Origin of the sequence: Corynebacterium sp. NML98-0116 (genome assembly GCF_001767255.1) — a bacterium.
Taxonomy (GTDB): Bacteria; Actinomycetota; Actinomycetes; order Mycobacteriales; family Mycobacteriaceae; genus Corynebacterium; species Corynebacterium pseudogenitalium.
In genome coordinates, this window is sequence record NZ_CP017639.1 from 2,181,047 (window position 1) to 2,296,389 (window position 115,343).

Below are 115,343 nucleotides of genomic sequence, written 5' to 3' on the forward strand. Positions count from 1 at the left end.
CGAGTCCACGGCGTGCTCGCCATCGCCGTGGAGGCTGACCCAGTAGTACACCTCGACCTGTCCCTGCTCGTTGACAACGGCGCGGGTGCCCGGTTCAAACGAGCCCTCGCTCGGAGTACTCACGCCGCCAATGTGCTGGTGCGGGAACAAGGTGTTCGCACTCAGCACGTCGTGGCATCGGTTCTCCTCGGCGCTCTGCGCGTCCACCTGTGGCACTACGAGCGCCGACGCCCCCAGCGCCAGCGCCACCACAGTGGCTGACATTCTCGGATTTCGCATGTTCTTGAACTCCCCTCAAAGGCAACTGTGTGTTATCTGTAGTTATCCATTCATCATGAACGGTTTTTAAGAAGTTTCAAGTACTTTTGACAGTTTATTTTCAGCGAACGCTAGGACCTGCACAGTTGTCGCCGAAGTCGTTCTCCAACATGCATGTAATTCGACCTGCGATTACCCCCGCGCGGGTGTATTTGTCCAGACGAATGGATCCCCGGAAAGCTTCTCAGGATCAAAGCGCGCGAGGATCTCCTGCACAGTCCCGGCACCCGCGCACCCGACCGATTCCGCCAGCACCCGCACTACCCCGTCCGCCCCAACGCGCTGCGACATCTCCGCAAACGTCACCGCCCCGTCGCGCTTCGCCAGCCGCTTGCCCTCCGCGTTGAGCACCAGCGGCACGTGCACATACTCGGGTTCCTGCCCGCCCAACAAGTGCGTCATGTACGCCTGCGCGGGCGCCGACATCAACAAATCATCCCCACGAACCACCTGGTCAACCCCCTGGTCCACGTCGTCGACGACCACCGCCAAGTTATACGCCCAGTCCCCCGCCTGCGCCTGCGCAAGGTTGCCACCGCGGCGCACCACCACATCATCGACAGGCCCGGTCACCTCGCCGGCAAAGAAGTCACGAACCGTCCACTCCCGCACATCGGCACGCAGGCGAAGGGCAGGCATACGGCCCTGCTGCGAAAGCTGGTGGCGTCGAAAAGCTCGGTGCTCCTCATCCAAATCCCTGCACGTGCCCGGGTACATCCCAGGCTGCGCATGCGGCGCACTCGCCGCCTCCCGAATCTCGCGGCGCGTGCAATAACACTCATACACCGGGAGCTGCGACAACGCCGCCTCATACAACGCCGAACGCTGCGACTGCCACACCACCGGCGGATCAAAATCAAGACCCAACGCCAACAAGTCCTCTATTTGACGACGCCCCGCCGCCTCCGACGAACGCTCCGAATCAACATCCTCCACCCGCAACCAAAAACGCCGCCCACTCTGTCGCGCAAACAGCCAGGCCAGCAGCGCCGTCCGCAGATTGCCAAAATGGAGATCCCCACTCGGAGAAGGTGCATACCGTCCAGCATTCATGTGTATAGGATATGTAGCCGTGACAAACCAAGAAACTTTTGCGCGATCGCTTTACCCTGTCCTGGTATCTGTGTTCTGCGCCGTCTTCCTCATTTCCAACATCACAGCACAGAAGGGAGTCACCCTCGGACCATTCATCACCGACGGCGCCTTTTTCCTCTTCCCACTTGCATACGTCCTCGGCGACGTGCTCGCCGAAGTCTACGGATTCAAAGCCGCCCGCCGGGCGATCTTCACCGGATTCGGCATCGCCATCCTGGCCGTCGTGTCCTTCTACATCGCCATCTGGCTCCCCGGCGCCGACTTCTACGACATGCAAGAACCCTTCTCGACGATCCTCGGCCTCATGCCGCGCATCGTCATGGCGTCCCTGGCCGGCTACATCGCAGGCCAGCTGCTCAACGCGTGGGTGTTGCAGAAAATGAAAGACCGGTTCGGACACGACCGCCTGTGGGCACGCCTCATCGGCTCCACCATCGTCGGCGAGTTCGCCGATACCCTCCTGTTCTGCGCCATCGCAGCGGCGGTCATCGGCATCGAAACGCCGGGTCAGTTCATCAACTACGTCGTCGTCGGCTTCCTGTGGAAGACCCTGCTCGAAGTCGTCCTACTCCCGATCACGTACCCGACCATCGCGTGGGTACGCCGCCGCGAGCAGGAACTGCACGCGGAGCTGCGAAGCTAACACCCAGAGCCAGCGCTAGGAAGCGCTAGGAACTGGCTCGAACACCAATCTGAGATCAAGGGCAGCAAGCACTTTGAGCAAAGTATCAACAGTCGGGTTACCAAGCCCGTTTTCAATGCGGCTCAACTCGGCCTGCTGGATCCCAGCGGAATCTGCAACCTCTTGCTGCGTTGCGTCGCGTTCTTTCCTCGCTGTCATCAGGGCAGCACCCACTGCCCTTCGGTCTGCAATCTCGGAAGCAAACGCACGGGCAGCAGCATCTCGCACGATCTCAGCAGCTGGTGAAGCTGCTTCCCGATACGGTTTTACGAATTCTTCAAATGCTGTAGTCCCCATTCCCACACCTTTCATCCGCTGATTCAATACCCCTGATCTTATGTGTTACAGCACATAAGATCAAGAGGGTTGGTCACGCTTCCACTGCTCCAACGCAGCCCTTGCAGCTCGAATCTCCTTCTGTTCTTGCTTGCTACTTGGCGCACGCAGTTTGTTGTACCCACCCAGCAACAGAACGATCTTATCGCCGTGAAAAGTGCAGTAGACACGGATCAATACGCGTTTCTTCCACCAACGTTTTGGCACCCGATCAGCTGCTCCCGAGGGCCCATGCTCGCGAAGAATTGTGTCGATGCTTCTTCTTATTCGAAGTTCAAACAGCCCCCTACCAAGGCTTTTGCCCCATTCGCTTTCACAGATGCGAATCCCCAGCGGTGCTAAGACATACTGGACTGCTGCGTCCGTGACTGCTCGTTCCACTTCATCCAGGCGTTTGTAAAAACGATGAAAGTTTCCACCATCGAAAACCTCGACACGCCAAAGTTGATCAGACAATATACCCCCTTGTCCCCCGAAATGCGCTCTAGCTTAACGCCTATAAGAGCCTCTAGCCACCATCATCTACTTCCCCGCGTAGTACCTGCCCATGAACTCGTCGCGAAACGCCTCGTACTCCCCGGCGTCGATGGCGTGGCGGATGTTGTCCACCAGGCGGATCATGAACTCCAGGTTGTGCATGGTGCATAGCGTCCCCGCCAGGAACTCCTTGGCCTTGAGCAGGTGGTGGATGTAGGCGCGCGAGTAGTTCTCGGAGACGTAGCCGCCGAACTCCTCGTCGACGCCGGAGAAGTCCCGCTTGAACCGGGCGTTCATCAGGTTCATGCGTCCGTCCAGCGTATAGACGCCCCCACGGCGACCAAGACGCGTCGGCGCGACGCAGTCGAACGTGTCGGCGCCGGCTTCGACAGCGGTGAAGATGTCGTCAGGCTCGGAGATGCCCAGCAGGTGGCGTGGCTTCTCCACGGGCAGCTCGTCGGTGACCCAGCCGACAATGGTGCCCAGGTTCTCCTTCTCCAGGGCGCCGCCGATGCCGAAGCCGCCGAAGCCGCGTCGGCCGGCCTCGCGCGCCTCCCTGTCGAGGTCGAGCAGTCCGCGGGTGGCGTGGCGTCGTAAATCTTCGTACTGGGCGCCCTGCACCACGCCCCACAGTGACTGCTTCGGGCGGTGCGTGCGCACCTCGGTGAGGCGGTGGTGCTCGTCGAGGCAGCGCTTCGCCCAGCGGTGGGTGCGCTCCACGGAACGCTCCTGGTAGTCGCGGGTATCCACGAGGGTGGTGAGCTCGTCGAAGGCGAACATGATGTCGGCGCCGAGCTGGTGTTGGATCTGCATGCTCACCTCGGGGGTGAAGCGGTGCTTGGAGCCGTCGATGACGGACTTGAAGTCGACGCCGTCTTCGTCGACCATCGCCATGCGCTTGCGCTTCTCAGCCCGGATGTCTTTGTCGGTGAGCCCGGCGGTGTCCATGGCCAGGACCTTCTTGAAGCCGACGCCCAGGCTCATCACCTGGAAGCCACCCGAGTCCGTGTAGGTCGGGCCGTCCCAATTCTCGAAGGCGGCGACGCCCCCGGCCTCGTCCACGATGTCGGGGCCGGGCTGCAGGTACAGGTGGTAGGCGTTGGACAGGATCGCCTGCGCACCGGTCTGGTGGATCTGCTCCGGGGTGAGCGTCTTCACCGTGGCCTTCGTGGCCACCGGGATGAACGCCGGGGTCTGGATCGGGCCGTGCGGCGTATGGATCACACCCGTGCGCCCATGCTTACCCGGCGCGTCATACAAGGTGGTGTTCAGGTCGAAGGAAAGGTCGTCGGTCATGCGTGCTCCAGTGATTCGGGGTGGAATTCGGCTTCGAGTTCGGTGCCCTCCACGTCAACTTCCGGCAGCACCTTGTCCAGCCACTTCGGCATCCACCAGGTGGAACGGCCCAGGATGAACATCGTAGCGGGGACGAGCGCCATGCGGACGAAGAAGGCGTCGAAAAATACGGCGGCGCCGAGCGTAAAGCCAAAGATTTGGATGAACGGCAACGGCTGGTCGATGAACGCCACGAACACCGCAATCATGATGACAGCTGCGGCCGTGACCACGCGCGCGCCCTGCACGAAGCCCTCGACGGTGGACTCGCGCACCGCCTTGATTTCCGCCTCCGGGTCGCCGGCGCGGCGCAACTTCAGGTAGCGCTCGCGGATGCGGGTCACCAGGAAGACCTGGTAGTCCATGGCCAGGCCGAACGTGACGCCGATCAGGAAGATCGGCATAAATGACAGGATCGGGCCGGGGGTGTTCACAAGTCCGCCCCAGCCGAGCTGGAACAGGCCCACCGTCATACCGAACGCCGCACCGACCGACAGCAGGAAGCCCAGGCCCGCCACCACCGGCACCAGGATGGAGCGGAACACCAGGATCAGCAGGATGATCGCCAGCCCAACCACAATCGCCAGGTAGAGCGGCATCGCGTCGCCCAGCTCCTCAGTAATGTCCATCTGCACCGCAGTGAGACCCGTCAGGCCTATCGACGTCCCCGTCGCATCCTCCACCTGGACATTGTTCGCACGCAGCGCATGCGCCACCTCCAGCGTGTACTCCTCTTCCGGACCGCCCTTCGGGGTGGCCAGAATCCGAGCCGCCGTCAAATCCTCATTCGCGCCGACGAGCTGCGCGTGCTCGATCCCGTTGACGCTGTTGGCCTCCTGCACCGCGTACATAAACGACGCCAGCGCCGCCTTCTGCGCGCGCCCACCGGCCTCGTCCGGCATCATCGCCATGTACGGCTGCAGCATCTCCGCGTCCGGGTTGACGGAGGTGGCGTCGACAACCAGGAGGAACGGCGCGTTGACCCCCGGGCCGAAGCCCTCCGCCATCAGGTCCGCCGACTTGCGCTGCGTGGTGTCCAGGTTCGACGTCGTATCCGACGGCAGCGCCATCTCCAGCTGCAGCAACGGCGACGCCAGCGCACCCAGCCCCAGCACGACGACCGTCATCACCACCACCGGGAACTTGCGCACCACGTTCACCCAGGACCGGCCCACCGACTTCGCCGACAAGTCGCGGCCAGGCCGCTTGCCCGGGCCAGGGTTGCCCGCGAACCACGGCAACTTCCCACCAAACGAGCGATCACCCCACACCCCCAGCAGCGCCGGGAGCAGCGTTAACGCCACAAGCACCGCGATGAGCACCGTCAGCGCCGCCGCCAGGCCCATCCACGTCAGAAACTCAATACCTGCCAGGGACAGCGCCACCAGCGCTGTGAACACCGTCGCCCCAGCGAACACCACCGAGGATCCGGCCGTGCCCACCGCCAGGCCCGCCGCCTCCGGCGCGTCCAGCGTCTGCCGCTCCTGCCTGTACCGCGACAGGATGAACAGCGCGTAGTCAATACCGACAGCCAGGCCGATCATCACCGCCAGCACCGGCGTGACCTCATTGAGCTCCACCCAATGCGTCGTGATCAGCACCGCCAGCACACCAATGCCCACCCCAACAACAGCACTCACAATCGGCATTGTCGACGCCACCAAGGACCCAAACGTCACAATCAGCACCACAAACGCCACCGCGAGCCCCACCATCTCCGACGTCGTCTTAATCTGAATCGGATCGCCGAACCCGGCACCACCGGCTTCAACCTGCAGGCCAGCCTCCCGGCCGATCTCCAACGCCTCATTCACCACGGCGCGCTCTTCCTCCGACACCGACATCGAAGACTCCGCACCAAACTCGAACGTGGTGTACCCAATCCGGCCATCGTCCGACACCATCCGCAGGTAGTACGCGTCCTGCTTCGCCTGCTCCTCAGGCAGGCCCATCTGCGTCATCTGCCCGACGATCATCTCCCCCAGCTCCCGGTTCACATGCACCGGGTTGCCAAACCTGTCCGTCCCCGTCAGCCCCTCCAGGTGCTCCTCGATGTAGCCGACCGTCGCGTCCATCCCCGCCATGAACTCCGGCTCATCTAATCGACGCCCCTCCGGCGCCGCAAACACCAAATTCACCCCGGGCGCCGTCGCCACGTTCCCCTCACCCGGGAAGTGCCGCTCCATGTCCTCGAGGGCTTCGATGCCGGGCGTCCCCGAGATCGGAAACTCCGACGTAAACGGCTTCATCAGCGAAAACGCCCCCGCCGCCGTGGCGCCGAGCAGCAACAGCCACGCCACGATCACCTTCCACTTATGCAGAAATGACCAGCGCCCAAGCCGAAACAGCATCTTCGCCACGGTGTTTACGTCCTCACTGTCGCTTCTCGATTCTGACTGCCACCAAACCGTGGCACACTACCAGGCCATCTTATAGGCGAAACCTTGCTGGACTCGATTTCCCTTCATACCCAGGTCACCGGTTTGACCAAGCGAAATTGTTCCCCGCTGCACCAAATTCCATCGCTAGGCTTAGACAACCTGGGGAAACGCACCGACCTCACCCCAAAACAGGGAATGTGGTGCACATACAAAGGAGCGAGTGCCCCCAAAACCAAAACAACGCACCCCAGGCGAACCCAGAGTGCGTTGTTTTTAATTGGCGGTAGCGGCGGGATTTGAACCCGCGGAGGTTTTACCCTCACTCGCTTTCGAGGCGAGTACCTTCGGCCGCTCGGACACGCTACCGCAAACCAGAGTAACGGTTAATGCCCGAGCAACCAAATCAAGGCGGGGACTAGTCGTTCAGCTTGTCCTCGACCTTGGCGGCTACCTCGTTTGCCTTGTCCTTGACGGAGTCGGCAGCCTCGTTGACCTTATCCTTAGCATCGCCGATGAGCTGGTTGGCCTTGCCTTCGTTCTCGAGGGACTTGTCGTCGGAAAGCTTGCCAGCTGCTTCCTTAGCGGTGCCCTTCAGCTTGTCTGCTGCTCCTTCAAAAGCCATGTGGTTGCTCCTTTTCGTTTCGTTCTTAAGCTAACGGTTCCCCATGGTAGTCACTTTGGCAGGGCGGCACTGTAACGATTCGGTTAAGTATTAGCGCAGGTCCCGGAAAAATTCGGCGAGCAGTTCCGCGTTTTCGGGTTCCATGATCCCGCCGCGGACTTGGATTTGGTGGAGGTGGTGGGGGTCGCGGAGGGCGTCGAATAGGGAGCCGACGGCGCCGGTTTTGGGCTCGAAGGCGCCGAAGATGAGCGAGTCGATGCGGGCGCCGAGCAGGGCCCCGGCACACATGGTGCAGGGTTCCAAGGTGACGACGAGCTCGCAACCGTCAAGGCGCCAGGTCCCGAGGGTGCGCGCGGCGTCCCGGATCGCTTCGACTTCGGCGTGGGCGGTGGGGTCTTGGCGTTGTTCGCGCCGGTTGACGCCGCGGCCGATCACCTCGCCGCCAGCGTCGAAGACGAGGGCGCCGACGGGCACGTCGCCGGGCGGGGTCGTTGCCGCGAGGTCGAGCGCTTGTTGCATGCGGGCGGTGGCGCGCCGCTGCCAGCTTGAGCAGGCCAACGTTACCGCAGTGCTTCGTGAAGTTCGTCGGCGAAGCCGAGGGCGTCGGCAATGTCCTCGATGAGGTCGGCGGGGTCTTCGTCGGCGTCGAGAAGGAGGCTGAGGCGTTCTTCGGTGAGGCCGAGGTCGGCGAGGATGTCGAAGTCGCCGTCGGCCCAGCTGTCGGTGTCGTCGAGGTCATCGGGGTCGATGTCGGGGATGTCGCAGCCGGCTTCTTCGAGGGCGTCGGCGGCGTAGTCGTCGTCGACGGCGATGGGGGCGTCGCTAAGCAAAATGCGTGCCCGGTTCGGGCCTGGGCGCAGCACCACAACGTACTCATTTTCGACGTTGAGCAGCGCAAACGCCGGACCTTCGCTGCGGAGGCGGCGCACTGCGGCGATGGTGTCTTCCAGCGAGTCGAAGGTGTCGTTGTAGCGGTGCACGGACCATGCGCCGTCGTGCTGGGCGACTGTCACTGCGTACCCGTCTGGAAATTCCTGTGCCATGCCTCACGACATTAGCCTGCACGCAGTGAATTTGTCACTAGAATGTGAAACCGTGACTGCCTCATTCCTACATTCTTCGCGCCACCTGCCTCCCGTCTGCATTGTTGGGCTGGGGTTGATCGGTGGCTCCATCATTCGCGACCTCACCGCGGCCGGCCACGATGCGTTCGGCTACACGCACTCGAATGCGGGCACGAGGGCTGCGCAAAAGGATGGTTTCGACGTCACCAACGACCTCGAGGCCGCACTGCAGAAGGCAGAGGCGCAGCAGGCCCTGATCGTGATCGCGGTGCCGATGGACGCCGTGGCGACCGTCCTGGACGCCATCGCTGAGCACGCCCCGAGCTGCGGCATCACCGACGTTGTGAGCGTGAAGCAGCCCGTGTACGACCTCGTGCTGGAGCGCGGTCTCGAGGAGCGCTACGTCGGCGGGCACCCGATGGCCGGCACCGAGTTTTCCGGCTGGTCGGCGTCCCAAGAAGGGTTGTTCCAGCGCGCGGCGTGGGTGGTGACGTATGACTACGCGGAGAGCGTCGACAAGGTGCCGCAGACGTGGGCGAGCCTGTTCGCGGACGTGTGCAACCTGGTCGCGGTGACGGGCGCTGAGGCCGTGCCGGTGTCGGTGCGCCGCCACGACGAGGCAGTGGCCCGCGTGTCCCACCTTCCGCATGTGATTGCGGAGGCGCTCTCCGTGGTCGGGGATCGCGGCGGCACGTTGGCGCAGTCGCTGGCGGCGGGCTCATTCAAGGGCGCGACGCGCGTAGCGGGCACGGACCCGTCGCTGGTGCGCAACATGTGCGAAACCAACGCGGAGAGCCTCGTCAGCATCATCGACGAGTTCACCGAGCTTCTTGCCGACGCCCGCTCCGCCCTTTCCACCGACTCCCCTTCCATGAAGCGCCTCGCCGAGAACGGCCACCGGGCGCACACCCGTATGCTGGCGCGTTCGGGCGCGCGACGTGAGTCGGTGTCACCGGTGAAGATTTCTTCGCGCCCTGTGATGCGCCTGCACCCGGGAGCGCCAGGCTGGGTGAAGCAGCTGCGCCAGATCGAGTCGTTGGGCGGACGCGTCGAGGTGTTCTAACTCGCGTTTGCTAGGTACGGCAAAGGCCCGAGGGGATCACTCCCTTCGGGCCTTTACTCTGTACTGCTAATGCGCTTTATGCGTCGCGGCGACGTCCCATGAAGACGTACGCGCCACCGATCAGGAACAGCACGATGCCGAGCGTGATCACGCCGGACATCGGGGTACCGGTATCGGCGAGGTCCCCGCTGCGGGTCGACGTGGTCGTCGAGGAGGACTTGCTGGAGCTGCGCTTGCTGGTGCTCTTCGCCGTGGAGCGCGCGGCTGCGGTGCTGCGGGACGTTGCGCTGGTGGTGCGTCCGGTGGACACGGTGCCGGAGCTCTTGGAGTTAGAGAACGTTGAGGTCGTCGAAGTCTTCGAGCTTGTCGACTTCGAGCCTGCAGCCCCTGCGCCTGCGCCCGCGAGGGCACCGAATGCGCCGAGCAGCGGCTTGACTTCCTTGAACACCTCGAGGATTTCCTGCGGCTTGGACATCGTGCTCGTTGCACGGGTGTCCTTGTCCAGGGTGATTTCCTTGACCAAGTCATCCTTCTTGATCTGGATGGACTTGTTCTTGTAGCCTTCCGGTGCCTCTACGAGGCGGACAGTGAAGCTCTTGTCGTTGAGCTCTGCTGGCAGGGTGGTAGACAGGTAGCCGTCGGCGTCGGTTGCGCCTTCGAGTTCGAGGTTGTCCAGGCTCGGGACGACCAGGCGTGCGCCCTCGACCGGCTTCTTCTTTTCACCAGTGCCGACGTAGATCTCGACCTCGAGCGTGCGCTGCTCGGTGGCCTCTGGCGTCGGGGTTGAGGACGGCTTCTCACTGTTGTTGGCCGGAGGCTGCTGCTTGTCCGCATCCTTGTTCGTCGGCTCAGCAGGCTTCGCAGCTTCAGCGTCAGACTTCGTCGGTTCGGACGGCTTCTTATCCGCCTGCTCCGCAGTATTGTCAGACTTCGGGGCCTCCGCATCGGCCTTCGTCTTGTCCGAAGCCGGCGTCTCCGCGTCCTTTTCCTCACCCGCGTGCTTGATGGCGGTGAATCCGAACTTCTTATCGGCGCCGAGCACCTCACTGAGCGTGTCGTCTCCGTCCTGGGAGAACGTGGCCACGAGCTCGTCACCAGGGCCGATCTTGAGCTGCGTCGGCTTGAACTCGACGGTGTTGCCGTCCTTGTCGCCCGCAACGAAGACGTCGGTGTCCTTGGTCACTGCGTAGGCAACCTCACCCAGACGGTCGATGCCCTCGGTCTTCACACCACGCGCCACCTTCAGCGTGGTCACGCTGAGCTTGTCGGTGTCGGTGTTCAGGGTCCACAGCGCTGGCTTGCCGTCGAGGGTTTCAGCGTATGCGTGCAGGTACTCCCCCTTCGGGTCGACCTTCTTGGAGGCCGTGCCCCACGCACCGGGTGCCTTGAAGTCCTTCGGCTTGCTGAAGGTATCCACCGACACCTTGTGCTCGGTGAACACCGGGGTGGAGGCCGTGCTCAGCTTGTCCAGGTCGATGGCGTAGTAGCTGTCGCCGTCCTTAGCCAGCTCCTCCGACACAATCAGGCGACCATGAGAGGTAATGGTTGCCGTGGTGATGTCGGTTGGAAGTGCGCCGTGCTCGACGCGTGCAGCCCCAAGATCCTCGACGTTGCCCGTCGCCGGGTCGATCTTCAGCAGGTGGTTCTCCTGCGGCGCGGTGGACAGCGCGTAGACGCTGCCGTCGGTTGGGTGCCCCGCCACCGCCGTGTACGTCCACGCACCGGACTCGAGCTCTACACCGCTCGTACCAGTGCCCGGCTTATCACTTGTCGACGCCTTCTTCGCCTTCGCTGGCGTCGTCGCCACTGCTGGCGCACCCGCGACGGACGGAGAAACGCTCACGGTTGGGGTGGCGCTGGCGCTCGGCGTCACGCTGGAGGAAGCAATGCTCGAAGGAGCGGTTGCTGTCGTGGTGACGGGCGCCTGGGTGGGCGTCTCGGTCGTGGTGTCAGCGTTCGCTGCCACTGGGACGAGTGTGAATGTCCCGGCGAGTGCGGACGCCATCGCCAAGCGGCCGTAGTAACCGGCGGTCTTCGAAAATTTCATTGTTCCCTCTCGTATAGGTTGCGGGGCTGCAAACCCAGTAATCCACCATTCAATGTACAAAACGATGTGGTACTTCTCAAGCAGCAACCCGCCACCATTTTCGTGGTGGCGGGTTGATTTTCGCTCGTCCTTAGCGCTTTGGACTAAGAGACCTTTTCCTTGCTAGGGGTCTGCTCTTTCTTGCTGGAGCTTTCTCCCTTGCTGGAGCCGTCAGCACCAGCTTCGCAGGCTGCGTAAGCAAGGCCCACCGCGATGGCACCGACCGCGACCAGGATGATGGCCAGCACTGCCGGACCCGCTGCTGGGTGCAGCTGCTCAAGCTGGCGGCTGATCTGGTTCATCCACGCCGGACGCTCGATTGCGAGCTGCGGCATCGCCTGGTTGAACTGCTTGACCACGGCGTTGAACTGATCCTCGTAGATGACCAGGCTGCCCGCCATCGCGCCGACCAGCAGGCCGAGCGGGATGAGGTACATCGCCGGGTTCGAGGCAGAGGAGGTCTCCGTGATGCAGCGCCCAAGGGAGCTGCCTTCCTTCGGAACTTCCGCCTTCACCAGCTGGATGCTGAGGTCCGTCGGCTGTTCTGCTTCGACCTCGAACAGCTTGGTGGTGATCTTCCCACCCTGTACTGCCTTCTCGGTCGGGATGCCGTACTCGCCAGCGATCTTCATGACGTCCTCGGACGGGTTGGTCACGCGCAACTTGTACTTGCCTGGCGTGACGTTGCCGTAGGCAAACTTTCCGTTACCGTCGACGGTTGCGCTCAGGGAGGTCTTGTTGTCCTCCGAGATGAGCTCAACCTTCGCCTCCGTGAGCAGGCCAGCCGGCAGGCCGCTGAGCACACCATCGATGTAGCCCTTCGGGGTCTTGCCCTCAGACACAATCACGTGTGCGTTACCCCACGAGTTCTTGTTCGGGGTAACCGTCAGGATTGACGGTGGGTCCTCCTCGTAGATGCCCTTCTCTTCCTCAATACCTGGGCTACGACGAGGCTGGTCAAGGTCGGCCTTCACCAGTGCCTTGTTGTGGTGACGGGTGCCTGGCTTCAGCGGCGGTAGCGCAGCGGTGAGGAAGACGCGCTCGCCTGGCAGCAGGGTGCGGTTCCAGTCGCTCGGCAGGTCGATTTCCATCGGCTTGCAGTCGTTGGAATCGTCTTCACTCGTGCCTTCCTTCCACTCGCAGACCTCGTCCGTCAGGGTGACGTTGTACATCGGTGCGGCGCCACGGTTCATGATCTCGTAGGTGAAGTACATGTCTTCATCCACATCGAGGGACACTGGCTTGTTCTTATCCACACCGAACCGTGCGTTGACCTTCTTCTCCACAGAGGCAGAACCAATTCTTGCCACTGCGTTATCAGGTGTCGACGCCACCATCTGCCCCTTGCTGCCCGTACCGCGGGCCGTCGCGATGTTGTTCACAACGGACATGTCCTTCTGCGGCGGAATCTTCGCGGAGGCAAACACGTGCTCGCCCGGCTCCAACGTGCGATTCTCTGGCTTCTCCCAGCCCTCAGGCCAGGTGATCTTGGCATCTCCCAGGAATGGGTCATCCAGGGTGATGTTCTTGATGATCTCGTCGGTCTCGTTGGTGATCACGAAGCCGTAGATCAGGTCCCAGTCCTCAGGGAGGATCGGGGCACTGTCCATATCGTCGGCGTCGTACCCGCGGACACGCTTGCTCAGCTTGAGCTGCTTCTCCGTCAGGTGGACGCCCGGGATTGCAACGTCCTGGCCAGGCTTGACCGGAACGTACATTGGGTCGACGTTCTGGATACCCTGCGGGGTGAACACCTCGATGGTGGAGGTACCCGGCAGCGCCTTGTCAAAGACGAACTTGCCGTCCTTGTCGGTCGCGACCGCGCTGGTCTGACCACGCGGGTCGGTCGCGGTCACGATGACGCCCTCGACTGGGTTGCCGGAGCCGTCGTCAACAACGCCTTCGACGTTGCTTCGCGGTGCCTTGATGCTGACAAGGCCAAGCTCGATCGCCTTGTCCTCAGTGACAGTGACCTTCTTCGGCCAGCCCTTCGGCTTTGGCCAGCCATCTGGGACGTCGAGCTCAATGGTGTACTCACCTGGCTCAAGGCGATCCGTGGTGAAGTAGCCGTCCTTGCCAATCTTCACCGCTGGAAGTGTCTCGATAGGCTTGCCGTCCTCGTCAAGGCGTGGACTGCCGTCCTTATTCTTTGCGGTGCCCTTGATGCGAACCGTGCCGCCCTTGATTGGGTAGTTGCCGTCATCAAGGAGCCAGCCGCTGATCGTGCCTGGTGCTGCACCTGGCTTCGGGTTCGGCGTCGGCTTGCGCTCGAGGTAGACCCGCAAGTCGTCGTTCGTCTTGCCAGCCTCAACAACGACACGCTCGTAACGTGGCGTATTGAAGCCCTCTGGTGCCTCCACCTGGACGACGTACTCGCCCGGCTCGAGACCGGAAGCGGTGAAGATACCGGAATCGTTCGTGGTGACCTGCGTAGATCCGCCACCGAGGCGGAGGATGTTCACCTTCGCTCCAGCAATCTGCTCGACTGGCTTGCCCTCGCTCACGCCGAGCACATTGCCCTGCAGGGTACCCGTGGTCGGGGTGTTCTCAACTGGGATCCTCTCCAGTTTGATGTCCTGGGCGTAGTTGTCCAGGCCCGTCTCGATGACAACAGTGATGTCTGCGCGCTCGAGGTAGCCCTCCGGCTGCGCGATCTTCAACTGGTAGTTACCGGTTGGGATGCCGTTGCGGCGGAACGAACCGTCAGCGTTAATAGCCACCGGGTAGCGTCCAGCGTCGCCAACAAGGACCAGGCCGGTCTGCGGCAGCGGAGCATTCGTCGCCTTGTCGTAGACACCACCGATGAAGTTACCGGTTTCGGCCTCCACCTCGCTCTTCTTCAGCGTGATGGTCGGGACGACACGCTCCTTACCCGCGTCGATCTTGACCGGGATGTTGTCCACCGGTTCGTAGCCAACAGGCTGGGTCACCTTGAGACTGTAGGAGCCTGCTGGGATGGTGGCGTCGTCAAACGTGCCGTCTCCGGCGACCTTGACGTCGATGGTGTTGCCCTTGCCGGAGGTCGGCTCAAGCGAGATACCAACGTTCGCAACCGGTTCACCGGCTTCGTCCTCAACGTTGCCCTTGATGGTGCCCTTCGTCGGCTTCGTCTCAAGGGTGATGTCAAGAGGCGTTTCCTCGGCAGGCTTCACCGTGGCGGTCAGACCGCGAACCGACTTGAACTTCTCCGGCTGCACAACGTCAACCGTGTAATCGCCCACCGGGACCTTGGTGAAGGAGAACGTGCCGTCTTCGGCAGATTCAGATTCGATCGGCTGCTGGCCTGCGCGCTGCAGCTTGATCTTGACCTTGCCAACAGGCTCGCCGTTCTCGTCACGGACAGTGCCTGCAACGTCGCCGATCTCGGCGGTGAACGTAATCACGCCCAAGTCAGCTTCCTTGCCTGGGTAGACCGTCAGTGGCGGAACGCTTACGCGCTTGTAGTTGTCCGGGGACTTGACCTCAACATCGTACGTACCTGCTGGCAGCTCTGGCACGGCAATGTTGCCTTCGTTGTTGAATTCCAGATCTATTGGATCGCCGGACTCCGGTACCAGTCGGATCTCGGCGCCGTCGACAACCTTGTTGTTCGAGAATTCGACCTTGCCCTTCATGCTGCCTGGCTTGCGCTGCAAGGAGACCTGGACAGGATCCGTACCCTGGCCAAGCACGACCTCGAAGCTTTCGCTCTCACCAGCGAGGTGGGTGTCAGTCTCCTCGACCTTCACCGTGTAGGTACCCGGCTCCATCTTGTCGAATGCAAAGCTACCGGACTTATCGGTGGTCTGGGTCTTTACTACCTCACCGTTCTGGATCAGCTGTGCTTCGACGCCTTCGATGGCATTGCCGCCGTCGTCAAGCACGGAGCCGTTGAGGCGCTTAAGGTCTCGGGTGACCTCGATGGTGATCTCTTTCTGATCACCTGGCAGCAAACCGTTCACGGTGAGGTTGTTACCGGTGTACTCGCTAGTCTTCGGGACCTCAAAGGTTGCGTTGCCTTCGCTGAGGCCCTCGACGACGAACTTGCCGTCCTTGTCAGTCGTGACTTCTTGCGTGCCTTCGTTCGTCACCTTGACGGTGGCGCCAGCAACTGGCTGCTTGTTTTCGTCGACGACGGTACCGATCACCGTCGCGGACTCGTTGGTCACCCTGACGAATTCCTTGTTATCAGCTGCTGTGGTGCCAGGCTTGATGGTGACGCCGGACTTCGATCCACCCTTGTGGCGATCCGTTGGCTCAACCTCAATCGTGTAAGTACCTGGGCGCAGCTCGTTGAACTCGACCTTGCCGTTCACGTCACCGGTGCCCTTGGTCTCTGCACCGTTTTCATCAATCAGCTTGATGACTGGTGACGAGATAGCACGGCTCTTCTCATCCATGACGTGGACCGTCATGGATGCATCTTTACGACGCAGCTTCACATCGCGAACGACGTTGCCCGCTGCATCGACCTTGAGCTCAATACCCTGGGCCTCGTCGTATGCTGCAGAGTCGTCAATGGTGACCTTGTAGGTACCGACTGGAACCTTATCGAAAGCGACCTTGCCGTTTGCGGTGGTCAAGTCCTTGTTGATTTGCGTCTTGTAAGCGTCAGACTGTGTGCCCTTAAGCCGCACCTTCACACCGTTTACTGGCTGCCCTGCATCGTCAGTGACGTTAATCGTGACGGTGCCCGGGTTACGGGTGACGGTGTAGTTAGCACGGCCACCTGCAGCCCACCTCACTGTGACCTTACCGTGTGTGGAACCATGAATGTCGTTTGCCTCAACCTGGACGATGTACTCACCAGCAGGCAGGTTGCCTGAGGTATACACGCCGCGCTCGCCTTCGGTCCAGGTAGTGTCGACGCCCTTAAGGGTCAGCTTAGCGCCACTGACTGGCTCACCGGCCTCATTACGGACGGTCGCGACAATTGGAGCGCGATTTTCCTTGAGGTCGAACTCAACCTTTGCAGGCTCTCCAGGCTTGACGGTGACAGACTTGGTCGTCTCGTCGAAGCGACCATCACCCGAGTTTCGGACCGTGACCTCGTACTTACCTGGCAGCAGCTTCGCGGAACCGGTATTTGCAAAGGAGAACTTACCGCTCGAGTCAACGCCACCGAAGTCGACGTACGCGCCGTTCTGGCCCTTTGCTTCCACCGAGACACCACCCGAAGCAGGCTTCCCGTCGATGCGGACGGTGCCTTCGATGCGTGAGGTTGCTCGGTCTACCTTGATGTCTTCGACAGTCTTCCTCTCCGCTGGCTTGAGCGCCGAGAACTTCTGCGATGCCTCTGCGTAGGTGCCATCGCTCGCGGCAGCGACGGTTACCAAATCAGCCCCGGCCGCAACCTTGTTAAAGGTGTAGTAGCCGTTCCAGTTCGTACGAACCGTCTCATTGCCAACTCGAACTTCGGCATTCACCACTGGCTTGCCATCGTCGTAAATGACGCGACCGTTGATCTCGCCTGGGTTCTTCTTCAGCGTGATCTCCTGGACCTGCATGCCATCCTTGGGATCAATCGTGACGGTTCGAGGAGCATTTTCGAACGTGTACTTGTCGCCCAGGTCGCCCTTCGGAGAAGTCAGCTTGAGATCGTAGGTGCCTGGGTACAGCACCTGCTGGACAAAGCCGTTCTTATCAGTAACGCCCTTACGTCCATCGGCGCCGTCTGCCTTCTTATAGTTCGGGCTCGGAGCGACTTCCCACGTCACGCCCGCAGCCCCCTCTTCACCGCCGAGGAATTGGAGAAGGAGTTCCTTCGTCATAAAGTTCGGCTTCAGCGGGTCAGGAAGATCGTAGGTTTTGCCACCTTCAGTCTTATTGACCGGCACTGACCTATTCAGCTCGTAGGTGTAGTCAGTTTTATTGACCTTTACCTGAACCGACTCCGTGGGCTTCACACCCGCAACGACGAACTGACCGCGAGAGTCTGTCTTCGCACTTTTGCCGTTTACAGAGACTGTGGCATCAGAAATTGGATTATCAAACTGGTCGAGCACCACACCTCGGTAAGAAGCCAACGTCTTGGACACGGTGGCGCGGACAATCTTGCTTTCGCCTGGAAGCACGAGCTCGTAACCACTGCCCACGACCTTTCCGTTTCGGTCGATAAGCTGGACGGAGACCTCACCCGGCTTGACAACGCCAAGGTCGAATCCTGCTTGATTCTGGTACGGGTAGTCGCCCCAAGTCTGATTGTTGTATTTCAGGCGAATCTTTCCGCCATCAAAGTTCTCGTTGCTTGGGACCTGGATCTCTACCTTCGCGCGGGCCTCTTTCAACGTTGGTCGGAAGTCAACTCCGTCGACCGTACGGTTACTAATATTCACCGTTCGTGAAACGGTATTGATGTAGTCACCAGAGAGCTGGAAGCGGTAGCTTCCATTGTCCAGACCCTGAATCTTGTAACCCCCAGAGTCCAGGAGAGATACCTTCCGGACCTCGCGTTTGTTTTGGTCAAACACTGTGAGGGTAAGCCCCTGCGCGGCATTGAACGAGTAACCAGACGGCAGGTAAACCCTACCGCTGACCTCCTTGCGCTGCAGGTAGAACCTGATTTCACTTGGCCGGTTCCCTGGGATATTGAACGACTGTGCTGATGTAGGGAAGTATTCATCTGAGCCGCCGTACGAAATTTGGTAGTCGCCGTAGCTTCCGGTTAGTTCATTCGACGACCAATTCCCATGACCAATTGAAGCTCCGTTACTCGGGCCAAGGTCGGTACGTTTGATCTGCAGGCTACCTCCCGTGTTCCACAGCGGGTAGCCATGACGATCGTGCATATGGACCAAAACGGTCCCCTTGCGCTCCTCAAGTTTGATATTGAGGTAGGACTGCTGGTCAGCACTGATTGTAACGCTGCCGCTTGACGTTGAAGTCTTATCGTTCAGGCGAGCTTCCCAGCCGTACGTCCCAGCATTGAACTTCTCGCTCACAAACCAGCCGTTGCCACCAACTTGAACTGGGCGCCCATCAATCTTCAGGTCAACATCGGAGGCCGAGTAGCCATTCGGTACCTGTACAAGGCCCGCTACCCAACCTTGTTTGGGGGCTTCTGGTTTCTTTTCCTCAGCTTCACGGTGCCCAAAGCCTCCCTGAATGCGACCTTGCTCGAAGTTTCCCAAGAGCTTTCGATCGAGATCGTACGCAGACTCAATCCACAATGAGTGGACGTCAGACTGTGGGAGGTAACAAGGCGAAGAGGTGGTGCACTTGGAGGAGAGATCAAGCTTATAGGACTTCCCGTCAGAGGTGATCGGAAAATCAAACTCGCCTAGAGTCTCAACAACTTCAGCACCCTGCTTGATCTGGACTTTTACCTTACCGATCGGCACGATCGGCTTTTTGGACTCCAGCCAAGGAGTGATTGTAAAAATCCCGGAGATAGGGATTGGATATCGCGCCGACCCTACAGACTGTATCGCCCACGAAATTTTTCGCTGCCCCTTTTTAGTCACTTTTGCCTGCTGAATGGGCAAATCAGTGATAACAGTTGCCGACGCCGACGGCAGCGCCACCTCGGCGGCGTGGTCACTCACAGCCGGGACGGTCATCCCACCGATAGCTAAAGAAAAAGCGGTCGCCGTAGCAACGGCCGCTTTGCGAATGCTGGAAAACAGCCCGCGTCCGGACTTACCGTTTCCGGTCATTATGGTCTCCTGATTCGTACGTTATTGAGAGAAATTCGAAGCCTAGGAGCGAGCGCACAGACTTCTCCTAAGTAATCTGTACAAATATACGTCGTTTACCACCGTCAACTCAAGCTAAGAGCTACATATACGCAGCGCAAGAATCGCAAATCCCCTCTTCGCACCCCTCCAATTATCGACGCCCTCTCCGACCTGCGCCCTTAGTCCAAATCAATCAAGCGCCCCCAACACGCACCGAGAGAACCTTGCAAAAAGCTGAGAGCAGCTGGTCCCCCTTTTGTTTCCCCAGTTCATTGATGGCCAATGAGGAAATGAGTATCAAGAGACGCAATCCGAGAAAACGTGACCAATATACGCACAGGTCAGAAAGGGGTTAAGCGACAAAATGTGTGCTTTTTTGGATATGGATTCCAGGTCCTGCCTGGGCCTACGGCGGGACAGTGCTCGTTGAATCGGGATTCCCTGCCGTAGACCGGAAGGTCCACCACTTCAGGCGTTGGATGTGCTATGACAGCAGACTGTTAAACCAGCTGCATGCCAACTCAACACAGAAAGAGAAAACACAACAGGCCCCTATGCNCGGCATGCGAGCACACCGCCACAAAAATGGGCACCACATCCAGCGGAAAACAGCGATGGCGCTGCACAGACTGCGGGCACACCTTCACCAACCCCAACACAGCCAAGACCAGCGCATATCGGTTTGCCATCTTCATTGACTGGATCACCAACCAGCATCCGCTCGACGCTGTCGCTGCTGCGCACAACGTCTCCAGACGCACACTCATCCGCTGGTTCACCTACTTTTGGTTCATCATCGTCCCGTGCAAACCGGACCCGTACCGCGTCTACGACCAGCTCTTTATTGACGGCACCTACTTCCACAAAAAATGCCTGCTTGTCGCTGCAACCAGCGAGCACGTCGTCGCCTGGCACTGGTGCACACGAGAAACCGCCTACGACTACGCCAAACTCTTCGACATGATCGCCGAACCCCTCGTCGTGACCACAGACGGCTCCGGTGGCGCTCACAAAGCCATCAAACAATGCTGGCCAAACGCCTCCATTCAACGCTGCCTCGTCCACGTACGCCGCGACACCATCAAAGACACCACACGCCAACCCACAATCACCGCACACAAAGCACTCCTTCGCCTCGGCAACCAGCTGACCCACATCACCACCCGTGACCAGGCAATCACCTGGGTACTTCGCCTCAACCGCTTCCAGGACCTCTACGGTGACTGGCTCAAACAACGCACCTACCGCAACCAAGTCGCCCCAGAAGAGATCCCAAAACGTATCCGCGACAACCAGCAATGGTGGTACACCCATCCCAGAGCCCGCAGAGCCTACCGCCGATTCGAGCGTCTCTACCAACAAGGCCACCTCTTCGTCTGGCTCAACCCACCACACCGCACCACGACCACGCTGAAGACCACCACAAACAGCCTGGAAGGCGGCATAAACGCACAACTAAAACACCTCGCCCGAGCCCACCGCGGCACATTTGACGAACACCAGCGAATCATCATGGACTGGTGGCTCTACCTACACACCCAACACCACGATGACCCGCTGGCGCTAGCAATCGAGCAAGACTTCGGCCACGCAGGCTACGCACACGCCCGCCAGGCACACATGCGTGAACGCGACCAAGCCAACTCACCCGACGGCCGACCGAAAGTCTACGACACCGGCATCGACACCGACTTCAACCCCTCCTGGGCCATCCGACACGGCTGGGCAGGACGCTCATAACCCCAGCACAACACCCCACAACCCACCCATCCCAACCCCTGAAAAGCACACATTTTGTCACTTAAGTCGACACGCCGAGAAAAGCACACATTTTGTCGCTTAACCCTCAGAAAGGGCCTAGATTTCAAGGGGTGCGTCTTTTGGCACCGCCTCAAAGAATAAAGCAGAAACCCCAGCCCACACGCGGTGGACTGGGGTTTTATTTGGTGCGCCCGGAGGGATTCGAACCCCCAACCTTCTGATCCGTAGTCAGATGCTCTATCCGTTGAGCCACGGGCGCGGTGTTTTGCTGCCTTGTAAGCAACGAAAGAGACTCTACACCGAAACTGCGAGTGCAGCAAAACGCCTGTTAGATGCCCAGAACCGCCTTCGCAATAAAGAAGTAGATAATCAGACCGGTGGCGTCACAGAACGTAGAGATAAACGGGTTAGAGAACACGGCTGGGTCAGCGCCAATGGTCTTAGCGATGATTGGCATCACACCGCCCACGGTTGCGGCCATCGTGCAGACCAGCAGCAGCGTCAACCCAATGACAATGCCCACCGACTGCCCGAACACCAGCCCTGCCAGTACAAACCCCAACGTGCCAAGCACGGCACCGAGCAGCATCCCCACCCGCATTTCGCGCCACGCCACCTTAGCCACGTCGCGGTTACGGACGTCATTGAGCGCGAGCGCGCGAGTCACGGTGGTGGCAGCCTGGTTGCCGGTATTACCGCCGGTACCCGTCAGCAGCGGGATAAATAAGGACAACACGACGGCCTTCTCAAGCGTGTCCTCGAAGATACCGAGCACCTGCACCGTCAGGATCGCGGAGACCGCAAGCACCAGCAACCAGACGATACGGCTCTTGACCAGGGCTTGCACGGGCGTTGAGAGGTACGGGCGCTTCAGGGACTCGGACGCACCCAGGCGGGCGGTGTCCTCGCTGTCTGCTTCCTCGACGATGTCGTGAGCCTCGTCGTATGTGAATATGCCCACCAGGTGGTGCTCATTATCGACGACCGGCAAGGCCAGCAAGTTCGACGACAGGAACCAGCGCGCGGTGTCCTCTGCCTCGTCGGAGGCGTAAGCGTACTGCGCTTCCCGCATGACCTCGGAAACGGGTTGGTTGGCGTGGGATTGGAAGAGGCGTCGTAAAGAAACGATGCCTACGAGCGTGCGGTGCGCATCCGTGACGGGGACGGTGTAGATCGTCTCCAGACTGTCGACGTTCTCGCGGAGATTATCGACGACCTCCTTGACCGTCATCTCTGGCGTGACCAGCGGCACCTCCGGCGACATGGTGCGGCCGACGGTGCCCTTCTCGTAGCCGAGGACGACGTTGGTGACGCGCTGGTCGTCCTCGTCGAGCTCGTGCATAAGGCGGGCGGCGACCTCGGGAGGGAGCTCGTCGAGGAGGGCCACGCGGTCCTCGGCGCCAAGGGCGTCGAAGAAGCCGACGACGGCTTCGTCGCCAAGTGCGGTGACCATGTCTGCCTGGTGCGCCGGGTCCAGCACGTCAAAGACGACCGCAGAGCGCTCCGGCGACAGCAGGCGCAGAATCTTCGCACCGTTCGTGACATCGGTGCGCTCAATCATCGCGATGATGTCTTTGAGACGGACGTGCTTCAGCTGCTCCTGAAGTTCCGACAGCTCCTCTATTTCAGGGTCGTGGTCCTCCAGCCGCCGCTCGAGCTCGTAGAGCTGCTCGGGGTCATTGATCTTCATCTCCACGTCCTTTCACCTCACCACGATCGGCCAAGTCAAGCATTGCAAGCGTAGCCGCACCTACCCCCGGAGGTGGAATAGCGCACCTTTTTGTTCAGCGAACTACCTGCATGTTTTGCCTATCCCTTTACGTTCCTCGCCTTGGGCGGGGGTAAGAATGTTAAGTTTTACTGAACAGAAACGATATCCATCTGTGACATACCTGTACTGCAGGTCCAGTGCAGCGTTTCCGCTCTTGAGCAAAGGACAAGTTTATGGCATACAGCACGCGCACAAAGCGCATCTCCATCGCTGCCGGTGCGCTTTCCATCGCGCTGGTCGCCCCATTCGTCAGCGTCTCGACGTCCGACCTCCCCGCAGCCCACGCCCAGACAGTGGCGACGCAGGCATCCGACTTTGACACGCCAGAAGAGGTCAACTTCTGGGACGCCACAACGGTCCAGCTCAAGGACCTCGCCCTGAACCCTGGCGACAAGGTAGAGACCTACTACAGCTGGACAACGATCGGCACGTACCGGTGGAAGGTGGCCTTCGACGACCACGGCGTCCTGACCGTCGGGCGCCCGAGCGACGGCTTGGCGTTCAGCAGCAAGGTCGGCAAGACCGTCGAGATCCCGATCAAGGTCACCCCGGCCTCCGGCGAGCCCTACGAGGCCACGCTGAAGATCGCCGTCAAGGACGAAAAGCCAGCAGAGGAAACCACCACTCCGGAGACGACCCCGGCAGAAACCACCACGCCGGAAACCACCACGGCTGAGTCCGAGGCACCGTCTGAGTCCTCCGAACCGGAGACACCAGCCGAGTCTTCCGAACCGGAAGCACCAGCCGAGTCGGAGGGGCCGTCGACAAGCGAGGAAGCCCCAGCCCCTGAGGCGCCGAAGTTTGACTTCGATAAGACCTACGAGGCCGAGAACTTCTGGAACAAAGAAACCGTGCCCGTGCCGGACGCCAAGCTCGAGCCCGGCGACAAGATCGCGTCGACCTACTGGGACAGCACCACGCGCTGGCCGGTGACCGTCGATACGGAGGGCAACCTGACCATCGGGAAGCCGTGGAACAAGATCACCTTCAACAACGCCATCAAGGCTGGTAGCGCGGATATTCCGGTCACCATCACGCCGAAGAAAGGCGAGCCGTACTCCGGCACCCTGAAGGTCAAGCTCACCGACACCATGCCTCCCGCCGAGTGGGAAGGCGACCTGCCGGACTTCAGCAAGATCTACTCAGTCGACTTCGAGAAGCAGCGCGTGAAGCCGGTTCCGGGCCTCACCCTGCCGGAGAACGTCACGATTGAGCGCAGCGGCGCGAAGTACCCGCTCTGGTCCTTCACCAACCTCAACGGTGAAGTACAGGTCAACGCACCTGCCACCTTCACCCCGGGTGTGTTCGACCTGCCAGTCAAAATTAGCGACGGCACCTCCACCGTCGAGCGCACCATCCGCATCAACGCCACCAACCCGCAGACCACTGGTGGGGAAATCGCGAAGGGTGTCGGCGGCGTTCTCGGCCCAATCCTGGGTGGCCTGATCGGCGGCGGCACCGGTGGCATCGGCGGCGCTATCGGTAACTTGCTCGGCGGCCTCCTCGGCGGCGGTGGCTCCGGCGGCTCTGGCGAGGACGGCAAGGGCGGCTCGGGCGGCGGGCTGCTCGGCAGCCTGAAGGGCGCGCTCGAGGGCATCGTCAAGGTTGAAGACGGCGCGATCCGCATCGAAAACAACGGCAACAACAACGGCCATGTCACCGTCACCGGCAACGCGAACCCGACCGTCAACATCTCCGACAACGGTTCCAACAACGGTAACCCGCAGGTCAGCGTCGTTGTCACGGATAACGCCAAGGTCCACGACAACGGCAACGTCACCATCACGGGCAACGCCAACCCGACCGTGAACATTTCCGACAACGGCAACAACAACGGCAACCCAAACGTTGTTGTGACCAACAACGCGAACCCGACGGTCAACATCACCGATAACGCGAACAACAACGCGTCCAATAATGGCAACCCGGACATCAAGATCTCGGATAATGCGAAGGCGTCCGTTGTTGTGACCAACAACGCGAACCCGACCGTCAACGTTTCGGACAACGCGTCGAACAACGGCAACCCGAACGTTGTTGTGACCAACAACGCGAACCCGACCGTCAACGTTTCGGACAACGGCAACAACAACGGCAACCCGGACATCAAGGTCTCCGACAACGCTAAGGCGACCGTCGTGGTCACGGGGAACGCGAACCCAACCGTAAACGTTTCGAACAACGGCAACAACAACGGCAACCCAGACATCAAGGTCTCCGATAACGCGAACCCGAACGTGCAGGGCATCCCGCTCAGCTCCGGCGGCGGCTCCTCCAAGGGCGGCGGCCAGGGCGGCGAAGGCCAGGGCGCTGGCAATGGCGGCTCCTCAAACCTGAACGCGCGCGTCGGCGCCGAGGGCGGCATCTCCGACCCACGCTGCATCGCGACCCTGGTCGGCCTCGGCCTTCCGCTGCTGGCCGCAATCCCGGTTGCACTGTCGAACCAGCTCGGCATTCAGGCTGCGGGCGTCGATAAGAACTCGATTGACCGCGCACTCCGCGACACCGCCCGCTCCCTCAACGTCGACGCAAACACGCTGACTGCGGTCGGCGGCGGCCTGGTCGGCGTCGTGGTGACCCTGCTGGCGATCGCCGGCCTGCGCAGCTGCATCCCGAACGTCAAGGACATCGACATCACCGTCGGCAGCTCCGGCAACCAGGGCCAGCAGCCGACCGGCTCAGTGACCACCACCGCGCCAGTCGTCCCCACCACCCCAGCGAAGTAAGGGCGCCGGGCGCTACTCGAACACTGTCTGGTTCGAAATGCGCCCCAACCCCTCAACCTCAATCGTGACGACGTCCCCGTCGCCCACATAACGCTTCGGGTCGCGCGCATGCCCAACCCCGCCCGGCGTACCAGTCAAGATGGTGTCGCCGGGGTTCAGCGGGTAAATGTGCGAAATGTACTCAATCAGAAACTCCGGTGTAAACACCAGGTCAGACGTCGAATCGTTCTGCACCACCTCGCCGTTGAGGCGCGTCGTGAGCTGCCCCGCACCCGCCCACTCGTCGCGAGTGGTCAGCCACGGCCCGAACCCCGCCGACTTCTCCAGGGACTTGCCCTGGTGCCACTGCAGGGTGGAGTACTGGTAGTCGCGCATCGTGTAATCATTGGCCACCGCGTAGCCCGCGATGTAATCAGCCGCGTCCGCCTCTACTACTCGACGCGCCCTCTTCCCAATCACAACCGCCAACTCCCCCTCCCAATCCAGGGCTCCCCTGGCCCATTCGGGAACGTTCACATCGTCGTAGGGGCCGGTGAGGGCGTCAGCAAACTTAATGAACAGCGTCGGGACTTTCGGCAGCTCACGACCCATTTCCTTGATGTGGTTCGCGTAGTTCAGACCGACACAAATGACCTTGCCCGGGCGAGGCACAACTGGCGCGAGATCCTTGTCCTGGAAGGTGACCTGCTCCCCGTCTGCCGCGGCAAGGTCCTGCCAGTTTTCTTGGGCGAGGAGCTCGCCGACATCTTGAAAGCCGAGCTTGACTGCGGTCGTTTCCCCGGTGCGGCGCGCGGCGGTCGTGGTTCCGCCTGGTTGGCGAAGTGTCATCAGTTGCATAGTGCGATTCCTTTCGGTGCGTGTGTGTACGCACGACGCTACCGGCCCGCATATGCGCGCGCACCAGATTCGCCAATTCGCGCGACGGCGCTCGGCGTTTTCCCAGTTCGCTGATGGCACAAGCAACACAACAACCCCAGCCCACACGCGGTGGACTGGGGTTTCATCTGGTGCGCCCGGAGGGATTCGAACCCCCAACCTTCTGATCCGTAGTCAGATGCTCTATCCGTTGAGCCACGGGCGCGTGGCGGAGACGACAGGATTTGAACCTGCGGCCCTCCGCAAAGAGGGCAACTCCTTAGCAGGGAGCCCCATTCGGCCGCTCTGGCACGTCTCCAGACCTTCGCCCATAGTACACACACCACGAACGGGGAACAAAACGAAGGCCCCTCACCAACCGGTAAGGGGCCTTCACGTGCGGAGACGAGGGGATTTGAACCCCTGGAGGTGTGACCCTCGCTGGTTTTCAAGACCAGTGCATTCGGCCGCTCTGCCACGTCTCCAATGTTGCGTGATTCTACAGCACCGCCTTGCCGAACGCGAAAATTCAGTACGCTGGCGCGGTATGAGCACACAGAACACGAAGACTATGCAGGCCATCGTCCAGACTGATACCTCGGACCCGCAGGCTCTCGAACTGACAACCGTCCCCCTCCCCGAGCTGAAGGAGGGCGAAGTACTGGTGAAGGTGCACGCCGCTGGCGTGAATCGCGGGGACCTGATGCAGGCGAAGGGGATGTACCCGCCGCCGAAGGGCGAGTCGGAAATTATGGGGCTGGAGTGCGCGGGCACCATCGCCGATCCGGGCACGACCAGCCGCCGACAAGGTGAAGAGGTCGGCTGCCTGCTGGCAGGCGGCGGCTACGCCGAGTACGTGGCGGTGCCGGAGGGCCAGCTCACACCGAAGCCAACCAACCTCACTCTCACGGAGACCGCCGGCGTTGTGGAGGCGGCTGCCACGGTGTGGTCGAACCTGGGGATGGTCGCCGGGTTGCAGTCCGGGGACAAGGTGCTCATCCACGGCGGGGCGGGCGGCATCGGCTCCTTCGCGATCCAGCTGTGCAAAGCCATGGGCTGCGAAGTCGCCGTGACCGCGGGGAGCGCCGAGAAGCTCGAGTACTGCAGGCAGCTCGGCGCGGACAGGCTCATCAATTACAAGGAGCAGCGCTTCGAGGAGGAGCTCGCGGGCTGGGCGGACATCATCCTGGACGTCATCGGCGGCTCCTACCTGGAGGCCAACATCAAGTCGCTGGCGGTGGACGGCAGGCTCGTCGTCATTGGGTTGCAGGGTGGGCCGAAGGGCACGCTGAGCCTGGGCCGCATGCTCACGCGCCGCCAATCCGTCCACGCGACCACGCTGCGCGCCCGCCCGCGCCCCATGAAAGCAGCGATCGTGGCAAGCACGGTGGAGCACGTGTGGCCGCTCATTGAAGCAGGCCACATCACACCGAACATCTCCCGGACCTTCCCCCTTATCGACGCCCGCTGCGCCCACTCCTACCTCAACTCCGGCGAGCACACCGGCAAGGTAGTCCTGGAGGTCGAAACCGCTTAGGCCAGGGAGGCCACGGTGCGGATCAGCTGCTCGATGTCCACTTCCGTATTGAAGGGACCCAGCCCGACGGCGACCGCGCCGCCCATCTCGGCGACACCCATGTCCTGCAGTAGCGGTGTGGTCGGAGCTGGCGTCGATACGATGCCGTTGGCGAACAGCCGCTGGTGCACCGTCTCTGCCGGCACGCCGTGCACACCGAAGACCAGGCGCGGGGTGTGCTCCATGCGCGAGCCCTCAGCGGCCTCGCCGGACACACCCACGATGTGCACCGACGGCAACGTGCCCAGGAAGGTGTGCAGGTCGTCGCGCAGGCCGCGCATGTAGCGCTGCGTCAGCCCCATCGAGAACTCCAGCCGGTTGCGGCGGGTCTTGCGGCGCCCCGGCTCCTCCACCAGGCGCGCGTAGTGATCGACGATGGCGGATACCCCGCCGGCGAGGCCCGTCGATACGTCGAGCTGCAACGCCGACATATCCAGCCTTCCGAACATTGCCTCATCCCGGAACACCAGCGCCGCCACCTGCGGCCCGCCGAGCTCCGCGACGTCAATGCCCAAAATATCCGCGCCGAAACTATCGAAGTCCATCAGGTAATACGGCGCGTACGCCGAGACGTCCGCGAGCACCCACGCGCGGGAACGATCCCGCACCGTATCCGCAATGTCCGCCACGCGGACCACAGACCCCAGCACTTCATGCGCAGCGGGGACTGCCACCAGGCGCGTCGAGCCGTCCACCAACTCGCCGAACTGCCAGGCAGGCACGTCACCCGTCGCGAGATCCGTCTGCGCCCAACGCAGCTGCGCATCCTCCGCGCAGCGCGCCAACGCGTCCGTCAACACCGGGCGGTCCGCATTGCACACCACCACCGACGAACGGTGCCGAAACAGCGGGCGCATCGCCAACACCAACGCCGAATACAACACCGGTAGCGACGGCCCCAACACCACACGCTCGGGCGAAACGTTGCACAGGTCGGCGATGGCGGAGCGGGCGTCGAAAAGAAAACTTTGCCCCTCAGGCACACCGACAGTCGGGCGAGCATGCGAACCGACCCGCGGCTCAGGGCGCGCAACCGCCGTCGACATACGGAACGAACGCGCAACCGCCGCCGACACCCGCTCCGGAATCTGCGGGCAATCATGCGCATTCATGTAGGTCCAGCCGTCAGAAAGAGAGGTGTACAGCCCACGCACACTAGCAACGTCATACGACTGCAACGACACCACGACCTCCTCCAGGCAACACTTCCAATCATTATGCACGCCCGAACACCGCAGCGCACCCCACCCGCAGCATGCTGCCAAAACACCGCCCAACGCACACGCAAGCTAGGGTATGAACCGTGCACAATACAAACCAGCTCCGAAACGACGTCGCAAGGATGACCTCCGAGCCACACCACGACGACGCTCCGAAATCACAGTCGAAAACGCTGAAGCTGGCATTCCGCGACCTCATCCGCGGATGGGGCCAACACGAACTCTGGCTCCAACTAGGCTGGCAAGACATCAAACAGCGCTACCGGCGCTCCACCCTCGGCCCGCTCTGGATCACCATCGCCACCGGCGTGATGGCGCTCGCCCTCGGCCTCCTCTACTCCATGCTGTTCCAAATCAGCGTGCGCGAATTCCTCCCGCACGTCACCGTCGGCTTCATCATCTGGGGATTCATCTCCGGCTGCATCAAGGACGGCGCGGAAGTCTTCATCGAAAACGAAGGCCTGATCAAACAGCTGCCGTCGGCACTGTCGGTCCACGTGTACCGGCTCGTATGGCGCCAACTCCTCTTCCTGGCCCACAACCTGGTCATCTGGGTCATCCTCGTGCTCGCGTTCCGCATTCACCTCGGATGGCAAGTCCTCCTCGCCATCCCGGCGATGGCACTCCTCGTGGTCAACGGCGTGTGGGTGACCATGCTCTTCGGCATCATCGCCACCCGATTCCGCGACGTCGCCCCACTTCTGGAAGCGCTCGTGCAGCTGCTGTTCTACGTCACCCCGATCGTCTGGACCACCCACACGCTCAAGGAGCAAGGCGGCGACGTCGCTAAGCGAGCCATGCTCGCCGAAATCAACCCCCTCTACCACTACCTCGAGATCGTGCGCGCCCCCATGATCGGCCAAGAACTCGCCGGCTACCACTGGATCGTCGTCGGCGTCTGCACCATCATCGGCCTGCTGCTCGCCCTGCTCGCCATGCGCCAAATGCGCTTCCGCGTGCCGTACTGGGTCTAAGGAGAAGGAGTCACACATGGTTTCCATCGACACCTACAACGCCTGCGTCGACTTCCCAATTTTCGACGCCAAATCCCGCTCACTCAAAAAGGCAGTCATGTCCTCCGCCGGTGGCAAGATCGGCAAGAATGCCTCCAACACCGTGGTCGTCGAAGCACTCAAGGACATCAACCTCCACCTGCGCGAAGGCGACCGCGTGGGCCTGGTCGGCCACAACGGCGCCGGCAAATCCACGTTGCTACGCTTGCTCTCCGGCATCTACGAACCCACCCGCGGCGTCGCCGACGTCCGCGGCCGCGTCGCCCCCGTCTTCGACCTCGGCGTCGGCATGGACCCCGAAATCTCCGGCTACGAAAACATCATCATCCGCGGCCTCTTCCTCGGCCAGACCCGCAAACAGATGAAAGCCAAGATGGACGAAATCGCCGAATTCTCCGAACTCGGCGACTACCTCTCCATGCCCCTGCGCACCTACTCCACCGGCATGCGCGTTCGCCTAGCCCTGGGCGTGGTCACCTCCATCGAACCCGAAATCCTGCTCCTCGACGAAGGCATCGGCGCCGTTGACTCCGCCTTCATGGCCAAAGCCCGCGTCCGGTTGGCCGAACTCGTCGAGCGCTCCGGCATCCTCGTCTTCGCCTCCCACTCCAACGACTTCCTGGCACAGTTGTGCAACACCGCCCTGTGGGTGGACAAAGGCGAAATCAGGAAAGCCGGCCTGGTCTCCGAGGTCGTGGGCGCCTACGAAGGGCCCGAAGCCGGCCAGTACGTCGACGACCTGGTCACGCGGTTCCAGGCGGAGTAGGCGCCGGGCTGGTTCGGCCCGGTTTCGGTCGGTTTTCGCTGGCCGGAGCTTCTCTGAAACCCAAATGGGAGTAACAGGATTGTAGTAATCCCCTTTTCGCAATCATTTTCGAGGATTACTACAATCCACCTACTACACTTTGCAGATATTGCGAATTTTCGAACGAATGTTTGTCAGCCTGCCCTCCTGTTTCCCTCCAAGGTTAGAAGCGCGCGATGCAGGTCGCGCATTTTCACCCAGCCGGAACGAAAACCACGCGCTCCCCGACGCACCACCACCCCGCCCCGCCGATGGTGCACAATATGAGGCATGACTGGAACTGGAACGGCACACCTGAAAAGTAGTGGTTCGACGGCGGCGGTGATCGTGACGCATAAGCGGGTCGAGATGCTGCGGCATTCCCTGGAGCAGGTGGTGAACCAGACGCACCCGGTGCAGTGGGTGATCGTGGTGGATAACGGCGCTGAGCAGGCTGTTCAGGAACTGCTGCAGGAGTTGGCTGGGGATCGGGCGGTGTATTTGCCGTCGAAGACGAATCTGGGTGGTGCTGGCGGGTTCGCGTATGGCTTTTTGACGGCGCTGGCGTTGGGGGCCGACGCGATTTGGTGCGCGGACGACGATGGTCGGCCGGCGGATCACGGCGTGTTGGAGGAGCTGTATCGTGTGGCGGAGCAGCACCGGCTGCATGAGGTGAGCCCGGTCGTGGCGAATATTGGGGATCCGGCGAAGTTGGCGTTTCCCCTGCGCCAGGGCTTGGAGTGGAAGCGGACGACGGCTGAGTTGGAGGGGTCGTTCTTGCCCGATTATGCGTCCTTATTTAATGGGGCGTTGATCTCGGCGGAGGCGATGGAGCGGATTGGTGTGCCGGATTATCGCCTGTTCATTCGGGGTGATGAGGTGGAGTATCACCGGCGTTTGTCGCAGTCGGGGCTGCGGTATGGCACGGCGCTGACCACGAAGTATTTGCACCCGGATGGGTCGGGCGAGTTCCACCCGATTATGGGTGGCAGGGCGCATGCGCAGTGGCCGGATAATGAGTCGAAAAGGTATTTCACGTATAGGAATCGCGGCTACATCATTAATCAGCAGGGTATGAAGAAGATGAAGCTGCAGGAAGTGGTGCGCTTCGGGTGGTTCTTCCTGGTGGAGCGGAAGGATCCGAAGGGCTTCCTGCAGTGGCTGCGTCTGCTGCGGATGGGGGCGCGGGAGGACTTTAGGCGTCCTTAAAGATGACTTTGCTTTGGAGGACGAAGTTGGTCACGGTGGCAACGCCTTGGGCGATGACGAAGGACACGGCGTTCTTCCACGAATCTTGCAAGCCTAGCGACGACAACGGCTCGTCCGTCACCCTCCACAGCAACATCTGCACCGCGAAGGTGGTGGCGTAGAGGATGAACACGGCGCTGGCTTTTTTGGCGTCGATTTTGGCGTTGAAGGCGAACTTGGAGTTCAGCACGTAGGCGGAGATGGTCCCGAAGACCCAGCCCACGGCCTTGGCAAGATCGCGTTGGACGTCGAGGGCTTGGTCGAGGGTGTTGGTGATGCCGAAGTCGATGACGGCGCAGCCGATGCCGATGATGAGGAATGGCAGCACCTGCTGCTTCATTGCGCTCACAGTTGTTTCGCCCCGAGGTATGCGAGGGCTGCGACGGTGCCGATCGCCACGTTGGGCTTTGCGACGCCCCTTCGGCCCAGCCAGCCTGCCAGTTTCTTTTGCGCCTGCACTCCGGCGGCGAAGGCGCCGACGGCGGCCACGGCGATGCCGCCGATGGTGAACCAGGTGGTGGCGATGGATTCGGCTTCGCCCTGTTCGGATTCGAGGACGGCGGTCAGGTCGTTGCGGGGGTCCTCGTCGAAGGCGTTGAAGGCGGCGATGGTCGCGAGGTTGGCGGCACCGAGGAGGGTCCAGGCCAGCGCTTTGCGCGTGGTGAAGTCGGGGACGGAGGCGGCGGCGAGGATGTAGGCGGCTTGGATGCACTGGCCACCGAAGGTGTCGTCGAGGGCGTTGTAGTCGATGGTGGGCTCGTCGACAAGTGATTGAATCGTGTCAGTCATGGTGTCCAATGCTACTAGTAGGGTGAAAAGCATGACTAAGCATGAGGAGATTCATGAGGCGGCGCAGCGCGTCGAGGTGCCGCTGTCCGATTACATGGTGAGGCTGTTCGCGGAGGAGCTGCCGTTTGTGGATTCGATGTCGCGTGGGCGCATCTATGAGCTACTGCGGGAGCATAAGGCTGCGGGGAAGCCGGAAATTACGTCGCAGGAGGAGCTTCCTGCAGAAATCAGGGAGCTTATGGACCTTTAGTTTGATGTTTTTATAGGTTTTTCGACTTACATCATTTAGACTCGAACCGAATGTCTTCGCACTTCGGCGAAGCAACGACGACAAGAAGAAGCGAAAGAGATGGAACTACACACCAATCTTAAGTCACTCTACGGCTGGGGCCGCACGGCTCCGTCGACTGCGCATGTGCTGTCCACGCCTGACGTGGAGGTCATCAAGCAAGCCGTCGCACAGGTCGCGCAGGATAACGAGAGCCTGCCTGAGCACGCTCGCCGCGGCGTCATCGCCCGTGGTCTGGGCCGCTCCTACGGCGACCCAGCACAGAACGGTGGCGGCCTGGTCATCGACATCAACGAGCTAAACAAGATCCACTCGATTGATCCGGAGACCGGCATCGTCGACGTGGACTCGGGCGTCAACCTGGACCAGCTGATGAAGGCGGCCCTGCCGTACGGCCTGTGGGTTCCGGTCCTGCCGGGCACCCGCCAGGTCACCATCGGTGGCGCGATCGGTCCGGACATCCACGGTAAGAACCACCACTCCGCTGGTTCCTTCGGCGACCACGTGGTCTCCATGGAGCTGCTGGTGGCGGACGGCCGCGTCCTGCACCTCGAGCCGGAAGGCAGCGCGGACGACCCGGACGGCACGCTGTTCTGGGCGACGGTCGGCGGCATGGGCCTGACCGGCATCATCCTGCGCGCACGCATCCAGATGACCAAAACGGAGACCGCGTACTTCCTGTCTGACACGGATCGCACCAGCACGCTGGATGAGACGATCGCGCTGCACTCGGATGGTTCCGAGGTCAACTACACCTACTCCTCCGCGTGGTTCGACGCCATCTCCGCGCCGCCGAAGACGGGCCGTTCCACCATCTCCCGTGGCTCGCTGGCGACGCTGGCTCAGCTGGAGGAGTACGCTCCGAAGCTGGCGAAGGATCCGCTGCGTTTCAAGGCGCCTCAGCTGATGACGGTGCCGGACATCTTCCCGTCCTGGACCATGAACAAGCTGACGCTGTCCGCCATCGGCGAGGCCTATTACATGATGGGCGCCCCGAGCAAGAACGACATCAAGAACCTGACGCAGTTCTACCAGCCGCTCGACCTGATTGGTGAGTGGAACCGCGGCTACGGCAGCGCGGGCTTCCTGCAGTACCAGTTCGTGGTGCCGACGACCGCTGTGGAGCCGTTCAAGGACATCATCTACCAGATCCAGTCCTCCGGCCACTACACGGCGCTGAACGTGTTCAAGCTGTTCGGCGAGGGCAACCGCGCGCCGCTGTCCTACCCGATGAAGGGCTGGAACGTCTGCGTGGACTTCCCGATCCGCCCGGGCCTCAACGAGTTCCTGGACCGCCTGGACGACCAGGTGATGGAGTTCGGCGGCCGTCTCTACCTGGCGAAGGAGTCCCGTACGTCGGCGGAGAAGTTCCACAAGATGTACCCAGGTCTGGAGGGCTGGCTGAAGACCCGCCGCGAGATCGACCCGACCGGCGTCTTCGCTTCCGACATGTCCCGCCGCCTCGAGCTGAACTAGCTGAATGAACTGAAGGAGATTTTTCACATGTTGAATGCAGTAGGCCAAGCGCAAAACATTCTGCTCGTGGGTGGCACCTCGGACATCGGCCTCGCCATCGTGCGCGAGTTCGTCACCCGCGGCGGCAATCCGAATGTCACCCTCGCGGCTCGCAATAGCTCCCCGCGTATCGACGCCGCCGTTGCTGAGGTCACCAACGCAGGTGCAGGCTCCGTTGAGGTCCTGGACTTCGACGCGACCGATTTCGCGTCTCACCCGGACGTGATCAAGCAGGCGTTCTCCGGTGGCGATGTTGACGTCGCCGTGGTTGCCTTCGGCACCCTGGGTGACCAGGAGCAGCTGTGGCAGGACCAGGCGGCAGCCGTGGAGTCGGCGCAGGTGAACTACACCGCGTTCGTGTCCATCGGCGTGCTGTTGGGCCAGGAGATGAAGCGCCAGGGCCACGGCACCATCATCGCGATGAGCTCCGTTGCGGGCCAGCGCGTGCGTCGCTCCAACTTTGTGTACGGCGCGTCGAAGTCTGGCATGGATGCCTTCTACCTCCAGTTGGGTGAGGCGCTTCGTGACTCCGGCGTGAAGGTGACTGTGGTTCGCCCAGGCCAGGTACGTACCAAGATGACGGATGGGTTGGAGGAGGCTCCGCTGACCGTCGATAAGGAGGAGGTGGCGCAGACTGCCGTTGAGGCTGCGTTGAAGGGCGAGCCAAGCGTGTTTGTGCACAAGCTGTTCGGCCCGATTTCCTTGGTGCTGCAGCACATCCCGGCAGGGATTATGCGCAAGCTCAACTTCTAATTCCCGGCGGGGAACGTGGTGGATGCGCTGCGATGTGCCAAACTGAGTGCATGACAGATACATCCATCCAACCCACGCTGGAGTTCAAGACCGTCGACTACGAGCCTGACGCTGTGTCATGGACGTCGGCGGTCTTGCGCATGCTTGCGGCCGGTGCCAGCGCGGCGGTGGTGACGTTGGCGGTGTGGTACGTGCTGCACTCCACGTCGCTGCCTGCGTTTAATACCTCGATGGTGACGCGCGCTCTATCCACGGGCGGCTCTTTCGTTGTGATTCTGTGCGCGGCGTTGGCGTGCTGGGCGTGGGTGCGGAAGCGCCTGTCGCGGCCGGTGCGCGTGCTGTGCCAGGCTGTCTGCGGGCTGGCCCCGGCTGGTCTGGTGATTACGGCGCTGGGGATCCCGCTGGCGTCGACACGCCTGTGGCTGGACGGCATCCAGGTGGATCAGGGGTTCCGTACCCAGTTCTTGAGCCGGATGACCGAGGTGGCCACCAACCAGGACATGAACTACCTGGACCTGCCTACCTTCTACCCGATTGGGTGGTTCTGGCTCGGCGGGCGCCTCGCGCACCTGCTGGGCATGGAAGGCTGGGAGGTATACCAGCCGTGGGCGCTGGTATCGCTGGCTGCCGCGGCGTGCGCGCTGGTGCCGATTTGGCGGAAGCTGTGCGGCTCCCTGCCGGTTTCTACGCTGATCGCGCTCGTATCGACGGGCATTGTGCTCACCGAGACTCCTGACGAGCCCTACGCGGCGATCGTCGCCCTCTTCGCCCCCGCGGCCGCTGTCACCGCGTACAAGGCGCTCACGGGCTCCTGGCAAGCCACGGTGGTGCTGGCGCTCTACCTGGGCGTTTCCGCCATGTTCTACACCCTGTTTACTGCGATCGCCGCGCTGACCGTTGTGGTGATCGCGGTGCTGTTATGGTTCCGCCGCAAGTTCGCGCGCGGCCCCGTCGTGCACCTTTTGGCTTCCGGGGTGGGTGCGCTGTGCATCGCGGCGATTGGTTGGGCGCCGTACCTGTACGAGTCGGCCTTCGGCGGTTTCGACGTGCGCCACACCGCGAACCACTTCCTGCCCGCCCAGGGCACGGTGATCCCGCTGCCGTTCTTCTCCCTGTCCATCATCGGCGTGCTGTCGGTGTTGGGCCTGATCTTCATGGTTGGGCGCCTGCATGTGCCTGAGGTGGCGTCGTTAGCTGTGATGGTGGTGGTCTGCTACACCTGGGTGATCGTCTCGATGTTTGCGTCGCTGCTGGGCACGTCCCTGCTGGGCTTCCGCATCGAGGTGCTGCTGATGCTGCTGTTTTCCACCGTGGGTATCTTCGCGGTGGCGGACTTGCGCACTGCTGGCGTCGATTATTACTACCCGGGCCACTTCAAGGAGCGCACGCAGCGCGTGATCACCGCGGTGCTCATCATCGTGGTGGCGGCAGGCACGCTCTCATTCGTGCAGCGCATCCCGGCACTCAACGAGGCGCACATTGACCAGGCGTACTCGGATACGGACGGCTTCGGCGAGCGCGCCGACCGCTTCCCGCCGGACCCGGGCCGCTACTACGGCGAGATCGACGAGTTCATCCAGTCCCACGGCTACACCCCTGGGGAGACCGTGGTGTACACGGATGAAATCAACTTCATGGCGTTCAAGCCCTACCACGGCTTCAACGCGTTCACCAGTCATTACGCCAACCCGTTGGGCGAGTTCCACCTGCGCAACGAGGCGCTTTCGCAGTGGGCGAAGCTCTCCTTCTGCGCCCCCGAGAAGCTCGACGCAGCGATGCAGGACACGAAGTGGACGGCGCCGCAGGCATTCATTTTCCGCGGAACCATGAGCGATGACCTGCGCGAGGACGCCACCGAGAACCGGGATGTGGCGTGGAAGACGCACATCGGCCACAACATCTTCCCGAGCGAGCCGAACGTGCGCTACGAAGGCCTGTTCTTTAACCCGAAGGCGTTCCCCCGCGAGACGTGGGACGCGAAGCAGATTGGTCCGTTTGTCGTGGTGGTTCGCAATGCCGCCACGCCTGAGAAGTAGAGTATGCCCCTGTGACAACTGAGACATCCGTGAATCCCGTGAACCCTGCGAACCCACAGAGTGCGGCGAGCACGCCCGGCGCGCAACAACCTCGGCGTGCCCCGCGCCAGCTGGTGACTGCGACCGTCGTGTCCGGCTTCATCGCCTTCGTGTTGCTGCTGCTGACGCCACTGCTGCCTGTGACGCAGGTGCAGTCGTCGGTGCAGTGGCCGCAGGGCGGCTCGGTGGGGTCGGTGAACGCCCCGCTGATTTCGCTAGCGCCGCAGGAGATTGACATGACGGTGCCGCTGGAGGCGACGCGTCACCTGCGTGAAGGCCAGAACATTATTGTGTCGACGCTGCCTGCGTCCTCGGAGGAAGCGACGGACCGTGGCCTGTTTGTGTCGGCGCCGGATGGCGGGTTGGTGGTCAGCTCGATTAATAAGGTGCTCTTCGAGCTGAGCCCCGGCGAGCTGGCGGGTGTTGGCCCGGATAAGCAGCTGCGGGTGCACATCACGGATGAGCAGGCGGAGATTTCGGTGCCGGGCACCAGCTTCGAGGAGGTCCTCGAGGATGACTACCGTCCGCAGCTCAGTGGCCTGTACTCGGAGTTGAAGGAGGAGGCGTCGGCGCAGCTTATTGACGCCGGGCTCGCCGCCAACATCGAGATCAACTCTCGCTTTACGTCCAGCCCGACCCTGGTGAAGTCGCTAGCGATGTGGCTGGGGCTGGCTGCGATGGCGGTGAGCCTGTGGGGGCTGTGGCGCCTGGATCAGCTGGATGGGCGTCGTATCCCGCTGTTCAACCGTCGTTGGCGCACGTTCAAGCCGCTGGACGCGGTGGTGCTGGCGGTGCTGGGGTTCTGGCACGTGTTCGGCGCGAACACCTCGGATGACGGCTTCCTGCTGACGATGGCGCGGGTCTCGAACGACTCGGACTACATGGCGAACTATTACCGCTGGTACGGCGTGCCCGAGGCGCCGTTCGGTTCCCCGTTCTATGATGTGTTGGCGTTGTTGGCGAAGGTGACGACGGCGTCGATGTGGATGCGCCTGCCGACGCTGCTGGCCGCCATCTTGGTGTGGTGGCTGATTTCGCGTGAGCTGCTGCCGCGCTTCGGCGCGGTCATCGCGGACCGCCGGATGGCGTACTGGACTGCGGCGTTCGTGTTCCTGGCGTTCTGGCTGCCGTACAACAACGGCACCCGCCCGGAGCCGATTATCGCGATGGGGTTGACGCTGACGTGGGCGCTGTTTGAGCGCACGATCGCCACGAAGCGACTGGCCCCGGCGGCGCTGGGCACGGTGGTGGCGGCGTTCACGCTGGCCTGTGGCCCGACGGGTCTGGCGGCGGTGGGCGTGTTCCTGATCTGCCTGCCTGAGGTGTTCCGCATCATGAACAAGCGACGCGCGATTGCCCCGGGCATCGCGTACATAGCGGCGTTTCTGGCGGCGGGCTTCGCCGTGATGGTGCCGGTGTTCAAGGACCAGACCCTGGCGACCGTATTGGAGGCCACCAAGGTGCGCGGCGAGGTCGGCCCGGCGCTGTCCTGGTACTCGGAGTGGGTGCGCTACGGCACGCTGTTCCAGGAAGCTGTCGACGGCTCGCTGTCGCGCCGCTTCCCGATGCTGGTCTTCGCCTTCTGCGTAGTCCTCATCCTGTTTTCGATGGCACGCCACGGCGCGATCCCAGGCACGCCTGCGAAGCCGACGCAGCGCCTGATGCTGATCATCGGGCTGTCCACGTTCTTCCTGATGTTCACCCCGACGAAGTGGACGCACCACTTCGGTATCTATGCGGGTATCGGCGGTGTGGTCGCAGCACTCGGCGCGGTGGTGCTGTCTCACTTTGCGCTGCAGTCGGCGCGCAACCGTTCGTTCGCGATCGCAGCGGTGCTCTTCCTTGTCTCCCTGAGCCTGGCGGGCTGGAACGCGTGGTGGTACGTGTCCTCCTTCGGCGTGCCGTGGTGGGACAAGAACCCGCAGGTCAAGGGCATTGAGGCGAACACTGTTTTGCTCGGAATTACGCTGGTGATTGCCCTGGTGGGCGTCGTCCAGTGGCTGCGGCCGCGCCCTGATTCTGTGCGGGAGCGCGCGGCGGCGTCGCGCTGGGCGGGCGTGATGGCCGCGCCGATCGCCGTCGCCGCGGTACTCATGGTGGCGTTTTCCTGCCTCACCTTCGTGAAGGCGTTTGCGGAGCAGACCCCGAACTACTCGGTGGGCATGGGCAACGTGAAGACGTTCAAGGGTGACATCTGCGCCCTCGGCAGCGAGATTCTGCTGGAGACCGACACGAACGATTCCTTCCTCACCCCCGTCGACGGGGTGCCGCTGGGCCGCTCGCTGGACTCCGGCGTGAACCGCGCGTTCCACCCGGACGGCGTGCCTGCCACGATCGCGGACGACAACGCCGACACCACGGATACGAAATCGGGCGACGACACCGCCATCGAAACCGTCCAGTCCGATGCAAACGAGGAACCTGAGCTCTCCTCGGATGCACGCAGCGTCGAGGGCAACCGCCCATTCACGCTGCGTGGTGTCAACGGGTCGACGGTGCGCCTGCCGTTCAACCTGGACTTCAACCGCATCCCGCTGCTGGGCACATACGACGAGCGCGCGACGCGCACGGCCTACCTGGAAACCACCTGGTTCGAGCTGCCACAGAAGCGTGACGACGCCCCCCTGCTGGTCACGTCCGTGGCTGGCAAGATCGCGCACCACGACATTAATGGCGTCGAGAAGGAAGGTGCCGAGCTGGTGCTGGAGTACGGCGTGCGCAGCGACGACGGCTCGATAAAGACCCTGGGCGAGACCGAGATGCTGGACCAGGGCCCGACACCGAAGTGGCGCAACCTGCGCTACCCCATCGCGGACCTGCCTGAGGAGGCGAACGTGGTGCGCCTCGTCGCCGAGGACGCCTCCCTTGCGGAGGACGACTGGATGGCCGTCACCCCGCTGCGCAACCCGACGCTGCAGCCGCTGAACAAGATGTTCGACTCGGACACCCCGGGCCTGCTCGACTGGTCGGTGGCCTTCCAGTACCCGTGCCAGCGCACGTTCAACCACTTCGCCGGCGTGACCGAGATTCCGGAGTTCCGCATCATGCCTGACGCACCGGGCAAGCAGCAGCTGTCCGGCTTCATGGACTTCCTGGGCGGCGGTGCGCTGTCCACCGCGGAGGCCGTGAACTACTCCTACCAGGTGCCGGGGTATATGAAGGGCGACTGGCAGCGCGACTGGGGTTCCCTGTCGCGCTACCAGCTGCGCACGAACTCCATTGGTGAGGTGCCAGCGCTCGCGGAGATCCAACTCGAGGAGGTCACCCGTTCAGGGTGGTGGACCCCAGGCCCGATGAAGATTCGGGAGGTCTAACAGCTAAGATGAGGCGCCATGCGCGCTTTCTCATCCCTCCGCTCCGTCCTTGTTGCCGTCGCTACCGCCGCCCTTGTCGCGGTTGGTGCGGCGGCACCTGCGTCTGCACAACAGCTGCAGCTGCCGGCGCCGATCGCACCGTCGTTCCGGCTGCCGAGCCTGCTGAAGTCCCAGGGATGCAAGTCGGAATACTTGATCGCGGTCCCCGGGGGCGTCAATACGATGCCGGGGCTACCGCGCAACCTGCCGCATGGTGGCAACGTGTGGCTCACGGGCGTGCTTACCCAGCTGTTTACGGGCGGGCAGATTCAGCCGCTGTGGATCGCGTACGACGCCGCGCCGTTCGCCACCACACAGTACCGGACGGCGTCGAACCGCGGCTACGCGGAGACGAAGAAGGCCGTCACTGGCATCGCGAACGCCTGCCCGAACGCGCGATTCAGCTTCACCGGCTACTCCCTCGGCGCGGATATTGTGTCGCGGATGCTCAATAACATCGCGCACGACCGCGGCCCGATCGCGAAGGAACGCGTTGCCTCGGCCGCGCTGTTTTCCACCCCGTACCAAGGCGGCAACGGCGCGGCGCTCTCTGCGGGGACGTCGCCACACGTGCGCGGCGCGCTCGGTGAGCTCGAGGGCGGCTATGGCGACCTCGGTGAGCGCGTGCTGGAGATCTGCAACACCGGCGACATCGTGTGCGCCCCGGCGGAGGATCAGCGCGAGATCGTCGACCCGGCGATGGACGTCAACCTGAGCAGCGGCGAGATGCCCCGCTGGGTGATTGACATCGCGCGCGCGAACGACGGCCGGACGAGCAGCATCATCCACTCGATCGGTGCGCACGGGTCCTACACGCTGGCGCAGCAGCATGAGGCTGCGAATTGGATCGCCAACCACCGCTAGTCCCGCCGACGCGCATGTCTGGCGCACACGTTAGAGTTGTGGGCATGCATGATCTTTTTCATCACGTAAACGGCGAGTGGGTCGACTCCCACGAGATCCCGGCCGACCGCGGCATCGACGGCTCCTTCTACGCCCTGCGCGACAAGGCGGAGGAGGACGTCCACGCGATCGTCTCGGAGACCAGCGACCTGTTCGCCTCCTTCATGGACACCGACGCCATCAACGCCGCAGGAACCGCGCCCCTGCAGCCGGACCTGGACCTGATCGCGGTGAAAGATATCGAGGAGTTCGCCCACAACCTGGGCGTGCTCGACCGCACGGGTGTCGGCTCCCCCCTGGCCTTTTGGGTTGAAAAGGACTCCCAGGGCGAGGACAGCGTGCCCTACCTTGTCCAATCCGGCCTTGGCCTGCCGGACGAGGCCTACTACCGGGAGGACGCCCACGCGGAGACCCGCGCCACCTACCAGAAGCACGTGGCCCGCATGCTGGCGTTTTTGGACCCGGCGTACCTGCTGGGGCTTACGCCTGAGGTGGCGGCGCAGCGCATCATGAACCTGGAGACCCAGGTGGCGGCCAGCCACTGGGATGTGGTGCGCAGCCGGGACGCGATGGCTACCTACAACCCGGTGGAGTTGGCGGAGTTGCCGTCGATAATTGTGACGATGCTGCGCGGCGCCGGGCTTCGCGACGGCCGCGTGATCAACATGATGCCCTCCTTCACCGAGGACTTAGCGACGATGCTTCGCCCCGAAACCCTCGCCGACTGGCAACTGTGGGCGGCGTGGACCGTGCTGCGCTCGCGCGCAAGCGTGCTCACCGAGGAGATCGGGCGGGCGAACTTCGAGTTTTACGGCACGGTGCTCTCCGGCGCGACGCAGCAGCGCGACCGCTGGAAGCGCGGCGTGGGGCTGGTGGAGTCGCTGGTGGGCGAGGAGATCGGCAAGGAGTATGTGGCGCGCCACTTCCCCGCCAAGTCGAAGGAGCAGATGCTCTCCCTGGTGGACTACCTCGTGCGCGCCTACGAGCAGCGCATCAGCAACCTGCCGTGGATGACACCCGCCACCCGCGAGCGCGCCCTGGAGAAGCTGCGCCTGTTCCAGGCGAAGATCGGCTACCCGGAAACCTGGCGCAGCTACGAGGGCCTGACCTTTGACCCTTCCGGTGAGCAGCTGGTGGCCAACGTGCGCCGCGGCGCCGCCTTCGAGCATGACTACCAGCTGGGCAAGATCGGCAAGCCTTCGGACCGCTCCGAGTGGGTGACCACCCCGCAGACCGTCAACGCGTTCTACAACCCAGTGGTCAACGACATCACCTTCCCTGCCGCGATCCTGCAGCCGCCGTTCTTCGACCCGGAGGCGGACCCGGCGCGCAACTTCGGCGCGATCGGCGCGGTGATTGGCCACGAGATCGGCCACGGTTTCGACGACCAGGGCTCGCGTTACGACGGCCACGGCAACCTCAACTCCTGGTGGACCGACGAGGACCGCGCCCACTTCGAGGAACGCACCGCGAAGCTGGTGGAGCAGTTCCAGGGTCTGGTGCCTTCTGTGCTGGAGGGCCAGGACGTGGCGGGGGTCAACGGCGAGTTCACGCTCGGCGAGAATATCGGCGACCTGGGCGGCCTTGGTATCGCGGTAGTGGCGTACCAGCTGTACTGCGCCGACAACAACGTCGAACCGAACCTGAAGGAGCTCTTCCTGGCGTGGGCCCGCGTGTGGCGTTCGAAGGCGCGGCCGGAGATGGCGGCGCAGCTGCTGGCGATTGACCCGCACTCGCCGAACGAGTTCCGCTGCAACGTCATCGCCTCCAACGTTGACGAGTTTTACGAGGCCTTCGACGTGGAGCCCGGCTCCCCGATGTGGATCGCCCCGGAGGAAAGGGTCAAAATATGGTAGAGGAATCGTCGCTTCAGCCCGGCGCGGAGGGCGCGCACTACCCGCTCAACGAGCAGGGTTCCGAGGAGTTCCAGGTCGGTGGCGTGGAGCGCACCCTGCCGGAGTCCGAGCAGCTCGCGCAGCTGGTGTCCTACATCGAGGCGTCCTACGAGGACTCCCCGCAGTACCTGGCGTTGCTTCCGGACCGGATTACGCACGCCGCGATGCTAATGCTGGGCTCCGCAGTGGATCACCAGATGCCGGGCGTGGCGTTGACCGGGGACGTCTCCGTCGAGGACGCCCCGCTGGGCCAGGTGTTCACCTCATCGAAGGCGCCCGCAAAGGGCGGCGTGTGGGTGGTGTCTTGCTACGACGGGCCAGCGGATGCCCGCGAGTTCGCCTGGCGCCCCGAGGTTGCCGCCTGCGCTGAGCAGGCCGGTGCCCGCGCCTACGACGTAGACGACCCGACTGGCGTCGCCTCCGCCGTGCATGCCGCACGCCAGGAAGGCGCGGACGTGGTCGCGGTGTGGGGCACCGGCTCCTCCTGCGGGCTGCTGCCTGCGGGCGCGGACGCCTACGTGCTCACCTTCCCCGCCGAAGCCACCGCAGCAGTAGCAACCGGCGACGCGAAGGTGCTGCTCCAGCGCGCGTCCGACGCGGCGTGGGAACAGCCCTCAGTCGAGGGGGCGGAAGTGAAAGAGTACGTCTCCACCGGGGTGATCGCTACCCCGGCCCAGCACCGGCGCAAGGTCCTGGATGCCGCGGAGTTTCTTGCCGGACTTGGTACGGCCGAACGCTGACGCGGGCGTGGCGTCGTGGCGCTGCACGATGCCACGGCGTACGTCGACGGTGTTGTGGTAGGCGCTGCCGTTCGTCAGCGCCGCCACCGCCCACGTCTCATCCAGCGTGGTGCCCCAGGAGACAGAGGCGGTCGCTGTGGTGGCCTCGTTGGCCCAGCCCATCTTGGAACCCTGCACGCCGCGCAGACGCGCGGTGCCGAACTGCTGACCAAACCCGTCAGAGGCCACCAGCGACTGCCGACGCATCCCGTCCAACAGCGGCTCAGCAACCGGGTCCCACAGGATGGCCGCGATGAAGGTGGCCACGTCCCTCGCAGACGTCAACGTCGTGCCCCACGCGCCGACGCGCTGCGTTCGCTCCAGCTCGAAGTCGGCGGCAATCTCGTCGATGGCCTGCGGGTAGCGGGCGTCGAGTTCCTCGGCGATCGCGTCGTTGGAGACGCGCACCATCTCCTCCACCTGCGCCTTCTCCTCCTTCGTGCCGTTATAGAGCACCCAGTAGCCCAGGTAGAGCTTGGCCAGGGACAGGGCGGCGCGCGGCTCCTCGCCCGCCGGGGAGATCGACACCCGGCCGTCCGGGTGCACCACCGCCAGCGCAGTGCGCTCCCGCGTGTAGCCGGGGTTCACGTGAAAGCCCTGCAACGCAGGCATCAGCGCGCACACCAGCAGCGCAGCGATCCACTTCTTCAACACAGTGCTTCCGCTTCGTTTCGCGCCCTAGAGGTCCAGGATGGAGTCTGCTTCGCTGACGTCCTCGCTGACCGGCTCCGGCACCTCGCACAGGTACACGTTGGCGCCGGTGGCGTCCTTCGCCCCAAGCATCGGGCCGAACGGGCTGAGCGTCGGACCAGCCAACACCTGGCCGCCACCCATACGCACCGCATGGGACGCCGCATCAACGTCCTTGACGCCGAAGTAGGAGTGCCAGACCGCCGCAAGGCCGTGCTGCTGCAGCCGCGGGTCCAGACGCAGGCCCAAGAACGCCGCGCCCTCCTGCAGCGCAATGTAGTAGCCGCTTTCCTTGCGCAGCTCCCAATCGAACAGCTCCCCGTAGAAGTCCACGGTGGCCTCATCCGGCGCCACGCACTCGTACCACACCGAAACACCCGGCTCACCAGCGGCAACGAAGGCATCCTCCCCCGCCGGGCGCATCAAGCCGAACAAGCCACCGGACGAGTCGGCACACACCGTCATCACACCGAAGTCCACCTCCTGGGAGCTCAGCACCTTGCCCCCCAGCGGCTCCACGCGTGACTCAATCGAGCCGTCCGCGTCCATGAAGTACGTCACCCACAGGTCCCGCTCCTGCTTTGACGGCACGAACCCCGCCACCGGCAGCCCGTCCTTGCGGGCAACCCGGTACGTCTCGCCCGTAACTTCCCACCCGAGCACCTTCGAGTAGAAGTACGCGGACTTCTGCACGTCTTTGGTCAAGCAGTCCTGCCAGTACGGCATCCCTGGTGTTCCCTGAAACGCAGGCATTTACATGTTCCTCCACTTTTCCGGATCGAAATCGTCGTTCACGGTGCGCTCATCGAAGTAGTCGCCGTCATCCCCGCCGGTGCTCACGGTTGCTGTTTGGGTGCCGACGGTGACGGAGTCGGCGTCGAAAAGCAGGTGCCCGCGCGCACGCACCACCTCCCCATTGACACTGACCTCGCCGGCGTTGATGAGCTCCTTGGCGTGCCCGCCGGACTCCACAAGGTTGGCCACCTTCAAAAACTGACCGAGCTTAATGCTCTCCCCCGAAATCACCACATCAAACGCCATGATTACACCACCGGCGGAGCAAGCTTGACCGCAGTGCCCACCGCGGACACCAACATCATGCCGCCGTCAGCGCCCATGGACTCGTAGTCCACCTTCACGCCAACCACCGCGTCAGCCCCCATCTCCGCGGCGCGATGCCACAGCTCGTTCAGGGCCTCCTCGCGGGCGCGCACGACGTCGGCCTCCCACGCGGCGGCGCGACCACCCACAATGTTGCGAATGCCCGCCGCGAAATCCTTGAACACATTCATGCCGACGATCGCCTCGCCGCCCACGATGCGCATGTACTCAGCGATGGTGCCCCCATCGACGGAATTAGTAGTGCTTAGAATCATGCAGCCAGTCTAAGCCACGCCCCCGACACTTAGCGTTCAGCCTGGTCAGTCGGCATAATCGACAACGTATCGATGTTCACGTGCGGCGGCAAACTCGCCACCCAGCGCACCGCCTCCGCGATGTCCTCCGCGGTCAAGTTCAACTTGCCCTCGTACACCGCGTACGCACGCTCGGCATCGCCCGCGAAACGGTTCAGGGAGAAGTCCGTCTTCACCCGGCCAGGGTCAATCTCCGTAACACGGATGTTGTTCTCCGCCTCCTCCCGTCGCAGCGCCCGCGTGATCCCGCGCAGCCCGTACTTCGCCGCGTTATAGCCGCTGCCGCCCTTGTACGCGTCAGTCGCCGCCACGGACCCAATGTTCACCACCAGACCGGACGCCTCCAGCAGGTGCGGGTACAGGGCCTTCGTCACCCGCATGGTGCCGAGCACGTTCGTCTCGTACATCCACTGCCAGTCGGCGGGGTTCGCGTCGCGAAGCAGGTCGAGGCCCTTCGCGCCGCCCGCATTATTCACCAGCAGCCCAACCGGCCCCTCAATTATCGACGCCAACTCCCCCACACTCACCTCATCCGTCACATCAAGGCGCACCGCCACGCCCCCGATCTCTTCTGCGATGGCCTGGCAGTGCTCCACCCGGCGCGCCGCCACGTACACCTTCCAACCGTCCGCGGCGAGCGCCCGCGCACACGCCTCCCCGATCCCGGCGGAGCCTCCCGTTACTACGGCTACTTTCGTTGTCTCTGTCATGGTTGGCAGTGTAGTGCTCGTGCGGGCTCGGCGTGCCTGGGCGTTTGGGTGATCGTCCTGCTTTTTCAAATCTCAGGGTTATACTCTCACCTGCAGTGCGTACCCATTCATGTGAGTACTTCACTGTCCGCAGGAGTTTATTCACCTGCGCCTCTCCGTGGGATTTCGTCCCTCACCTGCGGAAGGACCCTATGGGGCGGCGCCTGATAAGGAGGAATCCTATGGGTTGCTTCATGCTCCAAATTGGGCTTAAGAGACATTTTGTGTGTATAAATCTATCTGGTTTCCTGGGATGACCTCGGACAACAACCAGATATGGTTTTCAAAACAGTTCCATTCGCCCGTTTCGAGAAACCAACACCAAATGACGTCTGGTGTGTGGTATGAAGTCTGCGGGTAGCGCAGGGACCCCAGCGAGATCGAGTGCTCTAGGGGGGTGGTTTACAAGTAGTCCGCGAATCGGTCGGGGTAAGCCACGGCTAGTTGGTTGATGGCTTGTTTCCACCCGGTGGCTTTCGCTCCTTCAATATAGCCGTTGCACTCAATGTCGCGCTTTGCTTTCTTCGCTCGCTGGGCGGCACGCTTGTTCGATGTTGCAGATCATCAGCCACAGCGTCTTTAGTGCGGCAGTATCGTTCGGGAATTGGCCCCTGTTGCGGGTAGCTTTACGCAGTTCAGCATTCAGCGACTCGATTGAATTGGTGGTGTAGAGCACCCGGCGTGCCGCCGGCGGAAACTGCAGAAACGGCACGAACCGCTCCCAGGCGTCGCGCCAGACTTTGACCGACTGGGGGTATTTCCGGCCCAGTTCACTGGCCTCGAAAGCATCCAGGCTGGCACGTGCGGTGTCCTCGTTAGCGGCTGTGTAGACCTCACGCAGCGCGCGGGAGACTGCTTTGCGGTCCTGGTAGGACACCCACCGGTTCGCAGCCCGAATCAGGTGCACAATACAGGTCTGTACCATGGAATTCGGCCAGGTTGCCTCCACGGCTTCCGGCAAGCCTTTGAGCCCGTCGCAGCACACAATGAACACGTCTTGGACACCGCGGTTAGCCAGATCCGCACACACCGATGCCCAGAATGCGGCTCCTTCATTGTCGGCGATCCACAGTCCCAGGATGTGCTTGATGCCGTCCATGTCGACACCAACCGCCATGTAGCAAGCCTTGTTGACCACGCGGTGGCCGTCACGGATTTTCACGCGTAGCGCGTCGAGGAAGATCACCGGGTAAAACTCGTCGAGCTGGCGGTTTTGCCAGATCATGACCTCGTCTAACACCGCATCGGTAATGGTGCTGATCGTATCCGGGCTCATATCCACCCCAAGGGTGGTCGCGAGGTGATGCTGGATATCGCGCACGGTCATCCCACCGGCGTAGAGCGAGATAATCATGTCGTCGAGCTCTGTGAGCCGACGTGCACCCTTGGGCACCATCCGGGGAGTAAACGTGCCGGCACGATCCCTGGGCACGGTCACCTCAACTGCGCCGTAGCCAGAATTGACGGTCTTGGTGTACGACCCGTTACGGTGATTATTCTCCTGTGCGGTTTCGACCTGGGATTTCGCTTTGCGGTCGGAATGGCCGTAGCCCAAGTGCGCATCCATCTCCGCCTTAAGGCCAGCGTTGATTGATGCTTGCAGCAGGCCTTTGACCAGCTCGCTTGCATCATCAGCGGAGCTCGACAGCTCGCTAATCAAGCTGGCGATTTCAGAATTTTCCATCAGCTTCTCGCTGATCTCGTTGACCCTCGCCGGGTCATGGTTTTCTTCGGTGACACCGTAGTCATTATCGGTGAAACTCCTTCTAGATCAGAGCCTCACACACAAACTTCCTGACACCCTTCAGGAATGACAGGCGAGGAGCAATCCGCGGGGACGGATAAGGCCACAGCGCGTTCAAATGTCTCACATGAGTGCAACGGTGAGGGGTGTAGAGAACGCACGGTGGGCGGTTGCGAATAAGTGACCACGCTGGCAGCCAAGAGGTACGAGCGATGAAAGATCAGCTCGAGCATTAGCGAACGTACTGACGTCGCTTTATTAGGTGTACTGACCGGGTACGTTGCGGGCACGCCGGTTCGGCGCACCGCCACAGCCGCTTGCGCCACACCAGCAGCACCGGCCGCCCCGCCGAGGGGATGTCACGCACCAGATGCTCACGCCGGCCGTGGGCCACCGCGACCACCCCGCACCGCGGGCACCCGGTCACCGACTCGGAGGTCTCCACCAACAGCTCCAGCTCACCGCCGTACTCACCGACGGCAAGCACCACCAACCCCGAGATGCCGAGCATCGCAGCGGACAGGACGGTAGCCTCAACACTCACCTGGGACTCCTCTCGATCCGTTGCTTGGTCGCTACGAATCGTGGAGTCCCAGGCCCGTCTTCACCAGCCCAACCCGGTCAGCGCGTCGCAACCCGGCTACCACGCTTGGTGAGGAAAAGCTGCTAACATGGTTCGGCGACGGCCCGGGCACGTCCTTGTTCCTAACCGTCGTGCGCTGGGGTCCGCGTGGACCGCTCGGCCAGCGTCCATCCAGTCAGGAGGAAGTCAGCAAATGTTCGACGACAACGGCTCATTCCTACTCGCCATGTTCGAGTTCTTCATCTTCTTCGCATGGTTCATGTCCCTGTGGTGGATCTTCGGAGATCTCTTCCGCAGCAAGGACCTCGGCGGCTTCGCGAAGGCGCTGTGGGTGGTGTTCATCCTCGCGCTGCCGTTCATCGGAATGCTCGCGTACCTGCTTGTTCGAGGTCGGGGGATGACCGACCGCGCGGTCGAGGCGCGCCAGGAGCTCCAGCAGCGGCAGGATGAGTACATCAAGTCCGTCGCCGGCGGCTCCGCCGGATCGAGCCCGACCGATGAGATCGCCTCGGCGAAGGCCCTTCTCGACTCGGGAGCGATTACCCAGCAGGAGTTCGACCAGATCAAGGCAAGGGCGCTCTCCTCGGTCTGACCCTGGTCCGCTCCCTCGCCAGCCGCAGCGTCGCGGTCCGAGGGCGGCCATCCGGCGCGGCCTAGGTATTCGCCAAGTGTGCGGCTTGCGCGCGCGAGCAGGCGCATACCGGGCAGAGGGTGTCCGATTGTTTGTGTGCGGGGACTAGAACCAGCCGCCTGTGCGTTGGGCGGTCGCATATAGCCAGGGGGACGAGCAAAGCCCTTGACGTGCACAATTCTGGTCGCATAGAGGTATCGGGGGTTCCGGTCGACCTCATTGCGTCGACCAACCCAGGTCAGCGGTGATTTGGATGATTTTGGGGCTATTTTGCCGATTTTGCGCTGACCTGCGTTGGTAAACCGGAGTAGGTCGACGGGAAGAGGTCGACGGGCCGAAAGAATTCGATACCGGCATTGATCATCAGTGGAACCCAGCTTAGGCGTGAGAAGAGGGTGGGCTGGACGCGGCTAGTTACACACAAAATGTCCCTTAAGCCTCGATACCGGCATTGATCATCAGTGGAACCCAGCTTAGGCGTGAGAAGAGGGTGGGCTGGACGCAGCTAAACACACACAAAATGTCCCTTATCGCGACACGCCGTAAAAACACACAAAATGTCCCTTAAGCCCCAAATTGAGAGACACAGAAAACTAAAGAGAAAGGGATGCGAAGATGGAAATTCAATCTTCGCATCCCGTGGGTGTGGTTACTTGCGCTAACCGTTGGATTCACCCGCGCTTCTGAAGCAGTTTGGCCGCTCCTTCAGAATGCTCTCATGTAGTGTGTCCCTCGCCACCCTCCAGGTCCTCAAACACCCTGGAGGGTGGTTCTATTTTGCAACACAACAACACATCACAACACCATGTTTTGTGTTGTACTCATTGTCCCCCTGACATGTCCCCCTGTCAACCGAAACCCCTCAATGCTCTGTCCCTTCTCGGCTCGCACCGATACTCTTTGAAAAAGTTCCCGCGCTCGGGAACCATTTTGGATTTCGAGCCCACTCCGGTCGACCGACGCTGCCGTTTCCCCAGTTCGCGACGCCTGTCCATGAAGATCGTTCCCCGCATCACGGTTCTCGGGGGAACTTTTTCGACGGGCGGGGGCGGTAAGCCGAGCGGCAGGCAGGGCCGTAGGGGCTACACACCCCGGTACCCTGGCTGGTATGTATTCGATGGAGCAGATGCGATCAGGTCAGTGGTACCTCCCCGGCGGCGAGGAGGCCGACGCCCAACACGCCCGGACGTGGGAGTTGATGCGCCAGGTCAACGCCCTGGGCAACACCGATCAGCCGCGGGCGGAGGAGCTGTTGCGGCAGGTGTTTTCCAACAGTGAGCACGTGCCGGGACTGTTCGCGCCGCTGCATGTGGAGTTCGGGCTGAACACCCGGTTCGGCAAGGGGTGCTTCATGAACTTCAACTGCGTCATCCTCGATATTGCGGAGGTGACCATCGGGGACGGGTCGGTGTTCGGGCCGGGCTGCCAGCTGATTACGGTGGGTCACCCGGTTGAGGATGCGGCGAAGCGGGCTGAGGGGTGGGAGATCGCGAAGCCGGTTCGGATTGGGAAGGACTGCTGGTTCGGGGCGGGTGCGATGGTGATGCCTGGCGTGACGGTGGGTGATCGTTGCGTGGTGGCCGCCGGCACGGTGGTGACGAAGGACGTGCCAGATGACTGTTTGGTGGCGGGGGTGCCGGGCGTCGTGAAGCGAAAGTTTGCGCAGGATGCCTGAGCACGCGTTTGACCTGGGCAAGATTGGGGAGGGGCTGCCCGTCGCGAAGGTGATTGGGGAGCTGCCGCGCACCGGGCCGCTGGTGGTGGAGGCGCCGCCTGGGACGGGTAAGACGACGCTGGTGCCACCGGCGGTGGCAAATGTGTGTGGGAAGACGCTGGTGACGGCGCCGCGGCGTGTGGCAGTGCGTTCGGCGGCGAAGCGGCTGGCGGACCTGGATGGGTCGCGGCTTGGGCAGCGGGTGGGCTACTCCATTCGTGGTGAGCATCGGGATGGTTCGCTGGTGGAGTTTGTGACGCCGGGTGTGCTGCTGAACCGCCTGTTGCAGGACCCTGGCCTGGAGGGCGTCAACGCGGTGATCATCGACGAGGTGCACGAGCGTGGCCTGGACACCGACCTGGTGCTGGCCATGTGCATGGAGACTGCCCTGCTGCGCGATGACCTGTACCTGTGCGCCATGTCGGCGACGCTGGACGCGCACCGCTTCGCCGACCACATGGGCGCCGAGGTGCTGTCCACGGAGGCGGCGACCTACCCCGTCGAGGTCACATATGCTCCGCACGCTGGGCGGATGCAGGGTTCGCGCGAGTTCTACCGGCATGTGGCCGCCCTCGCGGAGGCGCCGGAGCGCACCCTGGTGTTCGTGCCGGGGGTGCGGGAGGTGGAGCTCGTCGCCAGCTTTCTTGACGACGCCACTCCGCTCCACGGCCGCTTGTCCTCCGCGGAGCAGGACGCCGCGCTCTACGGGGATGCTGCGGTGGTGGTGTCGACGAACGTTGCGGAGTCCTCGGTGACGGTGCCGGGTGTGCGCCGCGTGGTGGATGCCGGGCTTGCCCGGGTGCCGCGGCGGGATGCCCGCGGGATGACGGGCTTGGTGACGGTCTCTGCGGCGAAAAGCAGTGCGGACCAGCGGGCGGGCCGCGCCGGTCGCCTGGGGCCTGGCACGGTGGTGCGGGCCTACTCGGAGGCGGACTACCAGCACTTCCAGCCGGATGTGGCGCCGGAGATCGCGACGAGTGACCTCACGCAGGCGGCGCTGCAATTGGCGGCGTGGGCGTCGCCAGACTTGCCGCTGCTGGACCCTCCCCCGGCGCACCACTTGGCCGCTGCGCAGGAGACGCTGCGGCTCATCGGCGCGCTGGACGATCAGCACCGCATCACCGCCCTCGGCGAGAAGCTGGTGCGCATGCCGGTGGATCCGCGGCTGGGGGCCGCGTTGGTGAAGTTCGGCTCGGGCGCTGCGGACACGGTGGCCAAACTCGCCGACCAGCCCGCGAAACGCCTGGCCAGACTCGTACACCAGTCAGCGCCGGTGGCGCCTGGCGACGTGATCGCGGCGGCGTACCCCCAGTGGGTGGCCAAGCGCGACGGTAATGAGTACCTGCTTGCTTCAGGAACGAGGGCGCGGCTGGACGTGCCGATCGGCGCCCCGGAGTGGATCGCGGCCGCAGAGGTGCAGCGCACTGCGCGGGGTGCGGTGATCCGCGCGGCGGAACCGCTCGCGATGCCGCAGGAGCGCGTCGAGGAGCACGTGCGCGCATCGCTCGTGGACGGGAAAGTGCGCGCACGCAGGGTCAAAGCCATCGGTGCCATCGAGCTGAGCGCCACCCCGATCCGCCCCGAACCCCACGAGGTGGAAGAGGCACTGCGCGACATCAGCTTCGAGGATTTCACGCTTGATAGCGCCGCCCTGGCGCTTAAGCAGCGCCTCGATTTCCTGCACGCCACCATCGGCGAGCCGTGGCCGGACGTGACCAAGGGCGACTACTCGCTGGAGGTGGCGCAGTTGGCCAGGGGGGCGTCGATAAGAGAGCTGGACATGCGGCAGGCGCTGATGCGGCAACTGCCGTGGCCGGAGGCCTCAAAGCTCGACGAGCTGGCGCCGACGCGCATCGCGCAAGGCAAACTCGACTACTCGACGGGCCGACCCGTCGTGCGGCTGAAACTGCAGCTGGCGTTCGGGCTGGCGGACTCGCCAGTGATTGGCGGGCAGCGGGTGCTGTTCCACCTACTCTCCCCTGCTGGGCGCGAGCTGGCGGTCACTGACGACCTGCGCAGTTTTTGGAACGGGCCCTACCAGGACGTGCGTAAGGAGATGCGTGGGCGCTACCCGAAGCACCCGTGGCCGGAGGACCCGTGGACGGCGACGCCTACTGCTCGGACGAAGCGCACGCTGAATAAATGATGCCACCGCCGACTAGGCCAGCGACCGTCAGCACCGACGCGATGCCGAGGTCCGCATTGCGGCGGTTGTACTGGCGCGGTTTGAGGTGAATCTTGACTGGCTGTGGCAGGTTCGTGATCTGCAAGTTGATGCTGTCCTGCACCGCAACGATTGGTAGCCCCATTTGGGTGGCGAAGCCGAGCGGGATCAGTGCCAGCAGCGGAATGCCCACTGCCAAGGAAGTCTTGGAACACTTCGGCGTGATCTGCTCAAAACCGAGCGGCTTCAGGAAGTCCGGCGCCACGCCTTCATCCGTTCCCGGGTTCGCCACAGCGACTCGGACCGGGATGATTTCCGTGGATTCGTCGCCGTAGTGGGCAACGACTGGCCACTGGTAATCGCCAGGATCGACGCCAACAGATGGCGTCAGCTCGATGGAGCCATCGGCTTCAGAAAGGTGTGCCCAGCTGGGGATACTCGTGCCGCTGTACCAGGCTTGGCCCCTCGGCAGCGGTGGGGGTAGTGTTTCCGTACTACCGATAGTTACGGTTGTAACGGGGTAATTGCCCTGCACGATCGCCTGTCCGTGCGCAGTTTCTACCGCCACGGCGTGTGGGGAGGTGCAGGCAAGCATGACTGCACACGCAGCTGCTGTAATCCGGCCACGCATGACCGACCTCCTTCGACGCTTCACGGCTCTCATCATAAGGTAACTTATTCTCCATGACTAATGCCCAATCACACACGGTGACCATGTGGACCCTGGTGTCGCTCATTATTGGTTCCACCATTGGCTCCGGCATCTTCGCCTTGCCGCAAAATATTGGCTCCGTGGCGAGCCCCGGCGCAATGCTCATCGGCTGGGTTATCGCCGGGGTGGGCATGCTCTCCATCGCGTTCGTGTTCCAGATCCTGGCGCGGCGCAAACCGCACCTGGACTCGGGCGTATACTCCTACGTGCGCGCTGGCCTCGGCGACTTCATCGGGTTCACCTCTGGTCTGGGCTACTGGTTGGGTTCCGTGATGGCGCAGGTGGGCTACGCCACCCTGTTCTTCTCCACGGTGGCCTACTACTTCGCCCCGTTGAATAACCGGTGGGTGTTGGCCGCGGCGGTATCCGTGATGACGTGGGGCATCTTCATCATGCTGACCCGCGGCGTGAAGCAGGCGGCCGTGATGAACGTGGTCACCACGGTGGCCAAGCTGGTGCCGATCCTCTGCTTCATCGTCCTGGTCGCCTTCCTCGGCTTCTCCTGGGACAAGTTCACCTTGGACTTCTGGGGAGAGGGCTCGACGATCCCGTTCTCGCAGCAGCTGCAGGGCATCATGCTCTACACCGTATGGGTGTTCATCGGCATCGAGGGCGCCTCCGTGTACTCCAAGCAGGCGAAGACCCGCAAGGACGTGGGCCGCGCGACCATCATCGGCTTCCTGTCGGTGCTGTTGCTGCTGGTCTTAGTGTCCACGCTGTCCTACGGCGTGCTCACTCAGGAGGAGCTGGCGGCACTGCCGGAGAACTCGATGGGTGCCGTGCTTGAGGCGGTCGTCGGCCCGTGGGGCGGCGTGTTCATCTCTATCGGCCTGTGCCTGTCGGTGCTGGGCGCGTACGTGTCCTGGCAGATGCTGTGCGCCGAGCCGATCGTGCTCATGGCGAACGACGGCCTGCTGCCGCAGTCGCTCGGCGTGGCCAACAAGGCGGGCTCCCCGTTCCGCGCGCAGCTGATCTCCACCGTGGTGATCCAGCTGTTCGTGATCATCTTCTTCGCCAACGAGACGTCCTATAACGCGATGGTGCAGCTGGCGACCATCATGTACCTGCTGCCGTACATCTTCTCCTCGCTGTACCTCATCCTGCTCGCGGTGCGCGGTAAGGGGCTTAACCACCCGAACGCGGGCGTGCGTTTCGACGACTCCGGTCCGGAGGTCAGCCGCAGCGACAACCAGCGCCACCTCATCGTCGGCGCGGTCGGTTTCGTGTACTCGATGTGGCTGATCTACGCTGCCGACCCGGTCTACGTGCTCTTCGGCGCGCTCGCCGTGGTCCCGGGCATCATCCCGTACGTGTGGACGCGCCTCGCGAACAAGGAGCGCCTCTTCAACAGCTTCGAGTGGGTTGTGGTGGCGATCGTGATCGCGGGCGCTATCGCAGCCGTGGTCGGCCTGGCCAACGGCTCCCTGCAGCTCTAGTCAGCTCTCAGCAGCTCTAATCGTTTCGGCGGTCCGGGTCCACAGCTAGCTGTGGCCACAGGACCGTCGCGGTATTTTCGGCGTGCCGCTCGGCGGAGGCCTCACTGAACGCCTGGCGCATAACAATGCCGCCGAGCAGCATGCCCACGAAGGCGTACGGGTTGATGTTCGGGTTATACAGGCCCTCGTCCATCCCCTTGCGGATCCCCTCCACCATCCGTTCGAGGATTTCGGTTTCAAGGCGCAGACGCCACTGCGACACGAAAGGCTCTGCGCTGGCGATGATGGAGCCGATCAGCCGCACACCCAGCGTCTCGTCGAGGTAGCGCTGCAGGTCAATCATGTATTTTACGAACTCAGCGCGCGTGGTGGGGAGGTAGATCGGGATCTGGAGCGCGATTGAGTCCAGCGCCGCGGTGATCATTTCGCGGCGGTCAGCGTAACGGCGGTAGATCGTCGTCTTTGCGACGCCACAATCCGCCACAACCTCGTCGATCGTTACAGAGTGCAACCCGCGATCGCGGGCGATGCTGAGCACCGACGCGAAAATTTTCTGCTCGGTTGCCGCCCTACGAGCCGGCCTAAGAATCTTCTGCTGCTTTTCCACGCCGCCATTATTGCATGAATTCTTGCCACCCAAGCCGCGCGCATAGAACAACTACGAGCGTCAATAAGGCGATTCGGACCAACTTGGACCCGCCCTGCAGCACGGTGCGCGCGCCGAGCTGCGCGCCGATCACGTTCGCGATCGCGAGCGCGATTGCCAGCGACCAGTCCACGTAGCCCCCGGCGATGAACACTCCGAGCGCGCCGATGTTCGTCGCGGTGTTGACCACCTTCGCCATCGCCGCGGACTCGAGGAAGGTTTGAGAGAACACAGCTGTAAACGCCATGATGAGGAACATGCCGGTGCCGGGGCCGAAGACGCCGTCGTACCCACCGACGAGCAGGGCCACCGCGACGCCGAGCGCCACCCGGCGCGGCGTGATGATGCGGTTGCCCTCCGACCCAAACGAGGGCTTACACACCACGAAGATGCCCACTGCCAGCAGTAACACAATGATGAGTGGGCGTATCACGGAGTCGCTGACGAGCGCGACGGCCAGCGCACCGCCCGCGGAGGCGCACATCGCGGCGAGCGCGAAGCCCCACGTGCAGCGCGGAACCCCAACCTTGCGCACCATGGTGACCGCGGCGGAGGAGGTGCCGGTGAACGCCGCGAACTTATTCGTCGCCAGGACGGCGGCGGCAGGCATGCCGGTGGTGGACATCAGCACAGGGATGAGCACCAGGCCACCGCCGCCGATGACGGCGTCAATCCAGCCGGCGGTCAGTGATGCAATCAGCAGGGCGACAATCATGCACTAAAGAGTAATATCAACAGCCATGCTTCGTTGGTGTGTGGTCGTCCCGGTGTCAATCGCGCTCGGTTGGGCCTTCAGCGCGCTGCACCTTCCGGCCGCGTGGATCCTGGGGGCGATCGTCGCATCGGGCGCGGTGGCGCTGCGCAGCGGGCGCGACCTTCCCATCAACGAGCTCCTGTTCACGTGCACCCGCGGCGTGATCGGCGTACTGGCGGCGCTGCCACTGGTGGGCATCCCCCCGAAGACGCTGTTGCCGTTCCTGCTGCCCGGCCTGCTGGCCGCGGCGAGCATGATCGGGTTGGCCTACGTGGGCGGCGCGGTGCTCGCGCGCAAGGGAATCTCGCAGGAAACCGGGGTGTTGTCGCTGCTCGCGGGCGGTGCGTCGCTCATGCCGGTCATCGCGAAGGAGATTGGTGCCGACGTCCGCTACGTCGCTCTGACGCAGTACCTGCGCCTGCTCGTCGTGTCGATGACGCTGCCGGTGGTGGCGGGGCTGCTCACTACCAAGCACGCCTCCGCCACGGAGCATCTGGAGCCCTACTGGTGGATGTGGTTGCTGGTGCCGGCGCTGGTGGCGGTTGGGCAGCCGATCGCGAAGGTGCTGCACATCCCGAACCCGTCGATTTTCGGCCCGATGATCGTCACCGCAGTGGTCGGCTCCTTCATGGACGTGGTCATCGTTCCGCCGGAGCCGCTGAACATCGCGGCGTTCTTGTGCATTGGCTGGGCGTGCGGCGGCGGCCTATCCGTACCTGCCCTGAAGCAGTTCTCCCGCCTGCTGCCCATCACGATCGTCTACATCGCCGCCCTCATGGCAGCCTGCGCCGGACTGGGCTGGCTGCTGGCGCTGTGGCTGAATATCAGCTTCTACGAGGGGTACCTGGCCACCACGCCAGGCGCACTCGAGACGGTGCTGGCACTCACCGCGGAGGGCGGGGTGGGCCCGGCGGTCGTGGCGGTCCAGCTGATCCGCCTGATCTGCATCCTGCTGTTCGCGGGTTACCTGCCGAAGTTGGTCAACTGGCAGAATCGCAAACGCAACGGCTAGCAGGCTAGTCGTGGTGGTTGAGCACCTCGTGGGCCAGCATGTCCATCGGCATCGACCCGAACTTGAGCGCCTTGTCGTGGAACTGGCGCAGCGTCATGCCCTGCTCCAGGGCGCTGTCGCGCAGTGAGCACCAGTCGCGGTAGCCGATGGCGTAGCTCGGCGCCTGGCCCGGCCAGCCCAGGTAGCGGTCCAGTTCGAAGGCGATGTGGGACTCTGGCATGGCGGAGTTGTCGCGCAGGAACGCCTTGGCGTAGGCGGCGTCCCACACGCCGGTGCCGTCCGGGGTGGCCTTCTTGAGGTGGACGCCGATGTCGATCATGACGCGGGCGAGGCGGAGCCGGCGGGCGTCGAGAAGCCCCATGCGGAAGCCTGGGTCGTCGAAGTGGCCGTGCTCCCCCATGAGCTCCTCGGCGTAGAGCGCCCAGCCCTCGCCGTGTGCGGAGTTCCAGCACGCGGTGCGACGCCACAGGTTGAGGTCGTTGCGCTGCATGAGCGCGGTGCCGATCTGCAGGTGGTGGCCCGGGATACCCTCGTGGAAGACGGTGGTGAGCTCCTGCCAGGTGTGGAACACTTCCTGGCCCTCCGGCACTGACCACCACATGGTGCCGGGGCGGATCAGGTCGTCGGACGGCGGGGTGTAGAAGATGCCGCCGGAACCGGCGTGGTCAATCGCGCACTCTACCTTGTGCAGGCCCTCCGGGATGGTGACGTCAACGCCGTCGAGGTCCCGCATGACCTGCTCGTTGACGGAGTTCATCCACTCCAGCAGGGCGTCGGTGCCGCGCAGGGTGTAGCGCTCCTCCTCGTTGAGACGCTTGTACGCACCCAGGATGGTGGCGTCCGGGCCGTAGAGCTTCTGCGCGAGCGCGCGCTGCTCAGCGACGGTTTCCTTCAGCTGCTCCTTGGCCCAGGTGTAGGCCTCGTCGAGGTTGATGCCGCGGCCCAAGAAGAACTCGGAGAAGAGTTCGTAGCGGTCGCGGCCGACGGCGTCGTCGTGGCGGCCGTGTGGCGCGAGCTCGGTGGACAGCCAGGTGGCCATCTCGTCGAATGCAGCCTTCGCCTTTTCGACGACGGCCGAGTCCTCCGGCAGACCCAGCTGGTCGAAGACGCTGTCGTCGTCGGTGAGGTCGCCGCACTGCTTGATCACGGCTTCGATCTGGCGGTACGCAGGCACATTGCCTGCCGACGCCGCCTCCGAAAGCGACGCGCGATAGCCCGCGAGCGCCGCCGGCACCTTGGACAGGCGCGCCTCAATGTGTTCGAAGTCCTCCTTGCTCACCTTCGGCATCAGCGCGAAGGAGTCGCGGATGGTCTGCACCGGCGAATCGATGTTGTTGAGCTGGCGCAGGTCCTCGCCCTGGTGGTGCAGCTCCAACTTGAATGCCATCCGGTCGCGCAGCAGCGAAGCGGTGAGATTGTCGACGTCGTCGAAGTCGTCTTCGTCGTCGGAGGCGTCCGTGGAGTCGTTGAGCGCGTCGACGTCGGCGACGACGTCACGGATGCGGTCGGCGACTTCGCCGTAGTACTCGGGGCTGAAGTCCTGCAGGTCGCAGTCGTGGCCTTCGAGGCCGATCTCCGTTGCCAGGGTAGGGATCAGCTCGGCGAGGTCGTAGAGAAAGTCTTCGCAGGTGGCGTCGAGTAGCGAAGGCTCGCGTTCTGACTGGGATGCGTGCTCCTCAAGCAAAGGATTGGTCATGGGTAGGCAGTGTAACCGAGGGACACGCTGAATGTGCACCTCTACACCCCATACAAACCGCATTGTCTACCGAGACGGCCCACTCTAGCTCGATAACTGGACAAAGCGGTCTACTACCGGTACATATATTCACATGCCTGCGACACGGACAGCGTTCCATCACCCAACAACCCCCGCCGCCAAGTGCCTGCACCTCATTCGCCTGCAGGAACAGTGCGTGCGACGAGACCTGATCGCAGCCACCGGCCTCTCGCAGCCCACCATCACCCGCGCCGTCACCGCGCTGGCAAACTCCGGCTACATCGTGGAACGCGGCGACCTGTCCGAGTCCACCGGCCGGGGCAGGCCCACCATGCCGCTCGAGCTCGGGGAACCGAACTCGCTGTACGCCGGGGTGGCCGTCGGCACCTTGAGCACCTACATCGCGCTGTTCGACCTCAAGGGGCGCACCCTGCGCAGCATCGATGTGGACATCCCCGTCGCACACATGAGTCCGGATGACTTCGTGCAGCACATCATGGCCGGGCTACACCGCCTCAGCGCCGGGATGGGCCGCCCGCTCGCAACCGTCGGCGTGACTACCTCGGGCACCGTCAACGAGGACGGCGAGGTCACCGCGGCAAACCTCGGCTGGCACGGGGTGCCGATCCGCCAGCAGATGCGGGAGCAGTTCGGCGTGCCCGTCGAGGTCGTCTCCATCAGCCAGGCGATCGTCGGCTCGGAGATGCAGTCGAGCCTGGACATCGACACCCCGCCGGTGATGGCGCTGTTCGCCGATGACTCGCTGGCCTGCGCAATGTCCACCCCGACCGGCGTGATGGCCATCGACGTCGCCAGCGATCACCTGACCACGCAGGGGCTCCTCAACGCCATCGGACAGTCGGCAGTACAGTCACTGCAGGAGGTCGTCGCGCTCGCGGAGCAGCAGTCGGCCACGCGCCAGGCGCTCGACCAGCGCGCACGCGGCCTCGGCTCACTCGTGGCCACGCTTGCCGACGCCCACACCCCCAGCACCGTCGTCGTCGCCGGCAGCGCCTTCATCGACGACCCGCAGGCGCCCGCCACGTTCGCGCGCACGGTGGTCAGCGAGGCCGAGCGCGCCCCGAAGCTGCGCATGATCCCTTCGCACCGCGAGATCGTGCGGGACATCGCGCGCGCGGTTGCACTGGATAAAGTGCTACGTGAACCGCTCTGTCTAGTTTAGATTTGACGCGTTTCTAGAGGATAGGTGTAGAATTTAGCTTCGTTTAATACCGATTAGTCTATAAATCTACACCTGGAGAACTTCATGCACCTTCCAAAGTGGATGACCGGGTTCGGCGCCCAAGTGATCGCCGGCCTGATCATCGGCCTCATCCTCGGGCTCATCGCCGCGGCCAACGACATCACCTGGCTCAGCGAGACGCTCAGCTGGGTCGGCAGCGCCTATGTGCAGCTGCTGAAGCTACTCATCCCGCCACTCGTGTTCACCGCGGTGGTCACCTCTATCGCGAACCTGCGCAAGGTCACCAACGCCGCGCGCCTTGCCTGGCAGACCCTGCTGTGGTTCGCCATCACCGCGTTCTTCTCGGTGATCATCGGCATCATCGTCGGCACCGTCATGCAGCCCGGCGCGAACTCGTCTGTCGACGCCTCCTCCGCCGCCGAACCAAGCGGCTCCGGCTCCTGGCTCGGCTTCCTGAACACCGTCATCCCGTCGAACTTCTTCGGGCTTGGTGTCAAGGTCTCGGAGACGAGCGCCTCGGTGAACTTCAACGTGCTGCAGATCCTGGTGATCTCTCTGCTCATCGGCGTGGCCGCCATCAAGGCGGGCAAGGCCGCGGAGCCGTTCCTGCAGTTCTCCGCCTCTTTCCTGGAGGTCATCCAGGTGGTGCTGTGGTGGATCATCCGCCTTGCCCCAATCGGTTCGGCGGCGCTCATCGGTAAGGCCGTGGCCACCTACGGTTGGGAGGCTCTGGGCAATCTCGGCCAGTTCGTGCTGGCGATCTACGTGGGCCTCGCGCTCGTGATCTTCGTGCTGTACCCGGCGGTACTGGCCGTCAATAAGGTGCCGGTCGGTGGCTTCTTCCGCCGCGTGTGGCCGGTGACCACCCTCGGCTTCGTCACCCGCTCCTCCATGGGCGTGATGCCGGTGAACCAGCGCACCGTCGAGGAGTCGATGGGCGTGCCGCGCGAGTACGCGGCCTTCGCCATGCCGCTCGGCGCGACCACAAAGATGGACGGCTGCGCCTCCATCTACCCGGCGATCGCGGCCCTGTTCGTCGCGCAGTTCTACGGCCTCGACCTGGGCGCGACGGACTACCTGCTCATCGTGATCGTGGCCGTGCTCGGCTCCGCGGCGACCGCGGGCACCACCGGCGCGACCGTCATGCTCACGCTGACGCTGTCCACCCTGGGCCTTCCGCTGGCTGGCGTGGGCCTGCTGCTGGCCATCGAGCCGATCATCGACATGGGACGTACCGCCGTCAACGTCACCGGCCAGGCCGTCGTCGCCGCCATCGTGGCGAAGCGCGAAGGCATCCTGGACGAAAAAATTTGGGACGCCGCAGAAGACGGCGCCCCAGCTCCCCAGCGAGGATAGCGATGCTACTGCTCGTCCGCTGCCCCACCACTGGTGGCGCGCAGCGCGCCGATCACGAGATCTAATGCCGCGCGAACGTTTTCTACGCGTTGCGCGGTTTCTTCATGCTCGCGGTCGCGCAGCATGCCGTCGATCAGGATGTCCTGTGTTCCGGCAGCCATGAAGCGGGCCGTGTCGCGCAGCGTTTCCTCCGTCAGAGCAATTTCTTCGCCTGACTCGATCTGGGTGTAGATCTTCTTCAGGTAGGCGTCCGCCAGAATGTTGCAGATCTTGTCGTTGAGATGGCCGTGCACCGAGGAGTTGATCAGATGCTTGACCGCCTTGTCGTAGCGCTCGAGGTGCTTCACCAGCCGCGCCACCTGGTCCGGGTACGTTTCGTCGATCACGATGTCATTGACGAAAGACTCGTAGGCAGGGAGGCAAATGTCGCACCCCGCAGCCAGGATGAGCGCGTCCTTGTCGTGAAAGTGCTCGTAGCAGGCCTGGCGGCTGACCTGCGCGTACTTCACAATCTGGGACAACGAAAGCTCATCCACCCGGTAATGGAGCAGCAGTTCCTTCGTTGCGTTCAGTAACGCCGTGCGCGTACGAACCGCGCGCGGGTCCATACTAAGTTCACGTGGTGTCATGAATGCAGGATACCTCACTGAGGCAAGCTCATTGCCCTACCGAACACTCCGAACACGCTCATTGCGCGTTTGACGGCTTCCTCGTAATTCTCGGACTCAGTCGCCGACTTCATAAAGATCGAAAACGCGCCGGAGCACAGGTAAGAAGCCACGTCGGCAGCTTCCTCGTCGGTCATCGGGACGACCTCGGCGCGCATCGCCGTCACCATGTCGTGCAGCATTGGCATCTCGGGCGTTGTAAAGCAAGCCATCAGCGTGGCGTGGGCCGGGCCGTTAATCACGTGGCTCAAGAGGCAACGAACCTCGGCGAGCTGCGAGAACAGCGCCTCCAGCGCAGGAGGCATCTCGCCGGTCTTCTTATACGTCTCGATGTAATCGTTCACCGCCGGGGCCAGCGCGCGCTGGATTGCTGCCTTGACGGCGGCGTCGCGGTCCTTGAAGTGCTCGTAGAAAACCTGGCGGCTCATCCCTGCCGCGTTCACAATCTGGGACACCGTGATGTCCTCAACCCGGTGCTCATTCAACAACTCGGTAGTTGTCTTGATGATCGCGTTCCGCGTTTTCACAGCGCGGGGGTCCTGGCTGAGTTCTCTTCGAGCCATACGACACCAACTCCTCTCTGGATGCCCACAAAAGCACCTAATATGCCAGACATGAACCTACATAGCGCAACAGTGGATCTCTTACGAACCCTTATCCAAAATACGTGTGTCAACGACCTTACCCCAACTTCGGGGGGAGAATACCGCAACGCGGCCACGCTCGAATCGTTTTTCGACGGCGCTCCCGTGCGCATCCAAAAGTATGAACCCACAGATGGGAGGGTGTCTATCGCGTTTACCATCGAGGGTACCGACCCCTCCGCGGAGCCCCTCACGCTGCTCGGCCACACGGACGTAGTGCCCGTCGATAAGGAGCAGTGGACGCACGACCCCTTCGGCGCCGAAATTATCGACGGCCGACTCTACGGCCGCGGCGCCACCGACATGCTGTACATCACCGCCGCGATGGCCGCCGCCACCCGCGACGTGGCCCTGAGCGGCAAACGCCCGCGCGGCACACTGACTTTCGTGGGCGTGGCGGACGAGGAGGCGCGCGGCGGGCTCGGCGCCGGCTACCTCTCGCAGCTCGACCCGGAGCCGTTCAGCTGGAAGAACTGCCTCTCCGAGGAGGGCGGCTCCCACCTGCCGGTGCGCGACGGCTCGGACGCGATCGTCGTGGTGATTGGTGAGAAGGGCGCGGCCCAGCGCCGCCTCGTGGTGCGCGGGGACGCCGGCCACGGCTCCGCCCCGCACGACCGCGACATGGCCGTCACCAAGATTGGTGAGGTTGCTCGCCGTATCGCGTCGGTGCAGCCCTCCGTGACCACCGAGCAGCCGTGGCCGGACTACATCCGCGCCTGGAAATTCGACCCCGAGACCGAGGCCGCCCTGCTGCGCGGCGAAGGCTACGAGGCGCTCGGCGACCTGGCGCGCTACTCGCACGCCATGAGCCACCTGAGCATCGCACCGACGGTGCTGCGCGCGGGCGAGGCCATCAACGTACTGCCGTCCATGGCCTACATGGAGCTGGACATCCGCCCGCTGCCCGGCCAGAGCCAGGAGTGGATCGACGAGCAGCTGCGCACGGCGCTCGGCGACCTGGCCAGCGAGGTGGAGATCCAGCACCTCATCACCGAGGACGCCACCATCTCCCCCACCGACTCGCCGCTCTATCAGGCGATCTGCGAGACCTACGCCGAGTTCTTCCCCGACGCCGTGGTGGTCCCAACTATCGCCGCCGGCGGCTCGGACCTGCGCTTCGCGCGCCGCAAGGGCGGGGTGGGCTACGGATTTGCGATGCACGCCCGTGAGCGTCACCTGGGTCAGGTGCTGGATTTGCTGCATGGCCACGACGAATACGTGGATATCGAGGACGTTCACCTCACCGTGGACGCCTACCGCAGCCTGATTCGGCGCTTCCTCGACGCCTAACCGGGTGTGACAGATGGGGCTGATGTGACATACTGGCGGCTATGAAAATTCGCACAGCTGCACTCACCGCACTCATGGCCGCCACCGTTTCTACCGGCGTGGCCTCCGCTGACGCCATCGACGACGCCCTGGCAAAGCTTCCCGCAGGCCAGATCTCCTGCGATCAGGCATCCCGCTACTGGACCAACGACGCCGACTTCAACGCCAAGAAGCGCCAGGCCCAGACCATCGCAGCCTTCGACCGCCGCGGCCCGCAGATCCAGGCCGCGCTCGGCCGCGTGGAGGAAGCCGCCAACCGCTGCGGCCTGCGCGGCACCACGGGCGCGCCTGCAAATAAGCAGCAGCCTGCCCAGCAGAACGCGCAGCCAGCGCAGCCTGCCCAGCAGAATGCCCAGCCGGCCCCCGCACCCGCACCGCAGGGCACACCTGTGATCACGCTGGCACCCGCCAACGTGCCCACCTTCGACATGCCGGTCGCGGGCGCGGTCACGCTGCGCCTGCCGGACCTGTCCGTCATTGCCCGGGAGCTGCTGGCCAAGTACGCACCGGGTTCCTCCCTGCCGTTCTAGGCCGTTCTAGCGGTTAGACAGCAGACCACTCGTAGCAGGTCTCGCCCCCGGACGTGATGCGCACGCCCGGCGCGGGGTCGAGCCAGGCGGTCACCGTCGCGCGCTCCGAACCGGATTCGAGCGCCACGGTGATCGCCTCATTTGTTTTGTCGGTCACCTCGAGGGTGGCGGTTTCGAGCCAGCGGTGGCGGCGTCGAAAAGCGATGAGCTTCTTGTGCTCCTCGAAGATCCACTGCCCCAGACTCGAAAGCTCCGCGGGGCTGGCTGGCAGCGGCGGGCGCACGGGGTCGTCGGCGGCGAACCCCTCCCCGCGCAGGCCCTCGAAGCCCTGCTCATCGCCGTAGTAGATGCTGGGCATGCCGGGCAGCGCCATGAGCAGCGCCGTGGCCACAAGCGCGCCGTCCTGCCCCACCTTCGAAGCAATCCGGTCCACGTCGTGGTTGCCGACGAACGTGTTGGGCACCATGTGCTCGCACAGGTCGCGGTGGCGGCCCAGCGCGTGGTCAAGCTCCCAGAAGTTCACGTCCTTGATGGAGGACCACAGGGCCTTCCACAGCTCGTATTGAGTGACGGTGTCCAGGGTGCCCGCCGCGGCGATCTCGGCGTAGTCGCCGTGGATGACCTCGCCCAGGAAGAGCGCGTCCGGGAAGCGCTCGCGCACGCGCGCCAGCACGGTGCGCCAGAACTCCGGCGGCACCGAGTACGCCACGTCCAGGCGCCAGCCCGTGATGCCGCGTTCGAGCCAGTAGCACATGACGTCGGTGACCAGGTCCGCCACGCGCGGGTCCTCGTGGTGGAGGGTGGCCAGCTCGCCGTGGCCTTCCCAGTCCGTGTCGCCGGCCAGGCCCTGCGCCACCAGCGGGTGGGTGCGCGCGACGTGGTTGAACACGCCATCGAGCATCACGTGGATGCCGCGCTCGCGGCAGGCGGCCATCAGGTGGTCGAAGTCCTCGTTGGTGCCCAGGCGGGGGTCGATCTGGAAGTGGTCCAGCGTGTCATAGCCGTGGGACACCGATTTGAAAATCGGGCCGAGCAGCAGCCCGTTGCAGCCGAGCTCGATCAGGTAGTCCAACCAGGGCTCGAGCTGCCGCAGGCGCGGCGCTTCGTCGTGCTCCTCGCGGATCGGTGCGCCCGTGGCGCCCAGCGGGTAGACGTGCCACCAGATAATGTCTGACGTGGACAAGTTCCTCACACTTTCTATTGAGCAAAGCTCAGTACTGTAGGGTGGTGTCCATGACACAACCACGACGGAGGCTCAGCGTCGAGCAACGCCAGGAAGAAATCCTCGCCGCTGCCACGGACATCTTCTCCACCACACCTTACGTGGAAGTCTCCACCCAGGACATCGCCGACGCCTGCGGTGTGTCCCAAGGCCTCCTCTTCCACTACTTCGAATCCAAGGCAGGGCTCTACACCGCTTTCCTCAAGGCACACACCCAGCCGCTTTTCGACGACCACCTCGACCCCAACACCGACACCCACGAGGCTCTGCGCAGCACCCTGGAGCGCTACCTCAACCACGTCGCCGAGCACCCGTTCGTGTGGCTGGCCGGTCGCCGCGGCGGCGCCGAACCCACCGAGGCAATCAACCTGCGCATTGAGATGCGCGACGCCTCCGTCGAAACGCTGTGCTCCCTGCTGGGCCGCGACGACGAGCACGCCGCACGCGCCGCATCCGGGATGCTCGGCTTCCTCGACGCCGTCTGCATCGACTGGGTCGACGAAAGCTGCCCCGCCCCCGAACGCGACGACATCATCGACACCGCCATCGGCGCACTCACGGGGGCACTCGCCGCTACACAGAATTAGCACTTCGAGAGGTCTATCCCCTAAACTTTGCGCATGCACAAGTTGACCTCCGGCGCCCTCGTTGTCGCCCTGACCGGCACCGCCGTCACCGTCCCCGCCACCATCAACCCCACCGCCCACTACGCCGAAGCGCAAGGCCTCCTCGGCCTCGGCGGGCAGGCGTTGCAGGGGCTCGTCGAAAAGGGCGAAGCCAAAGTCGCCGAACTCGAATCCCAGCTATGGAAAGCCGACCTGGCGCTCAAGGGCGCGCAGGCTGTCCTCGAGATGAAGCGCTGGGGCGTCGTCCTCGCCATCGGCGAGGAGAACAAGAAGGCCAAGCAAGCCGAGTACGACCAGCAGAAACTGCTCGTCGACTCCGCCGAACTCCTCGTCCGCACCACCAAGACCTCCCTCGACGCCGCACGCAAAACACTCGCCGTGACCAAGAAGCAGCTCGAGGACTTCAACGGCAAAGACCCATCCGCCTACGAAGACGCCCCCGAACCCGACATCAAACCCGTCGCCCTGCCCACCAACCTGCGCGAAGCCCTTGAGAGCATCACCGCGCAGCAGGAGGCAGTGGCCAAGCGCCAAGCACTTTTCGACGAAGCCGACTCCGCCTACACCAAACGCAAAAAAGAAGTCGACTCCAGCTGGTTCAGCTGGCTCGCCCCCTCCAACACCAAGGAGCTCGAGGGCCTGAAGAACCGTCGCGACGCCCGCAAAGCCAAACTCGACCTCGAACAAGCCCGCCTGGACAACATCACCCGCTCCATCGAACTCTTCGAAACCGTCGAAGCAGCAACGCCTTCGCACGAGGGCCACGGCGCCGACCGCTACGACGCCACCACCCCCACCAACATCGACGACGCTTCTCGACAGCTCGAGTTCGCCAACAGCACCCTCGAAGCCGCCACCCACCGCAAGGCCAACATCGAAGCCAACCTCGCCGCACTCACCGGATGGCAAGAGCGCAACCCATTCACCGGCTTCTGGCACAACGCCGACAAGTGGACCCTCGAACGCGCCCTCCGCGCCGTGGACAACGAAATCACCGACGCCACCAAACGCATCGCCGACAAAGCCGCCGCGCTGGAGGAACTGAAGAACGCGCCCGCGGAGACAGAGGCTTCTGAGACCGAGGCTGCCGAGCCTTCTGCAACGGTAGAGCCTTCTGCGGCTGCCGAGCCGACCGAGGAGTCCGCCCCGCGGACACCGGAACCGTCGGAATCTGAAGCAGCTCCGGAACCGTCGGAATCCGAAGCTCATGCTGAGCCCGAATCCCCCGAGACTTCTTCGGAGGAGTCCGCGGCAACCTCAACACCAGCGACAACGTCTACTTCAGCTCCGGAAGAGTCCGCCCCGCGGACACCCGAAGCTTCCGAAAGCGTTGAACCTGCAGACACTTCCGCCGAACCCGAAGATCAAATCGATATCGACGAGCTCACCCACAACCTCGACGAGGCAAAGAAACTCGAGCAGGACATGCTCGATCTGCAGAAGCTGCTGCAGCAGTACATCAACAAGCCTGAAGCCGAGACAACCAAGCCGTCCGAGTCGCCCCAGGATGAGGCATCCGAGGCTGAAGCACCCGAGGCTGAGGTCTCACCAACGACCGTGACCGAGGTGTCCGCGGCAACCACAGCACCAGCAACAACGGCTGCCCCAACCTCGGAGGTGTCCGCCGCGCGAACAACGCAAACGACTGAACCGAGCGCTGAGGATTCCGCCGCGCGGACAACCGAGGAGACAGCACCCACTGCTGACAGTTCCGCCGCGCGGACAACCCCGACCGAAATTCCTTCGAGTGAGCAGTCCGCCGCGCGGACAACTACTTCGGCAAAGCTGTCCACGGTAGCCGTGGCCCCTGCAACCTCGTCCGAGGTGTCCGCCGCGCGGACAACTGAAGCCGCAGAGCCAACGATCGAAGTGTCCGCGGCAACCTCAACACCAGCGACAACGTCTGTTCCAACTTCGGAAGTGTCCGCCGCGCGGACAACCGAAACGACAGAACCGGCTACCGAGGATTTCGCCGCGCGGACAACCACTTCGGCAAAGCTGTCCACGGTAGCCGTGGCCCCTACAACTTCGTCGGAGGTGTCCGCCGCGCGGACAACCGAAGCCGCAAAGCCAACCACCGAGGTGTCCGCGGCAGCTTCGGCACCAGCGACAACGGCTGCCCCGACCTCATCGGAAGTGTCCGCCGCGCGGACAACGGAGAGGCCAGAACCCACTGCTGAAAGTTCCGCCGCGCGGACAACCGAAACGACAGAACCGGCTACCGAGGATTTCGCCGCGCGGACAACCACTTCGGCAAAGCTGTCCACGATAGCCGTGGCCCCTACAACTTCGTCGGAGGTGTCCGCCGCGCGGACAACCGAAGCCGCAAAGCCAACCACCAAGGTGTCCGCGGCAACCTCAACACCAGCGACAACGTCCACCCCAACCTCGGAGGTGTCCGCCGCGCGGACAACCGAGGAGACAGAACCGACCGCTGAGGATTCCGCCCCGCGGACAACCGAAGCCGCAAAGCCAACCACCGAGGTGTCCGCGGCAACCTCAACACCTGCGACGAGGCCGGGAAGTTCCGCGCCGCGGACAACTAGCCAGGCGCCGGAAACTACGCAGCAGGCCAAACCAACGCAGCAGACGGAAGGGGCTGCGAGTGGGGCGGAGGGGTCGTCGGCAAGTAGTTGGCTGTGGCTGATCCTGCCGCTGCTGCTGGCGCTTGGGTTCGGCGGTGCGGCGTACGCGGACCTGATTCCGGGCGTGCGGCTGCCGAGGATGTAGCGCGCGCACCAGATTCCTTGTTTTTCGCGGGGCGGATTTGGAAAAGCCCTGGTCGCGGGAAGCACGTGAGGGAATTTGGTGTGCGTAGAGTAAGGTCTGAGTGCCAATGGACGCAACCTCTTTTGGGCTAGCTATTCATACTAGCTGGTAATAAAAGTGCTGGATGTTTAGGCTTGCGTCTTTTGGCACTGGCCCCCGGGAAGAGTCGGGAAGACTATCCTAGGCTGAACTTTGAGCCCCGAGGCCCCTCCTTTTATGCCCGCCGGGGCTGTTCCATTGACTGGAACGTGGGTTTTAGCCAATTATTCTTCCGTTTAAAGTCACTCCCACAGATGACACAGATCACAGAGGGGAAGTGGCTATGAGTAAGATCGCAGAACTCATTGATCCGGTCGGAGGATACGTTTCCGGCAAGATTTTCGCCGACGAGGACATCTACCGCCAGGAGTTGGAGACCGTCTGGCAGCGCACTTGGGTGTTCCTTGCGCACGAGTCGATGCTGCCGAAGCGCGGGTCCTACATCCAGACCTACATTGGTGAGGACCCGGTCATTGTTGTGCGCCAGAAGTCCGGCGAGGTCAAGGCGTTCCTGAACCAGTGTCGCCACCGCGGTATGCGTATCTGCCGCGCTGACCGCGGTCAGGCGAAGTCCTTCATGTGTTCCTTCCACGGCTGGTCTTACGACCTTGAGGGCAACTTGACCAACATCCCGCATGAGAACAATGCGTACCCGGAGGGCATCGATAAGTCGAAGTTGTCGGCGATCAAGGTGCCGCGCATCGAGAACTACAAGGGCTTCATCTTCGGCTCCTGGGATGAGACGATCCCGCCGCTGGAGGAGTACCTGGGCAACGCGAAGTACTACCTGGATGGCTACATGGACCGCTACGAGGGCGGCATGGAAGCCATCGCTGTACACAAGTGGGTCCTGCCAGCGAACTGGAAGTTCAACGTTGAGCAGCCGACGTCCGACATGCAGCACTCGGAGATCTCCCACGTCTCCGCGGTGGAGGCGCTCAGCTCCGGTTCGGACACCTTCGACCGCAAGACCGGCCGCAAGAAGGTCCCGGAGGGCCGCCAGTTCCTCAGCCCGTACGGTCACGGCGGTGCGTTCTTCGGCAAGCGTGACGCGGAGATCCCCAACACTGGCCCTGCGCTGATCGAGTGGGAGAACACCATCCGTGACTCCATCGTGGAGCGCCTCGGTGAGTTCCGCGAGGTCCGCGGCCACATGAACGTCTTCCCCAACTTCATGCTGCTGGGCAACTACACCTTCCGCGTCACCCACCCGCGTGGCCCGAACGAGATGGAGATCTGGTCCTGGGCGTTCGTGCCAAAGGACGCGCCGGAAGAGGTCAAGGAAGCCATCCGTGTCGACGTCATGCGCACCTTCTCCCCTGGCGGCATGTTCGAGCAGGACGACGCCGAGAACTGGGAGGAGATGCAGCACATCCTCCGCGGCGCGAAGTCCCGCGAGACCGGCTTTACCTACAACATGCGCCGCGTCCCCGTCAGCTACGACGATGACGGCTACCCAGGCGCATCCACGGCACATGTCTACTCGGACAACGCCGCGCTGAACATGTACGGCTTCTACCGCGACCTGATGGAAGACAAGTCTTGGGAACAGCTCAAGGCCGAACGAGGGGGCGTTCCGGAGGTTGACCAGCGAGACTTCACCAAGGTGATGGATCCGGAAGCAGCAGCGGCAGCTGCAGCCTCTGACGGTGCTTACGAAGGCAACGTCGATTAGTCCCTAGCTTTTACACGACCTTTGAAGGAGAAACCCATGGCGAGCAACAACACGCAAGCGTCAGAGGCAGTGACCCAGGCCCCTGCGGGTGCGGAAGATGAGCGCCTCATCGCGCGCTTCCTGTACGACGAAGCTGAAATGATGGACAACATGCAGTGGGAAGACTGGCTCGACTGCATGCACGACGACGTCGACTACTGGGCGCCGGTCCGCGAAAACCGTGTGGCCCGTGAGCGTAAGGAAGAGTTCTACCCGAAAGGGACGTCGGTCTACTTCGAGGAATCCAAGGCGTTTCTGCGCCAGCGCGTCGTCCGTCTTCAAACGAACATGGCGTGGGCCGAGGAACCGCCGTCACGTTCGCGCCACATGCTCACCAACCTGCGCATTGACGAGCGTAACGACGGCGCCTTCGCCGTCCGCTCGAACTTCCTCATCTACCGTTCCCGCGGGGAGCGCTACGAGGACACCATCGCAGGTGAGCGTCGCGACGTCATCGTACGGGCACCGGAGTCGCGCTACGGCTTCCTGGTGCTGGAGCGCGAGATCCGCTTCGATATGGCAACCATCCTCGTCAAGAACTTGTCTCTGTTCTACTAAAGAAAGGAAACGCTCTTGAGTACACAGATTGAAACCACGAACCTCCTGCGCATCGGCGTCGTTGTCTATGATCTCGACGCCAAGATCAAGGAGTACTCCCGCATCTACGGCATCACCGACTGGGACACCGCCGAGCACGCACCGACCGACGCGGTCGCGCACGGCCGACGCTTGGCGACGACCCCAGGAACCTGGCGGAGCGCCGTCGGCACCACCCCGGCCGTGAACGGCGAGAAGGGCCCAGGCGGGCGCCCGGCGTCGAGCCTTACTTTCGAGCTCATCGAACCAACCGGCGGCGAGAGCCCCTTCAACGAGTTCCTACGCACGAAGCGCGAAGGCATCGCGTTCCTGCAGGTCTGCTCCACCGCGGCCAACGACGAGGCGGTCGCTGAGCACTTCAAGGCGCTCGGCTACGACGTCGCCTACACGGCAACTGTCGACGGCGCCACGCGCACCTTCTACGACACGCGTGAGAACCTGGGCGGCTTCCTCGTCGAGATGCTTCCGGCAACTGCTGCCGACCCAGCCCAGGTGAGCACCGACACCCGCCCGCTCCAGCCGGTGCAGGGCATGTACCACTTCGGTGTCCTCGTGCACGACGTCATGGCGGCGCTGCCGCACTACCGCGACGTCTTCGGCATCCAGCGCTACGAGATGAAGACGTGGGAGACCGGCTTCGGCCGCCTGGACAAGCCGTACTACCGTGGCAAGGACGGCGACACCGGCTACTTCACCGCCCAGGGCACCGCCGGTGACTTCGGCTTCGAGATCATCTCCGTCAACCACGGCGACTGCCACTACAACCGCGAATTCTTCGATGAGCGCGGCCCGGGCATCCACCACTACTTCGCGTGGATGACCACGGAGGACTCCGAGTGGGACGAGGTCGTCGCCTCCATGACCGAGGCTGGCCACCCACTGTGCATGGGCTCTAACCTGCGCGGCGGCGCCGCCGAGTTCGGCTACTTCGACACCTTCGACGCGCTCGGCGGCTACCTCATCGAGATCGTCGCGCGCCGCGAGCCACCGAAGCCGGAGTTCGCCGCACCCGACTGGATCGTCGACTTCGAGGAGCTCGTATGATCCGCATCGTTCATCGCGGAGCCACCGACGCTCCAGAAAAGCTTCTTCACGACGTCGCATCCCTCCGCCAGCGCGACGGAATCAAGGAAGCCGAGGCCTATCAAACCCTGGCGGTCGAGGACGAGGACTACGCCGTCGCGATTCTCGCGGCGAACGTGTCCGACTACGCAGAGATCGTCGAGAAGCTGCCGGAACTCCCGAACCTGCACACATTCGTGCAGGACGGCACGACGGAGATCTACGAGCAGTCCAAGTACGTCCTCGCCGACGGCGTGTGGGCCCCAGAAGCGGGCTACGACGCCCGCATCATGTGGCCGGCGCGCGGGCCAGTCAGCATTGTCATCCAGAACGCTTTCGTCGAAAACCCTGAGATGCGCGCGCTGACCGCCCAGGAAATCACCGAGACCCGCCGTGAGCCGGGCTGCCTCTACTACGCGTGGATGGAGAACCTGGAACTGCCCAATCACCTCATGCTGCTTGAGGTGTGGGCGGACCAGACAATCTACGACCATCACTGGTTCGGGCGCATGGCCACGGGCGAGTACCGCGGCAACTCCGGACGCGAGGCCGCCACGCCGCAGCGCGGAGAACTTACCCGCGAGTTCTACCGCCAGCAGCCCTTCGAGTACCACTACGGACGCCTCCTCCCTGAGGCAACCGAAAACTATTCCCACTCCGTTGCGTGGTCCGCGCGCTAGCTGACCACCCCATCCCTTTCAGGAGACCCACATGACTAACATCACCCATGCCCCGCCGGTAGACCTCGCGAAGCATGAGCGCACGCCGAAAGAGCGGCGCCTCGCCCTTGGTTCGTCCTTCCTCGGCTCCACCGTGGAGTACTACGACTTCCTGCTCTACGCAGCCGCAGCTGGCCTGGTGTTCCCGCAGCTCTTCTTCGCGAACATCGACCCGAAGCTGGGCACGATGCTCTCCTTCGTCATCTTGCTCACCGGCTACCTCTCCCGCCCGATTGGTTCGATGGCGTTCGGCCACTTCGGCGACAAGTACGGCCGTAAAAACGTGCTGGTCATCACGCTCATGACGATGGGTCTGGTGTCCATTTCGATCGGTTTGATGCCGTCCTCGCAGATGATTGGGCCGGCCGCTCCGATTCTGCTGGTCATCCTGCGCATCATCCAGGGCATGGCGATCGGCGGCGAATGGGCCGGCGCCACCCTGATGGCCATGGAGAACTCCACCGCCAAGAACAAGGGCTTCGGCGCCTCCGTCGCTATCGCTGGCGGCCCAGCAGGCGCCATCTTGTCGACGCTGGTCCTCGCGATCTTCGCGAAGGCTTCCGGCGACAACTTCGCCAACCCCGAGCAGTACTTCATCACCGACTGGGGCTGGCGCGTTCCGTTCCTGTTCTCCGCAGCCATCGTCATCGTCGGCCTGTTCATGCGCGCCAACGTGAAAGAGTCCCCAGAGTTCGAAGCCGCCCGGCGCGCCGGCAAGGTGCATACCGGTGTGCCGCTGGTCCGCATGCTGAAGGAGGCTCCGCGCGAGCTGGTCCTCGGTGCGCTCGCCGGCACCGCCGCACTGTTCGTGCAAGGTCTGCAGGGCTCGTTTATGGTGCCGTACATCGTGAACGCGACCGCTGAAACTGAAACGCCAGTCGGCCGCTCGACTGCGCTGATGATGGTTACCGTTGGTTCCGCCATCGCGATCTTCGTCATGCCGGGCCTCGCCGCCCTGTCTGACCGCCTCGGACGACGCCGCGTCATGCTGGCCGGTGGTTTGGTCTCCATCATCGGCATCTGGATCGTTTTCAACATGATCGACTCCGGTGACCCAACCAAGATCTGGATCGGCATGGTCCTGCTCGTATGCGTGGTCCAGCCCGCACAGTACGGCCCGATCGGCGCATTCATCTCCGAGAAGTTCGTCCCCGAGCTGCGCTACACCGGCTCCGGTATCACCTACCAGGCGGCGTCCATCCTCGGCGCTGGTACCGCACCGCTGGTCGCGACCCGCTTCGTCTCCCCGGAGACCGGCCTGACCCCGCTGGCCATCATCATCTCGGTCCTCTTCGTGATTTCCTCGCTGGCGATTTACTTCTCCAAGGAAACCGCTCAGAGCATGGGCCACGCGGAGCGCTTCACCAAGACGAATATGTTCAAGGGCTAGGTCAAGGGCTCACACAGCACGAAAAAAATACCCCGGAGCTACTCTGGGGTATTTTCTTATTGCCTTAGTCGACCGGCTTCACCAGCCGCCGGGCAACCGGGGTGAACGCCCCCACGATAAACCCGAGAGTCAGCGCCGAGACGATCGTCGCCTCACGGGCAGCTTCAAAATGGCCGACCCACACGACGGAAAGCACCAACGCCAGCAACACACACACGATGTCGAAGACTAGCTTGACCTTGTAGAACGGTTTTCGACGCAGCGTCGCAACGGTAGCGACGAAGCCCTCGCCCGGCAGGAAGACGGCGTTGGCAGTAGCCAGAATCGCCACGCCAAAGCCGAGCACCACCAACCCGACCGCGACGAGTGCAACCTGCGCCGCGTAATTCGTCGACGCCAAAGGGCGGCACACATACATCCACCCGTCCAAACTCACGCTGCCGACAAGCAGCGCGGGCAGCTGCAGCCAGTACCGGCCCGGGAAGTCCTGGCGCAGCATCACCCACTGCGCCGCAATGAGGAACAGGTTCAGCGCAAACGTCCACCCGCCAAAGCTCAACCCGCCGATCAGCGTCATCGCATACACCGGCGACGAGACCGGCGGCGTGCCGAGCTGGCTCGTCGTCACAAGGGCGGTACCGGCCATCATCACCACAATGGCGAACACTGAATATGCGTAGTCTCTCGGCCGCGCCGAGTGTTTCGAGTCGCTCACTTGCGATACCTCCTTGATAAAGACTTGTTAAACACCAGGGACACCCAAACATTCCTGTCTGAGTGCCCCTGAAGTAGTCAGTATGTAATTACTGCACGCGCATGCTTGCAGCCTGCTTGTACGCCTCCCACGCCTGGCCTGCCTGGGCGTTGAGCGTTGCCACCGCAACGAACCTGTCCGGGCGGACAAGCACCGTACCAACCGCGCGGGTATCAAAGAAGCCCTTCAGCGCACCCGTGATATCCGAGACAACCTCGGTGTCCGCCGACACGTACTCCTTCGCCCACTCGACCTGCGTCGGGCTGACCGCACACACCAGTTTGACGTTCGCCTTTGCCATCTCAGCGAGCTGCTCCGGCGTGAACAGGCGGGCCGGGTCCACGCCCCAGGTCACCACGGCGTGGTTGAGGCCCAGGGCGTCGTCGAGAAGCACCTCAGCGCCGTTGTACTCGACCTTCGGCTGGATGATCTGCAAGCCCACCGGCGACAACTTGTTCACCGCAACGCGCGACGTGACGATGCGCGGGCGATGCGACGGATCATTCGAGCGATCCGCAACACCAGGCTGCAGCGTCGCCTGATCCACCACCGCGCCACGGCCGTAGCGCGGCACCGGCTTGAACTTCATGTCCGCGAAGTACTCCTTGACACGCGGCGAAAGGTTCATCAGCTTCGCCGCCGTGTCGCGCACGAACGCCACCTTCTTATCCGTCGGCTTAATCACCGTGCCGAACGTCATCGACAAATCGATCATGGCCTTGGCGTGGTCGCGGCGCTCGACATCATAGGTATCCAGCAGCTCCGGGCTGAAGTTGCCCTGCAGCACGCCGGCGAGCTTCCACGACAGGTTCGTCACGTCGCGGATACCCGAGTTGTACCCCTGGCCCATCCACACCGGCATCAAGTGCGCCGCGTCACCGGCAATGAGCACATTGCCCTTCCGGAACGTCCGCGCCATACGGCCATGGTGCGTGAACACGCGGCGGCGGATCACGTCCAGCTTCGTGCCCTCCGGGATGTGCTCCGACAGCAGCTCCTCGATGAAGGCGTCCTCCTCGACCTTCTCGGTCGGCTCGTCGTCGAACAGCATGAACTCCCAACGACGCACCCCGCGCGGCAGACCAATGGACACGTACGGGCGGTTCGGGTCCGCGCCCAAGTACACATTCGGGGCGCCCAGCGGATCGTTGTTGACGTCAACAACAACCCACCTTGTCGACGGCGACTTCCCCTCAAACTCAGTCCCCATCCACTTCCGCGTAAACGAACGGCCGCCTTCACAACCAACGAGGTACCTCGCGGTGATCTGCTCCTGCTCGCCCGTGCGCTCCTCCCCCTCTTCACCACGCACGACCTCAAAGGTCGCGCGGACGCCACCCTCGACCTCCTCGATCTTCACCAGCTCACGGCCAAACGTGGTGGTGACGTGCGGGAACCTCGCCAACCCATCGAAGGAAGCCTTATCCGCCAGCGGCTGCAGGAACCCAAACTTACGAGGCCAACCATACGGCTCACCCTGCGGGTTGTTCGTCAGGATGACGTTGCCGGCACCATCGACCAAGCGCATGATGTGGTGCAGAATCGTGTACGGCTCGAACTCCTCCGCCAGGCCCATCGCCTGGATGGTGCGCATGGACTCGTCGTCGAGACCCACCCCGCGCGGGTAGTCAATCAGCTGGTCACGCTTCTCCATGACCGCGACCGAAACACCACGGATGCCAAGCAGGTTCGCCAGCGCTAGGCCAACCGGTCCCGTACCGATGACCAGCACATCAACGTCTGCATTCGACTCTCCCATGGTGTTCGCTCCTTGACTTTCGACAATAGATCCAGCGCAGTGAGTCACCTCACTTTCGCAGGTGTTTCTAGTTCTAATCACAGGAGTAAGTTGACGCATCTCCAATTCCGTCTTTCGGAACATGTGAGAGTGGGTGCGCGCACCAGATTCCTTGACTTTCTCGGGGCGCTCGACGTTTTAGCAGGTCGCGGGAAGCGCGCGAGGGAATTTGGTGTCATAGCGCCCCGGCTTTGCACCAAATTCCGGAATTTTGGGGAGTCGGGTTTGCAAAAGCCCAGGCCACCTAGGGTACGTGAGGGAATTTGGTGCGCAGTCTACTCAGACTTGCTCTCGCGCTTGATCAGCGGCTCCAACTTGTCGCGGAGACGCGCCTTCCAGTCGGCGGCGGCCTCCTCGTAGCCTTCCTCGTGCGAGTGCATGCCGCGGTGGGTGAATTTGACGCGGGTGTCGCCGTCGGGGGCGTCTTCAAGTTCGAAGATGATGTCGGTGTCGTCCCACTCGGGGTCCTCGAGCAGGTTGCCGGTGGGCTCGACGCGCCAGACGAGGCGGTCGCCCTGCTCGGCTTCGGAGACGTAGAGCTCGGCGAATTGGTCGTCGTTTTGGAAGTGGAACTCGCCGCCGGCGGTGTCGGCGGAGCCCTCGATGGTTTCGTCCCACCACTCCTGTGGCCTGGTGATGGCGCGGAAGACTTCGGTGCGGCTCGCCGGGACCTCGAAGGAGGTGGAGAAGTCTTTGACGGCGCGGAATTTGGTGCCGTCGGAGAACTCGTAGTCGGGCATGGCGCCGTCGGGGTCGTAGATGGAGACGTCGAAACCTTGGTCGCGGATCTGCTTGATGCCTTCTTTAATCAGCAGGCGCCCGGCCTTGTTGAAGGAGGTCACGTGGGAGACGTCGAGCACCAGGCGGTTGCCGGCGAGGCGGTATTCGCCGAGGTCGTGGAGGATTTTCTCGGCAGCGGTGAAGTTGATCATGCCCTGGAGTTGCACGACGGTCTTCGCTTCTCGACGATCCACCGTCCGGATCCCCGGCGCCGCGTAGTAGTCGGCGCTCATCAGGTTGAGGCCGAGGGATTCGGAAAGCTCGCGGAAGATCTTCACGCCGCGGACCGAGTTGCCCTGCTTGTCCAGGCGCGGGCTGAGTGACGCGATGCCGAGCTGCCCCGGCATCGTGCCGATCAGCCCACCGGCCACGCCCGACTTGGCGGGGATGCCCACGTTGACCATCCAGCGGCCGGAGCCGTCGTACATGCCGGCGGACGTCATCACGGCCTGTGTCACCCGGCTAGCCGCAGCGGACATGATGCGCTCGCCGGTGATCGGCTGGACGCCGCCGTTGGCCAAGGTGGCGGCCATCACGGCGAGGTCGCGGACGGTGACCAGGATGGAGCACTGCTGCGTATACGAGTTCACGGCGTCGTGGGCTTGGTCTTGGACCATGCCGAACTCCCGAAGGAGGTGCGCGATGGATAGGTTGCGGTGTGCGGTAGCGAGCTCGTCCTCGAGGATATGTTGGTCGATGCGCAGCTCGCGGCCCGCAAGGCGGGAAAAGAACGACCGAATCTTCTCGACGCGGTCTTCGACACTCGAATCCGCCCCGTTGATGAGCTGGTTCACGGCGATGGCGCCCGCATTGATCATGGGGTTTGAGGGCCGGTTGGTGGCGTCGTCAAGTGAGATGGCGTTGAAGGCCTCCCCCGAGGGCTCAACCCCCACGACCTTGTGCACCTCCTGCGCGCCGAGTTCCTCGAGTGCGAGGGCGTACACGAACGGCTTCGAGATCGACTGGATGGAGAACTCGTAGCTGTCGTCGCCGACGGAGTAGAGGTGGCCGGACGTGGTGCACACGGCGAGGCCGAGCTTGTTTGGGTCGGCGGTGCGCAGCGACTCGATGTAGTTGGCGGGCTCGCCGGCGTCGTCGTCGCGGACGAGGTCGAGGATCTTATCGAGGTACGCAGGCACTGGGGTTGGCATGCCGACCAGCTTACTTCCCACATAACATCCCACATAACATCCCACATGTGGGATGTTGAGTGGTATGTTGAGTCTATGCAGGTAGAAGAAGTATCGAAGATCATCGCAGATCTTCGGTTAGTCGGTGAAACCCCGCGAGTTGAGGTGAAATCGAACGTCGGGAAGAGCATTCTGGAGACGCTCTCGGCGTTTGCGAATACGCGAGGTGGGGTGATTCTCATTGGATTGAGCGAGGACGCATCCTTCGCCCCGCTCGATAGGTTCGATGCGCAGCGCGCCCAGGATGCGGTCGCGTCACGCTGTGACCAGCTCTCACCAGTACTTCGTCCGCTTGTGACGCCAGTTCCGTTCGAAGGGTCCGTGATTGTAGTCGTCGAGGTGCCCGCCCTTCCCCCGCGCGAGCAGCCCTGCTACGTCAAGGAACGAGGGATGTACAAGGGCAGCTTTACTCGTACCGGGGAAGGCGAGCGGCGCCTCGAGCCCTACGAAATTGACCGCCTGCTCGAGGAACGCACCCAACCCACGTGGGATGAGGAGCCAGTGACAGACGCCTCCCCGGACGACCTGGATACCGACCTGCTCACCCCCTACCTCTCCCATCAGAAATCACTGCGGCCGCGCACCTTCAAGCAGGGTGATGTAACAGCAATGCAGCGCCTACGCATCCTCGATGGCGAACACCCCACACTCGCTGCACTTCTCACTATGGGTGAGTACCCGCAGCAGTTCTTCCCGCGTCTGACCATTACGTTTACTCTCTTGCCAGGCACTGAGATCGGGGAGGTCGCGGAAGGAATTCGGTTCCTGGACAACGCGACGCTCACCGGCACGATTCCCGAAATGGTCGAAGCGGGCGTCGAACTTGTGAAGAAGAACATGCGCACCGCGAGCGTCATCGGCGATGTGTACAGGAAAGACATGCCGGACTACCCGGTGGAGGCAGTACGCGAGGCGCTGGTCAATGCCGTCATGCACCGCGATTACTCCCCTGCCGCGCGTGGGGGCCAGGTACAAATCATGATGTTTGCCGACCGTCTGGAGATCACGAATCCTGGGGGCCTCTACGGCGGAGTCACCACGGAAAACCTTGGCGACGCCGGGGTCAGCAACTCACGCAACCAGCGGCTTTCTACGTTCCTGGAGGAACTGCGCTTCGACGACGGCGGGCCCGTCGCGGAAAACCGTGGCTCTGGAATCGCCGTGATCGAACAAGCGCTTGCCAAAGCGCTCATGCCCCCACCGACGTATGCAAACTCGCTCACGCACTTCACGATCACCTTTCACAAACGCAGAATCATCGCAGCAGAGCGGCACGGGACGGCCATCGACCAAGTGAAAGATCTCCTTGCCACGAAGGAGTCCTGGTCCACGACCGAGCTCGTAACGGAGACGCAGCTGAGCCGAACAGCGGTCCAAAACGCACTCAATCGCCTGGTAGACGCCGGAGAGGCGGAGCGAACAGAGCCGCATAAGAGCCCCCGCCAGCGCTACCGCGCAACATAACATCCCACATAACATCCCACATGTGGGATGTTGGGTGGTATGGCGGACGAGGTCAAGGATCTTATCGAGGTACGCAGGCACTGGCGTAGGCATGCACGACAGTCCAGAGCTTTGCGCCTATCGACGCCTACTCTTACCTTTTTGTCCACTTTCCTTTACATAGTGGGGTGTTTAGTTTATTGTTTGTCGTAGGTGCTTACAAAGCAGAAAGGAGCGCTGATGCCAGACACACACGAAAACATGGTCCGCAAGTGGCGACGGTGGCAGGAACTCTCCCAGGCCGAGCTCGCCGCACAGGTGGGAGTGTCCCGCCAGACCATCGCCAACATCGAAAAAGGCAACTACTCCCCCTCCGTCCACCTCGCACTCGACATCGCACACACCCTCGGCAAGACCGTTGAAGCCCTCTTCGGCGACGAACAGGAAGGATAACCCCATGTTGAAGCAGTACGGCGACAAGAAGATCGCCCTGGCAAACCAGGGCACCGACGACGAATACCAGCAGCAGATCCTCCACCAGTCCAGCACCGTGACCTCGGAGACGCTGATGTACACCACCACGTTCATCATGGCGATCCTCGCCTGGGTCCTGCCAAGTGGTGTGGCCATCTACTCACTGCTCGCGCTGTTGCCCGGCACGCTCGCACAAACCGCCGGCGCGCTGTGGATGCAGAACTACGCCCCGCGGCCCCGCCCGCCCAAGATTTTCACGCTGTCCACCCTGCCCATCTGGATCTTCCTCGCGATCGCCTTAGCCGGAATCGCTTTTAACGACTTCGACAGTGACCCGAGCGGCAGTATCGGCATGGTCATCGGCGTGATCGTCGGCGGTGCCGCAGCCGCAATCTTCGCCCCGCGCTGGCAGCGCTCGCGGCGCCGCAGCGACGAAGAGCGACTGGACCAAAATCTCGAAGATTAATAAACACGGGTATATTCGTGTTTATGTTCATTGACGAGAAACCAAACCCGAAACAGGCATACCTGAGCGACGAGCACGCCGAGATCATCAAGGCGACGCTCCCGCCGGTAGGCGCGAATATCCAGACGATCACGAAGACCTTCTACAACAAGATGTTCACCGCCCACCCCGAGCTCATCGCCGACACGTTCAACCGCGGCAACCAGAAGCAGGGCGCGCAGCAGAAGGCGCTAGCGGCGTCGGTGGCGACGTTCGCCACGCAGCTGGTGGACCCAGACGCTCCAGACCCAGTGATGATGCTGGATCGCATCGCGCACAAGCACGTCTCGCTGGGCATCACGGCGGACCAGTACCAGATCGTGCACGACAACCTGATGGCCGCCATCGTCGAGGTGCTTGGTGACGCCGTCACCCCAGAAGTCGCCGAGGCTTGGGACAAGGTGTACTGGCTGATGGCCGACGTCCTGATCAAGCACGAAGGCAAGCTCTACGAATCGGACGGCGTGGAGGCGGGCGACGTGTTCCGCACCGCCACCGTCACGGAGAAAACCCAGCTCAGCGACACCGTCTACGCCTACACCCTGGAGGGTGACTTCACCGCGCCGCGCCCGGGCCAGTACACGTCGGTCGGCGTGAAGCTGCCGGACGGCGCGCGCCAGCTGCGCCAGTACTCCATCATCGAAGGCGACGCCTCCCACTACCGCATCGCCGTGGAAACCGAGGGCGAGGTGTCCACGTTCCTGCGCGACCACGTCAACGTCGGCGACACTGTCGACGCCACACTCGCCGCCGGCGACTTGGTGCTGCAGCCCGGCACAAACCCGGTGGTGCTCATCTCCTCCGGTATCGGGTCCACGCCGATGACTGGCATTCTCGGGCATCTCGCAGCGGAGGGCTCGCCGCGCAAGGTCACCGTCGCGCACGTCGACGAATCGCAGCAGTCGTGGGCGCAGGCGGATGAGATGCGGATGCTCGTCGAGAAGCTTGACGACGCCTCCCTGCACCCCTACTTCCGTGCCGAAGGCCAGCGCCTCAACGTCGCTGACCTGGACGTTTCCGGCGCAGACGTGTATCTGTGCGGCGGCGAGGGCTTCCTGCAGTCCATCCGCGACGACCTGGCACAGCTCGACCCGGCGAACGTGTACTTCGAGCTGTTTAGTCCGAACGACTGGCTGATCGGTTAACCAGCCGGGCCCCGCACTGCCCCGACGCGTCGAACGGCATGAAGTCGAGGTGGTGGGGGCCGATGGTGGCGTCGATAAACCCCTGGTGTAGTGCGCAAATCGTGGCTGCGGGCGGGGTGCCGTCGGCGGCGACGAACGGGCAGGCCTGCAGGCCGACTTCCACCGAGGCGTCGCCGTCAGCCTCGCGGACGAGCGGGTCGAAGCCCATCTCGCGCAGGGAGCGCAGCACCGCGGCGGCGAGCTCCTCGAAGTCCTTTGGCGGCTCGCCGAAGCGGTCCGCGTTGCGCCGCGCCCACGCGCGCCCGAAGTCGCGGGCAGCGTCCAGATCGAAGCCGGCGAGCGACTCAATCAGCGACTCGACGAGCGCGACGTACTCGTGCATCACAGCGTGATGCTGTGGGGTGCGCACGTGGTACACGTGCGAGGGGCGGCCGCGGGTAGTGCGGCTGGCCACGCGCCAGCCCACCAAACCGCGCTCCGCCAGCTCATCGACGTGGCCGCGCACAGTATTGACGTGGATGCCAAGCTCCTTGCTCAGCTCGCTGAGCAAGGCACCCTCCGGGAAAGAATCGAGCGCATCGAGGACCTCACGCTGCTTCGGGCTGAGCTCTGCCGCGCGGCGCATCAGCTCCGCGGTGGGCAGGGGGGCGGCGGCGTCGTCGATAGTCATAGTTCGATCTCGCACTGCGACGGGCGACTATACGGCAGCAGCTTGTGCACGATGCCGCCGCTGAGTTCATCCAGGTAGCCGGCGTGCAGGGCACAGATGACCGAACTTGGCGCGCTGACGCCCACCGTCGTGAACGGGCAAGCGTTGAGGCCAATGTTGCCGGACTGGTTTGGGTAGGAGGGGTCGAAGCCGAGGTCCCGCAGAATCGCGATCAGGGCGCTGAGCTGGGACGCCCCGGAGGCGTCCGACTGCACCTCGCGGCCGTTGTGGGTCTGGCGCGCCCACTGACGGCCGATCTCGCGCGCCTTCTCCGTATCGCCCTCGGTGAGGCACTCCGCCATCGTCCTGACCAGGCCGATGTACTCGCGAGTCACGGTCGAGTGGTGCGGGGTGCGCGTGTGGAAAATGTTGCTCGGGCGGCCGCGGCCCTCGCTCGGAGCCGTGGTGACCTGCACCAAATCCCGCGCCAACAACTCATCCAAATGCCCGCGGATCGTGTTGGGGTGCATCCCCATCTCCTTGGCAAGGTCGCCGACCTGCGCCCCATGCGGGTGCAAAGCTAGGCGATCAAGCACCTCGCGCTGCTTCACGCTCAACTCGGCGGCGCGGTCCATCAGGTCCGTCGTCGGTTGAGGCGGGGTCGCCGAATTCACGTGTCCTCCTTCGGTCAGAGCTCTTTACCAGCTTAAACCGAAATCGCCGATTTTCCCTATTCCAGGCCGTATTTATTGAAAGAACGTGACGAAGAGGTTATTTCGCACTTTCTCGCCATAACACCTGGTACTTCACTATTGGCCACCAACCACGTAGCCAGGTCAGTGTCAATCATGCGGGCGAGGGACAAGATTTGCGCGAATGCCTCCTCAACTGTTCTCCTTCTTTTTTCATTTCGATGCGTTTGTCCACGAAGTGGGACACCATTCAGTAACGGTTCATGATGCGCAACACGGTTTCGAAGTTCATTAATCTCTTGGCACAACTGATGAACCCACACACGAGAAAAAGTTATCGCTCTCGCCTTTTCAGGATGCTCATCCCGCTGACGTGCAGCTTCTCGCCTGCCGCCGGGGAATGCTTTTGCTAGAACTGGCCAGTTCCGCTCATTGTCAACCTTTCTGCGCCAAGGACCTCGGCCGGTATAACCGCCTTTATCAAACAGATTCGTCCAGAAGCCAAACATGCAGTTGGCCACTAGTCTCCCTGGTAAATCCCCACGTTCCGAGTTCAATCTCACGTGAGCAGGCAGACGTTCCCAAGCACTAGCCAAAGCCGTTCGCGACCGGTCGTCCAAAGGCATTTCCTGATACCACTGCACGCCCCATTTCTCGGTCAGAACAGCATGAATAGCCTCACGTAACGCAACTTCGAGGACCGCTAAATCGGCCATAAAGGCCATGGACAAATCGCGATTCCATACATAAAGTTCAAGCGCCTCATCGGCGCAATGATGAGACGTGTGTGATAGAAATGTCGCCATCCGAGCAGGTGGAATAGACCCCCATAACAGGTGGTGGCGCCCTGTAGGCGGCTGCACTGGATACGTCATTGTGCTATTGTAGCCAACGTAGTCCCTCGGATCTGGGTCACAGACATAGACTCTGTGTTCCCCCGAGGGTTTTTCTATGGGTGCCGAGCTTTCCCTATTTCGAACCATATTTATTACGATCGAGACCGTGAATAAAAAAGGGCAGACCTCCGACGGCCTGGCGTGGGGCATCATCACCGTATTCGTGGCGCTCGTGGTGGCGTTCAGCGCGCTGAGCTCGACCGCAGGCGACGATCGCGGCCCGGAACCACTCGACACCAGCGGCGCCACCACGCTCGACGTCGACATCCAAGGCATGACCTTCACGCCGAATCGTATCGACGTCCCCTCCGGTACCCGCCTCATCCTCACCATCACCAACTCCGACGACCAGCAGCACGACCTCAAGCTGGGCAACGAGTACACAGGCCGCATCGATCCCGGCGACACCGTCGTCCACGACTTCGGCGTCTTCACCGAGTCCACGCAAGGCTGGTGCACGATCGCCGGACACAAGGCGATGGGCATGGTGTTCGATGTCGTGGTCGGATCGGCGAGCCCGAGCACTTCGCCGAGCGCCGCGCCCAGACCGGTAGTTGCCGCGGACGGGCCCGACTCCGGCCTGGTCTACCGCGACCCGGCGCTGCCTCCCGCGCCCGATGCTCCCGAAAGAACAGTGCACGAACACACCTGGCACGTTGCCGAAAGCGAGCGCCAGGTTGCGCCCGGCGTCACCCAACCCGTCTGGACCTTCGACGGAGAAATGCCAGGTCCCGTACTGCGTGGGCGCGTCGGTGACCTGTTCCGCATCACCATCGTCAACGACGGCACGATGGAGCACTCCATCGACTTCCACGCGGGTGAGGTCAACCCCGATACGAACATGGCCCAGATCGCCCCGGGCGAATCGCTCACGTACGAGTTCGAAGCCCGCCGCTACGGGATCTGGATGTACCACTGCGCCACCATGCCGATGAGTCTGCACATCGCCAACGGCATGTTCGGCGCCGTCGTCATCGACCCACCGGACCTCACGCCTGTCGACGCCGAATACGTCCTCCTCTCACACGAGGTCTTCCTCGGCGAGGACGGCGCCGACCCCGAGCGAGTCGCCGCCGGGCTCTACGATCTCACCGCGTTCAACGGCTACCCCAACCAGTACCAGCAGCGGCCGATTCCGGCCCGCGTCGGCGATACCGTCCGTGTGTGGATCTTCAACGTCGGCCCCGACAATCCGCTGAGCTTCCACGTGGTCGGCGAAATCTTCGACACCGTATTCAAGGAAGGCCAGTACCAGGTCCGAAACGCCACAGATACCGGATCACAGGCGCTCGGGCTCCTCGCCGCCCAAGGCGGGTTTGTTGAGATGACCTTCGACGAGCCCGGGACGTACACTTTCGTGAACCACCAGATGACCGACGCCGAAAAGGGACAGCGCGGCCAGTTCGTGGTCACGCCCTAAGCGACCCGGCTCAGGCAATCCCGCCAAAGGACGCGACAATCGCGGCCACCAGCGCCAGCGCCAGGGCGGACTGCCCGGCGGGGCGCTCCACGTGGGCGCCCGCCACCGGGGCCTCGCGCTGCCCCCGCAGCACCGCCACCTGGGCCTTCACCGCCCTGCGCAGCAGTGGCAGGTACGCCACCAGCACGGCGAACACGAGCAGGCTCATCACCACCCGCAGCCAGGACTGCTCCGTCAGCAGCCACACCGCCAGCGCGAGGTTGTACAGCACGACCCGGAAGTAGGTGCCCCGGGACAGTTCGAGCAGCCCGGCGCGCACCGCCTTCGGCCCGCCGCCCATCGTGGTGGGCAGCAGGTAACTCATGGTGCCGATCAGCAGGGGCGCCACGAAGCCGAGGAGGAGCGCCAGCGTGGGGATCTCCGGGACCGTCCGCACCAGGCCCACGGCGTACCAGAGCATCGTGCCGATCAGCCAGAACATCGCCACGAAGACGGAAAGTCCCGGGTAGGTGATGCGGTCGCGTGGGTCGCGCAACACGTCGATCACGTTGACCAGGAACCCCTGGAAGAGCCACAGCCACGCGCCGACGTAGACGAACGCACCAACCGCGACCACCTGCGAGATTCCCAGCAGCGCGCCGACGACGGCGCAGACAATCCCGGCCACCGCGCCCCAAATGGCCACGCGGGTGCGGTCCCGCATGCCGTTGATCCGCCACATCGTCGGGAACAGCACGCTCAGGCTCGACATCGCGGCCAAGCCCACAAAGCCGCCAACGTTGGTAAACAGGTGCGCCTGGCGAATCTGCTCCTGCCAGGTGCCCGGCAGGCCCATCGACAGGGCCGCGCCGAAGCACACCCCTACCAGCAGGCAGGCAGCCGACGCCACGTACCCAATCGCCGCGGGTCGGTGCCGCTTCTCCGGGCCGGCATCACGCACCAGCCGGGCGAGCACCACCGCGTGCCACAGCACCGCACCAGCCACCAGGCACCCACCGACCCAGGTGACCAGCCAGTGCTGCTCCCACCAGCTGGCCAGGACCTGGCCCACAAGCACCAACACGACGCCGACGTTCAGGACCCAGGTGCGCCGCAATTGGGCCGGGCGCGCCTCCTCGGGAAGGCGCTGCTGCAGGAAACGCTCGGTCAGGTTCACGCTCCACAGCACGATCGAGTTCGCCACGATTCCGAGCGTGAAAATGTGAATCAGCAGCCACGCCGGTTCGGGGAACAGCGTGTGGGTGAGCCCGATCAAGATGAACACCCACATCCAGATGCTCACCGGCTTGGACGCCTTCCGGTGCCAGCTGCGTGCGCTCATTTACGCCGCCACCTTCGCGTCGCCGGACTTCGGGTTATCGCGGAAGCACCACCAGGTCACCGCACCAAAGACCAGGGCCGAGCAGGCGATCATCACGAGGACGTTGTGGTACGCCCCAGCGTAGGCCGGGGCGGCAAGGGCGTTGGTGGAGGCGTCGTAAATTGCATCCATGCCGAGGGGCTGCAGCTCGGCGGGCAGGTTGCGCACCATCCACATCGGCAGCAACGAGCCGGTCAGCGCGACGGTGACCAGGGTGCCGAACTCGTAGGAGACCTCCTCCACCCCGGCGGCCATGCCGGAGCGGTGCAGCGGCGCCGCGCCGATAATCGCGATGGAGGACACGCTCATCACCGAGCCCGCCGAGAAGCCCATCACGGCCAGCGCCGCAATCTCGATGCCGAGGCTGCCCGCGTCCGAACCCCAAATCAGGGCCGCGGCACCCGCGGCGGCGCCCAGGAAACCGCCGCCAATCAGAGGCAGGAAGCCAATCTTGTGCAGGTAGGCGCCCCCAAGTGTCGACGCCGGAATCGCCGCCGCCGCCATCGCAATAATTGTCGCGCCGGCGTGGAGGGGGGAGAAGCCGTCGACAAGCTGGAGCTTCTGCGTGGTCATCAGCTCGGCGCCGGCCATGAAGAACATGCCGCCGGCTGCTGCGACGACGCCGCCGGTGAACATCCGCGACTTGAAAATGTCGAAGGTGAGCAGCGGGTCCGCCAGCTTCCCCTGGCGGCGCACGAACAACACCGCGCCGACGACGCACAGCACCACCGCCACCACGAACAGGGACCAGCCGGAATTCGGGTTCGCCAATTCTTTGATAGCCATGGTCAGGCCCGACAGCGCGAACAGTGCGTACACCGAGGAGATAAGGTCCCAGTGCTTCGCCGGGTTCGGCATGTTCTCCGGGGCCAGCCAGAACGTCAGGGCCAGCGCGATGAGCACGATCGGCACGTTAATCAGGAAGACGGAGCCCCACCAGAACGCCTCCAGCAGCGCGCCGCCGACCAGCGGACCCAGCGCCGCACCCACCACGGCCACCGACCCCCAAATGCCGATCGCGGTGTTGCGCTCCCGCTCGTCCGGGAACGTAAGGCGAATCAGCGCGAGCGTCGCCGGCATCATCACCGCGGCACCCATGCCGAGCAGCCCGCGCGCACCCACAAGCAGCCACGCCGACGGCGCAAACGCCGCCGCCAGCGACGCCACCCCGAACACCACCAGCCCAACGATGAACATCAGGCGGTGGCCCAGCTTGTCCCCCAGCGTGCCCGTGCCCAGCAGCAGCCCCGCCAGCACCAGCGGGTAGGCGTTAATAATCCACAAGCCCTGGGTCGGGGTGGTGTGCAGCTGCTCGTTGAGCTCCGGCAACGCCGTATACAGAATTGAATTGTCCAGCCCGATCATCAGCAGACCGAGCGAAATCACTACAAAGAAGGTCCAACGTTGACCCGGCGTCGAATCAGTCATAGGGACAAACTACACTCTAGGAAAACTAATCGACGCCTCTCCCCCCTCCACCGAAACATCCACACGCCCGCCGACCGGGAACGTCAACAACGGGTTCGTGTGTCCAAACGATGCGTTCGCCACCACCGGCTTCCCCCTCAACTCAGGTATCGACGCCACCATCTCCTCCACCATCACCCTCGTGACACGGCTCGCGGTCTGGAAACGCCCAATCACCAAGCCCTCAATCCCGTGACCATCCGGGGCCTGCAACAACGACACCAGCTCACGCCGGAAATCCATCACGGTGTACTTCCCCGTCACCTCCGCAAACAACACCGCATCGTTCAGGGACGGCATGAACTCCGTGCCCGACAACAACCCCAACGTGCCCAAATTCGACCCAAGCGCAATCCCCTCCGCGCGGCCCTCCTGGATCACCCACCAGCCATCATCCGGCTCCTGCACACGACCATCCTGGTTAATAAACCAGTCATCGTCCGTGAACCAGTCCCCCGGCTGCCACACGATCGGCCCATCAGTAAACGCCGCCTGCACAAACGCGTCACGGGTCACCTCACCGAAATCGCGCATCCCCAACGTCGACCAATGCGGGCCCACGTAGACCACCTGGCCCGTCTTCGCATACACCGCATTCGCCAACGCCGACACATCCGAATTCCCACACAGGAACTTCGGGTGCTCCGCAATCACATCAAAGTCCAGGTGAGGCAGAATCTCGTTACTGGTAAAGCCGCCGATCACGCTCATGATGCCGTCGACAGAAGGGTCGGAGTAGGCGTCGATAAGATCCTCAGCCCGCAACTTGCCCGGCGCAGACCAAAACATGTCCGACACCCGCACATTCGCCCCAAAACTCACCGACAGGCCAAGCTGCTCCAGGCGCCGCGTGGCCAACTCAGCCACAAAACGACCCGCCGGGCCCTGCTCCACATACGCCAACGAACGCGCCGGAGCCACCACACGAACATGATCGCCCACCGACAACGGGCGAGGATACAACGCCATTAGTACAAATACACCGACGCGTTATTACCGCCCTGGCACCGGGCTCCCCCACCCGCAGGCCAGCACGACATCGTGTACGTCTGCCCCGTCACCGGGCTATACACACTCAACGACCCCGGGAACTCACCCGTGGCTGCAGCCCGCTCATTAAACACAGCCAACACATTGCCCGCGAACTCCGACGACGTATTCCCGGTCTCCGCCGTCGCGTTCGAGAACCCCGCACTCGACCCCATCGGCTCACGCCGGTTCACATTAGGCTTGTTGCCCTGGTTGTTCTGGCTGCCGTTGTTGCCGGCTTCCGGCGCGACCGTCTCAATCTCCGTCACGATCACCGGATCCTGCTGCCCGCCATTCGACCCATCGGAACGCACGAACAAAAACGCCACCGCTCCAGCCAGCGCCAACAACACCAGCGTCCCCAACACCGACAACGCAACCACCAGGCCAGTGTTGCTCTTCTGCTGCTGCGGCTGGTACGGGGGCTGTGGCTGGTATGGCTGTTGGTAGTACGGCTGCTGGTACTGCTGTTGCTGAGACGTCCACTCGTCAGTGCCGGGGTGGGTGTCGTCGGGCTGGTACGGGTTCGTCATGAGGGGCTTCCTTCAGGGATATGCAACAATACTGCAGCTCACCTTACTAGGTGCGCGCTGCTCATATAGGCGGGCGGCCCCATATTTCTATAGCGCCGGCATCTGCCATGCAGTCACCGACTGCACCTGGCGCTGACTCACTGAATCCGGCACGCGCCCAAGCACCCAATTACGTATCGACGCCACCTTCCTTCCTCCGGCGTGAATAACCCGCCCAACGAGCCGGGACTGACGCGCAATCGTTTGGCTCCTCCGAAGGCGGTACTCATCGTAGGTGCGAATGTCCTGGGTGCCGTTGAGAAGGAGAGCGGAAAGGACAGCGACGTCCTCAAGTCCCTGGCACGCCCCCTGCCCAAGATTCGGAGTCATGGCGTGTGCCGCATCCCCGACGAGCACCACTTTGCCGTTGCAATAAGTGGGTAGCGGTGACGCCAACTCTTGGATCGGCAAAAGCTGGATCGACTCGTCAGGTGTTGCGCGCAGCAGGTCCGGGATGGGGTCATGCCAGGAGGCAAAGGTGCTTTTGAGCAGGTCAAGGCGAGCCTCGCCCGGTGTGGCCTCTGCCCCGGAAAGAACGGCGAACCAATAGACGCGGCCGTCGTGAAGTGGGACGGCGCCGAAGCGAGCGCGCTCGCCCCAGGTCTCGAAGACGGCGTCGTAAAGCGGGCCATCGCTGACGCCGCGCCAGGCGTTGTAGCCGGCGTAGGCGATACCAGGATCATGAAAGCAACTACGCCGAACCGCGCTGCGGATCCCATCCGCGCCGACCACGACGTCGAAACGCTCGACTTTGCCATCGGCGAAAGTGACCGTTCCGGTCTGCGCCTCAACGTCCACGGCCTCGGCGGACGTGTGGACGAGCGTTTCGGGCAGGTGCTTGAGCAGCAGCGTGTGGAGCTCCGCGCGATCAATGCCGAGCCCATCCGCTGGAATACACGACAACCACTCCCCCTCCGGGCACCGAATCCCACCCCGCACAAGGGTCTGCCCCCACTGGCGATGACGGAACGCAGCCCCAATCCCTAACGCATCAAGTGCCGTAAGTCCGTTTTCGGCCAACGTGATCCCTGCACCCGTACCGCGGATGTGTCCGTGGCGCTCATACAACTGCACGTCCACCCCACCACGATGCAGGGTCGCACCCAGCGCGAGACCCGAAATACCAGCACCGATAATGCCAACTCTCATGGTTTTCGAGGATAGCGAGTGTAGCTGGCGCCTGTGAGGAACTTTGCACCACATTCCGGGTTTGCATTTTCGCGACCTGGGGATACGCCGCTCGGGTTGCTCGAAAACGGGGATTGTGGTGCACAGGAAACTCGCAGGAGTGCCAAATCTGACCCTTCTTAACATCTAGTACTTTTCTGACCTGGCACTTTAAATGGCCGGGCCAAATCGGGTTGCGTCTTTTGGCACTCGCTCCCCTCTGCTAGAGACCAAACACAAAAAGAACCGGCCCTCCCGAAGGAGAGCCGGTCCGGTTGTGCCCGGGGGGGGACTTGAACCCCCACGTTCTTGCGAACACTGGCACCTGAAGCCAGCGCGTCTGCCAATTCCGCCACCCGGGCGGGCACTGGAACAATATAACACCCTTACATAGAGAAGTGCCAAATCCGCATGTCATGGGGCATAAAGGTGTTTCACGCTAGGTTGTGTCGGAATGCGCACCTATACTAACGGGGTTAAAGAAAGGAGGTGCATGCGGATGGGAGTCATGGATCGATTGGCAAAGCTAGACAGTTCGTTGCAGCGTGGCCTGGATAATTCGATGGCGGCGCTGTTTGGCGGCAAGGTGGTTCCGGCTGAGATCGAGGAGCTGCTGAAGCAGGAGGCGCAAGACTCTGTTGTGGTGACTGACCATGATGAGTTTGTGGTGCCGAATGTGTTCGCGGTGGGTGTTTCTTCGAAAGATTTGGAGAACTTGTCGCAGGAGCGTGACCTGCCGGTGCACCTCGCGGAACAACTGACGCGGTATGTGCGCAACCAGGGCTGGTTCTTTGATGGGCCGGCGGTTGTGCGGATCGCGGAGGAGTCAGGACTGCGTACGGGCCAGTTGCGGGTCAGTTCTTATATTGATCCGCAGCCGGAGGTCGCGAGTGGGTTTGATGCCATTGTGGCGGAGCCTACGAAGCGGTCGAAGGGTGGTAGGCACCGTCATGCGGCAAACCGGGATCAGGAGGATCACATGCATGAGCCAAATACGATGACGCCGGTTGAGGGCGGCGAAGCGACTGTGAGCCTGCTGTTGCAGGACGGGTCGTCGCGCACTTACTTGGTGCATGAAGGCTCGAATATTTTGGGCCGTTCGAATGATGCGGATTTCCGCCTGCCGGACACGGGTGTGTCGAGGCAGCATGCGGAGATTACGTGGGATGGCCAGGTTGCGGTGTTGGTCGATTTGCAGTCGACAAACGGCACGACGGTCAATGATGAGCCGGTGGAGAACTGGATGCTTGCCGACGGCGACGTGATCACCCTCGGACACTCCCACATCGAGGTGCGCATTGTGGAGCCGAGGGCGTCGAGCCCCGCGGCGCCGGACCCAGAGGAGGGCGCGCCGCGCTACACGGATGCGGCGTCGCACCCGCAGACAGAATTTTTCCAGGCCTAACAAGCCCTGACTTGAAGGAGCTCCTTTGTTGGATTCCGCGGTGATCCTGAGCGCACGCTTTGGCCTGCTCGCGCTGCTCTGGCTGTTCATTCTGCTGGTGTTGTGGGTGCAGCGGAAGAATGTGCGTGAGGTGGGTGGAGCTGGGCGTCGACAAGTGAAGCAGGCGGGGAAACCGCTGCAGTCGCGTGAGAAGGTCCGGCAGATTGCGGTCGTTGAGGGGCCGCTGCAGGGCTCCCACATGGAGATTGCGAGTGTGGAGCATGTGACGCTGGGCCGCTCGCCGGACAATGATTTCCAGCTTGGGGACGATTTTGCGTCCTCGCGGCACGCGCGGCTGTTCCGCCGCGGCAGCGACTGGTTCGTTGAGGACCTGGACTCCCGCAATGGCACCTTTGTGCAGGGCATGCGCATTGACCAGCCGGAGCGGGTGTCGGTGGGGACGAATATCAAGATGGGGCGCACGATTGTGAGGTTGATGCCATGACGCTGCGGTTGAATTATGTGGCGGCATCGGACAAGGGTCTGGTGCGTGGAAACAATGAGGACTCCGCCTACGCGGGCCCGCACCTGCTGCTGCTTGCGGACGGGATGGGTGGCCACGCGGCGGGCGAGGTTGCCTCGCAGTTGATGGTCAGCCACATGGAGCACCTCGACCGGGACCCGGGGGACGCCGACATGTTGGCGCTGCTCGGGGCGGCTGCGGATGATGCGAACGCGACGATTGAGCGTTCGGTGGCGCAGCACCCGGAGCAGGAGGGCATGGGCACGACGCTGACGGCGTTGATGTTCAACGGCGCGGAGTTCGGCCTCATTCACGTGGGCGATTCCCGCGGGTATTTGCTTCGCGACGGCCAGCTTCGCCAGATCACCGAGGACGACACGTTCGTGCAGTCCCTGGTCAACGAGGGGAAGCTGGACCCGGAGGACGTGTCGAGTCACCCGCAGAAGTCGTTGATTTTGAAGGCGTACACGGGCAACCCGGTGGAGCCGCACCTGGAGATGGTTCAGGTTCGCGCGGGGGATCGTGTGTTGTTGTGCTCGGATGGCTTGTCGGACCCGGTGACGGCGTCGACGATTGGGGAGGCGCTTGGTCAGGGCACCCCGTCGGTGGCGGCGCAGCGGCTGATTGAGTTGGCGCTGCGTTCGGGTGGGCCGGACAACATCACGGTGGTCATCGCTGATGTTGTGGAGGTCAAAGACGGCGAGGAGCACCCCGACTTGCCGACGTCCCCTGCGATGGCGGGCGCGTTGGCGCCGGAGTTCGAGTCGACGCATCCGGACTCTTCCGCTTCGAGGGCGGCGGCGTTGATGCGCAAGTCGGAGACGATTCCGCCGAACCATAATCGTGAGGGCGGCCGTGATGGGTCGCAGCCCGGCGCGAGTGACGCGTCGGCGGACGAGGAGGATGACCAGCGGTTTCGCCGCAAAGTGAACATTTGGCCGTGGGTGCTGTCCGCGTTGGTGATTGTGCTGATGTTGTCGCTGGCGGCGGTGTTGTGGACGAACGATAGGCTCAACGACCGCTATTTTTTAGGCACCGACGGCAACGACGGCCACTTCGCGATTGAGCGGGCCGTCGGGACGTCGTTGTTTTCGGAGCCGCGCCGCGAGGTGATTCAGCGGGCGTGCATTAATGAGCAGAACAAGTTGCAGATTGTGTCGTCGAACTCGGTGCCGCAGGACTGCGTGATCTTCGGTATCAATGACCTGCCGGAGAGCCAGCTGAACACCGTGGAGAACTTCAAGGGCGGCACGTATGACGATGTGCTGGGGATTCTGAACCGGTTGGCTGGTGAGGCGTTGCCGGTGTGCGTCGATAATGATGCGGCGAAGGACGCCCCGCAGGGTGCGTGCCGGGAGGTGAAGTAGCGATGTCTCATGTGTTTCGGCGTGCGAAGGAGCTGTTCCTGCTGCTGTGCTCGGCGGGGTTGCTGCTGCTGATGCTGTTTGGCCTGGAGCTGAGCCAGGGCCGCACGATGTCGACGGAGATGTTCTACCTGGTCGGCGGGTTCGTGGGCGTCTATGCGATTGCCCACGTGGCGATTTCGCTGGCGGCGCCGCACGCGGACCAGTTGCTGCTGCCGCTGGTCTCGCTGCTCAACGCGATCGGCCTGGTGGTGATTTACCGCCTGGACCTGGCGGAACGCGCTGGCTACCCGCCGCTCGCGGAGCGGCAGGTGATGTGGTCGCTGGCTGGTGTGGTGCTGATGGTGTGCACGCTTGTGATTGTGCGCGACCATAAGGCGCTGGCCCGCTACTCCTACCTGCTGGGCCTGCTTGGCCTGGTGCTATTGGCGTTGCCGCTGGTGTGGCCGCAGCCGCCTGGGTTCGCGGATGCGCGGATCTGGATCTGGCTGGGACCGTTCTCGATTCAGCCGGGTGAGTTTTCGAAGATCCTGCTGCTGGTGTTCTTCGCCCAGCTGTTGGCGCAGAAGCGCGCCCTGTTTACGGTGGCGGGCAAGACGCTGCTGGGGATGAGCTTCCCGCGCCTGCGCGACCTGGCGCCGATTTTGGCGGTGTGGGCGATCGCGATTGCGATCATGGCGGTGTCGAACGACTTCGGCCCGGCCCTCCTCCTCTTCGCCACGGTGCTGGGCATGGTGTACTTCGCCACGGGGCGTACGTCATGGCTGGTCATCGGTGCAGGCCTGGTGGCTGTTGGCGGGTACACGGTGTACCAGGTCAGTGAGAAGATCCAGGACCGCGTCGCCAACTTCATGGACCCGCTGGCCAACTTTGACACCACGGGCTACCAGCCGTCGCAGGCGCTGTTCGGCCTGTCCTGGGGTGGGCTGACCGGCACCGGGTTGGGCTACGGCCACCCGGAGATGGTGCCGGTGGCGCACTCGGACTACATCCTGGCGGCGATTGGTGAGGAGCTCGGGCTCGTGGGCGTGGCCAGCGTGCTGTGCCTGTTCGCCATCTTCATTACCCGCGGCTACTCGGCGGCGCTGCAGGTCAGTGACACGTTCGGCAAGTTGTTGGCCGCAGGCTTAGCGACGACCATCGCTATCCAAATCTTCGTGGTCGCCGGAGGGATCTCCGCGATGCTGCCCATGACGGGCCTGACCACGCCGTTTATGTCCGCTGGTGGCTCGTCGATCATGGCGAACTACGTACTGCTGGCGCTGCTGCTGCGGATCTCGAACGCGGCGAACAAGCCAGCGGAGTTTGATGCTTCGGCGATGGGTGCCCAGGCACCGGAGGCGGTGAGCGCACGATGAACAAATCCATTCGCTTAGGCGCGGGCATTGCCCTGCTGCTGATTGTGGCGCTGCTGGTGAACTTCACCGTGGTGCAGGGCTTCCGCGAGGAGAAGTACGCGCAGAGCCCACTGAACTCGCGCACTGTGGTGGAGCTGCGCCAGATCAATCGCGGCCAGATCAGTGCCGGCGGGCAGGTGCTGGCGGAGTCCCACCCGCTCGAGGACGGCTCCTACCAGCGCACGTACCCGAACATGCCGTGGTCCTTTGCGCCGGTGCTCGGCTATGTGTCGGACCAGTACGGCACCTCCCAGATCGAGGCCGGCTACAACGGGCAACTGACCGGGGCGGGCTCCGGCAAGTCCTCCCGCTTCCTGCGCACCGGTCTGGAGCAGGACGTGGTGGGCAACTCGGTCGAGCTGAGTATCGACCCGCACCTGCAGGCCCTGGCCTACGAGCAGCTTTCGAACCGCAACTACGAGGGCGCGATTGTGGCGCTGCGCCCGTCGACAGGCCAGGTGCTGGCGATGGCATCGACGCCGTCGTACGACCCGAACGCGATCTCCAACCCGGACACCGCCGAGGGCGCCTGGGCCGAGGTGAACAACAACCCCGGCAAGCCGCTGCTCAACCACGCGACGCAGGACCAGCTGCCGCCGGGGTCGATCTTCAAGATCGTCACCACTGCCGCCGGGCTGCGCAACGGCTACACGCCGGATTCCCCGCTGACGGGCGCGCCGTCCATCACCCTGCCGGGCACGACCGTGCCCCTGACCAACTACGCGGGCCAGGCCTGCGCCGGCGGCGGCCAGGTGCCGCTGCGCACCGCGTTCGCACTGTCCTGCAACACGGCGTTCGTGCAGATGGGTATGGCCGTCGGCGCCGACGCGCTACGTGAGGCCGCCCACGGATTCGGCATCGGCGAGCAGTACGACCTCGGCATGCCCAACGCCACCGGTTCGCTCGGCGACCTGCCCGGCGACGCCGAACTTGGGCAGTCCGCGATCGGGCAGCGCGACGTCACCATGACCGCGCTGCAGGCCGCCGTCATGGCGGGCACCGTCGCCAACGAGGGCCGCCGTATGGCGCCGTACGTGGTCAACCGCGTACTCAGCCCGGACCTGCGCGAAATCGAAACCACCAAACCCCGCATGCTTTCCGACTCCATCAAACCCGAGGAAGCAAACACCATCAAGGACCTCATGTTCGGCTCCGAACGCGACACCTGGGGCTACGACGGCAACGGCTTCGCCTCCAAGACCGGCACCGCCGAACACGCCGAAGGCGCAGCACCGCACACCTGGTACGTCGCCTTCGACCCGGTGAAGGATGTGGCGGTGGGGGTCGTCGTCAAGAATGGTGGCGGCCTGGGCACCGGGGCGACCGGCGGGCAAGTCTCCGCACCACTCGGGCGCGCGGTGCTCTACGCGGCACCCGCAGCGCCAGCTGATGAGGAAGGAACCAACGCGCGATGAACTACGAAAACAAAGACGAACTCCAGAAGCTCATCGGGCCCGACTACCAGCTGCAATGGATCATCGGGCACGGCGGCATGTCCACCGTCTGGCTTGCCGACGACGTCCGCCACGAACGCGAAGTAGCCCTCAAAGTACTGCGGCCCGAATTTACCGCCAACCAGGAGTTCCTCACCCGCTTCCGCAACGAGGCCAACTCGGCGGAGGGGATCAACTCCCCCAACGTGGTCGCCACGTATGACTACCGCGAGGTGAAGACCGACGGCGGGTTCCCCATGTGCTTCATCGCCATGGAATACATCCGCGGCGAATCCCTCGCCGACCTCATCGCGCGCGAAGGCCAGCTCAAGGAAGACATGGCCCTTGACGTGCTGGAACAGGCCGCGCACGGCCTCGCCGTCATCCACCGCATGGGGCTGGTGCACCGCGACATCAAGCCCGGCAACCTCATGATCACCCAGAACGGGCAGATCAAGATTACGGACTTCGGCATCGCGAAAGCGGCGGCGGCCGTGCCGCTGACGCGAACAGGGATGGTCGTGGGCACCGCCCAGTACGTCTCCCCCGAGCAGGCCCAAGGCAAGAAGGTCACGGCGGCGTCCGACGTGTACTCGCTCGGCGTGGTCGGCTACGAGATGCTCGCCGGGAAACGCCCGTTCACCGGGGACTCCTCGGTTTCCGTGGCGCTGGCGCACGTCTCCGCCGAGCCGCCCGCACTGCCGATTAGCGTGAGCGCCCCGGCGCGCGAACTCATCGAGATCGCCCTGCGCAAAACGCCAACCCAGCGCTTCCGGGACGGCAACGAGATGCAGCTGGCCGTCGAACAGGTCCGCCAGGGGATGCGCCCGACGCAGCCCGGCGGCGACACGGCCGTCATCGCCATCGAGCCCTCCCCGACCGCGTCCACCCAGATGCTCGCCGACATGTCCCGGCCGACCACGGCCCGGCCCGCCGCGCCGCGGCGCCGCCCGCCCGTGCCACCGCAGGCCCCGGCGCGCGCAGCGATGCCTGTGCGCCCGGCGCCCGCTGACGTTGCTGCTCCTGGGAAACGACGCGGGACAGCCGGCTACTGGGTCGGCATCGTGCTCGGCGTGATCACCCTCGCCGTCATCGGCGGCGTGGCCTGGGCATTCAACAACGGCACTCTCGGCGGCAGCACCCCGAGCAGCACCGCCCCGCGCCAAAGCGTGGTCACCCAAACCACCACCGTGGAAACCGAACCGACCTACGAGGAACCCGTCGAGGAGCCGACCACGCACGCCCCCGACACGCCCACTGAGCACAGCAAGCCCAGTAGGCACAGCAGCGCCCCGGCCACGCTGACCATCGAGGACGAAACGCCAACGCAGCCAACCCACACCCGCTCTTCGGTGCCGGAGCAGCGGCCGACGGAGGGGACGTCGATAAATAATGAGGCGCCCACGACGCAGGCACCCAGCGAAAGCCCGGTTGGTGGGGAAATCGGCAATGGTGAACTAGACTTGCACAATCTGCCAAACATCCTCGGAGGAAATGCGTAAATGACAACGATCGCTAACCGATACGAACTCGGCGCCGTCATCGGCACCGGGGGCATGAGCGACGTCTACGCAGCCACCGATACCGTGCTTGGCCGCGACGTCGCCGTCAAAATGCTCAAAATCGACATGGCGCGCGACGAAAATTTCCGCGAACGCTTCCGCAAAGAAGCCCAAAACTCGGCGCGGCTCAACCACACCAATATCGTCGCCGTCTACGACACCGGCACCGAAGAAGTCTCAGGTGTCGACGTCCCCTTCATCGTCATGGAACGCGTCACCGGGCAAAACCTGCGGGACCTCGTACGCGCCGAAGGGCCCTTAAGCCCCCAAAAAGCGGCCGCGTTCCTGCTGCCCGTCACCCACGCGCTCCAAGCCAGCCACGACGCCGGCATCATCCACCGCGACATCAAACCAGCCAACATCATGATCACCAACACCGGCGAGGTGAAAGTGATGGACTTCGGCATCGCCCGCGCGCTGGATGACTCCACCTCGGCCATGACGCAAACCTCCGCCGTCATCGGCACCGCGCAATACCTCTCCCCCGAGCAGGCCCGCGGCAAAGCTGCCGACGCCCGCTCCGACATCTATGCCCTCGGCTGCGTCATGTACGAAGCCATCACCGGCAAGCCGCCATTCGAAGGCGAATCGCCCTTCGCCGTGGCCTACCAGCACGTCCAAGAAGACCCCATCCCGCCGAGCGAACGCGTCCCCGCTGACCGCGAACTGACCCCCAACGAGGCCGTCAACCTGGACAGCGTCATCCTCACCGCCATGGCGAAACACCCGGCGGACCGCTACCAAACCGCCACCGAAATGGGCGAAGACCTGGCGCTCCTCAAGCGCGGCGCAGTGACCAACGCCGCCCGCAGCCACCTCGCCTCCCCCGGCGGCGACCACGCCGACCCTACGGATGATGCCACCATGGTCTCCGAGACCATGGTCTCCGAGACCGTCCAGGGCAATGCGCCACGCCGCGCGCCACGCCCCGAGCGGCCCGTCGGGCAACTGCCGGAGAAGGCAGCCGCCGGTGCGGTCGGTGCTGGCGCTGGTGCCGGGGCGGCCGGGCGCTACGCAGCACACCGCCGCGAACACGAAACCACCACCCCAACCTGGATGAAATGGCTCGCCATCGGGCTCGGCGCCGCCATCATCGGCGCCTCCGGCTGGCTCGCCTACTCCTACTTCTCCCCCAACAACGAAGAAACCAACAAGACCTCCCAGATGGTGATCATCCCGGACCTCGCCGACAAACCGCGCGCGGAAGCCGTCGCCGAACTCGAAAACCTCGGCTTCCAGGTCGCCGTCTCCGACGAGCCCAGCCCCGACATCAAGCGCGGCAACGTCATCGACACCAACCCGATCGCCGGGTCCGAACTCCAGCGCGGCACACTCGTCACCGTCAACGTCTCCTCGGGGCGCGAGCTTACCGACGTCCCCGACGTCACCAACATGGACGCCCAAGAAGCCGCAAAGGTCCTCGAAGATGCCGACCTGGAACTGAATGCGGAGCTGCGTCGAGAAGCCAGCGAAGACGTGCCGAAGGGCGAGATCATCAGCCAGCACCCCGCAGCCGGCACCCAGATCTCCAAGGGATCCAAGGTGACCGTCACGGTGTCCGACGGCCCCGAAATGGTCCAGGTACCGTCGCTGTCCGGCGTCAACGTCAACCAAGCGTCCGCCACCCTCGGCTCCATGGGGCTCCAAGTCACCGTGAACAAGGTCGACTCCGAACGCCCAGACGGCGAAGTCATCGCAGTCGCCGGCGAAAACACCGAAGTAGCCAAGGGCACCACTGTCGAAGTGCGCGTCTCCAACGGCATGCTCATGGTCATGCCGAACATCACCCGCATGAAACCCGCCGACGCCGACAAAGCGCTACGCGACGCCGGCTGGAGCGGACGCCTCGTCGAAGGTCCAACCGTCCCGACCGGCGCCCTCGTGGACAACGGCCTCATCGGACACCAAGAAGTCAACGCGGGCGACACCGTCCGACGCGACGCCGCCATCGGCTACAACCTCTGGCAGTTCACCGCCGAACGCCTGATAAGGTAAAAACCCTGATAGCTGGAAAAGCCACCGCACTTGCTTGTAAAGGACTGACACAATGCCAAAGGCAAAAATCACCAAGGACCACCGCCCCGTATCAACCCCAACTGGCGTGTCCCGCACCCCGGTCAAGATCAACACCGGCGGCACCCCAATCTGGTACAAGACCATCATGTTTGGCCTGATGCTGCTTGGCCTCGGCTGGATTATCTTCTACTACATCGCCGGCGACCAGCTGACGTTCCTCGCCGAGCTCGGCCCGTGGAACTACGGCATCGGATTCGCAGGCATGATCCTCGGCCTGCTCATGACCATGGGGTGGCGCTAGTCGCATCCCGGCGGATTTTTCGGCGGATTTTCGTAGATGGTAGTAACAGGATTGTAGTAATCCCGATTTTGGGCCCGATTTCGGGGATTACTACATTCCTGTTACTACCATTTGCGTTTTGACGTGCGGTTTAGCGAGCCGCGCGGGCCTTTGCGCGGGCCCGTTCCAGCTCGATTCGGGCGAGGATCTCGTCCATGCGGTGGAGCACGTCCGTGAAGCCGTACCGCAGGACGGTGTAGCCCTGGTTGGTTAGCTCGCGTTCGCGTTTGCGCTCTTGCAGGAGGCTGCGGCGGGGGTCGGAGGCGTGCTTGGTGTCGCCGTCGAGTTCGAGGATGACGGAGTCGTCGAAAAGGAAGTCGACGCGGTAGCGCTGCACCTGTGCCTGGAACTTCCAGCCGGTGACGCCGCGGAGGAGGAACTCGGCGCGGGCGAGGGACTCCATGGGGGAATCGGCGTTGTAGACCGCGGCGCGGGCGGCGTCGCGCGCCACGCCGCAGTTGCGGACGCGGCCCATGCGCTCGATGTGCAGCAGGATGTCGCTGCGCTCCACGTGCGCGATGGACAGCAGCCAGTCCATGGCGATGAGGCCTTCCTGAAACCCGTGGTAGCGGGCGATATCGATCGCTGTGCGAATACGTGTGGAAAGGCGGATGCCGTACGCGGTAGTGACCTCGGCGGCGGTGAGGGCGGAGGTGCGGTAGCGGACATCGGGCTCGATGAGGTGTTTCGCGGGGCCGCGGCGGCTGGGCGTCGTTACTTCTTGGATCTCTTCGGTGAGGCTGATGACCCACATGCCGTGGATGCGGGCGGCGGTCCTGCCTACGAGGCAGCCTTTGGTCATGGCGCGGGCGGTGGCATAAGCGCGGACGAGGTGCCGCTGCCAGGCATTGAGTTGCCCCCAGGTGCGCGACGGGATGCATTGCGTTCGGTTGAGGCGGCGGTACTCGGGGCTGTGCAGACGGTGACGGAGCGTGCGCGTGTCCACGATGGATGCGAAAAGTTCAGTGTTTTCCAACATGAGGTTTAGACGCACAGGAAAGCCGCCAGGTTCCCCACAGGTGTTCGGTAGCGGGGTGGCACGGGGGTGGATTGTTGAACAATCCTGACCGAGAAGGTGTACATATTAAACCAGGGTCTGAACGGCCCTGACCTGCTATTTTACTATTGTCACCTTATGAAAGGTATAGTCATGCGGTTTATTCGTTCCATGACGGGCGTTGTAGCGGCCTTGGCATTAGCTGCCGGCACGCTGACCCCAGCCACGGCTCAGACGCTTGAGGAGTCGTACCCCGAAACCCCAGCGACCAATGATGCGCTGCCGATCATCCACACCTACAGGGGATCGGACCACTTGAAGGCGAACGTGCTCAACCCGCGCCCAGTGTGCAACTCCACTGAGGACTACCGCACCATCGTGTACAAGGTGAAGGACAACTTCCTGCCGGTCGGCACGATTTCGACGACCAACCTGACCAAGAACACCATCCCGCTGACGCAGGACCTGGCGCGCACGCAGACGATTTCGGCGTCGGTCAACGGGTCGAAGACTGAGACGATCAACATTGGTGGGTCGGGCTCGAAGGATGGGCTGCAGGGCAACATCGGCTACTCGCTGGCGAAGATGCTGGGCTGGTCGGTGTCCGGAAGCTTGAGCTGGAACGTCGGCCAGAAGATCGGGCCGTACGAGGTTCCGGCGGGCAACACGGGCGAAGCGACGTACGGCTTCCGCACCGTCACCATGACGGGCACGCAGCAGCGCTGCCGCCCGAACGGCACGTGGGCGACGCCGACGGCGTGGGTCGCAAACATGCCGATCAAGAACGAGGTTCGCGTGAAGAACTACTCCACACCTGCAGGTTCGTGGGCACCGAACCGCGGCGCGCAGGTCACTGACACGGTGGAGAACCCGAACCCGGCGTACAACGAGGATGTTCAGAAGATCACCGAGGGTGAGAATCTTGACGACGTCACCACCATCGACGACAACGACGAAGCCAATGTGACCAACGTCGAAATCGACGGCGAGACCGCCGCGGTCATCACCGATGAGGAGTCGGATGAGGCGACCTCGGAGGAGAACACTGAGGTCGAAGAGGTCGTCGATAATGCGGAGGCACCTGCGCTCGACCTGGTGCCATACTTCACGACGAGCTCCTGGAAAGCTTCCGGCTTTGCTGGGTCCGTGGCGCTGCGCGTGAAGAACGTGGGCACCGAGCGCTACTGGGCGGAGTTCCCGGCGCTGACGTTCCGCGTTGAGGTGCGTACCGAGTCCGGCCCGAAGGGTGTGGACCGCCTGATCACCACCACCGGCGCGAACGGCTCGCACATCCGTGACCTCGGCTACAACGCCAAGAAGGGCGCGCGCATCTTCGAGGTGACGCTGTCCAACCCGGTCAACGCCGGTGACGACATGCTGCTCGGCGCGTTCAGCTTCGGCGACGGCAAGACCAAGGAAGGCCGCCTGCACAACTACATGACGGTCACCCAGACCAGCCGCCTGGCCGGCGACGTTTCCCAGTGGAACGACCAGAACGTCGACTCTCGCGACGTGACCGTGTCCGACTTCGGCCGCTGGCTGAAGGGCACCTTCTAGGGAGCATTTTGTGTAATTCGTAGTGCCAAGTTATCCACAGGTTGTGGATGGTTCTGTGGAGAGGACCGTTATCCACACCTGTGGATAACTCTGTGCACAACCTATTCGCACATCGAACGCCTGGCGTAATGAGCTGCAATGATGCCCATTCGCCAGGCGTTTTTTAGTGTGAATCGCTGACATGTTCTAGCGATGTTCTAGAAATTACACGGTTGTGTTTATCCACAATGTGGACAAGTCTGTGGAGTTCTCCACCGGTGTACAAACTTGGGGATAACGTGTGAAAAACTAGGCAACACCAATCACAAACGCCACAGCAGCCACAGCCACTACGACCGCGAGGGCGGACGCGAGCCACCTGACGCGCTTCTTCACCGACGTCACCGGCCAGCCCGCCAACAGGCCCACCACCAAACCGCCAAGGTGCCCCCACAGACTGATACCCGGGGACAGCACCGAGTAAGCAAGATTCGCGCCGACCAGCGCCAACGGCGCCCGCACGTTGACCTTCTGGCGCATCGACAACGCGAGCAACACGCCCATCAGCATGTAGAGGGCGCCGGACGCGCCGGCTGTCGGCACGTCGTAGTTCCACTCCAACACCGACGCCGACGACCCCAACACACCCGCCGCGTACAGCAACGAATACGGCCCAGTCCCCAGGCGGCGCTCCAGCTGAGGGCCCAACAACGCCAACGTGATCATGTTCACGGCCACGTGGGAGATATCCACATGCAGAAAGCCGGCCAGGAGGGTGCGGAGGGTGGCGGAGGGGGCGTCGATAAATGGGCCGAAGAGCACCATGTTCTCGGCGAGGCTGGAGCCCCACACCACGTTGCTGATCGAGTGTGACTGGAGCGCCGTAATCACGAAAACGCCCAGGCAGACGACGGTGATCAGCGCGGTTGCGGGCGCGCCGCGGAAGAGAGAGCGAACGAATTGCATACGGCTACGGTACGGGGCGGCCTGGGCGTATTGCGAAATTGTGTGAAAGATGTGCCCGTATCTGATTTTTCGCATCTGGGCACATCTTTGTGGATATTTCAGGATAGGCGCTTGATATAGTCCGCCATTCCAGGGACCGTGAACTGCACAACACCGTGGTCAGGGGCAAAAATGAGACCCTTCTCAATCAGGTGCTTCCGGTTACTACTCAACGAATTCACCGAAACGTCAAGCGAATCCGCGATGTCCTTCGTGGGAACCTGCTTCGCAGAATGCGCAGCCATCGCCTGCAAATAGCGCTTCTCACCAGGCGTCGCACGCTCCCAACGGCTCGGGAAGAACCCGGCGTCAAGGGCCGCATTGCCTTCCGTCACCGCAAGCTGCGCATCACTTTCGGTAAACGGCGAAGCAGGAGCAACGTTCCAGATCGCCTTCCCGTACTCCTGAAGGAAATAGGGGTAATTCAGAGCGGCGTCCACAAGATTCCGCAACGCTGCTGTTGTAAACAGCACCCCTTGCCTGGTAGCCGGATCCTCAAGTGCGGCCGCCGCCGCGCTATCTGACAATGGACCAATCTTGCGGTACTCGAACAGACGCTCCGCGTACGACTGAGATTCCGCCAGCTTCTGAGGCAACGTAGGTAGGCCCGCCCCGAACACATAAAACGGCAAACCACGCTGGCCCGCCTGGTGCTGCGCGGTAATCACCGCCGACATCAATTCCGCATCAAGGTCCTGCATCTCGTCAATAAAAAACGCAATCGCCTTCCCGTCCTTCTGCGCGGACTCTGCGACACTCAGCACAAGTTCCTCGAGATCCATCCCGATATCCCCCGAATCAGAAATGCCCGCCTGAGCAGGTACTTCCAGTGCGACGTCAATACCGCCGACATGCCATGCAAACGAAGCAATCGCGGGCAGTGCATCCTTGAAGTGCTTCCACCGCTTACGCAACGACACCTTCCGCGCACTCAACGCCAGTTCACGGGCCAACCGCTTCCGGACCCGCTGCGCACCAGCACGATCAGCGCTTGCCTCAAGCTGCACCGTCAACCAATCTGCATTCTCGGCACGCGACGCGAGTTCATTCAGCAACACCGTTTTGCCCACCCCACGCAAACCACTCAGGATAACGCCGCGATTGTGCAATCCGCTGCGGGTCCTTGTGATGATCGCCTCGACAAGCTCGAGCTCCGCTTCGCGCCCTGTCAGCGCAGGTGGTCGCAGTCCCGCACCTGGCGAATACGGGTTCAGTGTTTGGTCCATGGGTTCACAATAATCGAAAATGTGTGAAATATCCGGCTAGATGTGCCCAGATGTCCCCGTATCTGATTTTTCGCATCTGGGCACATCTTTATGGATATTTCAGGATAGACGGGTGTGCTGGGGCTGGGGGTTGGGGGCTGGGGCCGTGCTGCTTGCTGAAATCCGTTCCGGTCGAGGTGTTCAAGGAGTGCGACGCTGGTCGCCGGAAATCGCCCGGGGTGGGTCGAAATGCGCGACCTGCATCGCACGCTTCGAAGCGCACGCTACGAGCAGATTTGAGGGCCGGAGGCGGCAGAGAGCCGGGGCAGCCGCCTACCAGGTCGGGCCGGGCAGGTGGGCGCGCCAGCCCAGGACCACGTTGATCAGGCAGCACAGGGCGAGGATGGTGCCGATGACGAACAGGGTGGTGAAGCCGACGACGGGCGCGGCGGCACTGAAGACCATCGGGATGAAGAAGCCGGTGTAGGACACCGAGTAGTAGACGGCGGTCAGGCCGGCGAGTTCGTCGGCGTTGGCGATGCGTTGGACCTCGGAAAGTCCGGCGACCAGGGCCAGGCCGTAGCCGGCGCCCATGATGGCGGCAGCCGCAACGCCGATTGGCAGCGACAGCGACCGGGACGCCTCGGCGGCAAGGATGCAGCCGACGGTGATCACGGCCATCGCGACGGCGGACGCGCGGGCGGACCTACTCGTATCGATGACACGGCCGAGCATCTGGACGCCGACGCCGCAGCCGAGGGTCACGACCGTCATGAAGCCGGAGAACGCGATGGGCATATCGTGCGCTGAGCTGGACAGCAGCTGCGGCAGCAGGGCGTACGCGGCGCCGGCGCAGCCGAACACCCACGGCGCGACCGGCACGACGATGCGCACGAAGCGGCGGTGCGCGGCGGATGGGATGTGCAGCATCTCGAGCATGTCGCGAACTCGCAGTTCAAGGAAGGTTTCCTTCACGGTGCCCCGGCGCGGCGGGCGGGTCTCCGGGGTGTCGAGCAGCCAGTAGGCGGTGCCGAGTGTGAGCAGGATGTGCAGCACGTACGCGGTGTGCGTGGGCCACGGGCCCCACTGCGCCAGCACGGAGGCGAGCGCAGCGCCGATCAGGAAGCCGACGGTCAGGCACATCGACGCCTTGCGCGGCCCCGACGCCGGGTCCCCGCCCGCTTTAATAATCAGCTCCGAGACCCACGTGGACCCCACCGCCATCACGATGCCCAGGGCGAGCCCGCACAGGATGCGGCCCGTCGCGATCACCAGCGGCTCGTTCGGGGCGATGGACAGCAGGAAGGACCCCACGAGCGAAAGTGGTGCGGCTGGGAGCATGGTGGGGCGTCGTCCAATGTGGTCGGACAGCGGACCGCTGATCAGCAGCGCCGGGATGATGCCCAGGACGTAGGCGGCGAGCAGCCCATTGACGGTGACCTGCGAAAAGTGCGAGGTTTCGCGGTACATCACGAGCAGCGGGGTGAATTCGTTGCCGCCCCACGCGACAGCAACCATGCTGCCTGCGACGGGGAACCATGCGCGCGGATGAAATTGTTGAGTCATAATCAGTTCTTCACGTTGTCCGATTGGTAGCACGAATATATTGCTCCTCGGATGAGGTATGACCAAATCGCGCCCCGCTAGGGGTCCAACTTTTCGACGACGGCTCTGCCCTATCTTCTGAAAATCTGGAAAAGCAGAACTTAGGCGCTGCTCGATACGCACCTATCTTATAGAAATCGCGGTTTTTAAAAGATAGCTCCGTGCACGAGCCGTTCTATCTTCTGTCCCGCACGGTTGTTAGAATGACGCCATGATTACAGGCGCACTAAAGTCCCAGGTAGACCGCATTTGGGACGCTTTTTGGTCCGGCGGCATCTCAAACCCGATCACCGTGATCGAACAGTTCACCTACCTGCTGTTCATGCGCCAGCTCGACGAGCGCCAAGCACAAACCGAGTTCCTCGCCAACACACTGGGCGGCAAGCCCGATGACACCCAACTATTTTACGACGCCACCCACGACCACCTGCGCTTTTCCAAGTTGTTAGCCGTCGATTCGCCGGAGGCACGCTTTACCGCGTTCCGCGAAGGGTTCGACTACATCAAACAGCTCGGCGCCGCGCGTGACAGCGGGTTTGTTACGCATATGAAGGATGCGGCGTTTCTGATTCCGAACCCGGCAACACTGACAACAGTGGCGACGATGATCGCAAAGCTGGAGTTCTCCAATAAGGACATGACGGGCGACTTGTACGAGTACATGTTGTCCAAACTGGCCACCGCCGGCACGAACGGACAGTTCAGAACACCAAGCCACATCATCGAACTGATCGTGGCACTGACCGAACCAAAGATCACCGACCGGCTCATCGACCCAGCCTGCGGCACCGCAGGCTTCCTCGCCGCCACCAGCGAATACCTGCGCGATGATTTCAAAAACGCCACCAAACAACAGCGCGAACAGTACCTCGCCCACGGCCTGACCGGCTTCGACTTCGACTCCACCATGGTGCGCATCGCCGCAATGAACATGGTGATGCACGGCTTCGCGGACCCGAACATCTCCTACCTCGACTCCCTGCAGGAACTGGCCCCCGAACAGCTTGAAGCCTTCGACGTGTTGCTAGCCAACCCACCGTTTGCGGGCTCGATTAATCAGGACATTTTGGATCCGGAGTTGGCGTCGATAAAGACGAAGAAGACCGAGCTGCTGTTCATCGCGAGGTTTTTGACCTTGCTGAAGCTGGGCGGCAGGGCGGCTGTCGTTGTGCCGGAGGGGGTGCTGTTCGGCTCGACGCGCGCGCACAAGACGCTGCGCAAAGAGCTTGTGGACAACCAGAAAATCGACGGCATCATCAAACTGCCGTCCGGCGCGTTTAAGCCGTACACCGGTGTGTCGACTGCCATCGTGTGCTTTACCCGCACCGACTCGCCGGGCCAAAATGACAACATCTGGTTCTACGACATCACCGCCGACGGGCGCTCCCTCGACGACAAACGCACCCCACTGCTCGCCGAGGAACTACTCGGCCCCTGGCCCGCCACTCCACTTGACGACGCCCAGCTCCGCCTGAATAACCTCCCCGACGTCGTAGCTCGCTTCCACAACCAGACCGCCGAACGCGACCGCGCCCGCACCGAAGCATCCTTCACCGTCCCCGTCGACGAGATCCGCGAGGCGGACTACGACTTGTCGATGAACCGGTACAAAGAAATCGTCTTCGAAACCGAGGAAACCCGCGACCCGCAGGACATCCTCGCCGACATCGACGCCCTCGACGCCCAAATCGCCACCGCCATGAGCACGCTCAAGGGGCTGATCTAGATGGGGTGGGAGATGGTGAAGCTGGGGGATGTTGCCGAGGTTGTTACCAAGAAAGTGCCGGGAGAAAACCTCGACCCTGCGACACCATACTTTGGATTGGAACACCTCAAAACCGGTGGCGGAATTCTAGGAAACAGTCGTGCCGATGCGTTTTCGCTTAAAGGCGGAAAGCCCGTATTCGAGTCCGGTGACATTCTGTTTGGACGTCTCCGGCCCAATCTCCGCAAAGCTGCTATTGCATCTGCGCCGGGCACGTGCTCAGGTGACATCACTATCCTCCGCATGATTAACGGCGACGATACCCACTACCTGTTGCATTTCTTACTTAGCGGTTTCGCATTTGCTCAAATCAAAAGGCATCTTAACGGGATCAACCTTCCCAGGATCAACAACCGCGACCTCTTGGAGATCAAGGTCCCTCTGCCTCCTCTGGAGGAGCAGCAGCGCATCGCGACAATTCTGGAAACGGTAGAGGAGGCGATCCGCGCTGAAGAGCAGTCCATTTCAAAGCTAGAAACACTGATCAAAAATCTGGCACCAGAAACGAACCGAACTGTCCCGATTGGAGAATACGTAGAGAGAATTGTCTCCGGGAAAAGCCTCAAAGAGCATTCAACGCCTGGAGGGCCACGTGTCCTCAAAATTAGCTCGACCACTAGCGGGTACTTCAAACCAGAAGAGTCGAAACCCTTGGACCCGAGCTACGAACCCCCTGAGCATCACCGAGTACAAGAAGGGGACCTACTCGTTTCTCGAGCCAACACCACCGAACTGGTGGGGGCGTCTGCAATCGTGGATCAACCCTATGAGAATTTGCTGTTGCCGGATAAGTTGTGGCGTTTGGTCACGAAGGACTCGGTCGACCCTTTCTTCCTATGGGCATGTCTGCAGCACCCACTTACACGGAATGCGATTAGTAAGGCATCTTCCGGTAGCGGCGGAAGCATGAAGAACATTTCGCAAACTAATTTTTTGTCCGTTGAAATTCCAGATGTCGACGCAGCTCTGCAAACAACAGTTGGAAATCAAGTCCGGACGGCTTTTCACCAGCGAGCACTTCGCAGCAGTAAATTGACACTGCTCCGAGAGCTCTACACCTCCCTTTCCTCTCGGGCTTTCTCGAGAGAGCTTTAGAGCTGACAGATAAAAGGACTCGTTAAAGACCACTTGGCAATCTACTCGAAACGGTTTCGAGTAGATTGTTTTGCGCTTTTCACGACTTGAAAGTTCGTTTCGAGTACGTTTCGAGCCATACGCAGAATTACATTTGGACTATCTTCCACCCGGTCGCATCTCGGACAATGTTGTAGGTCTCTTTTACAAACGCCTCGGGTCTATTCCGCGGGCGGACAATCCTCAAGGTTCCACTGTCCGCGGCACAGCCACTACCTGCGACTTTCCTGGCGTAAACCCGTCGAGGTGTCCGCCGCGCGGACAGGCAACCACACCGGCTTTCCGCGGGGCGGACAGGTTCCCATCGGTGCATGCGGCTTCGCAGTTGGTGCAAGGGTCCGCGGGGCGGACAGCTCACGCGTTCCGAATGTCCGCGCGGCGGACAAGTCGTCACTGGATTCCGCCGCGTGGACAGATCTTCACCGCTCACCCGGAAGCCGGGTCATGTTGTTGGTGGTTAGCGTGGTGGGACGGAGAGGGCGTCAATAAGAAAGTAATCGCTGCTTCCACTGTCCGCGGCACCTCATCTACCAGCAACTTTCCCGGCGTGAAGCCGTCAAGGTGTCCGCCGCGCGGACAGGCAACCACACCGACTTTCCGCGGGGCGGACAGGTTGCCACCGGTGAATGTGGCTTCGGGGTTGCGGCAGAGTTCCGCGCCGCGGACACTCTGCAAAACCTCGGCTTCCAAGTCGAACTGTCCGCGGGGCGGACAGTGGGATCGTATTCGGGTGTCCGCGGGGCGGACAGGTAGTCGCTGGATTCCGCGGCGCGGACAAATAATCACAGTTCACCTGGAAACTGGATCATGAGTGTTAAAGGTAAGCGTGGTTGATCGAAGAGGCGTCGATAAGAACCATCGCGCCTCCGCTGTCCGCGGCACCATCGCGACCAGCGAGTTTCGTTGCAGCAACCCGTCAAGGTGTCCGCCGCGCGGACGAAATAGCCGCGAACATCCTGCAGCTCATGGGATGAGGAGGCGGCAACCCGACTGATAGTTTCGCAGGAGTTATGAAATCTCCGTGCTGCAAAACTATCCTATATGGTAATTTTTGAAGTATGGATGCCGCCGAATCGTTGGAGATCATCGGGGAGATCGCTTCCCAACAGTGGGGACTGTGCACGGCAAAACAAGCACGCGCAGAAGGAGTAACGCCCTTGACTCTCTCCCGACTAGAGATGAGGGGTGGACTCATCCGAGTTCGACATGGGGTTTATGCGACCGTCGGCACCATGATGAGTCCAGCGTTAGACGTCAAAGCACAATGGCTTGCACTCCGACCCGAGATGATGGCCGCTGACCGGGTCCACGACCCTACATTGGCGTCCGAATCCGTCATCTCCCACACCACCGCTGCTGAACTCTGGGGCATCGGTGACCTCTGGCCCGATGGAATCCACTTCACCGTCAACCGTCGACGCCAAAGCAGGCAACCAGAAGTCCAGTTTCATCGAAACAAACTCGACGACCACGAATGGACCCTGCACCCCGAACACAACCTCCCCATCACAACTGCAGCTCGCACCATCGTGGACCTCGCACTAGACGGACATGAACCCCAACATCTCCTTGATCTCATCGCAGATGCGAGCGAAAAGCAATTACTGCAAGAACCTGAGCTACTCAGCGCTTTTGCTGGAAACGAAACAGCTTTCGGCCTGCCAAAAGGTGATCAGGAGGGGCTACGTATGCTTTGGAAAGAATGCTTTCCACCTGTTCCCGCGGCAATCTCGGAAGAGCAAATCCAAAGAGCTGTCGCCAAGGCGCTCGAGCCATTTGCTGAAGAGTTAAAGGCGCTCGCCGCAAAGATGCCACTTCAAACCGACTTTCACAGCAGCAATGTAGAAGAGGCACTCCAGAACATGCTCGCTGGCAGAGCAGCTACTGCCCATGCGCTCGAAGCAACACATAAACAATTAGCCGAAACGATCGTGCACAGTGAAGGTTTGAAGACCCTCTGGCTGTCCACCCCTCTTCCCCCATCCCACACAGCAAAACCTCAAGGAGAATCCTGTGCCACAACCTCAAAAACAAAGGGAGCGCCACGGTCAGATCGTTTCAGCACTGAAGAAGGAAGCAAGCCACGCCGGAAAGAAGCCAAACGACGTATATAACCAGTTTTTCCGTGAGGTGTTCCTTCATGAACTCATGCGCCTAAACGACGGTTGGGTGCTCAAAGGGGGCACCAACATTTACTGCCGAATACCAGGCGCCCGGCAGACAAAAGACCTCGACCTATTTCGGCAATATGCCCCTACCTCAGCCTTAAAAGCCGCTGACAGCCTCATCGCGACAATGAACAAGCACCGAGTAGGCCCTTATACATTTCAAGTGGAAAAGAGCAATGGCAAGGCGGAACGAATCGGCACGATAGACAGCAAACGCCTCAAAGTTACAGTCACTTACGGCTTAGGTAGCAGCAACCGCTTCATTGAGTTTTCCATCGACGTCAGTGGTGACCTTGAGGTCACTAGTGAAGTG

Annotated in this window: 92 protein-coding genes, 6 tRNA genes and 3 pseudogenes (2 of these 101 running past the window's edge); 49 read left to right on the plus strand and 52 right to left on the minus strand. The window is 62.8% G+C overall.

What is annotated here, in order from left to right; genetic code table 11:
- Positions 1-279, minus strand: the 5' end (the start) of a protein-coding gene (locus tag BJP05_RS10055; protein ID WP_145945278.1) for a YPDG domain-containing protein. 3,267 nt of this gene lie to the left of the window's left edge; the window shows 279 of its 3,546 coding nt (coding positions 1-279); the start codon lies at positions 277-279; its stop codon lies beyond the left edge, outside the window.
- A 171-nt stretch (positions 280-450) separates the two neighbouring features.
- Positions 451-1,371, minus strand: coding sequence for a tRNA glutamyl-Q(34) synthetase GluQRS (gene gluQRS / locus BJP05_RS10060; protein ID WP_070363284.1), 921 nt, complete (start codon positions 1,369-1,371; stop codon positions 451-453).
- On the opposite strand from gluQRS, the gene BJP05_RS10065 reads away from it, so the two are divergent.
- Positions 1,370-2,056 carry a queuosine precursor transporter gene (locus BJP05_RS10065; protein ID WP_070363285.1) on the plus strand — a complete coding sequence of 229 codons (687 nt, stop codon included), beginning with the start codon at positions 1,370-1,372 and terminating at the stop codon, positions 2,054-2,056. The two genes, gluQRS and BJP05_RS10065, sit on opposite strands and share 2 nt — an antisense overlap.
- A 15-nt stretch (positions 2,057-2,071) precedes the next feature.
- On the opposite strand, the gene BJP05_RS11035 is transcribed toward BJP05_RS10065, so the two are convergent.
- The 8 genes from BJP05_RS11035 to BJP05_RS10100 form a co-directional block, all read right to left on the minus strand.
- Positions 2,072-2,392, minus strand: a complete 321-nt coding sequence (locus BJP05_RS11035; protein ID WP_168156205.1) for a helix-turn-helix domain-containing protein — start codon at positions 2,390-2,392, stop codon at positions 2,072-2,074.
- Positions 2,393-2,452: 60 nt separating this feature from the next.
- Positions 2,453-2,887: a hypothetical protein gene (locus tag BJP05_RS11195; protein WP_141742150.1), complete on the minus strand. Its 435-nt coding sequence runs from the start codon at positions 2,885-2,887 to the stop codon at positions 2,453-2,455.
- Positions 2,888-2,953: 66 nt separating this feature from the next.
- The gene (gene tgt / locus BJP05_RS10075; protein WP_070363286.1) at positions 2,954-4,204 is read right to left on the minus strand and encodes a tRNA guanosine(34) transglycosylase Tgt; all 1,251 of its coding nucleotides are present in this window, start codon (positions 4,202-4,204) and stop codon (positions 2,954-2,956) included.
- Entirely contained in the window at positions 4,201-6,603 is a 2,403-nt protein-coding gene (locus BJP05_RS10080; protein ID WP_070363287.1) for an MMPL family transporter, read from the minus strand. The genes tgt and BJP05_RS10080 overlap by 4 nt, the downstream gene beginning before the upstream one ends.
- A 299-nt stretch (positions 6,604-6,902) precedes the next feature.
- A tRNA-Ser gene (locus tag BJP05_RS10085) sits at positions 6,903-6,990 on the minus strand.
- A 49-nt stretch (positions 6,991-7,039) separates the two neighbouring features.
- Positions 7,040-7,246: a CsbD family protein gene (locus tag BJP05_RS10090; RefSeq protein WP_070363288.1), complete on the minus strand. Its 207-nt coding sequence runs from the start codon at positions 7,244-7,246 to the stop codon at positions 7,040-7,042.
- 90 nt (positions 7,247-7,336) lie between these two features.
- Positions 7,337-7,765 carry a nucleoside deaminase gene (locus tag BJP05_RS10095; RefSeq protein ID WP_070363620.1) on the minus strand — a complete coding sequence of 143 codons (429 nt, stop codon included), beginning with the start codon at positions 7,763-7,765 and terminating at the stop codon, positions 7,337-7,339.
- Between the two features lie 41 nt (positions 7,766-7,806).
- On the minus strand, positions 7,807-8,289 hold the full coding sequence (locus BJP05_RS10100; protein WP_070363289.1) for a tRNA adenosine deaminase-associated protein: 483 nt from the start codon (positions 8,287-8,289) through the stop codon (positions 7,807-7,809).
- A gap of 52 nt (positions 8,290-8,341) precedes the next feature.
- Between BJP05_RS10100 and BJP05_RS10105 the strand changes: the two genes are divergently transcribed.
- A complete protein-coding gene (locus tag BJP05_RS10105; protein WP_240492757.1) occupies positions 8,342-9,373 on the plus strand; it encodes a prephenate dehydrogenase in 1,032 nt (343 codons plus the stop codon).
- A gap of 76 nt (positions 9,374-9,449) precedes the next feature.
- Here the strand turns inward: BJP05_RS10105 and BJP05_RS10110 are convergent, their stop codons facing one another.
- Both BJP05_RS10110 and BJP05_RS10115 read right to left on the minus strand, forming a co-directional pair.
- Entirely contained in the window at positions 9,450-11,420 is a 1,971-nt protein-coding gene (locus BJP05_RS10110; protein WP_070363290.1) for a hypothetical protein, read from the minus strand.
- Positions 11,421-11,563: 143 nt separating this feature from the next.
- The gene (locus tag BJP05_RS10115; protein ID WP_070363291.1) at positions 11,564-19,093 is read right to left on the minus strand and encodes a carboxypeptidase regulatory-like domain-containing protein; all 7,530 of its coding nucleotides are present in this window, start codon (positions 19,091-19,093) and stop codon (positions 11,564-11,566) included.
- A gap of 534 nt (positions 19,094-19,627) precedes the next feature.
- On the opposite strand from BJP05_RS10115, the gene BJP05_RS10120 reads away from it, so the two are divergent.
- Complete coding sequence (locus BJP05_RS10120) at positions 19,628-20,854, plus strand: IS1249 family transposase (RefSeq protein ID WP_084028633.1); 1,227 nt, start codon at positions 19,628-19,630, stop codon at positions 20,852-20,854.
- Positions 20,855-21,058: 204 nt separating this feature from the next.
- On the opposite strand, the gene BJP05_RS10125 is transcribed toward BJP05_RS10120, so the two are convergent.
- Together BJP05_RS10125 and mgtE are read right to left on the minus strand one after the other, a co-directional pair.
- Positions 21,059-21,134, minus strand: a tRNA-Arg gene (locus BJP05_RS10125).
- 69 nt (positions 21,135-21,203) lie between these two features.
- Positions 21,204-22,565 carry a magnesium transporter gene (gene mgtE, locus BJP05_RS10130; RefSeq protein ID WP_070363292.1) on the minus strand — a complete coding sequence of 454 codons (1,362 nt, stop codon included), beginning with the start codon at positions 22,563-22,565 and terminating at the stop codon, positions 21,204-21,206.
- Positions 22,566-22,819: 254 nt separating this feature from the next.
- Between mgtE and BJP05_RS10135 the strand changes: the two genes are divergently transcribed.
- A complete protein-coding gene (locus BJP05_RS10135; RefSeq protein ID WP_070363293.1) occupies positions 22,820-25,372 on the plus strand; it encodes a hypothetical protein in 2,553 nt (850 codons plus the stop codon).
- A 12-nt stretch (positions 25,373-25,384) separates the two neighbouring features.
- On the opposite strand, the gene BJP05_RS10140 is transcribed toward BJP05_RS10135, so the two are convergent.
- The 4 genes from BJP05_RS10140 to BJP05_RS10155 all read right to left on the minus strand — a co-directional run bounded on the left by BJP05_RS10140 (position 25,385) and on the right by BJP05_RS10155 (position 26,712).
- The gene (locus BJP05_RS10140) at positions 25,385-26,209 is read right to left on the minus strand and encodes a fumarylacetoacetate hydrolase family protein (protein ID WP_070363294.1); all 825 of its coding nucleotides are present in this window, start codon (positions 26,207-26,209) and stop codon (positions 25,385-25,387) included.
- Between the two features lie 168 nt (positions 26,210-26,377).
- Positions 26,378-26,453: transfer RNA gene (locus BJP05_RS10145), tRNA-Arg, on the minus strand.
- Position 26,454: 1 nt separating this feature from the next.
- A tRNA-Ser gene (locus BJP05_RS10150) sits at positions 26,455-26,546 on the minus strand.
- Positions 26,547-26,627: 81 nt separating this feature from the next.
- A tRNA-Ser gene (locus BJP05_RS10155) sits at positions 26,628-26,712 on the minus strand.
- Positions 26,713-26,774: 62 nt separating this feature from the next.
- Here BJP05_RS10155 and BJP05_RS10160 point away from each other — a divergent pair.
- The gene (locus tag BJP05_RS10160) at positions 26,775-27,764 is read left to right on the plus strand and encodes an NAD(P)H-quinone oxidoreductase (RefSeq protein WP_084028634.1); all 990 of its coding nucleotides are present in this window, start codon (positions 26,775-26,777) and stop codon (positions 27,762-27,764) included.
- Here the strand turns inward: BJP05_RS10160 and BJP05_RS10165 are convergent.
- Positions 27,761-29,026 (minus strand): aminotransferase class V-fold PLP-dependent enzyme, encoded by a 1,266-nt coding sequence (locus tag BJP05_RS10165; protein ID WP_240492758.1) that lies wholly within the window; start codon positions 29,024-29,026, stop codon positions 27,761-27,763. The genes BJP05_RS10160 and BJP05_RS10165 overlap by 4 nt on opposite strands.
- A gap of 80 nt (positions 29,027-29,106) precedes the next feature.
- Here BJP05_RS10165 and BJP05_RS10170 point away from each other — a divergent pair, with 80 nt between their 5' ends.
- From BJP05_RS10170 to BJP05_RS10180, 3 genes are all read left to right on the plus strand, one after another.
- Entirely contained in the window at positions 29,107-29,997 is an 891-nt protein-coding gene (locus tag BJP05_RS10170) for an ABC transporter permease (protein ID WP_070363295.1), read from the plus strand.
- Between the two features lie 16 nt (positions 29,998-30,013).
- Positions 30,014-30,802, plus strand: coding sequence for an ABC transporter ATP-binding protein (locus BJP05_RS10175; RefSeq protein ID WP_070363296.1), 789 nt, complete (start codon positions 30,014-30,016; stop codon positions 30,800-30,802).
- A 309-nt stretch (positions 30,803-31,111) separates the two neighbouring features.
- Positions 31,112-32,029: a glycosyltransferase gene (locus BJP05_RS10180; protein ID WP_070363297.1), complete on the plus strand. Its 918-nt coding sequence runs from the start codon at positions 31,112-31,114 to the stop codon at positions 32,027-32,029.
- On the opposite strand, the gene BJP05_RS10185 is transcribed toward BJP05_RS10180, so the two are convergent.
- A complete protein-coding gene (locus BJP05_RS10185; RefSeq protein WP_070363298.1) occupies positions 32,016-32,408 on the minus strand; it encodes a GtrA family protein in 393 nt (130 codons plus the stop codon). The genes BJP05_RS10180 and BJP05_RS10185 overlap by 14 nt on opposite strands.
- Positions 32,409-32,413: 5 nt before the next feature.
- Entirely contained in the window at positions 32,414-32,857 is a 444-nt protein-coding gene (locus tag BJP05_RS10190; protein ID WP_070363624.1) for a hypothetical protein, read from the minus strand.
- Positions 32,858-32,888: 31 nt separating this feature from the next.
- On the opposite strand from BJP05_RS10190, the gene BJP05_RS10195 reads away from it, so the two are divergent.
- The 7 genes from BJP05_RS10195 to BJP05_RS10225 all read left to right on the plus strand — a co-directional run bounded on the left by BJP05_RS10195 (position 32,889) and on the right by BJP05_RS10225 (position 43,601).
- Positions 32,889-33,107, plus strand: a complete 219-nt coding sequence (locus BJP05_RS10195; RefSeq protein WP_070363299.1) for a hypothetical protein — start codon at positions 32,889-32,891, stop codon at positions 33,105-33,107.
- A 99-nt stretch (positions 33,108-33,206) separates the two neighbouring features.
- Positions 33,207-34,622 carry an FAD-binding oxidoreductase gene (locus BJP05_RS10200; RefSeq protein WP_070363300.1) on the plus strand — a complete coding sequence of 472 codons (1,416 nt, stop codon included), beginning with the start codon at positions 33,207-33,209 and terminating at the stop codon, positions 34,620-34,622.
- Between the two features lie 27 nt (positions 34,623-34,649).
- Positions 34,650-35,414, plus strand: a complete 765-nt coding sequence (locus BJP05_RS10205; RefSeq protein ID WP_070363301.1) for a decaprenylphospho-beta-D-erythro-pentofuranosid-2-ulose 2-reductase — start codon at positions 34,650-34,652, stop codon at positions 35,412-35,414.
- 50 nt (positions 35,415-35,464) lie between these two features.
- Positions 35,465-37,450 carry a galactan 5-O-arabinofuranosyltransferase gene (locus BJP05_RS10210; protein ID WP_070363302.1) on the plus strand — a complete coding sequence of 662 codons (1,986 nt, stop codon included), beginning with the start codon at positions 35,465-35,467 and terminating at the stop codon, positions 37,448-37,450.
- Between the two features lie 11 nt (positions 37,451-37,461).
- Entirely contained in the window at positions 37,462-40,803 is a 3,342-nt protein-coding gene (locus tag BJP05_RS10215; protein ID WP_084028635.1) for an arabinosyltransferase domain-containing protein, read from the plus strand.
- Between the two features lie 18 nt (positions 40,804-40,821).
- Positions 40,822-41,706, plus strand: coding sequence for a cutinase family protein (locus BJP05_RS10220; RefSeq protein ID WP_070363303.1), 885 nt, complete (start codon positions 40,822-40,824; stop codon positions 41,704-41,706).
- A 44-nt stretch (positions 41,707-41,750) separates the two neighbouring features.
- Positions 41,751-43,601, plus strand: a complete 1,851-nt coding sequence (locus BJP05_RS10225) for a M13 family metallopeptidase (protein ID WP_070363626.1) — start codon at positions 41,751-41,753, stop codon at positions 43,599-43,601.
- A gap of 653 nt (positions 43,602-44,254) precedes the next feature.
- Here the strand turns inward: BJP05_RS10225 and BJP05_RS11610 are convergent.
- The 7 genes and pseudogenes from BJP05_RS11610 to BJP05_RS10260 all read right to left on the minus strand — a co-directional run bounded on the left by BJP05_RS11610 (position 44,255) and on the right by BJP05_RS10260 (position 49,561).
- A complete protein-coding gene (locus BJP05_RS11610; RefSeq protein ID WP_070477228.1) occupies positions 44,255-45,073 on the minus strand; it encodes a hypothetical protein in 819 nt (272 codons plus the stop codon).
- A gap of 24 nt (positions 45,074-45,097) precedes the next feature.
- Complete coding sequence (locus BJP05_RS10235) at positions 45,098-45,862, minus strand: VOC family protein (RefSeq protein WP_070363305.1); 765 nt, start codon at positions 45,860-45,862, stop codon at positions 45,098-45,100.
- On the minus strand, positions 45,863-46,150 hold the full coding sequence (locus BJP05_RS10240; protein ID WP_070363306.1) for an RNA-binding S4 domain-containing protein: 288 nt from the start codon (positions 46,148-46,150) through the stop codon (positions 45,863-45,865).
- 2 nt (positions 46,151-46,152) lie between these two features.
- Positions 46,153-46,485, minus strand: coding sequence for a heavy metal-binding domain-containing protein (locus BJP05_RS10245; protein ID WP_070363307.1), 333 nt, complete (start codon positions 46,483-46,485; stop codon positions 46,153-46,155).
- Positions 46,486-46,514: 29 nt separating this feature from the next.
- Complete coding sequence (locus BJP05_RS10250; RefSeq protein WP_070363308.1) at positions 46,515-47,234, minus strand: SDR family oxidoreductase; 720 nt, start codon at positions 47,232-47,234, stop codon at positions 46,515-46,517.
- A 441-nt stretch (positions 47,235-47,675) separates the two neighbouring features.
- Positions 47,676-49,022, minus strand: a pseudogene (locus BJP05_RS10255) (IS256 family transposase).
- A gap of 227 nt (positions 49,023-49,249) precedes the next feature.
- Positions 49,250-49,561 (minus strand): transposase family protein, encoded by a 312-nt coding sequence (locus tag BJP05_RS10260; protein ID WP_070363309.1) that lies wholly within the window; start codon positions 49,559-49,561, stop codon positions 49,250-49,252.
- Between the two features lie 232 nt (positions 49,562-49,793).
- On the opposite strand from BJP05_RS10260, the gene BJP05_RS10265 reads away from it, so the two are divergent.
- The 3 genes from BJP05_RS10265 (at position 49,794) to BJP05_RS10275 (ending at position 54,091) form a co-directional block, all read left to right on the plus strand.
- On the plus strand, positions 49,794-50,192 hold the full coding sequence (locus BJP05_RS10265; RefSeq protein WP_005322734.1) for an SHOCT domain-containing protein: 399 nt from the start codon (positions 49,794-49,796) through the stop codon (positions 50,190-50,192).
- A 1,147-nt stretch (positions 50,193-51,339) separates the two neighbouring features.
- The gene (locus BJP05_RS10270) at positions 51,340-51,906 is read left to right on the plus strand and encodes a sugar O-acetyltransferase (protein ID WP_070363310.1); all 567 of its coding nucleotides are present in this window, start codon (positions 51,340-51,342) and stop codon (positions 51,904-51,906) included.
- Positions 51,899-54,091 (plus strand): ATP-dependent RNA helicase, encoded by a 2,193-nt coding sequence (locus BJP05_RS10275; RefSeq protein WP_070363311.1) that lies wholly within the window; start codon positions 51,899-51,901, stop codon positions 54,089-54,091. The genes BJP05_RS10270 and BJP05_RS10275 overlap by 8 nt, the downstream gene beginning before the upstream one ends.
- Here the strand turns inward: BJP05_RS10275 and BJP05_RS10280 are convergent.
- Positions 54,057-54,740: a Rib/alpha-like domain-containing protein gene (locus BJP05_RS10280; protein ID WP_070363312.1), complete on the minus strand. Its 684-nt coding sequence runs from the start codon at positions 54,738-54,740 to the stop codon at positions 54,057-54,059. The two genes, BJP05_RS10275 and BJP05_RS10280, sit on opposite strands and share 35 nt — an antisense overlap.
- A gap of 53 nt (positions 54,741-54,793) precedes the next feature.
- Between BJP05_RS10280 and BJP05_RS10285 the strand changes: the two genes are divergently transcribed.
- Positions 54,794-56,257, plus strand: coding sequence for a basic amino acid/polyamine antiporter (locus BJP05_RS10285; RefSeq protein ID WP_070363313.1), 1,464 nt, complete (start codon positions 54,794-54,796; stop codon positions 56,255-56,257).
- Between the two features lie 16 nt (positions 56,258-56,273).
- On the opposite strand, the gene BJP05_RS10290 is transcribed toward BJP05_RS10285, so the two are convergent.
- Positions 56,274-56,864 (minus strand): TetR/AcrR family transcriptional regulator, encoded by a 591-nt coding sequence (locus BJP05_RS10290; protein WP_168156206.1) that lies wholly within the window; start codon positions 56,862-56,864, stop codon positions 56,274-56,276.
- A 7-nt stretch (positions 56,865-56,871) separates the two neighbouring features.
- Positions 56,872-57,618: a TSUP family transporter gene (locus tag BJP05_RS10295; RefSeq protein ID WP_070363314.1), complete on the minus strand. Its 747-nt coding sequence runs from the start codon at positions 57,616-57,618 to the stop codon at positions 56,872-56,874.
- Positions 57,619-57,643: 25 nt separating this feature from the next.
- On the opposite strand from BJP05_RS10295, the gene BJP05_RS10300 reads away from it, so the two are divergent.
- Positions 57,644-58,669, plus strand: a complete 1,026-nt coding sequence (locus BJP05_RS10300) for an AbrB family transcriptional regulator (RefSeq protein WP_070363315.1) — start codon at positions 57,644-57,646, stop codon at positions 58,667-58,669.
- A gap of 4 nt (positions 58,670-58,673) precedes the next feature.
- On the opposite strand, the gene BJP05_RS10305 is transcribed toward BJP05_RS10300, so the two are convergent.
- A complete protein-coding gene (locus tag BJP05_RS10305) occupies positions 58,674-60,365 on the minus strand; it encodes a DUF885 domain-containing protein (RefSeq protein WP_070363316.1) in 1,692 nt (563 codons plus the stop codon).
- A 133-nt stretch (positions 60,366-60,498) separates the two neighbouring features.
- On the opposite strand from BJP05_RS10305, the gene BJP05_RS10310 reads away from it, so the two are divergent.
- Positions 60,499-61,569 carry an ROK family protein gene (locus tag BJP05_RS10310; RefSeq protein WP_070363317.1) on the plus strand — a complete coding sequence of 357 codons (1,071 nt, stop codon included), beginning with the start codon at positions 60,499-60,501 and terminating at the stop codon, positions 61,567-61,569.
- Between the two features lie 84 nt (positions 61,570-61,653).
- Positions 61,654-62,946, plus strand: coding sequence for a dicarboxylate/amino acid:cation symporter (locus BJP05_RS10315; RefSeq protein WP_070363318.1), 1,293 nt, complete (start codon positions 61,654-61,656; stop codon positions 62,944-62,946).
- A 5-nt stretch (positions 62,947-62,951) separates the two neighbouring features.
- On the opposite strand, the gene BJP05_RS10320 is transcribed toward BJP05_RS10315, so the two are convergent.
- Positions 62,952-63,575: a TetR/AcrR family transcriptional regulator gene (locus tag BJP05_RS10320; RefSeq protein WP_083290935.1), complete on the minus strand. Its 624-nt coding sequence runs from the start codon at positions 63,573-63,575 to the stop codon at positions 62,952-62,954.
- A gap of 14 nt (positions 63,576-63,589) precedes the next feature.
- A complete protein-coding gene (locus BJP05_RS10325) occupies positions 63,590-64,177 on the minus strand; it encodes a TetR/AcrR family transcriptional regulator (RefSeq protein ID WP_070479015.1) in 588 nt (195 codons plus the stop codon).
- Between the two features lie 51 nt (positions 64,178-64,228).
- On the opposite strand from BJP05_RS10325, the gene BJP05_RS10330 reads away from it, so the two are divergent.
- Together BJP05_RS10330 and BJP05_RS10335 are read left to right on the plus strand one after the other, a co-directional pair.
- Positions 64,229-65,548 (plus strand): M20/M25/M40 family metallo-hydrolase, encoded by a 1,320-nt coding sequence (locus BJP05_RS10330; RefSeq protein WP_070363628.1) that lies wholly within the window; start codon positions 64,229-64,231, stop codon positions 65,546-65,548.
- Between the two features lie 41 nt (positions 65,549-65,589).
- The gene (locus BJP05_RS10335) at positions 65,590-66,117 is read left to right on the plus strand and encodes a hypothetical protein (protein WP_070363321.1); all 528 of its coding nucleotides are present in this window, start codon (positions 65,590-65,592) and stop codon (positions 66,115-66,117) included.
- Between the two features lie 13 nt (positions 66,118-66,130).
- Here BJP05_RS10335 and BJP05_RS10340 read toward each other — a convergent pair whose 3' ends face one another.
- Complete coding sequence (locus BJP05_RS10340; protein ID WP_070363322.1) at positions 66,131-67,300, minus strand: alpha-amylase family protein; 1,170 nt, start codon at positions 67,298-67,300, stop codon at positions 66,131-66,133.
- 50 nt (positions 67,301-67,350) lie between these two features.
- Here BJP05_RS10340 and BJP05_RS10345 point away from each other — a divergent pair, with 50 nt between their 5' ends.
- The 7 genes from BJP05_RS10345 to BJP05_RS10375 all read left to right on the plus strand — a co-directional run bounded on the left by BJP05_RS10345 (position 67,351) and on the right by BJP05_RS10375 (position 76,255).
- A complete protein-coding gene (locus BJP05_RS10345) occupies positions 67,351-67,926 on the plus strand; it encodes a TetR/AcrR family transcriptional regulator (RefSeq protein ID WP_070363323.1) in 576 nt (191 codons plus the stop codon).
- A 33-nt stretch (positions 67,927-67,959) separates the two neighbouring features.
- Entirely contained in the window at positions 67,960-70,695 is a 2,736-nt protein-coding gene (locus BJP05_RS10350; RefSeq protein WP_070363324.1) for a hypothetical protein, read from the plus strand.
- A 361-nt stretch (positions 70,696-71,056) separates the two neighbouring features.
- Entirely contained in the window at positions 71,057-72,448 is a 1,392-nt protein-coding gene (locus BJP05_RS10355; RefSeq protein WP_070363325.1) for an aromatic ring-hydroxylating dioxygenase subunit alpha, read from the plus strand.
- 36 nt (positions 72,449-72,484) lie between these two features.
- Positions 72,485-73,045, plus strand: coding sequence for an aromatic-ring-hydroxylating dioxygenase subunit beta (locus BJP05_RS10360; RefSeq protein WP_070363326.1), 561 nt, complete (start codon positions 72,485-72,487; stop codon positions 73,043-73,045).
- Positions 73,046-73,060: 15 nt separating this feature from the next.
- Positions 73,061-74,128 carry a VOC family protein gene (locus BJP05_RS10365; protein WP_070363327.1) on the plus strand — a complete coding sequence of 356 codons (1,068 nt, stop codon included), beginning with the start codon at positions 73,061-73,063 and terminating at the stop codon, positions 74,126-74,128.
- Positions 74,125-74,826, plus strand: a complete 702-nt coding sequence (locus tag BJP05_RS10370; RefSeq protein ID WP_070363328.1) for a putative quinol monooxygenase — start codon at positions 74,125-74,127, stop codon at positions 74,824-74,826. The genes BJP05_RS10365 and BJP05_RS10370 overlap by 4 nt, the downstream gene beginning before the upstream one ends.
- Before the next feature lie 31 nt (positions 74,827-74,857).
- Positions 74,858-76,255, plus strand: a complete 1,398-nt coding sequence (locus BJP05_RS10375) for an MFS transporter (protein ID WP_070363329.1) — start codon at positions 74,858-74,860, stop codon at positions 76,253-76,255.
- Between the two features lie 64 nt (positions 76,256-76,319).
- On the opposite strand, the gene BJP05_RS10380 is transcribed toward BJP05_RS10375, so the two are convergent.
- The 4 genes and pseudogenes from BJP05_RS10380 to BJP05_RS10390 form a co-directional block, all read right to left on the minus strand.
- A complete protein-coding gene (locus BJP05_RS10380; protein ID WP_071573679.1) occupies positions 76,320-76,970 on the minus strand; it encodes a DUF6198 family protein in 651 nt (216 codons plus the stop codon).
- An 88-nt stretch (positions 76,971-77,058) separates the two neighbouring features.
- Positions 77,059-78,768 (minus strand): bifunctional 3-(3-hydroxy-phenyl)propionate/3-hydroxycinnamic acid hydroxylase, encoded by a 1,710-nt coding sequence (locus BJP05_RS10385; protein ID WP_070363331.1) that lies wholly within the window; start codon positions 78,766-78,768, stop codon positions 77,059-77,061.
- A 314-nt stretch (positions 78,769-79,082) separates the two neighbouring features.
- Positions 79,083-79,460: pseudogene (locus BJP05_RS11500) on the minus strand (SRPBCC domain-containing protein); the annotation flags it as partial.
- A gap of 36 nt (positions 79,461-79,496) precedes the next feature.
- Positions 79,497-80,738, minus strand: a pseudogene (locus tag BJP05_RS10390) (glutaminase); the annotation flags it as partial.
- 75 nt (positions 80,739-80,813) lie between these two features.
- On the opposite strand from BJP05_RS10390, the gene BJP05_RS10395 reads away from it, so the two are divergent.
- From BJP05_RS10395 to BJP05_RS10410, 4 genes are all read left to right on the plus strand, one after another.
- Positions 80,814-82,241 (plus strand): ATP-binding protein, encoded by a 1,428-nt coding sequence (locus tag BJP05_RS10395; protein WP_070363630.1) that lies wholly within the window; start codon positions 80,814-80,816, stop codon positions 82,239-82,241.
- A gap of 219 nt (positions 82,242-82,460) precedes the next feature.
- The gene (locus BJP05_RS10400; RefSeq protein WP_070363332.1) at positions 82,461-82,673 is read left to right on the plus strand and encodes a helix-turn-helix transcriptional regulator; all 213 of its coding nucleotides are present in this window, start codon (positions 82,461-82,463) and stop codon (positions 82,671-82,673) included.
- Between the two features lie 4 nt (positions 82,674-82,677).
- Positions 82,678-83,160, plus strand: coding sequence for a hypothetical protein (locus BJP05_RS10405; RefSeq protein WP_070363333.1), 483 nt, complete (start codon positions 82,678-82,680; stop codon positions 83,158-83,160).
- 23 nt (positions 83,161-83,183) lie between these two features.
- Complete coding sequence (locus BJP05_RS10410; protein WP_070363334.1) at positions 83,184-84,344, plus strand: globin domain-containing protein; 1,161 nt, start codon at positions 83,184-83,186, stop codon at positions 84,342-84,344.
- Here BJP05_RS10410 and BJP05_RS10415 read toward each other — a convergent pair.
- The 3 genes from BJP05_RS10415 to BJP05_RS11200 are packed head-to-tail and all read right to left on the minus strand — an operon-like array spanning position 84,316 to position 86,560.
- Positions 84,316-85,029, minus strand: a complete 714-nt coding sequence (locus tag BJP05_RS10415) for a metalloregulator ArsR/SmtB family transcription factor (protein ID WP_145945281.1) — start codon at positions 85,027-85,029, stop codon at positions 84,316-84,318. The two genes, BJP05_RS10410 and BJP05_RS10415, sit on opposite strands and share 29 nt — an antisense overlap.
- On the minus strand, positions 85,011-85,667 hold the full coding sequence (locus BJP05_RS10420; protein WP_083329414.1) for a metalloregulator ArsR/SmtB family transcription factor: 657 nt from the start codon (positions 85,665-85,667) through the stop codon (positions 85,011-85,013). The genes BJP05_RS10415 and BJP05_RS10420 overlap by 19 nt, the downstream gene beginning before the upstream one ends.
- 56 nt (positions 85,668-85,723) lie before the next feature.
- Positions 85,724-86,560, minus strand: coding sequence for a hypothetical protein (locus BJP05_RS11200; protein ID WP_145945282.1), 837 nt, complete (start codon positions 86,558-86,560; stop codon positions 85,724-85,726).
- Between the two features lie 127 nt (positions 86,561-86,687).
- Here BJP05_RS11200 and BJP05_RS10425 point away from each other — a divergent pair, with 127 nt between their 5' ends.
- Positions 86,688-88,001, plus strand: a complete 1,314-nt coding sequence (locus tag BJP05_RS10425; protein WP_240492759.1) for a multicopper oxidase domain-containing protein — start codon at positions 86,688-86,690, stop codon at positions 87,999-88,001.
- A 10-nt stretch (positions 88,002-88,011) separates the two neighbouring features.
- Here BJP05_RS10425 and BJP05_RS10430 read toward each other — a convergent pair whose 3' ends face one another.
- From BJP05_RS10430 to BJP05_RS10455, 6 genes are all read right to left on the minus strand, one after another.
- Complete coding sequence (locus BJP05_RS10430) at positions 88,012-89,322, minus strand: hypothetical protein (protein WP_084028637.1); 1,311 nt, start codon at positions 89,320-89,322, stop codon at positions 88,012-88,014.
- Positions 89,323-90,789, minus strand: a complete 1,467-nt coding sequence (locus tag BJP05_RS10435; protein ID WP_070363336.1) for an MFS transporter — start codon at positions 90,787-90,789, stop codon at positions 89,323-89,325.
- Positions 90,790-90,798: 9 nt separating this feature from the next.
- Positions 90,799-91,797: a S66 peptidase family protein gene (locus tag BJP05_RS10440; RefSeq protein ID WP_070363337.1), complete on the minus strand. Its 999-nt coding sequence runs from the start codon at positions 91,795-91,797 to the stop codon at positions 90,799-90,801.
- On the minus strand, positions 91,797-92,390 hold the full coding sequence (locus BJP05_RS10445; RefSeq protein WP_070363338.1) for a hypothetical protein: 594 nt from the start codon (positions 92,388-92,390) through the stop codon (positions 91,797-91,799). The genes BJP05_RS10440 and BJP05_RS10445 overlap by 1 nt, the downstream gene beginning before the upstream one ends.
- Positions 92,391-92,477: 87 nt before the next feature.
- On the minus strand, positions 92,478-93,578 hold the full coding sequence (locus tag BJP05_RS10450; protein ID WP_070363339.1) for an FAD-dependent monooxygenase: 1,101 nt from the start codon (positions 93,576-93,578) through the stop codon (positions 92,478-92,480).
- Positions 93,579-93,874: 296 nt separating this feature from the next.
- Positions 93,875-93,958, minus strand: a tRNA-Leu gene (locus BJP05_RS10455).
- Between the two features lie 137 nt (positions 93,959-94,095).
- Here BJP05_RS10455 and BJP05_RS10460 point away from each other — a divergent pair.
- From BJP05_RS10460 to crgA, 8 genes are read left to right on the plus strand one after another with little or no spacing between them, the layout of a single operon-like run.
- Entirely contained in the window at positions 94,096-95,001 is a 906-nt protein-coding gene (locus BJP05_RS10460; protein ID WP_070363340.1) for a DUF3662 and FHA domain-containing protein, read from the plus strand.
- A gap of 28 nt (positions 95,002-95,029) precedes the next feature.
- Positions 95,030-95,485: an FHA domain-containing protein gene (locus BJP05_RS10465; RefSeq protein ID WP_070363634.1), complete on the plus strand. Its 456-nt coding sequence runs from the start codon at positions 95,030-95,032 to the stop codon at positions 95,483-95,485.
- Complete coding sequence (locus tag BJP05_RS10470) at positions 95,482-96,870, plus strand: PP2C family serine/threonine-protein phosphatase (protein ID WP_070363341.1); 1,389 nt, start codon at positions 95,482-95,484, stop codon at positions 96,868-96,870. Before BJP05_RS10465 ends, BJP05_RS10470 begins: the two co-directional genes overlap by 4 nt.
- Positions 96,871-96,872: 2 nt before the next feature.
- Complete coding sequence (locus BJP05_RS10475) at positions 96,873-98,225, plus strand: FtsW/RodA/SpoVE family cell cycle protein (RefSeq protein ID WP_070363342.1); 1,353 nt, start codon at positions 96,873-96,875, stop codon at positions 98,223-98,225.
- Positions 98,222-99,679, plus strand: coding sequence for a penicillin-binding transpeptidase domain-containing protein (locus BJP05_RS10480; RefSeq protein ID WP_070363343.1), 1,458 nt, complete (start codon positions 98,222-98,224; stop codon positions 99,677-99,679). The genes BJP05_RS10475 and BJP05_RS10480 overlap by 4 nt, the downstream gene beginning before the upstream one ends.
- The gene (locus BJP05_RS10485; RefSeq protein WP_070363344.1) at positions 99,676-101,199 is read left to right on the plus strand and encodes a serine/threonine-protein kinase; all 1,524 of its coding nucleotides are present in this window, start codon (positions 99,676-99,678) and stop codon (positions 101,197-101,199) included. The genes BJP05_RS10480 and BJP05_RS10485 overlap by 4 nt, the downstream gene beginning before the upstream one ends.
- Positions 101,200-103,254, plus strand: coding sequence for a Stk1 family PASTA domain-containing Ser/Thr kinase (gene pknB, locus BJP05_RS10490; RefSeq protein WP_070363345.1), 2,055 nt, complete (start codon positions 101,200-101,202; stop codon positions 103,252-103,254). It abuts the gene before it with no gap.
- A 52-nt stretch (positions 103,255-103,306) separates the two neighbouring features.
- Positions 103,307-103,576, plus strand: coding sequence for a cell division protein CrgA (gene crgA / locus BJP05_RS10495; protein ID WP_070363346.1), 270 nt, complete (start codon positions 103,307-103,309; stop codon positions 103,574-103,576).
- Between the two features lie 130 nt (positions 103,577-103,706).
- Here the strand turns inward: crgA and BJP05_RS10500 are convergent, their stop codons facing one another.
- Positions 103,707-104,594 carry an endonuclease domain-containing protein gene (locus BJP05_RS10500; RefSeq protein WP_070363347.1) on the minus strand — a complete coding sequence of 296 codons (888 nt, stop codon included), beginning with the start codon at positions 104,592-104,594 and terminating at the stop codon, positions 103,707-103,709.
- Between the two features lie 171 nt (positions 104,595-104,765).
- On the opposite strand from BJP05_RS10500, the gene BJP05_RS10505 reads away from it, so the two are divergent.
- The gene (locus BJP05_RS10505) at positions 104,766-106,169 is read left to right on the plus strand and encodes a hypothetical protein (RefSeq protein ID WP_070363348.1); all 1,404 of its coding nucleotides are present in this window, start codon (positions 104,766-104,768) and stop codon (positions 106,167-106,169) included.
- Positions 106,170-106,457: 288 nt separating this feature from the next.
- Here BJP05_RS10505 and BJP05_RS10510 read toward each other — a convergent pair whose 3' ends face one another.
- From BJP05_RS10510 to BJP05_RS10520, 3 genes are all read right to left on the minus strand, one after another.
- Positions 106,458-107,114, minus strand: a complete 657-nt coding sequence (locus BJP05_RS10510) for a rhomboid family intramembrane serine protease (RefSeq protein WP_070363635.1) — start codon at positions 107,112-107,114, stop codon at positions 106,458-106,460.
- A gap of 98 nt (positions 107,115-107,212) precedes the next feature.
- Positions 107,213-108,379 (minus strand): ATP-binding protein, encoded by a 1,167-nt coding sequence (locus tag BJP05_RS10515; protein WP_070363349.1) that lies wholly within the window; start codon positions 108,377-108,379, stop codon positions 107,213-107,215.
- A gap of 312 nt (positions 108,380-108,691) precedes the next feature.
- A complete protein-coding gene (locus BJP05_RS10520) occupies positions 108,692-109,924 on the minus strand; it encodes an MFS transporter (protein ID WP_070363350.1) in 1,233 nt (410 codons plus the stop codon).
- Positions 109,925-110,174: 250 nt separating this feature from the next.
- Between BJP05_RS10520 and BJP05_RS10525 the strand changes: the two genes are divergently transcribed.
- From BJP05_RS10525 to BJP05_RS10540, 4 genes are all read left to right on the plus strand, one after another.
- Entirely contained in the window at positions 110,175-111,689 is a 1,515-nt protein-coding gene (locus BJP05_RS10525) for a class I SAM-dependent DNA methyltransferase (protein ID WP_070363351.1), read from the plus strand.
- A 12-nt stretch (positions 111,690-111,701) separates the two neighbouring features.
- Positions 111,702-112,823, plus strand: a complete 1,122-nt coding sequence (locus BJP05_RS10530) for a restriction endonuclease subunit S (RefSeq protein WP_168156207.1) — start codon at positions 111,702-111,704, stop codon at positions 112,821-112,823.
- Between the two features lie 1,097 nt (positions 112,824-113,920).
- Entirely contained in the window at positions 113,921-114,976 is a 1,056-nt protein-coding gene (locus tag BJP05_RS10535) for a type IV toxin-antitoxin system AbiEi family antitoxin domain-containing protein (RefSeq protein ID WP_070363353.1), read from the plus strand.
- Positions 114,876-115,343: the beginning of a nucleotidyl transferase AbiEii/AbiGii toxin family protein gene (locus BJP05_RS10540; protein ID WP_240492760.1), read on the plus strand. The gene runs 486 nt beyond the window's last position; 468 of the gene's 954 nt are visible here — the first part of the coding sequence; the start codon lies at positions 114,876-114,878; the stop codon falls past the right edge of the window. The genes BJP05_RS10535 and BJP05_RS10540 overlap by 101 nt, the downstream gene beginning before the upstream one ends.

Excerpts from the sequence above, each read along its gene's own strand:
- BJP05_RS10065 (WP_070363285.1), top strand. The coding sequence starts at position 1,370 with ATGTGTATAGGATATGTAGCCGTGACAAACCAAGAAACTTTTGCGCGA.
- gluQRS (WP_070363284.1), bottom strand. The coding sequence starts at position 1,371 with ATGAATGCTGGACGGTATGCACCTTCTCCGAGTGGGGATCTCCATTTT.
- BJP05_RS11035 (WP_168156205.1), bottom strand. The coding sequence starts at position 2,392 with ATGGGGACTACAGCATTTGAAGAATTCGTAAAACCGTATCGGGAAGCA.
- tgt (WP_070363286.1), bottom strand. The coding sequence starts at position 4,204 with ATGACCGACGACCTTTCCTTCGACCTGAACACCACCTTGTATGACGCG.
- BJP05_RS10090 (WP_070363288.1), bottom strand. The coding sequence starts at position 7,246 with ATGGCTTTTGAAGGAGCAGCAGACAAGCTGAAGGGCACCGCTAAGGAA.
- BJP05_RS10095 (WP_070363620.1), bottom strand. The coding sequence starts at position 7,765 with ATGCAACAAGCGCTCGACCTCGCGGCAACGACCCCGCCCGGCGACGTG.
- BJP05_RS10100 (WP_070363289.1), bottom strand. The coding sequence starts at position 8,289 with ATGGCACAGGAATTTCCAGACGGGTACGCAGTGACAGTCGCCCAGCAC.
- BJP05_RS10110 (WP_070363290.1), bottom strand. The coding sequence starts at position 11,420 with ATGAAATTTTCGAAGACCGCCGGTTACTACGGCCGCTTGGCGATGGCG.
- BJP05_RS10115 (WP_070363291.1), bottom strand. The coding sequence starts at position 19,093 with ATGACCGGAAACGGTAAGTCCGGACGCGGGCTGTTTTCCAGCATTCGC.
- mgtE (WP_070363292.1), bottom strand. The coding sequence starts at position 22,565 with ATGAAGATCAATGACCCCGAGCAGCTCTACGAGCTCGAGCGGCGGCTG.
- BJP05_RS10135 (WP_070363293.1), top strand. The coding sequence starts at position 22,820 with ATGGCATACAGCACGCGCACAAAGCGCATCTCCATCGCTGCCGGTGCG.
- BJP05_RS10140 (WP_070363294.1), bottom strand. The coding sequence starts at position 26,209 with ATGCAACTGATGACACTTCGCCAACCAGGCGGAACCACGACCGCCGCG.
- BJP05_RS10160 (WP_084028634.1), top strand. The coding sequence starts at position 26,775 with ATGAGCACACAGAACACGAAGACTATGCAGGCCATCGTCCAGACTGAT.
- BJP05_RS10175 (WP_070363296.1), top strand. The coding sequence starts at position 30,014 with ATGGTTTCCATCGACACCTACAACGCCTGCGTCGACTTCCCAATTTTC.
- BJP05_RS10180 (WP_070363297.1), top strand. The coding sequence starts at position 31,112 with ATGACTGGAACTGGAACGGCACACCTGAAAAGTAGTGGTTCGACGGCG.
- BJP05_RS10185 (WP_070363298.1), bottom strand. The coding sequence starts at position 32,408 with ATGAAGCAGCAGGTGCTGCCATTCCTCATCATCGGCATCGGCTGCGCC.
- BJP05_RS10190 (WP_070363624.1), bottom strand. The coding sequence starts at position 32,857 with ATGACTGACACGATTCAATCACTTGTCGACGAGCCCACCATCGACTAC.
- BJP05_RS10195 (WP_070363299.1), top strand. The coding sequence starts at position 32,889 with ATGACTAAGCATGAGGAGATTCATGAGGCGGCGCAGCGCGTCGAGGTG.
- BJP05_RS10200 (WP_070363300.1), top strand. The coding sequence starts at position 33,207 with ATGGAACTACACACCAATCTTAAGTCACTCTACGGCTGGGGCCGCACG.
- BJP05_RS10205 (WP_070363301.1), top strand. The coding sequence starts at position 34,650 with ATGTTGAATGCAGTAGGCCAAGCGCAAAACATTCTGCTCGTGGGTGGC.
- BJP05_RS10210 (WP_070363302.1), top strand. The coding sequence starts at position 35,465 with ATGACAGATACATCCATCCAACCCACGCTGGAGTTCAAGACCGTCGAC.
- BJP05_RS10220 (WP_070363303.1), top strand. The coding sequence starts at position 40,822 with ATGCGCGCTTTCTCATCCCTCCGCTCCGTCCTTGTTGCCGTCGCTACC.
- BJP05_RS10225 (WP_070363626.1), top strand. The coding sequence starts at position 41,751 with ATGCATGATCTTTTTCATCACGTAAACGGCGAGTGGGTCGACTCCCAC.
- BJP05_RS10235 (WP_070363305.1), bottom strand. The coding sequence starts at position 45,862 with ATGCCTGCGTTTCAGGGAACACCAGGGATGCCGTACTGGCAGGACTGC.
- BJP05_RS10240 (WP_070363306.1), bottom strand. The coding sequence starts at position 46,150 with ATGGCGTTTGATGTGGTGATTTCGGGGGAGAGCATTAAGCTCGGTCAG.
- BJP05_RS10245 (WP_070363307.1), bottom strand. The coding sequence starts at position 46,485 with ATGATTCTAAGCACTACTAATTCCGTCGATGGGGGCACCATCGCTGAG.
- BJP05_RS10250 (WP_070363308.1), bottom strand. The coding sequence starts at position 47,234 with ATGACAGAGACAACGAAAGTAGCCGTAGTAACGGGAGGCTCCGCCGGG.
- BJP05_RS10265 (WP_005322734.1), top strand. The coding sequence starts at position 49,794 with ATGTTCGACGACAACGGCTCATTCCTACTCGCCATGTTCGAGTTCTTC.
- BJP05_RS10270 (WP_070363310.1), top strand. The coding sequence starts at position 51,340 with ATGTATTCGATGGAGCAGATGCGATCAGGTCAGTGGTACCTCCCCGGC.
- BJP05_RS10275 (WP_070363311.1), top strand. The coding sequence starts at position 51,899 with ATGCCTGAGCACGCGTTTGACCTGGGCAAGATTGGGGAGGGGCTGCCC.
- BJP05_RS10280 (WP_070363312.1), bottom strand. The coding sequence starts at position 54,740 with ATGCGTGGCCGGATTACAGCAGCTGCGTGTGCAGTCATGCTTGCCTGC.
- BJP05_RS10285 (WP_070363313.1), top strand. The coding sequence starts at position 54,794 with ATGACTAATGCCCAATCACACACGGTGACCATGTGGACCCTGGTGTCG.
- BJP05_RS10295 (WP_070363314.1), bottom strand. The coding sequence starts at position 57,618 with ATGATTGTCGCCCTGCTGATTGCATCACTGACCGCCGGCTGGATTGAC.
- BJP05_RS10300 (WP_070363315.1), top strand. The coding sequence starts at position 57,644 with ATGCTTCGTTGGTGTGTGGTCGTCCCGGTGTCAATCGCGCTCGGTTGG.
- BJP05_RS10305 (WP_070363316.1), bottom strand. The coding sequence starts at position 60,365 with ATGACCAATCCTTTGCTTGAGGAGCACGCATCCCAGTCAGAACGCGAG.
- BJP05_RS10310 (WP_070363317.1), top strand. The coding sequence starts at position 60,499 with ATGCCTGCGACACGGACAGCGTTCCATCACCCAACAACCCCCGCCGCC.
- BJP05_RS10315 (WP_070363318.1), top strand. The coding sequence starts at position 61,654 with ATGCACCTTCCAAAGTGGATGACCGGGTTCGGCGCCCAAGTGATCGCC.
- BJP05_RS10320 (WP_083290935.1), bottom strand. The coding sequence starts at position 63,575 with ATGACACCACGTGAACTTAGTATGGACCCGCGCGCGGTTCGTACGCGC.
- BJP05_RS10325 (WP_070479015.1), bottom strand. The coding sequence starts at position 64,177 with ATGGCTCGAAGAGAACTCAGCCAGGACCCCCGCGCTGTGAAAACGCGG.
- BJP05_RS10330 (WP_070363628.1), top strand. The coding sequence starts at position 64,229 with ATGAACCTACATAGCGCAACAGTGGATCTCTTACGAACCCTTATCCAA.
- BJP05_RS10335 (WP_070363321.1), top strand. The coding sequence starts at position 65,590 with ATGAAAATTCGCACAGCTGCACTCACCGCACTCATGGCCGCCACCGTT.
- BJP05_RS10345 (WP_070363323.1), top strand. The coding sequence starts at position 67,351 with ATGACACAACCACGACGGAGGCTCAGCGTCGAGCAACGCCAGGAAGAA.
- BJP05_RS10350 (WP_070363324.1), top strand. The coding sequence starts at position 67,960 with ATGCACAAGTTGACCTCCGGCGCCCTCGTTGTCGCCCTGACCGGCACC.
- BJP05_RS10355 (WP_070363325.1), top strand. The coding sequence starts at position 71,057 with ATGAGTAAGATCGCAGAACTCATTGATCCGGTCGGAGGATACGTTTCC.
- BJP05_RS10360 (WP_070363326.1), top strand. The coding sequence starts at position 72,485 with ATGGCGAGCAACAACACGCAAGCGTCAGAGGCAGTGACCCAGGCCCCT.
- BJP05_RS10370 (WP_070363328.1), top strand. The coding sequence starts at position 74,125 with ATGATCCGCATCGTTCATCGCGGAGCCACCGACGCTCCAGAAAAGCTT.
- BJP05_RS10375 (WP_070363329.1), top strand. The coding sequence starts at position 74,858 with ATGACTAACATCACCCATGCCCCGCCGGTAGACCTCGCGAAGCATGAG.
- BJP05_RS10385 (WP_070363331.1), bottom strand. The coding sequence starts at position 78,768 with ATGGGAGAGTCGAATGCAGACGTTGATGTGCTGGTCATCGGTACGGGA.
- BJP05_RS10395 (WP_070363630.1), top strand. The coding sequence starts at position 80,814 with ATGCAGGTAGAAGAAGTATCGAAGATCATCGCAGATCTTCGGTTAGTC.
- BJP05_RS10400 (WP_070363332.1), top strand. The coding sequence starts at position 82,461 with ATGCCAGACACACACGAAAACATGGTCCGCAAGTGGCGACGGTGGCAG.
- BJP05_RS10405 (WP_070363333.1), top strand. The coding sequence starts at position 82,678 with ATGTTGAAGCAGTACGGCGACAAGAAGATCGCCCTGGCAAACCAGGGC.
- BJP05_RS10410 (WP_070363334.1), top strand. The coding sequence starts at position 83,184 with ATGTTCATTGACGAGAAACCAAACCCGAAACAGGCATACCTGAGCGAC.
- BJP05_RS11200 (WP_145945282.1), bottom strand. The coding sequence starts at position 86,560 with ATGACGTATCCAGTGCAGCCGCCTACAGGGCGCCACCACCTGTTATGG.
- BJP05_RS10430 (WP_084028637.1), bottom strand. The coding sequence starts at position 89,322 with ATGAGCGCACGCAGCTGGCACCGGAAGGCGTCCAAGCCGGTGAGCATC.
- BJP05_RS10435 (WP_070363336.1), bottom strand. The coding sequence starts at position 90,789 with ATGACTGATTCGACGCCGGGTCAACGTTGGACCTTCTTTGTAGTGATT.
- BJP05_RS10440 (WP_070363337.1), bottom strand. The coding sequence starts at position 91,797 with ATGGCGTTGTATCCTCGCCCGTTGTCGGTGGGCGATCATGTTCGTGTG.
- BJP05_RS10445 (WP_070363338.1), bottom strand. The coding sequence starts at position 92,390 with ATGACGAACCCGTACCAGCCCGACGACACCCACCCCGGCACTGACGAG.
- BJP05_RS10450 (WP_070363339.1), bottom strand. The coding sequence starts at position 93,578 with ATGAGAGTTGGCATTATCGGTGCTGGTATTTCGGGTCTCGCGCTGGGT.
- BJP05_RS10460 (WP_070363340.1), top strand. The coding sequence starts at position 94,096 with ATGGGAGTCATGGATCGATTGGCAAAGCTAGACAGTTCGTTGCAGCGT.
- BJP05_RS10470 (WP_070363341.1), top strand. The coding sequence starts at position 95,482 with ATGACGCTGCGGTTGAATTATGTGGCGGCATCGGACAAGGGTCTGGTG.
- BJP05_RS10475 (WP_070363342.1), top strand. The coding sequence starts at position 96,873 with ATGTCTCATGTGTTTCGGCGTGCGAAGGAGCTGTTCCTGCTGCTGTGC.
- BJP05_RS10480 (WP_070363343.1), top strand. The coding sequence starts at position 98,222 with ATGAACAAATCCATTCGCTTAGGCGCGGGCATTGCCCTGCTGCTGATT.
- BJP05_RS10485 (WP_070363344.1), top strand. The coding sequence starts at position 99,676 with ATGAACTACGAAAACAAAGACGAACTCCAGAAGCTCATCGGGCCCGAC.
- pknB (WP_070363345.1), top strand. The coding sequence starts at position 101,200 with ATGACAACGATCGCTAACCGATACGAACTCGGCGCCGTCATCGGCACC.
- crgA (WP_070363346.1), top strand. The coding sequence starts at position 103,307 with ATGCCAAAGGCAAAAATCACCAAGGACCACCGCCCCGTATCAACCCCA.
- BJP05_RS10500 (WP_070363347.1), bottom strand. The coding sequence starts at position 104,594 with ATGTTGGAAAACACTGAACTTTTCGCATCCATCGTGGACACGCGCACG.
- BJP05_RS10505 (WP_070363348.1), top strand. The coding sequence starts at position 104,766 with ATGCGGTTTATTCGTTCCATGACGGGCGTTGTAGCGGCCTTGGCATTA.
- BJP05_RS10510 (WP_070363635.1), bottom strand. The coding sequence starts at position 107,114 with ATGCAATTCGTTCGCTCTCTCTTCCGCGGCGCGCCCGCAACCGCGCTG.
- BJP05_RS10515 (WP_070363349.1), bottom strand. The coding sequence starts at position 108,379 with ATGGACCAAACACTGAACCCGTATTCGCCAGGTGCGGGACTGCGACCA.
- BJP05_RS10520 (WP_070363350.1), bottom strand. The coding sequence starts at position 109,924 with ATGACTCAACAATTTCATCCGCGCGCATGGTTCCCCGTCGCAGGCAGC.
- BJP05_RS10525 (WP_070363351.1), top strand. The coding sequence starts at position 110,175 with ATGATTACAGGCGCACTAAAGTCCCAGGTAGACCGCATTTGGGACGCT.
- BJP05_RS10530 (WP_168156207.1), top strand. The coding sequence starts at position 111,702 with ATGGTGAAGCTGGGGGATGTTGCCGAGGTTGTTACCAAGAAAGTGCCG.
- BJP05_RS10535 (WP_070363353.1), top strand. The coding sequence starts at position 113,921 with ATGGATGCCGCCGAATCGTTGGAGATCATCGGGGAGATCGCTTCCCAA.